Here is a 115,343-nt window from a genome sequence, read left to right as displayed (position 1 = left end):
AATGCACCGTCAGATACCTCGTGAGCCACTTCGCCCACGCACCTTCCCATTTGGGCAGGAGCGAGAACGCCCACTGTATAGGGCCGAAGATGGTGAGCATTCCCAAAAGAATTTGCTGACAATAGATGGTAGCCCACCAACCGATTCTGAATACTACAAGGGCTATCAGCATGATGATTTTGTCAATCCCCACGATTACCCCCGAAGTCAGCGAGGTGAACCACAGCTTCGCCGCATCCTTCTCCATGTTCGTTACCTCGTCCACACCTGTCTGTTCCATCGTTGCCTCGATAAGGTTTGGGTCCGACGTACCCGTATGGGCGACATCGGCCTGTGCCTGCAGGGCAGTGTACATCGTGTCGCGCACGTAAATCAACTCCTGCACTTCCTCGAACTTGTCCGAGATTTGCGAGGCTTCGGCCTCGTACAGGTCATGTGTGTACGAACCGACGCAGTTCGGGATATAGGAGAGGAAATCTAAAAAGCACCAGTTGCTCCCGCTGTTTGCCATGCCCGTGTCTGCCGGAGGATACCACCAGCAGAGGATAAGCGACACGGCCAGCGGTCTGAAGAGCTTCATCACGTCCAAAGGCTCGTGCTTGACCATCATTTTGTACGCCATGCCTGCCGCCATGATGATGGCGAATAGGGCGGCCAGTGCCATGCACATTTGAAGAATCCACCAGAAGGGACCTTGCGAGCCGGTAAAGGTCGCATCGGTCAGAAACTCGTTGGTCTGAAAAATCACGTCGTCGATTTCCTCTTCCAAGAGGTCGATACCGAAATCCGAAAGAATATTTCCGTCTGCCATACGTTGTGTGTTTTTAGTTCTTTCTGTTTACCGTCTCGTCTCCGTCTCCCGTATCAGTTTCGCCGCCCGATTGCGCCCCTCGCACGGCGGAACGCGATTCGTTCCACCGGCCCATCGCCTCGCGGACGATACCGCCCTTGTCCAGTCTCCGGTCGGCGGTTGCATTCAGCAGCCCGTTCGCAACCGTGGCGTTCTGTCTTCGGGCAAGGTAGCCGACCAGAATCTCGTTCTGCCGTACCACGTCCTCGTAGATTCGCAGGTACTCTTTCTTCCGTTGTGCGTTGGGCATGTAGGCGTCCTTCGTAGCGTCAATGGCGCACTGGTAGACGTGGTAGTATTCCGTCCACCGCTCCCTGTCGTCCGTTGTGCCCCCGGCAAGGGGGATGCGGTCGATGTTGCGCTGAAGCCGTTCCATTTGAGCGTTTATCTTATCGCCCTCGGCCAGCCACGCGAGGTCAATCTGCCGGTCGGCTACATTCAGTGCCTCGATTTCGGCCCGCTTGACCAGTGCCGAGTCGATGGCTTCCGCCTCGTCTGTCTGGTTGTACAGGTTCACACCCGCCAGCGTGCGGAACGACAGTTTGTTCTTGCTTGCCGCCGACTTCTTGTACTTGTTGTGCAGCAGCGTGTAATAAAGTTCGGGCGACAGAGCGCCCGTACCGGTTTCCATAACCGTAATCTGGTTCTGTTTCGGCGAGTCATGGTTGTAAGTAACCGACTGCGCCTTGACACCGCTCGTTGCAACTGCTGCAACCGCCATGAGTAAGAGAGTTCTGTTCATATTAATTTCCGGTTATTCATTATTTTACAGTTATTTATATCGTATAGTCATACTTTTTTTGAGCTTCCTTTACTGTCATAAATATTGGTATTCATTCCTGACTCGTTTCTCTCCTTGCGAGAAATATGTCTCGTCTTTTTCAATGCAAATACATTTTCTATTCGTATAGATACAGGCAATTGCGGTGCTCATGCTCCCCGAAGCAAAATCAAGGACAGTATCTCCTTCCTTTGTGTATGTTTTTATCAGATACTCCAATAATGCAATCGGCTTTTGGTTGACATGAATCGTTTTGCCTTCCGATTCCGCTGTTTTGAAGTATATCACACTTCGTGGATATCTTGTCCCTTTGTTTTCATGCCTGAATGTAGGATTGGGTACATTGTTTATCCCTGTCCAATTGCTTCCTCTCTTCGTGCGGTTCCCGTAAGGCTCGCCTTCCTCCATGATTGGATAATAAGGGGTTCTGCCTTTGCCAAAGACACTTATTAGCTCATGTGCTTTTAGAGGTTGTTTTTTAGCGAGAAGAAAATTGCTTGCTTTTGACTTTTCCCAAACCCAGTCATATTTAAATTCATCTAAATTGCCGCAGCGTAGAAAGCTGCTGAACGGTTCGCTGCCAAATAAGACCGTAGGTGCATTTTCTTTCCTGACTCTCCTGATCTCTTTCCACATTTCCGGGAATGGTATTATTTTATCCCACTGTGAAGCTGTAATTCCAAAAGGGGGATCGCATAAAACCAAATCAATGCTTGATTCCGGAAGAAAAGGCATCACTTCAAGACAATCGGCCTTATATAACGTAATGTCTTTTGCAAAAACAATCTTTTCCATTGCATCAATCTGAATGTCTTTTTATCCCTTGGTATAATCCCAATAGGCTTGTTTGTACTAAAAATTCTTTCTCTGTTTTTATTTCCCGATGTCGATGGCATGGAAGTCAAACTCTAACCTGTAGATAGTTTGCCTTCTTTCCCTTTTATCGTTCGTTAATAATCCAGCCGTCCCGCTTTGCGCCATCGTCCGAAAGCCCCGTCGATAATCTCCTTGACCTTGGGACGGTAAATCTTCGCTTTCCAGTAACCGATGCGCACCTGTATGTACCGCCACGTCTCGATATACGCCCGGTTCAGGTGCCGCTCGATGTCGTCCAGCGACGTGTTCACCGCTTCCAGCACCATCAGCAGGTCGGAGGTCGAACATTCTGCCGCCCCTGTGGCATACAGCACGAGGTCACTGACCGATTTGTAAAGCTGTTTCCCGTCATCGGCGATGTCCCGTATTGCCTTTTCGTTGATGGCCAGTATCACGGCATCGCCGGGGTCGATGCGCCCCCGTTTCACGATTCTATCGTTGAAGTCCTCCAGCAGTCTCTTGTAATCGCCGATACGGTCGCTGACCGCCGTATAGGTGCTTTTCACGTTCAGCACCGTCCGCAAGGACTGGTACATCACGTCGATGACGTCGAAGGCACGGGTGTAGCGGTCCAAGTCCACATTCAGTTCCTTGTACTCGCCGACCTCTTTGCGGCTGTACTCGTGCAGCAGCTTGTTGCTGTATTCCAGCGTACTGCGGGCCAGCAGCAGGCTGCGTTGCTTCTTGTGGTCGTTGATGTAGGCTTCTACCGACACGATGTCGAACGTCCATTGCGCCTTGGCAATGCCGGGCAGGAGAGCCAGCAGCACGACTGCCATCAGCAGGGCACGTTTCATGGCCGCACCTCCTTTCCGCTGCCTTTGCCGTTCCTGCCGTTTCCGCTCCGCAGGTTCCGCGCATTCTCCACCCAGCGTTCGTGGCATTCCTCCACGAGCGTCAGCCTGCGTCCCTCGTCCATATCCAATTCGGGCAGCACGTCCTTCAGCACGTCGATGATGCTCCGTTTGTAGTGCATCATCTTCTCCAGTGACACGAGGTCGGCATATATCATCGTAATCCGGGAATCCACTTCCCGTGCGATTTCGAGCCGGTCGCTTGACCACAGCAGATGGTACACCTCCCCGGTCGGAGTCTCTTCCAATGGTGGGGTACGGGCATATTCCGTCGTGATCTTGCACGAAGGATGCTCTCGTGCAATCTCCGCAATACGGTCGTTCACCAGTTTCGTTTTCTCCGCGTCCGACAGGTTAGGGTCGAGCGTCAGCACGTCGGCCACATACGTGTCGGTGTATTCCGTGGTCAGTTCCCAACTGATCTGCACGATGGCACGGTGTATCTTGATACCGAGGAAATATTTCGGTTTGCGGGCTATCGAGACCGTCGCCTTGAACGTGATGACCCCGTTGATGTTCGGCATGGTCGCCTTACGGACATAGGTGTAGCCGTTCCACGCCCCGCCGTCCTGCCACGACAGGCTGTAAGCCGTCTTGCAGTCCTGCATGATGGCCGGTATGCGGTAATAGTCGTCTGTTGCCACATCGTTATCGCCCGCCGCCTCGGTTTTCGCGTCGGTGTATTCCCGTTGTTTCTTCTGCCATTCGGACAGCTCGCTTTTCAGGCGGTCTATCTGTGTCTTGTTCGCGTTGTACTGCTGCCGGTACACCGCCGCATCTTCCACGCTTGCCTCGGCGATTTTTTTCAGCAGGTCGGCATTCTCGCTCTCCAACGCGTTGATTTGCGACTGGATGGCGGCTACCTGATTCTCTGCCTCCTGCAGCATGGCGTCCAGCTCGGACAAGTCCAGTTCGTTCTCCGTAACCGTGGTCTGCATGGCACACTCCTTTGAATGGGCGTTCAGGGATTTGCCGCACGTTCGGCACTTGTACTGCGTCGTGCCCTGACCGAGCGTAGCCCCGTCCGAACAGGTTACACTGATGGTCACGCTCTCGCAGCCTTGCAATTTCGCGGCGTCCGTCGCCTGATAATAGTTCCGCGCGTCAGAAGCTATATAATAGGTATAACCTTCCTCGTTGTCGTTGAACTCCGAGAGTCGGGCGTTAAGCCCGGCTTTGAACGTGTTCAGGTCCATCGAGTAGGAATCGAACACCTCTTCATAGACGACCTCTTCCCGGTTCCAGCTTTTCTTCACATGGATTTCGTAGGCGTATGCCTTCTTCGTCTGTTTGCCGCCCCGGCTGATGATATAGCCGTTCTGCCAGTAGTTGATACTATAGGTATAGCCGTCATTCTGGTTGTTGAGCTGCTGTACCCGGCTTCTCGACCAACCGGCGTACCGTTCCGAATTGGCGAGCGCCTGCTCCCGTTGCGAGGCATTGGGATAAAAGTCGGGATCGGTTGTCTCGAAACGCGTCCATTCGCCGCCGTTCAGTATGCTGTTATCGTCCGTCGGCGGGTAGTAGTCGCACAAGGCGATACTCCCTTGCTCACGCCGGGCGATATACCACCGTTGCGTGTAGTAGTTTCCCGCCGTCTCGTCCAGATAGTCCGTCATCCAGGAGGTAAGGTCGTAGTTGCTGAAATCGAACAGTCCCGCCACGTTGTCCTCACCGCCCACCATGTCAATCAGCAGGCCGCCGAGGTCATGCTCCGCCTGCTCGAAGAGCGCACCGTAATGGTCATACAGGTCGATGACCTTGCTGACCCTGCCGCCCATCAGCTCATGGAACGAACTGGTTTGCAACAGGGCGTCACCAATGTTCCCGATACCTGCCGAGGCGAGACCGACACCCATGTTGTAGAGGTTGTCGATGTCGTGTTGCAGGTTCTCCTTGGTGAAATTGCCCGGCACGCTGGCGATGTCGTCCAGCATGTGCTGCCAGTCGATGTCGCCTATCTCCGAGAGTTTCAACAGAGGGGCGATGTTCCGGTTGATTTCCAGAAACACGATGTCCGAAAAGCCCAACGTGCTGTTCGTCACTACACTCTCGAACTGCATACACAGGCTTTTCGTTTCGTCGCAGATTTTCATCAGGTAGCTGCCCCAGTAGATAGCCGTTTGCGGTGAGCGGAGCATCAGTTTCGCCACCACCCATATCTTGGGTATGATCTTCTCCGAGACCATGCGGTAAATGCGGCGGTAGTAGTAGTTCTCCGTACTGCTGTTCCAGATACCGAGGTCGGAAAAGGCTTTATGCTCCAAGAACTTGGAGGCAAAAATCCCCGCCGTGGCCACTTCCGCCGCATTGTAGTGCTTGAGTATGTCATCGACCTGCTCCCGGTAATAGCTTTCCGCCACGGCTTCCGTACCGAAAGCGGTAGCCATTGCCGCCACGGTACGCGCATCGTAGTTCACGCTGTAATACTGCGCGTGGATGTGCTGTACGACAACGAGCGACAGGAGCATAAGGATAAGTGACAGCCGTTTCATCATGGATTCCTCCCCGGTTAAAAACAGCCCCCGTCAACGGCGCGTCATGCCTCTTAGTGCACGTATCAGTTCGTCGGCCTCATATACGGCGGAATTTGCCACCAGACGGTGGTGTATGAATACCTCCTTGGCTATCTCGTACCTGCGTTGTTCCCACTTCGCCTCTTCTTCCTCGTCCTGCACGGAATTTCCGATACCGGCGTATTCGTCCAGTTCCTTACCGGGCATTCCCAACCGGAGATTGTACCTTTCCAGAACATCCTCTATTTCCTCGATGCTTTTTCTTCCCATGTCGCGTACCCTTACCAAGTCCTTTCCGGGCCATTGGCACAAATCCCGGATGGTTTTGATGTCGAACTCACGGAATATCCGTTGGATACGGGCTTCATATTTGCTCCCGAACTCAAGTGTCTTCACACTTTGGCTGATGTCTATCTTTTCCATTTTCTGTAATTGATGATTTGATTGTTATTGTTTTACATGAAGGTTCAATATCCGCCCGGCCTCGTTGACCTTTTGGGCGAACGGCAGGGATTTTCCGATACCGCTGGCGTTCCAATCCCGACAGTACGCCTCGATAGCTTCCTGATGGCTGCACCGCAATTCCCGCTTGTAGAGTTTCAGGGCTTCTTTCTCCGCCCGCTCGGTGGTGTAGGTCATGTAACACTCTCTTGGTTCTTCCACGCCGTACACGCCGCTGGTCGTCCCCCGGCGGATGAACACCTCTCGGAAGAAGCTGCGCCCTTCCTTGTTTTCCAGCCGGTTGATGGTGAATATCTTTTTGCAGTCCACGTCGGTAAGTCCGAGAATAGCCTTGATTTCATCGAACCGCTCGCGGAACTTGCTCTGGTCAAGCAGCATCACCACGTCGGAGTTGTTGATGATGGCTTCCTTGACGATAGGGCTGCCGATGATGTCCTGTATCTCCTGCGTCACCACGCCGACCGAGGCCCAGAACTTACGGGCCGTCTTGTACATAAACTTGATGTATTCGGCCATGAGCGGGCTGGCAATGGCCTTCCACGCTTCCTCTATGACCAGGACTTTGCGGTTCTTCTTGATACGCATCTTCTGTAAGAATACATCCATGATAATCAGTGTGACAAGAGGGAACAGGAGAGGATCATCCTTTATACTGTCAATTTCGAAGACGATGAACGTCTCATCGAACAATGAACTGTCCATGTTCTCGTTCAGCGTCTTTTCATGATTGCCGCCCCGATAGAAGTCCTTCATCATGTAACGGTACGTCGATATGTCGATGCCCGAAATATGGTTTTCGGCACAGATGTCGGGGATGCGCTGCACGGAAAATTCATAGAACGAGTTGAACGACAGCTCTTCCACTTTCAACTCCTTACGGCGGCGTTCCATCTCGTCGATCATGCGCTCGATACGCCCGGTCCGCTCTCCTTCGTCCTCGTCCTGCTTCTCGGCATGGTTACGGTCGTCGATGAGCAGCCCCTTACGCAAATCCTCCCGTTGCAGGGGTGTGAAGCCGTCGAACCCATTGAAATAAGTGTCGTAATACTCCGTGATGACCTGTTCTATCAGGCGGTCCTCTGTCTTTGTGACCGTACCCTGCGAGCCTTTCCAGATGAGCAGCACGAGGTTTTTCAGGAAGCCCGTCTTCTCCACATTCATTTCCGCCCGATTGATGCGGAATGGGTTCATCGTAATCGGTCTTTCCTCGGTATAGGAAATGTACTTGCCGCCGAGGTATTCGCAAAGTCCCTCGTAGCTGTTACCCGTATCGACCATCACCACGTCCGTTCCTTGCTCGTACAACTGGCGCACGACAGAGTTCATGTGGAAGCTCTTGCCGCTGCCCGAAGGACCGAGACAGAAAAAGTTCGAGTTGTCCGTCAGCTTGTTTTTCCCCTCCTTTCCCGTGATGTCGATAGCCACCGGCACGCCTTGGCGGTCTGTGTAGTAGATTTTCAGCGGTGTCTCCTCGCTGTGCTGTATGTGCTCCTTATACATCAGACACATCGCCGCGTCACCCAGCGTCAGGAAGCGGTCATAGTCCTCGTTCATGCCGTAACAGTTACCCGGAAACGAGTTCACGAACAGTTCCAGTTGGTTGTACGCCCTTTTGGAAATATGGATACCCATACGTCCGAAAGCATTCTCCAAGTGGTTCGTGCATTTTTGCAGGTCCGTATCGGCCGGTACGGCGACGATCAGGTTGAAATGGGTGTACACGAGCTGCTTGCTTTCCCGCGCGATGACCTCCTGCACCCGCTTGATGTCCTCCACGGCCATCTGGTTGCTCGGATTGGGAATACTGGCGTGCCGGTTCTTCTTTTTGTCCAGCAGGGCCAGTTCCCTTTTCTGGTTGGGCAGGAAGACAATCTGGTTATAGACGACCGTCTCCGCATTCGGAATGTTGTCGATGGCAGCCAGCAGGTCCACGGGCATATCCGTGTTATTGACCTCTATATTGGTGTAAGGCCGTATCAGTGAGGGCAGTGCGGCACAGTCCACATCGACAAGGCTATATACCTTGCAGCGTTTGTCGCCCATCGAGACCGTTTCGTCGTCCGCCTTGAAGTTGGTCATCGACACGATCCGCTCCTTGAAGTTCATGGCGAAATAGCGGTCCACGTATTCGCTCGCTTCGGCTTTGTTCAGGAACCTGGCCTGTACCCCGGCATCGTGCAGCTGGTCATGCACTTTGCGTATCTTGACCAGAAAGTCGCGCCACTTCTTGTTGTCGAACGAGAACAGGCGGCTCTTCTTCGCCTCCTGCGTGATGGTCAGGTAACACAAGCTGTCCGTATAGTTACGCCCCTTGAAGTAACGGAAGTAGGCCGATGAGAGGAACTCGTGTTTGTCCCCCGTCTCGTTCTCGAACTGTTTCCGGATGAAGATGTCCTGTTTGTGCAGGGCATATCCTTCGCCGAGCGTCTGCGCGAGGGCGGTGAAAAGGTGCGTGAACTCGTAGTAGCTGTCGATGTTCGCACAGTATTTCTGCACGGGATTCTCTATTTTCAGGATGGCTGAATATTCGCCCGTCTTGGTGTACAGCACGCCCACGCCGTTCGTATCTTCCACAGAAAAATAGATGTCCTGAAAGATACGCTTACGCTTGCCTCCGGTACCGAACGCATAGACCGACAGGGCCATGCCGGCACACAAGGCGATAAAAAGTAGAATGATGTACAAGGTCATTTCAAAATACAATAAAAAAGGCCGGTCCACCCGGATTTCAGGCGGCCGGCCCGCGTTCAACATTCAACAAGACCACACGTTGCCCGTGATGGTTTTTCTTTTCTTCTCACAGTTTCTTCGAGTGGGCGTAGATATACACTCCGCGACCGTCTTTCTTGGTATGCAGCCCTTTCCGCTGTTTGAGCATGATAAGCGCAATACCCGTCGAGACGACCGCAACCAGCACGACCAGTCCGGCCACGAAACCCACGAGGCAGTAGGCGATGATAAATCCGACGATGGCTCCGCCGGCAACGCCCGCCGCCCAGTAGATGTAGCGTCCCTGAATACCCATGAACTCCAAAGGCCGTTGCAGGCCCTTGAACAGCGGGTAGTCGGGATAGCGTTCGTCCTTGCCTTTCATCGTGCGGGAGGGTTATGCGCCGATACCGAAGAACATCGGAAGTGCTTGTGCGGCAGCGATTAAGAAAATACATGCGCCAACGATCATCATAATCTTTTTCTTCACGTCCTGTTCCTCGTTGTTCATGGCGATGTACACCGAGATAGCGCCTACGATAGCCACTACACCGGCAATGGCGTAACACAGTTTGACCATGACGGGGACGTACTTGGCGATTTCCTCCGTCACGGTCGCCAGTGCGGTCGTACCGGCGGAGTAATCGCCTGCGGAGTTTTGGGCCATGACGGCCGTCGTGCCACACAGCAACATCAGTGTGAGCATCTGTACCTTTTTAGCAGAAAACATTCTTTTCATTTGTCTTTTTGTTTTTTGAAACATGATTATTTATTTTAGGGTAAGTATTGCAGTTCTTTCGAATCGTTATGGCGGCACCTCATTCCTGCATCCCGTTTCTATATGCGATAGCCGAAAAAGGCAGGAAAGACAAGGAAGGCACCGATCAGGAACAGGCACGCGCCCACAAGCGTTACGACGGACTTGGTAATACCGTCCTCGCCCGTGTTCATCTTTACGTAAATCTGGAATCCGGACACAATCACACAAATCCCGGCGATGGCACAACAGAGAGCTTGGACGTAGAACATCATCGTTACCACGTAGTCGTGCATCGTCGCCAGCGCATCCGCCCCCCAACTGTAATTCACGCTGCCACTTTTCGCCAGAGCCGAACAGGGGATGATGGAACAAAGCGCACATAGTATCTTCTTCGTTTTCGACATCTTACAGCTTATCTTTGACCGGTCTCCATTTCAGGCTGGGACGGTTGTCCAAGCGTCCTTTGGAAATCATTGCCTTATACATCTCTTCGTCGGTAAAGCCGTCGGACAGGTAGGGTGCGACCTTTTCCATCTGTGCCTCTGCCTTGGCTTTCAGCCGTTCGAGCCGATCCTTGGCTGTTCCATCTTTTTTCCCGGTGTCGCCGTTTTGGGCGGCAGGCGAAGCGGCAGGTACAGTCTCCGTGCCGTATGTTTCATTTCCGATTTTGAACCCGGTCTCGTTCTCCGAAACCTCGACACTCTCTTCCGTGGAATCCATCGGACCGAGGTCGAAAACTTCCTCGTCAGTCTTCTCCGTTCCCTTCTTTCCATACAGGTCACGGATGATATTGACCGCGAAATAGACGATGTACAGCACCGTCAGTACAAGGGCGAATATAAAGTATGAACCCATCTGTTTTTAAGTATGAAATTAAACTTTAATTGAACTTTGAAAGTACGGTTGCAAAGAAAAATATTATATTTGATGTAACAAAAACTCTTTATATCAAACAGTATTTTATTACATAGAAATAAGTTTGAAACACTAAAATTGAACTTTAATTTCATACTTTGAGGTATCGAAGCAGAAAAATCGGGCATAAAAAAAGCCCTCCGGGAGGAGAGCTTTCAAGGGAAAGGGTAACGATGATGCCTTACCGTTTCTTTCCGCGTAGGTAATCGTTCAGGTCCTTGTATTCGCGATAACGGGGTGCTTCGTTGCGTACACGCCCGCCATACATGCCGGCGATGGTCTCTTCCGTTTTCTGCCCTGCGAGATCATTGTCGAGATAACAGTGGATTTCCTCGTACACCTGCAAGTGTTCCAATGCTTTTTTCAGGTTGTTCACCGAGTTCATCACGAGGTAATCACAAGGTGCGTCGATGCAGACCGTATCATCACCCGCCTGTTTCAGCGTCAGGTAAGAGAGAAAATCCATGAAGCCCTCGAACACGCAAACACGGTTCTGTGTTTCACCATGAGATTGCCTGATGACAGAGATGTCCTTACACCGGATACAGCCCTTATAATAAGGATTGCGCACCTCGTACCCGCCCGCCGCGTTGCCGAAGGCAAGAGCGAAGTAGCGCCGTTTACGTAATTCATAATGGACCTCCCGGCAGAACATGCGGCCGATGTCCCCGTCGATTCCACGGGAATGAAGGTACGAGAGTAGCGCATGGTGCTGCAACGGCACGACGAGCACGTCCTTCATGTCAGCTTCGACGGGACGGGGTGTTGTCCCCGGAATCCGCACTCTTTGTATCGGGGCAGCATTTTCATGTCTCCCGATACAGGCAAGCACTTCGCTCACGCTGTTCGTCCGGTACAGGTATTTGCCCAGTTCCACAAGGTCGCCGCCCGTCGCTGCGCCAAAGTCATACCATTCGTTGAGCCGGTCGTTGACCTTGAACGACGGAGTGCGTTCATCGCGCAGCGGTGACAGATACCAGTATTGTTTTGATATCACACTCTGGGGATGGTAGCCGAGACTGGCGAGATAGTCCACGATACGCAGTTGTTTTGCTTCCGCTATGGTCATGTCATTTTCTTTTCACTTGTTTTCAAAAAACAGTTTACTTTGGTTTTTCTCCTATATATACCCGGACCAAAGTAAACTAAATTATTTTTCACCTTCCGCTTCCTCGCATTCTTCGTCGAAAAGCAGGGCTTCGGTCGGGGTCACATCGTAATAAAAGAGCTTGTCCCGTTTGACGATCAGCTTCAGGTTTTCCGTCAGGTATTGCAGCAGTTTTATCATGACGCTGCGTCCCCGTTTGAACCCGATAGCCTCATAGGAAGCCATGAGGGCCTGCAGCACGTTCTCGAAACCTTTGATGGGCCTGTCCCCGAAAGCGGCGGAAAGTGCCTCCCGGTGCTGTTCGATGGACAAATCCATGAAGCTGCTCCGGGCTTTCGGTCTTACACTGCCGTCAAACGAATAGTTATCCACCATGACCGGCAACCCTTCGTCATCAACGGAAAAGGCGAACGGTTTGAACTCCTTCTCGCGGATATGCAGCGCATGAACTTCACTGATAACGGGATTCTCCGCACTTTTGGTGATGACCAGCACCGTTTCCGCCTTATTGCTCATTTCCGTACCGATATGCCCGCGCACATTGTTGTCGCCCTTGTTCAGGTGTAGCACACAATGGATGTGCAGGTCGTATTTCGACGACCACTCCATCATCTTGTTGATGACCTCCACCGATTCGCTGGTGCTGTTGATGTCGAGCATCAGGTCGCGGATGCCGTCTATGATGACCAGCCCATACCCCTTGTTCTGACGCAGGGCATAGTCGATAACCCCGATACGGACGGCAGGAGTGTATTCCCGCAGGCAAATGAAATCGAGATTCTCGTTGTCCGTCGTGGTGGGCAGCCCCGCCAGGCGGAGAATGCGTTCCAACACGTTGTGGCAATGGAAACGGCTCTGTTCAGTGTCCACGTACAGAATCCTGCGTTTGCCTTCGGGCAGGTGCGCCCGATAGTTCAAGACCTGCCGGCCCGCCAGCGACGCGGCGACGATGGCCGAGACGTTGAACGTCTTTTTCGCCTTCGCCTTACCCGTCGAAGCGCTGAAATTACCGAGCGTCGCTATGGTGGAGTTGTCAATCCATATAATCTGGGGCGGAGTCTCGTAGGTGTCCGTGGCCTTTATTTGCGATGCCGTGAGGATATCCGACAGGCGGTTCTCGTCCAGCTCCGCCCACGAGTTACGGTCAGTTCTTTTTTCGTTTTCCATAGCGCTTCTGGTTAAAGAACGGTTGGGTTGCGGACACTTCCGTCGCCATACGCATGGCATCGTCCACCGTAGGTTCGTAGTTTTGCAAGAGCCACGCGTCCAGCTCTTCCTTCGCAAAGTAGAGCATCTTGCCGCGAGGCTTGTAGTGCGGGATTTCCTTGTTCGATGTGAGTTTGTACAACATACTTTCGGACACGCCGATATACATGCACGCCTCTTGAAAAGTGAAGACCTTCTTGGTCGTGTAAATGGTATTTTCCAGCAAAGCCACACGCTCCAACAGACCTTCCACCGGTTCCAACTTCTTGAGAACCGCTTCTATGGCGGTCAGCCGTTCGCTCAACCGCTCCATGAATGTTGTTCTGTTTTGCATAAAATACATGTTAAAATTAGACAATGGAGAGTTACCTCCGTTATGCAGCGCGCTAACGGAGGTCAAAGTTATGTGATGTGAACCGGACAGCCGGAAATACCGGCGTGATACTATGCACGTATCACGGCAATTGTCACTGTTTTATCTTTCACATACTTGGCTTTTTGGCACTTCGTGTTATATTTTCAGTCGGCTGACGGCTTTTCGTATGCCGAGGTTTGCCGATGTAATGTTGTTCCTCGCCGCAGACAGGGCGGACGAGAGGCTTGAAGCGGTAACGTATCTTGTGCCGTCTTTGGACAACAGGAACCGCCCCTTGTCGAGAACCGACTGCCAGTGAGGCAGGATGAAGGTGTTTTCGAGCAACGCGTCGAACAGGACCGCCACATGGCGGATATTGTTCACACGTATGCAGAAGCCCTTCTTGCAGGCAAAAAGCGCTTCCATGTCCTCGATGCGGAGTGTGGAAACGCAAAACAGATGATAAGCGTTGGCGCAAGCCACAATACCTGTCATCTGTTCACGGGAAAAATTACAACCGAAGGAGAGAGGTGGATCGTTTCTGGAATCTTCTATACGTGAAGAGCCGAACCATACTCCGGCAATGTCGTACTTTCGTTTCAAGGCCATGCACTCCTCGAAAGAAAATGTTTCTGCGGTAAAGAGGCTTTTGACGAGACTTGTGCAATCGATCAACAGCCCTCTGATGATATGGATGTTCATTTCATGGCAATTCCTGCAAACCGCACTGTTGCAGTCGATGTACCGGTGACTGTTTATAAAGTCATCCACATAGCGGCCATACCGTTTGCCGCCTGCCATGACGTCTTGAAGATAAAGCTCCCTCGCTTCGGAGAGCAATTCGTAAAATTCTTCCGCTACATCCTGTTCCGTAGCGAAGTGGTGCAGATGTGGTCTCCCTTCAAAAAAAGAGAGGACCTGTTGTTTTGTCCTTTCATGTCGAATTGTTTTTATGGGTTTATACTTATTATAATAGTGGCATTACTTCGACTATTTGAAAAGTCGGAGAAAAGCCGGAAATATTTACCTGTAAATTGAATTTGACATGTATAACTACATCAGTCGAATAGCCCGTTGACCAAATTGACTGCTTCGTCTTTTTTCTGGTTGATGATTTTGGCGTACACCTGTGTCATTCTCACGGAGGTATGACCAAGCAGCTTCGATACGGTATAGAGATCCGCACCGAGCGTCAGCATCATGGTCGCGAATGTGTGCCGGGCCGTGTGAAAAGTAAAACGCTTGGTGATTCCGGCCGCTTCGGCCCACGGCTTGAGATACTGGTTGATGTTTGAAGGCAAGCTGAACACATGGTCATCCGCCGCCTTGTCCTCACGCTCCGGCATCCACTTCAACGCCTCGTTGGAGAGTGGCAGGTAAATCGGTTCTTTGGTCTTCTGCATAGCCACCGCCAGACGGTATTGGCCGTTATCGACAAAGACATTCTTCCATTTCAGGCCGACAATATCGCTGATACGCAGTCCGCAGAAGCAGGAAAACAGATAGGCGTTTTTAACCCTCCCATCCTGTACCGGAGTGGCAATCAACGCCCGTACCTCTTCGATGGTCATATAGGACCGCACGCTCTCCGGCATTTTGGGCTTCTCCGATTTTTCCATTTCATTAAACGGATTTCTCAACAACCGTTTAGCCCGGACGGCAGCGTTCAGGGCACCGTTGAATATCTGATAATAGGTATTGCGTGTAGATGCTGCTATCGGCTTTCCTTTAGGGCGGAAGGTCGTCAGCATGTAGTCGATATAGCCTTGGCAAAAAGCGAGGTCAACCCGATCCAACAAAAACCTTTCCCCTGCATATTCTTTCAGGATATGGGTAACGGCCTTGATTTGACCGATGCCTTTCTTGTCGCGTTTCTCTTGGTACTCCAAATAGGTTTGCATCCAGTCCAGCAGATAAACCTTATCTGTATGGTTCACGATACCGGCTTCGCCGCTGGTCAGTTCGATAATGCGTTTCGACTTGATGGCATTCGCAGCGGCCATTGTTATTTCATTCTGCCGACGGGTATTGTTGTCCGTTCCCGGGATAAGATACAGCTTCAGGTACTCATATGTCCGCTTGCCATTGCGGTATATATCCAGATACAGACTTTTGCTGCCATCGGACAAATCCTTCATCCGAAGACGGATGGGCTCTTTTACTTTTTTAGGCTTCTTTATTCGTGGCATAATCGTATTCTTTCATTCGTTCTTTTTCGTATGCAAATGTACGAATTAAAACCGAAATCAAGAAACAAACAAGGAACAAAAATGTACCCAAAAAGAACTAATTAACAGAAAATAGCGAAAACAACTGAAAGAAACGATTTCTTTATAAATGTCTGATATAAAGCCTATTTACTTGTACTTATTTGGATTTTATTTTCATCTTTAATATGTCTGTTTGTTTATTGGCAAAGAAACGAAGCTTCATCTTATTCAATTCTTCTATCCGTTCTTTTTCATCTTTTTCTTTAGCCAATGACAATGCCAAGAGCCGATGCCCAGTCCTTATTTTCCAGAAGACATAAATAATGATCGCCATGATTATCAAGTACACCAAAAATGCCCAAAACGTAGCGAACCATGGATGGTGTATCTTAATATCAAGAGCTATTTCTTTATATCCTTTTCCTAATATCTTACTTTTTGATTCACGTACTTTCAACACATAGTTTCCCGGAGCCAAATTAGTATAGCCAATTCGTAACTGATCTGTAGAAATCCACTCTTTATCAAAGCCTTCCAGTTTATACTGAAATCTGACATTTCTTTCATGTTCCACATAATTGGAACTAGAGAAATCAATCATAAGATTATTTTGATGATATGCCAGATCAAGGGAATTTGTAAAAGGTAATGCCTGTGACAGTACTCCCGATTTATCCCCAGGACGTACTATAGCATTATTAATATGAAGATTGGAAAAATAGAATTCTGTATGACTTTCACTTTCCAAATACAGATCTTTCTCTCTGAAAGAAATCATACCGTCTACTCCTCCAATATAAATCAAGTCATCGGAAGCTGTCCATACACCACAACCATCCGTCACGGCAGATATTCCTCCTTTAAGTCCTAATTCAATCGAGTATATGGAATTATTAAAAGGAGAATAAAGAGAAATACCTCTATCGCTAGTTATCAATATATTATTCTTGGGCGTTTCTACCATATTATAGCAAAAATCACTTATCAGATTATCTTGTTTCGCTGTATGATGTTTCCACTCCTTTGTTTCATAATTATAGGTAAAGATACCATTTCCTAAAGTCGAAACATAAACCATTCCGTCGGTCGCTTCCATAATTCTGGTTATCTTGGCTTTCCGTTCCGCAATCTTTTCTATATTAATTCGCTCTACCCGTGTCCATTCTCCAATCTTCATCCGATACAGATTATAATCGGCAGTCAACCAAATATATCCACGAGAATCTATTTCAAATGTCAGATAGAGTCTATTCTTATTGATCAGTTGAAATTCATTTGTTTCAGGATTTAACCTCCAAAAACCATTACGTGCAGATACATACAACCAATTGTCTTTAAACAAGACATGATATATTATTCTATTCGGTCCGTTTTTTGTCCGTTCATAATCTGTAAGATAGTTATAGAATTTTCTACTTTTCCGGTCATATCGGCTAACACCTCCCGTATAAGTACCAATATATATTTGGTCACGCTTATCATCATAAGTTATGCTCTTAGTATTATTGTGCAAAATGGAATTTATACCGGATGCCATATAATATGTAAAAGTACCGGTCTTTCTATCCAAACAGTTCACTCCTCCTCCATCCGTACATATCCAAAGATTACGATCCTTATCTTCAACCATTTGCCCGACAATCGGAAAGCTCAAACCATCTTTGTTCAATTTACTATATGGATAATAATGAAATATATCCTTCGACTTATTAAAATAATTGACACCTCCGTAATAAGTCCCTATCCAAATGGTACCCTGCCTATCTTTATAAAGAGAAAAAACAGATTGATGCTCCAAAGAACCCGGATAAGCACTTGGACGATAAACAGAATAAGTATCAGAATAGGGATTATAAACTTGTAGCCCCTCAAAAGTACCAAACCATATATTTTGCTGATCGTCTTCAATGAAATCGCGTATCTGTTCACTAACAACACGCGTAGGAGAATGCAACTCCTTCTTCAATATTCCATCTCTGCCGATTTTATATAACCCTTTCATACGGGAAGCTATCCATAATTCATTACGACTACTAACGAATAACTTAAATATTTCGACGTCGGGCAATACACACTTAACAGTATCGTCTTCCAGCGCATAAAGCCCTTTGGCAGTTCCAATCCAAAGTTTATCTGACATCTCTTCGATACACCAAATGTAGGAAGTATTTATTTCACGAAAGAAACATAAAGAATCAGTATCAGCATCATACTTGAATAGTGAATCACGGACAGCACACCATACTTTTCCTTTAATTACGGCTAAAGCACCAATATTGGAAGAACGTAACTCTCTAAGACTTTCTTTTCGAATATCATATTTAATCAATGTCCCATTATTGCGTATAAAGATATTCCCCTCATCATCACCTACAATCTGATTAATCTCTCCATTGATAAGTTTCTCTTTATGAAACTGCCCCTCTACAACATCATAAGATATATATTTGTAAATCTGCTTACCATCATATACATTGATACCCTCATTCGTCCCAAACCATATTCTCCCTAAAATATCCTGATAAATAGCTAATACAGAGGGATTGGAAAGTCCATCTTCCATTCCCAATTTCTTAAAATATTGTCCGTATACACAGACAGAAAACAATAACAAGATAGTTGAAAAAGAATATTTGATTCGCCTCATCAGTGATATACTAGATATTTACGAGACGAAGATATAAAAAATAAATTAATAGATTTTATTTTTACGCATCAATATAACGAAAATACATTTATTTTTGTTAGAAAAACAAAGTTCACCCTCTACTTTTGCAGTGTTTCGAGCAACAACGAGATATTCGCCATAAATAGTCTGACAGAGATAGCCAGCAATATAATACCGAAGAACTTGCGAATGATATAGATACCCCCTTTTCCCAAGAAGCGCTCCACACGTCCGGTCATGCTGACAACAAAATATACCCATATCATATTCAGAACCAATGCAATGATGATATTAACACTCGCATATTCAGCACGAAGCGATAACAAAGTGGTGAAAGCGCCGGCTCCAGCCAATAGCGGGAACACTAAAGGTACCAAGGTAGCTTCCTTAATGGGACCCTGGTTTTTAAAGATTTCAATATCAAGAATCATTTCCAACGACATCAAAAAGATAACAAACGCACCTGCCACCGCAAACGACTCTATATCCACATGAAATAATTTCAGCATCATATCGCCTGCATAAAAGAAACCTATCAGCAATGCAAACGAAATTAATGTTGCTTTGAGTGCATTTACATTTTTCCCCTTCTCCTTTAAATTGATTATAATAGGAATAGAACCAATGATATCTATCACAGCAAACAGCACGATAAATGCACTGGTCATCTGTTGCCAATTAAATGCTGAAAACATATTTCCCTCCTTTTTTTTGCAAAGATAATCTATTTTTATGCATTCTACAATATTTCTTAATAACGAATGAATAGCACTTTTAAGAAATAATAAAAAAAACAAAAAGAGAGACTAAGTGTTTACGGCAGAGCTTGATTATATCTACATTTGTCTCTAAACCAGAAGATGAAACGATATGGAAACAATGTTTGATACCTTACTCCAATTGCCGCTCTTCCAGGGACTAGCCCAGGAGGACTTTACGTGCATTTTGGGAAAGGTAAAATTACACTTCACAAAACATAAGGCGGGAGAAGTTCTTCAGAAAAAAGGAACTCCTTGTAACCAACTTATGTTTATACTGAAGGGAGAAGTAGTTTCTTCCACATCGTCGGATGATGATTCTTACAGCTTTACCGAGTATTTGTCAGCTCCTTATCTGATTGAACCACAATCTATGTTTGGCATGAATACTTGTTATGTATCCAACTATCGTGCACATACAGAAGTACATACTGTCAGCATCAACAAGGCGTTCGTGATGGAAGAATTATTCAGGTATGAAATATTTCGCCTGAACTATATGAATATTATCAGTAACCGTGCACAAACGTTATACAGCCGTTTGTGGAATAAACCGTCTAACAGTATAGAAGAACGTATAGCCTACTTCATCCTAAAACATACGGAACGACTCACCGGAGAAAAGATTCTGAAAATAAAAATGGAAGACTTTGCACAAATTCTCAACGAAACCCGCGCCAGCGTATCGAAGATTCTGAACAGCATGCAAGAAAACGGGCTGTTGGAATTGCACCGGGGAGAGATTGTAATACCGGAAGTGGAAAAACTATTATAACCGTTTTCATAAATTAGTAAAGCCCGAAGCAATGCTCCGGGCTTTATCATATTAATATATTATACCTGTCTTCTCACTCCCACTCAATCGTAGCATTAGGTTTCGGAGACATATCATAACAGACACGGTTAACATTCTTTACCTCCTTAAGGATACGATCAGTAATTTTCATTAGAATAGACCAGTCCACCGTTTCAATAGTAGCAGTCATGGCATCCACCGTATTGACAGCACGGATAATAACAGGCCAATCAAAAGAACGGGCGTTATCGCGTACACCTACCGACTTGAAATCGGGAACAACCGTAAAGTATTGCCATACTTTCTTATCCAAACCAGCTAAATGGAACTCCTCACGCAAAATAGCATCCGATTCACGAACGGCTTCCAAACGATCGCGCGTAATGGCTCCTAAACAACGGACACCCAAACCCGGTCCAGGAAATGGCTGGCGATAAACCATTTCATAAGGTAAACCAAGTTCGATACCACATGCACGCACTTCATCCTTGAACAATTGCCGAAGGGGTTCCACCAGTTTAAACTGCAAGTCTTCGGGCAGACCGCCTACATTATGATGTGATTTCACCATCTTGGCAGTTTTCGTGCCACTTTCTACAATATCAGGATAGATAGTACCTTGTCCCAAGAAATCGATACCATCGAGTTTACGGGCTTCCTCCTCAAATACACGGATAAACTCGCCGCCGATAATCTTGCGTTTCTGCTCAGGATCGGCAACACCGGCCAGCTTATTCAGGAAACGGTCTGTAGCATCCACATACACAAGGTTGGCATTCAGCTTGTTCTTGAATACTTCGATTACATCTTCCGACTCACCCTTGCGCATCAGCCCATGGTTTACATGCACACATACCAAGTTGGATCCAATGGCTTTCAGTAGCAGAGCGGCCACTACCGAACTGTCCACCCCCCCCGACAGGGCAAGCAACACTTTCTTGTCGCCCACCTGGCGGCGTATCAACTCAATCTGGTCATTGACGAAGTTCGTCATGTTCCAGTTGGTTTCAGCCTTGCAAGTATCGAACACAAAAGATTTTACGGCACCCTTTATAGCTTCCACATCATCCGTAAACCGGGGAAGCTTCACCTCGCACAGCGCCTTGTCATGTCCGGCAGCCATTACCGGAAATCCTGCCTCATAAATTTCGGGGAGCACGTCAATAGACACCCCGTCAATCACATTATTAGGACCACCGTTGATGATAATACCTTTCACATTGGGTAAAGCTTTCAACTCGGCCACCGTAATATCATGCGGATAAATTTCACTATATACCCCCAATGCACGAATAGCTCTGGCAAGCACTGTATTTTCATTGCTTCCCAAGTCTAAAATCACAATCATGTCCTGTTTCATTCTTATATATTTTTTAAAGTTAAGCAAGTGATAAAAAACAGTTTATATTATTCAACCCCGCATCACTCCCACTCTATTGTACTAGGCGGCTTCGATGAAATATCGTACGTGACACGATTTACACCTTTCACCTTATTTATAATATCATTGGATACCTTACCCAAAAACTCGTAGGGCAAGTGCGCCCAATCTGCCGTCATAGCATCAGTGGAGGTCACGGCACGCAAAGCTACAGCACGTTCGTAAGTACGTTCATCCCCCATCACACCCACACTCTGTACAGGTAACAGGATAACACCTGCTTGCCATACTTGGTGGTATAGTGTTGTCTCATTGCCATTGGTATCCTTCACCTTCCAGTTACGTAAACCCTGAATAAAAATATCGTCAGCGTCTTGCAAAGTACGCACTTTCTCCGGCGTAATTTCACCCAAGATACGAACAGCCAATCCTGGTCCAGGGAAAGGATGACGGGTTATCAAATGTTCCGGCATACCCAATTCACGTCCCACACGACGAACTTCATCTTTGAACAACCATTGCAATGGTTCGCACAGTTGCAAGTTCATTTCTTCCGGCAAGCCGCCCACGTTATGATGACTCTTGATGGTCTTACCAGTAATGTTCAGACTCTCAATACGGTCAGGATAAATGGTACCCTGCGCTAACCAACGGGCATCGGTTATCTTATGCGCTTCAGCATCGAATACTTCTATGAAATCACGACCTATGATTTTACGTTTCTGTTCAGGTTCCGCAATACCCTCCAAATCCTTGAAGAATTTTTCACTGGCATCCACTCCGATAACATTCAAACCCAAACATTCATAATCGTGCATCACATTTTTGAACTCATCCTTACGAAGCAAACCGTGATCAACAAAAATACATGTCAGTTGATTACCGATGGCACGATTTAGCAACACAGCAGCGACTGAAGAATCTACCCCTCCGCTAAGTCCAAGAATAACACGATCATTTCCTATTTGCGCTTTCAGCTCGGCCACCGTGGTATCTACAAACGATGCAGCACTCCAACTCTGGCTACAACCGCAAACCTCTACCACGAAATTACGCAACATTTGCGTACCGTCCTCACTGTGGAATACTTCCGGATGGAACTGTACGCCCCACATCTTTTCATCTTTCACCTGATAAGCAGCAATCGTCACTTTATCCGTAGAAGCAATAATTTTGAAGTTATCAGGCACAGCAGTAATCGTATCGCCATGACTCATCCATACTTGGGTATTTTCTTTCACACCTTTGAAAAGGATATTCTCACGGTCGAAAGAACTAAGATGCGCACGCCCGTATTCGCGGGTTCCGGCAGGTTCTACCCGTCCGCCGTTGCTATAAGAAATGAATTGCGCACCGTAGCAGATGCCCAATATGGGGTACCGTCCCCGGATCTCGTCCAAGTTCACCTTGAATGCACTCGCATCATATACGGAAAAGGGGCTACCCGACAGGATAACTCCTTTTACGCTCTCATCCCCATGCGGGAATTTATTGTAAGGCACAATTTCGCAATACACATTCAGCTCACGAACGCGGCGGCCGATGAGCTGTGTTGTCTGTGAGCCAAAATCAAGAATAATAATCTTCTCTTGCATATCAATCTGTTATGGATTTTATAAACGATTTGCAAAAGTAGAAAAAAGTAGGAAAATAACCGTGAAATATGCGATTTATTTCCCAAATTCCACCAAGTCCACGTCCTCGCCCAGCACACGGCGGTATCCGTCCGGTTGCCTGCTGCGTTCGGGGATGAACTGCACCCGCACCGCCTGCACCTGCTCCGCGCTCACCTCTTCGGGCGTATCCACTCCCTGTCCGGCACAACTCAGCTTGTAGAAGAACGACCCGAGGCCGTCCATGTGCACACTGCGCCCGCTCTCCATGTAGAACGCCATCACCTCGGGCAGCGAACGGATGACGGCATGCACATCAGCCGGAGTAACCGTACACCGGCAGCTGATGGCCTCAGCCAATTCCTGCGTATCCACAGGATGTTTTAACACACACGCACGGGGAAACCATTTGAATTTTCCGGCTATCTTGGCACGACTTTTCTTATAGAACATAATTTATTCGTTGGTTGAAGTTAATACAATATAAATGTCAGACAGACTGCCTTGTAGGGAAAGGGCACATTAAAAGCCTTCTAATGCCGCATTAAAAGCCTTTTAACATGGTATTAAAAGGCTTTTAATCACAATTCAGTCCTATACCCTGCGCCATCCGGTCCGCAACGGAGATTGTCCGGGTCCCTTATGGTTCCTATTTCATTAATGAACTGCCGGGCGCAGACCGGCGGGGACAGGGGCGCAAAGCCGCCATCACTTCCTGTCTTTCAGCAGGTCGCGGATTTCCGTCAGCAGCACTTCTTCCTTGGTAGGGGCAGGCGGTGCGGGGGGAGCGGCAGGCTCTTCCACTTTCTTCTTCTCGGCCAGCTTGGAGATTAACCGGATAAACAAAAAGATAGAAAAAGCGATGATCAAGAAGTCGAAGGTAGCCTGCAAGAAATTCCCGTAGTTCAGCGTCACCGCTGCGATATCTTTTCCATCCACCACTTCAGCGGGCTTCAACACCCACTTCAAGTCAGTAAAATTGACACCGCCCACCAGCAAACCGATTGGAGGCATAATGACATCCGCCACGATGGAGGAGACAATTTTTCCAAACGCACCACCGATAATCACACCGACAGCCATGTCTATCACATTGCCTTTCATGGCAAAAGCCTTAAAATCCTGTAAAAATGAACTTTTTCCCATCTTTTCAATTATTTAATTATGAATTTGAGTGCGAATATAAAAACATTTTCTTACTTTTGCACCGCATTTGGAAACAAATGCTTCTTGAAAAGAGAGATATTTTAAACAAATATTACAAAACCTTTAAAAGTTTAAACAAAAATGATTAAAGTAGGTATTAATGGATTCGGACGTATCGGACGTTTCGTATTCCGCGCTGCTCAGAAAAGAAACGATATTCAAATCGTTGGTATTAACGACCTTTGTCCGGTAGATTACTTGGCTTACATGTTGAAGTATGATACAATGCACGGTCAGTTTGACGGAACAATCGAAGCTGATGTTGAAAACAGCAAGTTGGTTGTAAACGGTAACGCTATCCGTATTACTGCAGAAAAAAATCCTGCTGACTTGAAGTGGAATGAAGTTGGTGCAGAATATGTAGTTGAATCTACAGGTTTGTTCCTGACTAAAGAAAAAGCTCAGGCTCACATCGAAGCCGGTGCTAAATACGTTGTAATGTCAGCTCCTTCTAAGGATGACACTCCGATGTTCGTTTGTGGTGTTAACGAGAAGACTTACGTTAAGGGTACTCAATTCGTATCTAACGCTTCTTGTACTACTAACTGCTTGGCTCCTATCGCTAAAGTATTGAACGACAAGTTCGGTATTACTGACGGTTTGATGACTACTGTTCACTCTACAACTGCTACTCAGAAAACAGTTGATGGTCCTTCTATGAAAGACTGGAGAGGTGGTCGTGCTGCTTCTGGCAACATTATCCCGTCTTCTACTGGTGCTGCTAAGGCTGTAGGTAAAGTTATCCCTTCATTGAACGGTAAATTGACCGGTATGTCTATGCGTGTTCCAACTTTGGACGTTTCAGTTGTTGACTTGACAGTTAACTTGGCTAAGCCTGCTACTTATGCAGAAATCTGTGCTGCCATGAAGGAAGCTTCTGAAGGTGAATTAAAGGGTATCTTAGGTTATACTGAAGATGCGGTTGTTTCTTCAGACTTCTTGGGTGACACTCGTACTTCTATCTTCGACGCTAAAGCTGGTATCGCTTTGACTGATACTTTCGTTAAGGTTGTATCTTGGTATGATAACGAAATCGGTTATTCTAACAAGGTTCTTGACTTGATTGCTCACATGGCATCAGTTAACTGCTAATATACAGTTAGAAAATAATAAAAAATAGGCGACTTCTATCGAAGTCGCCTATTTTTTTTGCACTTTTGCAATTAGAATACTTTTAAGTTAATAATATGAATAAGATACATACCTCAAATCCTTTCTTTGAAAAATATACAGCCCCACACGAAACTGTTCCTTTCGATCGAATTAAGACCGAACATTACGAGCCTGCCATCCGGGAAGGTATTCGTCTACAAAATGCCGAAATAAACGCCATCACTGGCAACCCTGACGCCCCGACTTTTGCCAATACCGTATTGGCATACGAAGAATCAGGAGAATTGCTCCAACACGTCAATACGGTTTTCGGTAACCTGCTCAGCGCCGAGACCAGTGATGAGCTGCAAGAACTTGCCAAAGAAATCATGCCGCTGATGAGCGAGCATGAAAACAACATCAGTTTAAACGAAAAATTATTTGAACGTATCAAGACTGTTTATGAGCAAAGAGATAAGGAAAAACTCGATCCGGAACAAGCCAAGTTACTGGAGGACACCTACAATGGTTTCGTCAGAAACGGTGCGAACTTACAGGGAGAAGCCAAAGAGAAGTATCGCGGGCTATGTAAGGAACTCAGCCTCCTGACCCTACAATTCAGCGAAAACAATCTGAAAGAGACGAACGATTATGAACTTGTCTTAACCGAACAATCCCAATTATCCGGTCTGCCTGAAAGCGCTATGGATGCCGCTGCCGAGACGGCACGGGAAAAGGGTATCGAAGGATGGGTGTTTACCTTGCAAGCCCCCAGCTACGGACCTTTCATGACATATGCCGACAACCGGAACTTGCGCCATGAGTTGTATATGGCTTACAATACGAAGTGTACGCATGACAATGCCTGCAATAATCTGGAAATCGTGAAGAAGATAGCCAATATACACCTGGAGATTGCGCAGTTACTGGGTTACGATAATTTTGCCGAATATAATCTGGTGGAACGTATGGCAAAAAACAGCGAGTCTGTTTACAAGCTGCTGAACCAATTGCTGGATGCATATACTCCGACTGCTCGGAAAGAATATGCCGAGGTACAGATATTGGCGCGCCAGGAACAAGGAGAAGATTTTATCCTGATGCCTTGGGACTGGGTATACTACTCCCATAAGTTGAAAGACCGAAAATTCAACATCAATGACGAAATGCTCCGCCCTTACTTTGAACTGAACCAAGTGAAGGAAGGCGTGTTTGGCTTGGCAACCAAACTGTATGGCATCACATTCAAAAAGAACCCGGATATTCCTGTCTACCACAAAGATGTAGATGCTTACGAGGTTTTCGACAAAGACGGGAAATATCTTGCCGTGCTCTATACGGATTTCCACCCCAGAGCCGGTAAACGGTCGGGCGCTTGGATGACAAGTTACAAAGGCCAATGGATAGAGGGAAAAACGGGAAAGAACAGCCGCCCCCACGTTTCCATCGTTATGAACTTCACCAAGCCGACACAAAGCAAACCGGCTTTGCTGACTTTTGGCGAGGTAGAGACTTTTCTTCACGAATTCGGGCACAGCTTGCACGAAATGTTTGCGGATACTACTTACCACAGTCTCAGCGGAACCAATGTATATTGGGATTTTGTTGAACTTCCTTCTCAACTTATGGAAAACTTTGCCATCGAGAAAGAATTCTTGCATACCTTTGCCCGCCACTATCTGACAGGAGAACTCATCCCAGACGAACTAGTACAACGCATTGTTGATTCTTCTAACTTCAATGTGGCATACGCCTGTCTACGACAAATCAGTTTCAGCCTTCTCGACATGGCATGGTATACTCGCAATACTCCATTCGAAGGAGACGTGAGAGCATACGAGAAGAAAGCATGGGATAAAGCGCAAATACTTCCCACAGTGGAAGAGACTTGTATGAGTACCCAATTCTCACATATATTTGCCGGAGGATATTCTGCCGGATATTATAGCTATAAATGGGCGGAAGTGTTGGATGCCGACGCTTTCTCGCTATTCAAGCAAAAAGGTATCTTCAATCAGGAAGTGGCCGAGTCTTTCCGTAAAAATATTCTTTCCAAGGGAGGTACAGAGCATCCGATGACGCTCTACAAACGCTTCCGCGGACAAGAGCCGACTATTGACGCATTATTAATCAGAAACGGAATAAAGAAATGAAAAAGATAATTCACATGAAATCCATCGGCTGTTGCCTGCTGATGCTTGCCGTACTCCTCACGTTCAGTGCCTGTAACGATGAAGACGACGTGGCTGAAATTTTCAATGGAAAAACTTGGAAACTAGCCCGGCTTACAACAGAAAATGGTAAAGAACAGTTCTACAACGGTTTGTGGAGCAGTGACAAAGAAAAAGAAAACAGCCTTGAAGCCCTCAAGCAACAAGGAAACTTCACTTTAAGTTTTGACATAGTCGAAGTGAATGGAGAAATTACCGGTACGGCAAAAGCGCATGGCATTAGGGCAAACATTGAAGACGCTTCCGTGAAAGTTGATGGGAAGACACGCTCACTGACTCTTAATGGAAAAGTAACCGGAGCTGAAACTGACAAACTTGCCAAAGCATTCATGGCAGGCTTGTTGAAGGTTTTTAAATATGAAGGCGATTCTAAATCATTAACCCTTTACTTTAAAGACGAGAATACAACCAAGGTCATGGGATTTACTGCTCAATAAACACAGAAACGATATAATAAAGACATGGACGACTCCACAAAAATCAAACAAGAAGCATTGGACAAGCGTTATGTACGCATGGCAAGTATCTGGGCAGAAAACTCATATTGTAAACGCCGCCAAGTAGGTGCATTAATTGTCAAAGATAAAATGATTATCTCCGACGGTTATAATGGTACTCCTTCGGGGTTTGAGAACGTATGTGAAGATGAAAACAATGTAACAAAGCCCTACGTGCTACATGCCGAAGCCAACGCCATCACCAAGATAGCCCGTTCTAATAACAGCAGTAACGGTGCTACCATGTACGTCACTGCTTCTCCCTGCATAGAATGCGCCAAACTTATCATCCAGGCAGGTATCAAGCGTGTAGTCTATTCAGAGAAATACCGTTTGGAAGACGGTATCGAACTGTTGAAGCGCGCAGGAATTGAGGTCGTGTTTGTTGCTGTTGATAATTAAGAGTTGATAATTGTAGGTTAATAATAACTTCAATCGAAACTACACATTAATAAATAATAAGAGATGTTTTGAGCGAAGCCAAATCGTAAATCGTTAAATCGTAAATAAATATCATGGGTACAAAAAACTCTTCCCGCTTTACCCCACTTATCATTGCAATCAGCGTAGTGGCGGGTATTCTTATCGGAACGTTTTATGCCAGACATTTTGCAGGAAACCGTTTGGGGATCATCAATGGTTCATCCAACAAGCTGAATGCCTTGCTACGTGTTGTTGATGACCAATATGTGGATAGTGTCAACATGACAGACTTGGTTGAAAAAGCCATGCCACAGATATTGGCAGAGCTTGACCCCCACTCCACTTATATTCCGGCACAGAAACTGGAAGAAGTGAACTCTGAACTAGAAGGTAGTTTTAGCGGTATCGGCATCCAGTTTACCATACAGGAGGACACCATACACGTAAACAGCGTAGTTCAGGGAGGTCCTTCCGAAAAAGTGGGACTGATGGCAGGTGACCGTATCGTGACGGTGAATGATAGCCTGTTCGCCGGTATAGGACTTACGAATGAAAAGGCCATGCGTAACCTGAAAGGTCCGAAAGGTTCACAAGTCAAACTGGGTGTGAAACGTGCCACCGAGAAAGAGTTACTGGACTTCACCATCACCCGTGGTGACATCCCACAGAACACGATTGATGCGGCTTATATGATTAACGATGATTTCGGCTATATACAGGTCAGTAAATTTGGCCGCACTTCTCACATCGAACTACTGAATGCGATTGCCCAATTGAGCCATCAAAAGTGTAAAGGACTTATCATCGACCTGCGTGGTAATACCGGTGGTTATATGGAAGCCGCTACCCGAATGGTAAATGAATTCCTGCCCGAAGGCAAACTGATAGTTTATACACACGGCCGTAAATATCCTCGCATGGAAGAATATGCCAACGGGACAGGCAGTTGCCAAAAAATGCCACTCGTGGTATTGGTGGATGAAGGCTCCGCTTCAGCCAGCGAAATCTTTGCCGGTGCCATTCAGGATAATGACCGTGGAACGATCGTAGGACGCCGTTCTTTCGGTAAGGGATTGGTTCAACAACCTATCGACTTCAGTGATGGTTCCGCCATCCGCCTGACCATCGCACGTTATTACACTCCGTCGGGACGATGTATACAACGTCCCTATGAAAGTGGTAAGGACAGTAAATATGAAATGGACTGGCTTACTCGCTATGAGCATGGTGAGTTCTTCTCCAAAGATAGTATCAAACTTGATGAGAACCTGCGTTATTCCACAGGTTTGGGACGCCCCGTTTATGGTGGAGGCGGTATTATGCCGGATATATTCGTTCCGCAAGATACTACCGGTATATCTTCCTATCTGATAGAAGTGAGCAACAAGGGATTGTTAATACAATTCAGCTTCCAATATACTGACCACAATCGTGCTAAACTGAGTGAATTTGATAATGAGCAGGATTTATTGAAATATCTACGTCATCAGGGTATCGTGGAACAGTTCATACGTTTTGCTGACTCCAAAGGCATCAAAAGGCGTAATCTGTTGATACATCGTTCTTATAAATTATTAGAAAGAAATCTTTATGGTAATATTATCTATAATATTTTAGGAAAAGAATCTTATATCCGATATGCCAATGAAAGTGACGCTACTGTGAAAAAAGCACTGGAGGTTCTTGAAAACAACGATGCTTTCCCAAAAGCACCGCAACAAACCAGTCAGGAAGAAGAGAAGAAAGATGATGGAAAGAAAAAAAGAACTGCGCAAGCGTATAGCTCTGTTGAGAACCCTTCACAACTCTACCGTTACGCTTCAGTTACAGTCTGCTAAGATACTTGCCGCCCTTGAAACACATCCGGCTTTCAGGACAGCACATACTGTGTTGCTTTACCACTCATTGAAAGATGAAGTGGATACGCATGAATTTATCCGGAAATGGAGCAGTAAAAAACAGATATTACTCCCGGTAGTAGTAGGCAATGAGCTGGAAGTACGTAAATATACGACTCCTGAAGAACTTGTTCAGGGTGCGTTTGGCATCAAGGAGCCCATGGGAGAATTATTTACCAACTATGCCTTGATTGACCTTATCGTAGTCCCCGGTGTGGCTTTTGACACTAAAGGTAACCGGTTGGGGCGTGGTAAAGGATATTATGATCGTTTGTTACCCCATATTCCTTCGGCTTACAAAGCCGGTATTTGTTTTCCATTTCAAATCGTAGAAGAAGTTCCTGCGGAATCGTTCGACATCCGTATGGATGAAATCATAACTTACAATGAAAACTAATTATCACACTCATACCACCCGCTGCATGCATGCCACAGGAAGTGACGAAGATTATGTCCGTAGCGCCATTAAAGGTGGCTTTCAGGTTCTCGGTTTTTCAGACCATACTCCGTGGAAATATCGTACTCACTATGTAGCTGATATGAGAATGCTCCCCGAAGAATTACCTGATTATGTGAACAGTATACAAGTACTTCGTGAGAAATACCACGAACAAATCGATATTAAGATAGGACTTGAATGTGAGTATTTCCCTGACTATATCCCCTGGTTGAAAGAACAAATCAAAAAATATCAACTGGATTATATTATTTTCGGTAATCATCATTATCACACAGACGAAAAATTCCCTTATTTTGGACATCATACCAACAACCGAGACATGCTCGACCTCTATGAAGAAAGTGCTATAGAAGGTATGGAAAGTGGTTTATATTGTTGTCTCGCCCATCCAGATCTGTTTATGCGTTCGTATCTCAGATTTGACCATCATTGTACATCCGTCAGCCGTCACATCTGCCGTGCCGCCGCACGTCTCAATATACCACTGGAATATAACATCGGATATGTCGCTTACAATGAAGCTCATGGAATAACTACTTATCCTTGTCCGGAATTTTGGCATATTGCCGCTAATGAAGGCTGTACTGCCATCATCGGAATGGATGCGCATTGTAATCTGGATTTGGAAATTCCTGTTTACTATGCCCGAGCCATAAAAGAACTAGAGACGTTAAAAATTAAGAGGACAGATAAGTTAATGATGAAAAAAAGATAAATGATAATTTACTAGCATAATATTGAAGTAACAATTCGTTCTACCTAAATATGATATTCGTAATTACCTGTGCCCCCACATGACGATTTAAATTATGTACCAACAGTTCTCTCCCCATCATCAATTCCTGACGTAGAGCAGCAGATGTCAGATGTACATAGAGTATCTGGTTCTTAATATAAAGTTCCCGAGTATAAGAAGCAATGGTGGGACCGAGTACTTCTCCCCACGAATTGATGAGCCGCCGTTCATTCAGAGGCGATTCCAGGCTTTCCTGACGAAGAAAAGTCCGTATCAATTTACCAATCTGTTCCGCATCATTCCGTTTCATTCTTCAACCTCCTCATTCTCGGCAATGATATCCATTTCCGACACAACACCTTGTTCTACGCGAAACATTTTATAATCACTACCCACTTTATGCAAAATACGATCCAAATGTTCTCGGTTTGTATCTGTTATAAAGATCTCACCAAAGTTATCACCAGCCACCAACTTGATAATTTGCTCCACTCGCGAAGCATCCAGTTTATCAAAAATATCATCGAGTAACAGTAATGGTATGGTAGTTCCTGTACGCTTCAGGAAATCAAACTGCGCCAACTTCAAGGCCACAAGATAAGTTTTATTCTGTCCTTGTGAACCTTCTCGCTTAATAGGAAAATCCCCAAGTAGCATATTCAGTTCGTCCTTGTGTACACCACGAAGCGAGTATCCCATTATCTGATCGCGTGTACGACTTTCCTTCAAAACCTCCAACAAGGAAACATTACGCGCATGAGAATCGTAGGTCAAATCAACTTTCTCTTTATCTTGAGATATAAAAGAATAAAAAGACTGGAAAATGGGAATAAACTCCCGTACAAACTGCTCACGTTTACGAAATACAATTTCTCCCGTCTGTGCCATCATTTCTTCCCACACCAGAAAAAGTTCTTCTTCTACCGGCGTTTCGCTCTTCAACAAAATATTTCGTTGCATCAAAGCTTTGTTATATCGTATCAATGCATCCAAATACTCTTTATCATACTGGGAAATCACTACATCCATAAACCGACGACGTTCATCACTTCCTCCAGCTATCAATACTGCATCAGCAGGTGACACCATCACCAAAGGTATAAAACCTATATGGTCAGACAAACGGGTATATTCTTTTTTATTCCGTTTGAACTGTTTCTTCTGCCGTCGTTTCATTCCACAATAAATTTCTTCAGGGGTACCATCAGCAGCTTCATAAAATCCCTGAATAACGAAAAAATCAGCTTCATGCCTAATGTTCTGCGAATCGACAGGATTACCTGCACTTTTACAGAAAGAAAGGAAGTAAACAGTATCCAACAGGTTCGTTTTCCCCATGCCGTTCTGTCCGAAAAAACAATTCAGCTTAGGAGAAAAAGAAAGCTCTACCTGTTCCAAATTCTTATAATTGAGTATGGATATACGTTTCAGTATCATATAGCAACGATATGTTAGCTTGCAAAAATAGGAAGAATTTCGGGGTTTTCGGATGTAAAATAAAAAAAGATGCCGCTAAATTTCTTTGATAGCCATAAAAAACTTACTTTTGCGAGTCGAATTAACTATATACGAATAATAACAAAAAGAATATATAAAAATGGCAGAACAGAACAAGAAGAACGACGCCTTAAACGTGGAAGACGCACTCACACAATCTGAGGCATTTCTCATTAAGAACAAAAAAACTATCATCGGTGTAATTTTAGCTATAATTATTATCATAGCCGGTATAGTAATGTACAAAAACCTTTATGCTGCACCTCGTGAAGAAAAAGCACAAGCTGCTTTGTTCCAGGGACAACAATATTTTGAAGCAGATGCATACGCAGAAGCTTTGAATGGTGATAGTATCGGTTATGTAGGTTTCCTCAAAATTGCAGATCAATACAGTGGTACGGATGCTGCTAATCTTGCAAAAGCATACGCAGGGATCTGTTACGCTCACCTCGGTAAATATGAAGAAGCTGTGAAAGCATTGGATAGTTTCAGTGGCGACGATCAGATGGTAGCTCCTGCCATGAAAGGTGCTATGGGTAACTGCTACGCTCAGTTAGGTCAGCTCGATAAAGCAGCTTCTATGTTGTTGAAAGCCGCTGATGAAGCAAATAATAATTCACTTAGTCCTATCTACTTGAAACAAGCCGGAGAAATCCTGGTAAAACAAGGTAAATATGATGATGCTATCAAAGCATATACTGCTATTAAGGATAAATACTTCCGTTCTTATCAGGCAATGGATATCGATAAGTACATCGAACAAGCCAAACTGTTGAAGAAGTAATTCAGATTTTAGTATACACACCATATTATAGACACAGATTACACGGATAAACACGGATATGTCTAAACCGTGAATTCCGTATAATTTGTGTCTTTTTTATTCCACATTCAATTTTTAATTCTTAATTTAGAATATCATGGCAACAGCTTACCATAACCTTTCGGATTATGATTTTAATTCCGTTCCTAATGCTGAAGATATGAAATTCGGCATCGTAGTTTCCGAATGGAACTACAATATAACCGGTGCTCTTTTGAAAGGCGCCGTTGATACATTAAAAAAACATGGAGCCAAAGACGAGAATATCCTAATAAAAACAGTCCCTGGAAGTTTCGAATTGACTTTTGGCGCCAATCAAATTATCGAATACAGCGAAGTAGATGCCGTTATTGCAATTGGTTGTGTAGTTCGTGGAGACACCCCACATTTTGACTATGTTTGCATGGGAGCAACCCAAGGAATTACCCAATTGAATGCAAGTGGCGATGTACCAGTAATTTACGGTTTAATTACTACCAACACAATGGAACAAGCCGAAGACCGTGCAGGTGGCAAACTTGGTAATAAAGGTGATGAATGTGCAATTACTGCAATAAAAATGATAGATTTTGCTTGGAGTTTACAAAAATAGTAGTATCTTTGCACCGCAATTGAGAAACAAACCTACTTAATAAAAGAATTGGGTTTAAATTCTTAAGAGCAAAAGGGCAAATACCAGAGTGGCCAAATGGGGCAGACTGTAAATCTGCTGGCTTACGCCTTCGGTGGTTCGAATCCATCTTTGCCCACAAAAAACTGCGGAAGTAGCTCAGTTGATAGAGCATTAGCCTTCCAAGCTGAGGGTCGCGGGTTTGAGCCCCGTCTTCCGCTCTTAAGAGAAATCCTGATATTACTATCAGGATTTCTTATTTTTGTTACGCTGTTACATCATTTTCCGGATCAACGTAAGAATCTGAGGGATTTCGTTTTTATGCATATAATTTAGCGAGTCTGTACAAGAAAAATGCTTTATCTCTTACTCCTCTGAACTGTGCTCTGAACGCTTTGATTTTAGCATTAAATGATTCTGCTGCTGCATTGGTAGCCCTTCTTTCAAAGAAGTTTATTATATTCAGATAGTGCGTTTGTATAGAGCGCGCTACCCTTCCAAAGGTGAGGAACCCCGATTTGTCTACTTCATCATACCACCTTGCAAGCCTTGTCAAAGCCATATCTTTAAACTTACACTGATGATAGATTGATCCTAACCGCATGGCCATATAATATCCTTTCTTTATATCGGGATATTCTTTAAATAGAATCTCGGCCCGTATCCTTTGAGACTGAGTCCATAGCGATTCTTTTTTGTAAAGCAGATAAATACTCCTTGCCGGTAACTGTTTTCTTGTATCTCCATTAGCGAAAACGGGCGCATGATACATCTTTCCGCAGGCCTTTGCGTAAGCTATCTGTATGGACTCTTCGTCCAAATCCTCCCAGCGAGCTTTCACACGTATCTCCTGAACCGCTTCATACACTAATTTCTGTGCATGGAACGATCCGTAACCCGTTTGGCAGCAGGGAAGCAAGTCCGAGCAATCTGTTCCATATTGGGAGGCATATCCAATGTTATCTCACGCACCTGGTAGCGGCGACGACGCGAAAGTTTAAGCAGGACAGAGTTAACCGTGCAAACATCCGTACCTTTAATGATACCAATAATACTGCCTTTACCACTGTGAACCTCTTTATTAATCAACACAGCATAGAATTCTCCACGGGATAGAGCCACTTTGTCAATGCAGACGTAGGCACCAAGGTTCTTCTCAAACAGGAGCCAGTTCTCTGCGTGAGAAAGCTGATCCCAGTGTAGGTAATCACTTAAATGGGCGGTATTGACGTTCAAATAAATCCCCATCAACGCCATATAAAGTACCCAATAGCTTGCAACTGATCGGATAATTATCAATATAGTTCTTTTAAAAAGGACGCAAAGTCTTGCGTCAGTCGAGTACCCTCAGCCACCATACGCCAGTTGCGGGAAATATACCATTGCTGCTCTTCAAAATCCAACGACGACGAAGGAGGTTCAAAAAGACTTTCTTGCCACGAAGAGGAAAGTCTTGAACAACAACAGGCTCATAAAACCCTTTACTTTCTGTTTCTTGAACAGCATACTTCTCGGGGATCTGATTCCTCTCCTCAAGATATATGAAAACTTCATTCACGCTTTCCTTCACATCAACAAGATCAAAGTAATCCAAAGTTCCTTCAGGAAGAAGAAGGTGATAACCATTTAACTCCATAAGCAATTAATTTGGAGACAAAGATTACAATTTATAAATTTACCCCTCAGGTTTATTCATTGATCCAATAAACAGGTTTCAATTCAGTTACGTTATTATGAAACCACTCATCCAACTTAGCCTCCACCCTATCTTTTATCTGAGGAGTAATATACTTTTTTACTTTCCTATAAGCATAGACAGCTGCAATCCCCTTACCCATCATAAAGATTTGCCCCAAGACATCATCTATACTGGTAGGAAATACTATAGCGATTAAGGCAAACATTATATTTGTCCGTTCACTTTTAGGAGTAGTTTCAGCAATCATCACATAATAGGTTATAAGCACAGGACGACCAACTACCTGACCCACATTTTTTATATATTCCTCTACTTTAATACGGATTTCATCCATTGAATAATTCAATTTCATTATTTTATTCAGTTTCATATTTCTATTTTTTATTTATTAGACGTAAGAAAAAATACTTTGGTTGCATAAGTAGTTATTTTTTTCAAAAGTAAGAAACAAAGAAAGTAACGCCTCGCAAAGAATACCTTGATAAAAAAAACCTTATCTTTGCAGCCGATTTTAAATGATTAATAACAAACTACAAATGAATGTAATAATCCCTTCTCGACAGAACACATTTCGTGAACTGAGAGATTATTTAATGATTGCCGTAGGCATGGTTATGTATGGTATCGGATGGACAGTATTCTTACTGCCTAATGACATTACTACAGGCGGTGTACCTGGTATTGCTTCCATTGTCTATTTCGCAACAGGACTACCTGTACAATACGTCTACTTCACCATCAACTTCTTGTTGTTACTACTTGCTATCCGAATTTTAGGGTGGAAATTCAGCATCAAGACAATCTTTGCCGTATTTACGCTGACGTTTTTTTTGTCACTCATCCAAAAACTGACCACAGGCGTACAATTATTACATGACCAACCTTTCATGGCTTGTGTCATCGGTGCATCTTTCTGTGGAAGTGGTATCGGAATCGCATTCTCCAACAACGGCAGTACTGGAGGAACGGATATTATTGCAGCAATCATCAATAAGTATCGCGACATTACACTGGGCAGAGTAATGTTAATCTGCGACCTGATAATTATCTCATCCAGTTACTTTGTGCTGAAGGATTGGGAAAAAGTAGTATATGGATACGTCACCCTGTATATCTGCAGCTTTGTGCTTGACCAAGTAGTGAACAGTGCCCGCCAATCGGTACAGTTTTTCATTATCAGTGATAAGTACGAAGAAATTGCCAAACACATTCAAGTATATCCTCATAGAGGCGCTACTGTAATCAACGCCTCCGGTTTTTATACGGGAAAAGAAATAAAAATGTTATTCATCCTCGCCAAGAAACGGGAATCCACTATCATTTTCCGATTGATAAAGGATATAGATCCCAATGCATTCGTATCACAGAGTGCAGTCATTGGAGTATATGGAGAAGGATTTGACAGAATTAAAGTAAAGTGATAGAGTGAAGGTTATGGGACTATAAATTTTCCCTCTTTCCAAACATAAATCACAGGACGGCGGAGAAATGGTTTTAGTTTTTCTGCCGCTGTTTTTTCTATATAATCAGGAGTTGTAAAGGTAAAAGTCAACGTAATATCTTTTGCAGAAAGATCAGCTTTCATCAACAACATATCTGCCTGACGCCGAGCATCCTGATAATCATAAAGATCTACCGTATCAGGGGCATCCATTATGAAGTCATCCATCACAGGAAGTATGGGCAGATAAGCTCCGGTAGGTAACTCTTTCCAATCAGTAGTATAGAAATGAACATCACTATCACAAGCTGGAGCACCAACTGTAGAAACAGTACATATAATCTTTGTACTATCATTCACAGCAAGTAATTTCATCTGCCAGGTACTCTGAGGGGTCATCTGCATATGGATATAATCGGGAGTCAATTCCGTCATCTCTGATTTGCCGCCAAAACGATTGGTTACTTCCGCTTTCATTTTACTCTCCAGAAAATCTATACAATCTGCACGATTGACGGATGTAAGCAGTGGACTCATAGAATCAGGCATATTGATAAAATAACTCTTCGCCTGTTGAGCCTGCAAAGAACATATCCATATAGTAGTTAAAAACAAAAAGATTATCGACTTTTTCATTATTTCATTCATTACATATTATCAACTACAAATTGAAATTTCACAACCAAGTACATAATTTCTCCAGAAAGCGCACATCTGTTTCGTTGAAGCTATTCAATTTCTCACTATCTACATCAAGAACACCCCATACCTCACCATCCGGACCAACAAGTGGAACTACAATTTCTGACCGGGACAGCGAGCTACATGCTATGTGTCCAGGAAACGCATCAACATCAGATACAACCAAAGTTTCAGCTTTCGCCCACGCCGTTCCACAAACTCCACGCCCTTTACGAATGCGCGTGCAGGCTATCGGTCCTTGAAAAGGACCAAGAACCAACTCTTCTCCCTTCACAAGATAAAACCCCACCCATAAAAAGCCGAAAGTCTCTTTCAGTGCAGCCGACACATTTGCCAAATTGGCTATTAAATCCTCTTCGCCAGTAAGCAAGCCATTTATTTGAGGAAGTAGAATAAGATATTTATCTTCTTTGGTGCCCTGACTGATGTAGAAATCCTCTGCCATAACAATATGAAATTTTATTTATTCCCCAAATATAGGAAGAACATTCCAATCAACACCAAAATGAGGTCGATGGCTTTACTTTTTAAATTCTTTTCACGGAAAAAAAGAGCACCAAAAAGGAAAGATACTACTACACTACCACGACGCACCATAGAAATAATAGAAATCATAGAATCTTGATAACTCAATGCATAGAAATACGCAAAGTCTGCCACACAAAGAAAAATAGATATACAAATGATAGTCCAGTCCCAACGGAATGACGTGCTCTCTTTCCGTTTGGGATACCATAACAGAAGAATGATGGGGCACATGATAAACACCTGATATACATTATACCAAGATTGTACCAACATCGGATTGAACTGTTTCATCAGATATTTATCATATAGTCCACTGACAGCTCCAGTTATTGCGGCAAGTACAATAAAAAAGATCCATTTGTTATGCTTGAAGTCAATGCCTTCTTTCTTCCCGGAACGACTCAGCATAAAAAAAGACAATACGGCAAGCATCACACCAATCCATTGATATAAATTCAATCTTTCACCGAAAACCAGCATCGCACCCACTAACACCATTACAGGACGTGTTGCATTTATCGGGCCGACAATAGTAAGTGGTAAATGTTTCATACCAAAATAGCCGAATATCCAAGAAGAAAGTACGATAAAAGATTTAATAACAATATATTTATGTACTTCCCATCCCACAACAGGAACATCAAACATCGTACCTCCTAAGACCGAAGGCATAAAAGCAGAAATCAATATGAACGGAAGAAATACCAAACTCGAAAATATTGTGTTCAGGAATAAAACGGGAAGCACAGCATTATCACGGAGCGACTGCTTCTTAAAGGCATCATAGAACCCCAGCAACGCCGCTGAGAGAAAAGCAAGTAATAACCACATTTGATTAATTAATAATTGATAGTTGATGATTGTCCATTATTCATTAAAAATATTTCTTCAGGATAGGTTACATCTACCAAAAACAACGCATTTCCGGGAACAGAAGTTCCGGCCCGGCAACGGTCTTTTTGTTCAATGATACGGCGAAAGTCCTCAACCGTGAGTTTACCACGACCTACTTCGAGCAGAGTACCTACGATAGCCCGCACCATATTACGCAAAAAACGGTCGGCGCGGATGGTAAATACCCAGGTGACTTCGTCAATCTGAGTCCAGGCGGCATGCATTATCTTGCAATTATTGGTTTTGACATCCGTATGCAGCTTGCTGAAACTGGTAAAGTCGGTGTAATCAAACAATGTCTGCGCTGCTTCATTCATACGTTCAAAGTCGGGAACTTGAAAAAGGCGGCAACGATATTGACGGTCAAAAGGTATCTTGGAAGTCGTAACGTAGTACTTATACATACGCGATGTAGCATCAAAACGAGCATGTGCTTCAGGTACTACCGGCCGCAAACGATAAACAGAAATATCAGGAGGCAGAAGACGATTCAGCTTATCGGCCATAAAAGTGGTATCCAAAGGTACTTCACTATCAAAATGAGCTATCATCAGAGAAGCATGTACACCGGCATCCGTACGTCCAGCCCCTACAACTTCTACTTCACGACGTAATAAGGTTGCAAGTGCTTTCAGCAAACATTCCTGTACACTCACCCCATTGGGTTGAATTTGCCAGCCATGATAGGCTGTACCGTCATAAGCCAAATAAATGAAATATCGTTGCACGTTCTCTTTCTGATTTCTTTTGAAGTATAAAAACGGTACAAAGATAGTGTAAACCAAAGGCAGAATAAAATAAGCTTGATGTTTTTTTATGCTAAGGTACAACCCATCTTACAAAAAGGTATGAAAAGCCACGCAAAAAGCAGTAATCTATTCTGATAGTTTCAAGGGTTTAGTTTATCTTTGCAAGAGATTTCACCACAAATTACACTAATCTACATAAATTAGAAATGAAGATACATTATAACCACCGCATTCTTTCCTTCATATTATTAGCCGGTATCGTATTCACTTCCACTCTTACCGGATGTAAAAAAAAAGATATGTCACTCAAATTGAACGAGCCACATAATATCCATGGAGTTATCAGTTATAGACGCTCTTTCGGAGATTTGAATGAAAAGCATCTGAATATAGCTAAAGTTGTCGGTATCCGTCCACTCGTCTCACGCGAAGAAGCAGAGAAAATGAAAGAAAAGCTAAAACATATCACGACAAATGAACTGTATGCAGTCGATTCATTGACCCACTCTATTCCCTTTCTTATTCCCGGAGCAGCATCTTTACTGGATACCATTGGAAGTAATTTTCTCGATTCATTAGTTGCCAAAGGTTTAAATCCGAACAAGGTCATCGTGACCTCTGTCCTTCGCACCCAAGATGACGTTAAGCGCCTACGTCGCCGTAATGGTAATGCATCAGCCAACTCTGCTCATTCCTATGGTACTACGTTTGATGTCAGTTGGAAACGTTTTCAAAAAATAGAAGATGAAGACGGTCGCCCATTACAAGATGTAAGTGCAGATACTCTAAAGCTTGTTTTATCTGAAGTTTTACGCGATCTGAAGAAAGCAGACAAATGCTACATCAAATATGAGCTGAAACAAGGATGCTTCCATATTACGACAAGAAAATAAAAAAGCTATAAAGTGACAAGGTGTAGGGGGACGTTACTCTTCCAACATCCTCCATGCCAACGGCAAACAACTAACGATATCTCCTGCCGTCATACTTATTGTTCCCTGCTTTTTACAGGCAATATCTCCTGCCAATCCATGCACGTATGTAGCCAACAAGGCGGCTATTTCGGTTTTATAGCCTTGTGCCAAAAGAGCCAATGTTACTCCGGTAAGTACATCACCACTACCTCCCGTTGCCATCCCCGGATTTCCTGTTGGATTGAAATAACATTTTCCTTCAGGGGTAATTACTGCAGAATAGGCACCTTTCAAGATAATATGTACTCCAGCTGTTTTTGCCAGTTCACGCGCTTTCATCAATCGCTCATAAGAATTTTGACATTTACCAACCAAACGCTCCAACTCTTTGGGATGTGGTGTCAGAATACTACCTTTAGGCAAACGTCCGATATAACTACGACGTTCTCCCAAAATATTTAAAGCATCAGCATCTACTACCATTGGGGTTTGACAAGAATCAATCTGTTCAAACAGAGCGGATTCGGTTTCAATAAATCTTCCCAAACCCGGACCGATACCTACTGCCTGATAATCATCCGTATCTGTGGGTAAAGTGAAACAAGTTTCACTGATATCTAGTTCTGTCATAGCCTCAGGCACAGAAGTCTGTACTATAAAATTATTGCAAAAAGGTACATGTACAGTCAACAAGCCTACTCCAGAGCGCAAACAGGCACGAGCAGCAAGTACCGAAGCTCCCGCCATACCCTGTGAACCTGCTATCAATAAAGCACGACCGAAGTTCCCTTTGTGCGCAAATTTATCACGAGGTTTCAATAGTTCTGACATATCTTCGTTTTCCAACAGATAGAAATCAGTCTCCGTATCTTTAATGCCCTCCTCACTCAGTCCGATATCCAATAATTCCCATTCACCGACATATGCTTCATTTTCAGCAAAAAGGAACGACAATTTCGGTAATTGCAAGCTCAAAGTCAAATCAGCACGAATAATATTAGCTTGTACATTATAAGTATTATCTTCTCCCATCAATCCAGACGGAATATCAATAGAAATCACTTTAGCAGACGAAGCATTAATATATTTTACCACAGCAGCAAAACCACCACTCAAAGCCTTATTCAACCCACTACCAAACAGACCATCAATCACAATATGCTCTTCAGTCAACATCGGAGGTACAAATTGAGAAGTCACTTCATGCAAATCTACTCCCGCAACATTCACTAATCGTTCCTTGTTTATTTCACAATCCGGTGATAAAGAGCCTTTAGTATTAAACAGGTAAACTTCTAGTTTATATCCTTTTTCAGCCAATAGACGAGACACTGCCAATGCATCTCCACCATTATTCCCCGGTCCGGCAAAAACCATAAAAGGAGTATCCGAATTCCAGCGTTCAGAAATACTCCTTACCAATGCCTGAGAAGCACGCTCCATCAGATCGATAGAAGCAATCGGTTCATTTTCTATAGTGTATGTATCCAGTCCTTTTATCCTGGTAGTAGGAAAAATCTTTTTCATTACAAGTCATTGAATTAAATCACGAACAAAGGTACAAAAAATCCAGGAAGAAAGATACAGGGCAAAAACAAGTAAATGATAATTTTAAAGTGATAGAGCAATAACATGACTATGCGACTATTTTTCTAACTATACAGATGTACTGTCAGAGCAGCGTCCCATCATCACCTTATCACTCTACCATTTTTAGTATTCTTATTTATTTAAATACTCACTCAGTCTATTGATATTTTTCTGTAAATCAATTTTATTGATGCGATCATAAGCAAACGGTTGCAGTAAGTTACGTATATTCCGACTATGTTTGTCCTCAGCTTTCAACAACTGTACTTTCTCAAACATCTGTATACCTTCAATCAACTTTTCAAAACGTACCGAAGAATTATTCTCCGGATATACGATGTAAGTATCACCTCCCGCCCAAGCAGTAAAACGGCTATCCTGAAAAGGCGATTTTACCCAACTATTGTATGCCCAACGCAAATATCCGTCTAAGTTCCGTTCTTCAGCAATCAAAGCAAAAGAAGTCGCTTCGACAGGTTGTGAGAAAGTAAAGGTATTAGGGAAAGGCTCCGTACAGCAAGTATAGAAAGTAGTTATTTTACCTTTAGCGCGACGGGCATCTATCGCACCTTCAGGATATTTATCGTTATATCCAATACAATAATCATAGATTTCATCATCCAACTCCTCATGATAAGTTCCTGCCAAGGAGATCTTGAAGTCCGGATCAGCTTTTCGTATCACACGTAAAGCAGCTTTCATACTTTCAGCTGGACGCTCATCCATCGCGATAACAGTATGGTCAAACCAACCTTTCGACTTCAAGTGCGCTGCAAATACACTTAATTTAGATACCCAATAATCATCAAAAGCAGAATCATTCACATTGAATTTACGGTCAACCATGGAGTTTGTACCCTGATCATAATACCGGAAAGTCAAATTCCAAGGAATGACAGAATAACAATAGATATAAGGACCGACCCCACAAGATGTCATAAATTCTATCCAACGATCGAACAAAGTAAAATCGTATATCCATGAACCATCTACCCGACGGATTTCAGTTATCATATTTTCAAAATAATCATAAGTTTGCCCATTCCAGGGTTTATGGGTCACAGAAACCGTAATGCCACGCTGTCCGGCCTTTGCCAAACGCTCCATCAACGGACGCATGTCATTAAATGTTCTTTACTCCATAAAGGGACTTCCGCCATACGTGCCACGGCAACGCTCACCTCGCCAACCGGTCAGCGTCAACCGTTTTACCAAGCCGGAAGTAGACGGACAGCCAAACTTATCTACTTGATTGTTCGTTGTAGTCCAAGTAGCATACAATTTCTGAGGAATTCTATTCCAAGCTACATCTTCAGAATGAGGGACAGACAATTCTTCTTGAGCATTTGCATTATCTAACCCGAAACCGAGCAGGAGAATAAGAATACAAAAAAATGAATAAAAAAATTTCTTCATAGTATATAATATAATGTATATAGTAGTTTTTATCAAGTTCAACGAATAAGATCCTTCAATTTTACAGTTTGGAAAGTCATTTGTGCCACACTACTCTCATATAAAATACCTACTGTTTCAGCATCAACCATCGTTAAGCAGGAATATCCCCAACTCTCATCTTCATCCAACATTATCTGATGTTCGGGCAACCACGTCACTCCATTATCCAGACTCGCCTTGATAGTAATATGGTGCCGTCCTTTGGTGGTATCCGGATTTGAGAAAAGCAAAATATCTCTCTTCAGGCAATTATCTTTTGCCTTCACGCTGATAAGGCTTGCCATACAAACCGGTTCACGCAATGCACTGCGTGAAGACGGGTGTTCAATCCAAGTTTCACCCAAATCTTTAGTGATACAAACAGCACGACTCCCCCCACGATTATCACGCATATTCAGCATCAGTATCCCCGGTTCTATTTCCACGACCTGAGCTTCGGTGGTATTGCTACGAGCAGGATTATGTATTTTCCAGTTCTTGCCACTGTCTTTGCTGTACATGACACCGGCATGCGGCATTCCAGCCGAATCTACAAACTGTATAGGAAACACCAAAGTACCATCTTGCATGGTAATTCCGCGACCGGGACCTTGGAAAAGAAGGCGCCAGGAAGGATGTTTCACCTGTTTGGTAATATTTATCGGGGCAGACCATGTTTTACCATCATCCGTACTCTTAGCCAATACCAGTTGCCCCGTATGCTCTTTATCCATACCTTCTACCGAATGGAAGAATGCACGTTGATTTCCCATTCCATGTGTCCATAAAGCGATAATCCAGATACTATTATCTTTATCATTTACCAATATTGCCGGATCTCCTACTCCATTTTGTGCACTCGGAAGCCCACCGTCTTCACCAAACGCCAAAGGAATTCTCATCTTTTCCCAGCTTTGTCCACCATCTATACTGCGGCTCAAGCCTATGTCAACATGTTCCTGCAAATCCACACTGTTATTATAACGGACATCGTACACTGACAGTAGCGTCCCTTTCTTCGTTGTTACTAACCCCGGAATACGATAGGCAGCAACTCCATCATCCCCTGCATGACGTACACCTGTACCCATACGATGCTCTATATCATCCGCAGAAACTACATTAATAGGGGCAGATACCCCATCCAAAGATACAGAAGTCAATTTCACCTTCAACTTATCCGTTAAAGGAGTAGTCGGCTTCATCTGCAAACTGATCCAGAAATAATTGATACCTGGATATAAGTTCTGTTTTCCTTCTAACACGACTTTCTGCTCCGGCTTTTTAACTTCCGACTTTAATATAGAATAAGAAGGTAGGGCAGCCATCGTCTTACCGGGTGTAAAATTAGTCATATAACCCATCGGCGCAAAACGATTTTTACTCATGATATTACGGCTCTCAGTACCTCCATAATACAACTTCACAGCTTGAATATCCACTAAGTTAGTCCCATCCTCAAAGTTCAGGACTATTTCATCCAACTGATGACTGTCACGGGCATCGAGCCGGAGATAATAGAGAACATTATCCTGACGCTCAATAAGGATAGGAATTTGTGTTTCACGAACATAAACCGTATCAGCAGCATAGACCGATAAAAAAACACTCCCGATAAAAGATAATAATAATAATAATCGCTTCATAGTTCTTATATATTAATGTGCGACGTAAAGATAGCAATTTTAGTAATACAAGACATAATAATCAATCTTTTTTTTATTATAAATCTCACATTTCGCTAATTATAGTTAACCTTTTGCTTTTAAAGCTATCATTATTTTTTCCATTATTTCAATCTATAAAAATATTAATATGTTAAATATTAGAGGCAAACAGAGTTTTTTTAGTCGAAAAATTGTACAACATCATAATTAATATTACTTTTACGGCGGTAAAACCTTAAAATTGTTTTAAAAATCAACGAGGATTAATTAATAAACATATTAAATAAATACATAATTATTAATAAATAGATTACATATATAATTCTTTAATTATTTAAAACAACATAATATCTTATCTTATTCTTAACTATTAAAATTTAACCTTTATGTTCAAACACCTTAGATCATTCAGCGTGGTGTTGTTCCTCGGTTTTTTATTAGGAGGATTTACACACGCAGTGGCCACTCCAAGTATGGATGGTGTACAAGCCTCTCAACAGAGTGGTATTTGTAAGGGTATCGTAAAAGATGCCACAGGCGAAACCGTAATCGGTGCATCTGTGGTAGTAAAAGGAACGACCAATGGTACTATTACCGGACTGGACGGTGACTTCTCAATTCCCGATGTTAAAAAGGGAGAAATTATTCAGGTTTCTTTCGTCGGTTACCAAACTATAGAAGTAAAATGGGACGGTCAACCTTTAAACATCCTTTTAAAAGAAGATTCCGAAATGCTGGAAGAAGTTGTAGTAGTAGGTTATGGAGTGAAACAAAAACGTTCTACAATGACCACTTCCATTTCCAAAGTAGACAATAAAGTATTGGAAAATGCAGCGGTAGCTAATGCGGCAACAGCATTGCAAGGTTCTGTCAGTGGTCTGCGCGTTACCAATACTTCCGGTTCACCAGGTAGTTCTCCTAGTATCGTACTCCGTGGTGGTGCCACCATCGAAGGTACACCGGGTTCTCCTCTGGTTGTTGTGGATGGAGTCATCCGCTCCTTAAACGATGTAAACGCATCCGATATCGAATCTATGCAAGTTCTGAAGGATGCAGCCTCAACAGCCATTTACGGTGCACGTGCAAACAATGGTGTTATCTTAATCACCACCAAGAAAGGTAAAGCCGGCCATACACAAGTTTCCTATAAATTTAAAGCCGGTATGAACTTCGCACGCTTCGGATACGAATATATGAATGCTGAAGAATATTTGACTTATGCCCGTATGGGAGCCAACTATTCAGGCCAATTGAGTAACACTCAACGTGGATATGGTCCGGAAAACGGAAACTTCAGCGTAAAGTGGCTGGAAGGCAATGAAGACCTTCTAAAACAAGGTTGGCAGCAGATGAAAGATCCTGTAAGTGGCAAAATGATAGCATTCAAGGACTATGGAACCCAGCTGAGAGATGCCGCTTACAAAAACCCATCATTTACCCAAGATCATTTCTTGAGTTTCAACGGTGGAAATGACAACGGTACTTTTTCCGCTTCTTTGGGATATTATTCTGAAGATGGTGTATTACGTGGAACCAAATATGAACGTTTCAGTGGTACATTAAACGGCAACTATAAGGTTCTGCCTATATTAAACATTAAAGGCGGCGTGAACTTCTCTACCGCAAAATCACCATTCATGTATTATGACGATGAATCGGATATGTTCGAACGTATGCAAAGTATCGAGCCTACCTGGAATCCGTTTAATGAAGACGGTACTCCGGCTTATGGTTACGGTAAACGTGACGGTAACCCACTCTACTGGTTAGACAGATTTATCAACAACAATAATACACGGCGTACTACACTGAACATCGGTGCAGATCTTGAAATCATAAAGAATAAATTATTCTTAAGAGAAAACAGCTCCGTATATTACAATGATTATACCAACGAAACGTTCAACAAGTCTTACCAAGATTTCTGGAACAATGACTCCAACGGAAAGACAAATAAAGAACGTTACGCTTCGACTAACTACGAACGTACTATCCAGCAGCAACATAGTGTCCAGTTAGAATATACCGACACTTACAAAGAAAAACATAACCTTTCCGTACTGGCTGGCGGCGAATATTTTCAATATGACTATTTACAAATGAAAGGTAGCGGAAAAGGTTCGGAATTCGATGACATCCCAACCCTGAACGTTACAAGTAAAGAAGGAAGAGACGCTTATTCAAATCGGACAGATTACCGTATCATGTCTTATTTCGGCCGTCTGACTTACGACTACGAACATCGCTATTTGTTTACCGCAGTAATGCGTTACGATGGTATTTCCAAACTTTCAGACAACCGTTGGGGTTTCTTCCCCGGTGTATCAGCCGGATGGAATATCCATGAAGAGGCTTTCTATAAAGACAGTAAACTGGCAGATATCGTTTCTACTATCAAACCTCGTGTTTCTTATGGTATCAACGGTAATGTCAACGGTATCGGTAACTACGATGTATACGGTGTCTATTCTTCTACCACTGCTTACAATGGCTCTGTAGGTATTCAAAATACAGGGGTCATCAACTCTAAGTTGAGATGGGAAAAGAGTAAATCTATCGAAGTCGGTTTGGATTTAGGATTTATGAACAACCGTTACAACTTGATTTTAGACTATTACAGCCGTACCACTTCCGACTTGCTGACAGACCTCGACTTACCGGGTTATACAGGTTTCGGTAGTTTCAAAACCAACTTAGGTTCACTGCGCAACACCGGTTTTGAAGTAGAAGCCAACGTAAACCTCATCCGTAATCCCAAAGGTTTCAACTGGGATTTATCTTTCAACACTTCATACGTCAAGAACAAGATCATAAAACTACCATACAACGGAACTGAAAACAACCGTCAGGGAGGTTCTCAGATTTACGATCCCGCCCAGGGAAAAATCGTATGGGTAGGAGGTTATCAGGAAGGGCAACCTTTGGGAGACATCTACGCTTACAAGCAAGTAAAAATCTTACGTGATGAAGAAGAAGTAAAACGCCTGGCTGGTGACTACATTGACGAAATAGCACACCTATACGGTCCAAACAAAGCCGCAGAATATGCCGGTAAGGGCAATTGGAAACCCATCATGCCGGGTGATGTACTGTGGGACGATAAAGACGGTAACAAAACCATCAATTCATTAGACCGTGAAAAAATTGGCAATGTATATCCCAAATGGACCGGTGGTTTCTCTACTACCCTCTCATACAAGAACGTATCCTTATACGCACGTTTTGACTACGCCGTCGGACATACCATTTTCAATGAAGTGGCAGCACGTTCTTTGGGACAAGCCGTAGGTTTCAAGAATATCATCAAAGAAGGTTTGAAGACCTGGACCCCGGAAAATCCTGACACCGATTTGCCAAGATGCGATTATGCAGATTATGCCGACTACTCACACCGCAACATCTACCGCAGTAACGGTGGTGGCAGCCACGCTCTCCAGAACAACAGTTCCCGTTTCTACGAAAAAGGAGACTATCTGGCATGCCGCGAATTGACATTAAGCTGGAAGTTACCACTTGAATGGATCTCCAAAGCACACATGACCAATGCTTCCGTATACGTAACAGGACAGAACTTGTTCTACATCACCGGTTATTCCGGCATATCTCCCGAAGCTCCCTTACGCTGGCTGGGTGTTGACGGTGGTCGTTATCCCACTCCAAGAACCCTCCTGTTAGGCTTGTCTGTATCGTTCTAATAGACTTAATTAAAAAGAAATTGATTATGAAAAATAAAATAAAATCACTTGTAATTGTAGCTTGTTCACTCTTTGCATTGACCAGCTGCCTTGACACAGAACCGGTGAGTAGCCTTACTGACCAGAACATGTGGAAAAATGAAGGGCACTACTCTGCCTTTGTACGTGGCGTACACTCTCAATTAAGAAAAGATTTGCCAAACTTATTCACTTTGGGTGAATTACGCTGCGGGCACTATTCAGACGAACAATCTTTCAGTATAGAAAGTGTAACTTCACTATATTGCCTGAATATGCTGGATGAAGACAATCCGGGATTAGAAAACTATGCCGGTTTGTACACCAATATCAACCAGATCAATTTATTCATCAGCAAGGCACTCGACACTGATATATTATCTGCTAAAGAGCGTTCTTATTATTTAGGTGAAATGTATGGCCTGCGTGCCTTCTATTATTTCCATCTGCTCCGTTCCTGGGGTAATGTAATCTGGAACGAAGATCCTAGTACTGGGTTTGAAATTGGCAATCTTGCGCGTCCTGTAAATTCTGCTTCAGAAGTAATGACCAATATCAAAAAAGACATCCAATCATCTATCGATAACTTTGGTAACGATTATAACTTCCGCGAAAAGAAGAGCTATTGGTCCAAGGCCGCCACTTTAATGCTGAAAGCAGAAGTCTTCTTATGGTCGAGCCGTCAGATGGAAGGTGGTCAGGCAGATGCCCAAGAAGCCTTGAAAGCGCTGAACGACATCAAGACCAACTTACCGGACTTAGGCCTGATAGAAGACGGATATGCCAATGTCTTCGACTATGACAACAAGGCTAATAAAGAAATGATCTTCGTGATCCACCATGGAGAAAACGAATATGAATTATTCAACAGCAAATGGCGTGACGGATTTATGCCTGCAAATGAAGTAATCAAAAATCAATATGATATGGAAACAGGTACCAATTTCGATGCTTCCATTATTAACTTTGGCGGTCGTATATTTTATCCGCTGAAACCGCAAGTTTATAATGATTTTGATGCAATGGACACCCGTCGCGATGTTACCGTCAAGGCAGTTTATTCAACCGAAACAGACCATGCCTATAAAGGCTGTTTCCCCTACAAATACCAAGGGTTAAATCCTAAAGGCACTACCACGCGTTACATGGGAGATGACTTCCCCATCTACCGTTATGCAGACCTGCTTCTGCTTACCGCAGAAGCCAAATCATTGACCAACGGTGACCCGACCAGTGAAATTAACGACATCCGGAAACGTGCATATGCAGATAATTATGATGAAGCCACTATCGGTTATCCTAACTATCCAGGTGACAATGATGGCATTGACGAAGTACTGTTGAGAGAGAGATACAAAGAATTTCTATTTGAAGGCAAACGCTGGTATGATTTACGTCGTTTCGGAAACGAATATGTATTTAAATATACTACCGCAGATCCTCAACATCCCAAACGCTTGTTGTGGCCGATAGACAAAATAACATTGACCAATAACTCCGCTCTACATCAGACAGACGGATACAAGACAGTCTACCAGTAAGGACTTTCATTGACAAGTTCCTCTCACAGCTGACAATCTCAAACGCTTTAGGTAAAGAAGACTTTATCTAAAGCGTTTTTCTTTTCAGACATAAGCACTACACTCCGTTTCGTTGTAAGGAACAGCAGTTTCCATTAGTGGAAACGAGCGTTCCCATTAAAGGGAACTGTCGTTTCTTTAGAGAGAAACCGTCGTTCCCATGAAGGGAAACTATAGTTCCCTATAAGCGGAAACGAACGTTTCTATAAAAGCTGAATCTGAGAGTTATTTACTTTCCAACCTCAATACACCTTTTCCAAGACCTTTACCGGTCGCTTCGAGCACAATTGTACCCGGTTTCTCGGTAGAAGCCACGATAGCAGTCATCATACCACTGAAAACTTTCATCTTCGGAGTCTGGAATGCTTCGAGCGAAGCAGGATTGCCATTGGCTCCGGCACGATAAGTTCCGGTACCTTTCACCTTAAAGCTGATTTCATTCTCTGCCAGCGGACAAAGGTTTCCATCTTTATCAACAACCTTAACCGTAACAAAAGACAAGTCTTTGCCGTCAGCTTTAATCTCACTGCGATCAGGAATTAACTCGATGTGATGCGGACGTCCGGCGGTATGTATCTCCTTTTCTGCGACAGCTTTACCGTTTTTATCGTATGCTACTACTTTCACCGTGCCCGGCTCATATTTCGTATCCATCCACATCAGGCGGTAACGTTGTTGACGCTTAAAGTGAGCCACAGAAGTGGAGTCGGCACTGTTATCGATCGTGACAGACAAGTCTTTGGTACGTTTGCCCTGGCTCTTACCGTTAATAAACAGTTCGGCAGACGGATAGTTGGTATATACAAAAACCGGAGTCACTTCACCTTCACGTCCCTCCCAGTTCCAATGCGGAAGAATGTGCAACGTCTCTTCGTTCTTATTCCAATGGCTGCGATAGAGGTAATAGCGGTCTTTTGGCAGCCCCGCAAGGTCAATGATACCGAATAGAGACGAATGGCTGGGCCAGTCGGTATAGTAAGGAGTAGGTTCTCCCAAATAATCAAAACCCGTCCACACAAACTCACCGATACAGTAAGGCAAATCCTCATGTTGGATAAAATCATCCTCCGGAAGATTGGACCAGCCGCAATGTTCCACATCATACGAAGAAGACTGGTGGTCGGGATACTTCTGCATGGAGCGTCGTTCTACCGGGAATTTATAAACTCCGCGAGAACTGACAGTAGAAGCCGTTTCACTGCCCAGAATAATCTGTTGGGGTAATTTTTTATAATTCTCCTGATATTTATGCGGACGGTAATTAAATCCCGCAACATCCATCACGGCAGCCATATTGTTGTTCACAACGGCATCAGGAGCATCCATACCCTGAGTAACCGGACGAGTGGGGTCTTCACGATGGCAAATGTCCTGTAAGAGGCGAGAGAGTTTCGGTCCACGATTACCATTCCATTGGTCGGGTACTTCATTACCGATGCACCACATCACGACACTCGGGTTGTTGCGATACTGATGGATCAAGTTCGTTAAATCCTTTTCTACCCATTCGTCAAAGAATTTATGATAACCATTTTGTACTTTTGCGGCTTTCCATTCATCAAAAGACTCCGCCATCACCATCATCCCCATCTCATCACAGGCACGGATCAGTTCGGGAGCAGGCATATTATGGGAAGTACGAATAGCGTTACATCCCATATCCTTCAAGATACGTATCTGACGGCGGATACCGGCTTCATTGGCTATTCCCCCCAAAGGACCGAGATCGTGATGATTGCATACCCCCTTAAAAACAGTCCGTTCTCCATTCAGATAGAAACCTTTATTGGGAATGATTTCAATGGAACGAATACCAAAAGGAGTGGTATATTCGTCTTTCAGTGTATTACCTTCATAGATTTTTGTCACAGCAGCATATAAAACCGGAGTGTCAGGTGACCAAAGCATCGGCATAGTCACCACAAAGTCTTGGCTAAAGGTATTCCCATCAAATTTTGTTCCTTGCATTTCATTGGTAGAGATCACTTTACCGTTACGATCCTTCAGTTCGGTAACAACGCGATAATCGGTAAACGACTTACCGGCAGGTACTGACAGATTAGTTTTGAGGTTAACCTTCGCATACTCCTTCCTCACAACAGGAGTGGTCAGTTGTGTACCCCACGTAGGGATATGGGCATCTTCATTGACTACGAGATGCACATTCCGGTAAAGTCCGGCACCGGGATACCAACGTGATGACTCGTTTTTGTTTTCCAGACGAACAGCCAGGGTATTTGTTTCACCTGCTTTCAGATAGGAAGTAGCATCCACATAGAAAGAATTATAGCCATACGGCCAAAATCCGGCTTCCCGACCATTGATGTAGACACGGGCATGACTCATGGCTCCATCAAAAACAAGAGTTGCCTCTTTACCGTGTGCAAAGGCAGGAGCGTCAAAGTTCAGACGATACCACCCTACCCCTACAAAAGGTAAGCCACCGGTACGTCCGGCATGTTCCATCGCTTCCTTTTGCCCATCCTGGCTGATAGCGACATTCTGTTTATCGTTGTTTATACTGAAAGGACCATAGATAGCCCAGTCGTGAGGTACAACGACCGATTGCCATTCAGCATCATTATAAACCTCCCGGCTGAATTCCGGGTTATCATCGCGAGTGAATTTCCAGCCTTTTTCAAAGGTTTGCTCTGTACGTACCTGCGCATTGGCTATGAATGACAAAGCCAAAAAGAAGGTTGTCAAAATCTTAATTCTTCTTCTCATGATATACTATCGGGTTAATATAAATTCAATATCTCCGGCATGTATCAATTCATCGTGCATAATACGAAAACCGGTATGCCGTTTACCATTCAGCTTCACCTCTTTTATATATCCGGCATCCGCAACCGGACGAACAGTGCGAATAACCAATTGTTTTTCTTTATAATAGCGAGGATCGAGTTGAATGGTTATTTTATCGAATGTCGGAACAGTAAGCGTATATTCGGGTATACCGGGACAATCGGGATAAAATCCCATCATACTGAAAATAGCCCAGGCAGACATCGTACCTGTGTCATCATTTCCCGGAATGCCATTCGGCCGAGAAGTAAAGTAGCGTGCCAATAAATCTTTTACCTGCTTCTGTGTACGCCATTCCTCCCCACGGAAATAGCTGAAAAGATACGGGTAAGCAATGTCCGGTTCATTCGCCGGATCATACAGTCCCTCATCAAAAATCTTCTGCAGCTTATTCACAAAGTTCTTTTTTCCTCCCATCAAGTGAGTAAGTCCGACAATATCATGAGGTACATAGAAAGTATAGTTCCAGGCATTACCTTCGTGGAAACCGGGACTCGGCGCAAAGTTAGCCCCTTCCATCGGATTAAAAGGAGAATAGAACGTACCATCGGGCAACAAAGGACGTAAGGTTCCGAATTCCTTACTATAATAATGGCGATATCCCAACGAACGATCATAGAAAAGGCGTGCATCCTCCTTTTTGCCCAAGGCCAAAGCTAAGCGGGATAACGCATAATCAGCAATATAATACTCCAACGCATGAGACACCGAGTTATCATATTGCTCACGCAAAGGAATATAACCCAATGAGAAATAATCGTCCGCATCGGGACGCATCAGGTTATCTTTTCCAGGAGTCGTAGCCGATTTATACATGGCTTCGTATGCCGTCTCCACATCAAAGTCACGCAATCCTTTCATCCATGTATCCACAATCACCGGGATAGAAGGGTCACCTTCCATCGTTAATGTCTCGCGTCCATAAAGTTCCCATTTAGGCAACCATCCATGTTCGTGGTACATATCAATCATAGTACGAACCATATCCAACTGACGATCGGGGAACACAAGCGTCATCAACTGATGTACATTGCGATAAGTATCCCAAAGAGAGAAAACCGTATAACGGTTTCCTTTGACTGTACGTATCTCGTTACTTTCCATTGCAGGATATTGTCCGTTGATGTCTTGCAGGATATTGGGATGAATCAGGAAATGATACATGGACGTATAGAACACACGACGTTGTTCTTCCGTTCCACCTTCTACAAGAATACGGTTCAAGTCCTTATTCCATGCTTGACGGGCGGCAATATGTATCTGTTCAAAGTTTCTTCCCTCCTGCTCTACTTCCAGATTTTGACGGGCATTGGCAATACTCACGAAAGATACCCCCATACTGACTTCTATCACTTCTCCTTCCGTGGTATCGAAAGTGAACCAAGTACCGATATCATCCCCACTCATTTCTTTGGTATATGAAGTATAAATCTTACGTTTACCAGAAGTAAAATCCCATTGTGCCTCAACTGTCATGGGACGCATTTGTTTCCAATAGCCACGTGTTTTCGGGGATTTGTCGATACGCATCACAAAATAGACGGGAAAAACCGCATTGGGATTATAACAGAAAGACCCCAACAACTTGCTGCCTTCTATCTCCCGATCGTTTACAAAACGAACCGTGGCACCCGTTTCGTTCGTTAATCCCTCGCCCAAGTTCAAGAGAATATTCCCTTGTCCGGCAGGAAAGATGAAACGCGCACGACCTGTGCGAGGGGTAGCCGTCACCTCCGTTTTAATGCCATACTTAGTGAGATAATTGGAATAATATCCCGGAGAAGCCTGCTCATCTTTATAACCGCTACCATATTGGAGATAATCAACATTCAAAGCACCGGCAGTGGGCATCAGTAATAAAGAACCTAATTCCGGACATCCCACACCACTCAGGTTGACATGGGAATATCCCGTAAAATATGTATTCTTATATTCGTAGGGAGTAGACCACCATCGGCTATCCTTATCAATATTCCCATCGACAGTTCCCATCACATTGAAAGGAACTACAGACATCATACCTTGCGGACAAACTGCTCCAGGATTTGTAGTCCCATAATTAGTAGTTCCCACAAAAGGGTTTACATAATCCACAGGCGATGTAGCAGAACCTTGAGCCCCGACGGAAACAACGGGGAATACAAGAAATACCCAATATAAAAATCGTTTTTTCATACTCATCTGCATAAATCCTCTTTCTTTTTATTTTATAATAATTTCATCTGTGAAAACCCAACCACCGAAGTTTTTATCAGCATGGGCCCGAAAACGTACGTATCGTGCACGGGCATCTCCTTTCCAGCCCAAATTCTTAAAGGTGAAAACTTCCGACTTCGAGCTTTCATGGACAAAATGCGTCAGTTCACTGAAGTTCATGCCATCGGAAGAAACGGAAATAATAATTTCGCCCGGTAAGAAGACTTCAGGTCCCACTACCTGAATAAAATCCGCACTGACGGAATGAATTTCCATTTCGGTTTCAAGGTCTATGGTTACATCCAGACGATCGCGCGAGATAAACCCCTGCCACGCTCCGTCAGAATATGTCCAACTTCCCCGTTTTCCATCAGTAAGGGTTTTGTCTCCCTGCGCAGAATAGGACTGGTTATAAGGGACATTGTATATCACGGGTTTACCTAAAGCCAAATGGTCGACCGGTTGTAAAGTCTCCGGACGATCACCGATTTCATCTTTCAAGGAGAACGTATGATATCCTTGTGATTGAAGCCAATCCACTTCTTTCAGAGCACGGCAGTGGAAATCGGTATACGATTTGTGGGCAGGATTGCTCCATCCTACTTCAGCCAAAGCTAGCATGCGCGGATAAATCATATACTCACAATGTTCATCGGTCTGAATGTATTCAGACCAAAGATTAGCCTGTACACCATAAATGAGTTCAGCTTCCTCGTCTGTCAAGGCTCCGGGCAACGGGTTATAGGAATAAATTTTCGACAGGGGCAGATATCCGCCAATAGCTTCGGGTTGCGAATAGGGAGCATCTTGATACTGATCGATATAACAATAAGCTCCAGGAGTCATAATGGCACGATGTCCGGCTTTTACGGCTTCAATACCACCTTCTTCTCCCCGCCATGACATCACGGTGGCATTAGGCGCCAAACCACCTTCCATGATTTCGTCCCATCCCAGCAGTTTACGACCATGTTTATTCAGGAACACTTCAATGCGGTGAATAAGATAACTTTGCAACTCATCCACATTTTTAAGTCCTTCGTCCTGCATGCGCTTACCGCACCTGGAACAAGTTTTCCAGGCAGCTTTGCCCGCTTCATCACCGCCTACATGAATATATTCCGAGGGGAAAAGTTCCATCACTTCGGTCAACACATCTTCAAGAAAGGAGAAAGTCTTCTCATTACCCACACAGAAGTCAGCACTTTTATAAGGCTCGCCCGAACAAGAGAGTTCAGGATATGCCGCAAGAACTTCTTCTGAATGTGCCGGCATTTCTATCTCCGGAATAACCGTGATGTGACGTTCGGCGGCATATTGTACTAATTCACGGATATCATCCTGAGTATAATATCCACCTTGGGCACGAGGGTCGGACTCTTCACAGTATTTGCGTCCATCCTTGGCAAGCCACCATTTTTTCCAATTAGCTTCCGGCCGCCAGGCGGCAAATCCGGTAAGACGCGGATATTTTTTGATCTCAATTCTCCATCCCGCAGCATCCGTCAAGTGCAAGTGCAGACGGTTCAGTTTGTAGCGCGCCAAGACATCTATCTGTTTCTTAACAAAATCTTTACTACGGAAATGGCGGGAAACATCGAGCATCAGTCCCCGGTAATCAAACTGCGGAGCATCTTCCACCTCGATAGAAGTCACTTTCCAGCTTGCATCACCGGCAGGTTCGGTCAATTGCAGCAATGTCTGTAATCCGTAGAATAATCCGGCATCACTAACAGAACGGATAAGAATCTGTTCAGGAGTGACTTGCAACGTATAACCTTCGGAAACAGGAATAACATTCCCAGTTTTTTGCAGGATTATCACATTCTTACGTGTAGTTTTCTTTCCTTTAAATTCTTTACAGAATGAAACAGGAAATGTAGACAGATAAGCAGCCAGTTTTTTTTTCTCCTCTCCTTTCAGATTTGTATATAATTGGGTTTCTTTAGAGATACAGAAAGTTCCGTTTCTCTGCTTCACTTTCAGCGGTACAGGAATGATGGATTGTGCCATTGCAATGCCGCCACCCAACCAGAGGACGGCAAGCAATAATACACAAATTACGTAGTTGATTTTCAGCATATATTTCTGTTAACTGTATTATTTCGTCCCCCAACGGGTCGGTTTATCAGTCATCATCAGTTCCAATGTTCCTCCTTCCATTAATTGATCATGGGTGAAGAACGGCCTATCCAATGGCTGTCCGTTCAACGTAGCAGATTCAATGTACTTATTTTCCAACGCATTATTCTTAGCAACGATACGGAACATCTTTCCAGCGGGTAGTTTGATTGTCACGGTATTAAACAACGGTCGTCCGATAGAGTATTCGATACGTCCGGGACAAGGCTGATAAAATCCCATAGAGTTCATAATATACCATGCCGACATCTGTCCGCAATCTTCGTTTCCCGAAAGCCCGTTCGGATCATTAAAATACTGAGTACGCAATACGCTATCCACCAATGCCTGAGCTTTCCAAGGCTGCTCCACATAATTATACAGATGGATAATATGATGGCTCGGTTCGTTTCCGTGCGCATATTGTCCGATAAGTCCCGATATGTCTGCTGACACCAAACTACCTTCCAAAGAAGAATCTGCCGTAAACAAAGAATCGAGTTTACTGATAAATCCTTCACGTCCTCCCATTAATTCAACCAATCCGTCTATATCATGGGGTACGAACCAAGTCCATTGCCAGGCAGTACCTTCACAATAGTCATCCTCACGGTGATTACTGGAACGGGGATTAAAAGGAGTACGCCATTGTCCCTCAGAATTTTTTCCACGCATAAAACGAACTGTAGGATCAAAATAATGTTTATATGCCTTAGCCAGTTTTTGATAACGATGTTGTGTAACCGTATCACCCAAAGAACCGGCAAGCAGACTGATACACCAGTCATCGTATGCATACTCCAGCGCTTTGGCCACCGATTCATGTTCTTTATCACAAGGAATATAGCCCAATGTATTTTTGTAATATTTGGATATTGGCATCAGAGCGTTCTTCTTCAAATAATTAGTAGTTGCAATCGGAGACAAGGTATCATACTCCGCACTACGAAGGCAAGCTTTAAGCGCCAGAACCGCATCAAAATCACGATTACCTTTCATATAGGCATCTACAATGACAGGGACAGCGTTATATCCGATCATTGTACCTGTATAGTTGCCCGCCAATTCCCACATCGGCAGTATACCTCCATCCTGATATTGTTGTAATAACGCATGGATGAAGCCTGTATTCAGTTCCGGGTCAATGATGGTCAGTAACGGATGCAAAGCACGGAATGTATCCCACAATGAAAAGATGGTGTACATCGGTTTACCTGTTTCAGCGGTATGGATTTCACGATCCAGCCCTCGATAACGTCCGTCAATGTCGGTAAAAAGATTAGGGGATATTCCGGTGTGGTACATAGCTGTATAAAATACGGTCTTCTGCTGCTCATCCGGCGTATCAATATCTATTTTGGAGAGATAGTTGTTCCATGCCTGCCGAGCATCGGCTTTTACTCTTTCAAAATCCCAACCGGGGATTTCAGTAAGGTTCTTTTGTGCTCCTTCCTTATCTACGGCAGAGAGGGCTATTTTTACCAATATCTGTTCATCCTTCGCCGTTGCAAAATGGAGTAATGCTTTCTTAATGGGTTGTATGTTCTTACCATCCAGTGACACTACAGAATCGGCCAATATCGTACAAGTAAAGGGTTTGGAAAATACGGCATAAAAATAGACATCATGCTTCCATGCCCATCCGTTAGTATTTTTATAACCGCAAAGAGTAGAATCATTCACGATTTCCAACTCCAATTTACGGTTCTTCTGTCCCTGTAAAGAATAGTCCAGATCGAGAATAAAACCAGACTCTGTACTTTCGGGGAACGTATAACGGTGAAAAGCCGTACGCTCGGTGGCAGTCAGTTCGGCCTTCACCTTATATGTATCGAGAAAAACAGAATAGTATCCTGGAGAAGCCGCTTCATTTTCATGCGAAAAACGAGAAGCGTATGCCAACGTCTGTGTATCCGGTGCCACATGTTCCGTCTTCTGTACTCCCACCGTAGGCATCAGCAGGATATCTCCATAATCTCCACATCCCGTACCACTGAGATGGGTATGAGAAAAACCATTAATAGTACTGTCAGCTGTATAGTAACCCGAACAGGCATCCCAACCATATATACGTGTATCAGGGCCGGGTTGTATCATCCCGTTAGGTACAATAGCTCCGGGAAATGTATGTCCATGCCCTCCCGTACCAATGAACGGATTGACGTATGCTGCATAATCTGTCTTTACGGTTGTTGTACCGCAACCTGCAAGGAGTATCAGCCAGACGGCTCCTTGCAGGTATTGAGCTTTCAATTTCATAAGTAGCACAATTTAATGAAGGACTAAGAATAAAGTTCCTTTAATCTATCGTAATTTCATCCACAAACAAGAAACCGGGAAGCCCCTTACCACCATGCCAATCGGGAATAGATTTCTCTGAAGGAGCTATCACCCTTACATAACGTGCTTTTACCGGATCGAAAGCCAGCTTATGTTCATACAAACCATTACGGTCGGTTTCTTTCATAGCGGGATAGTCTTCGGAAGCAACTTTCGTAAAATTCTCGCCATCTTCTGAAATTTCTATAGTTACACCACGAGCATCAAAAATCCAATCACCTTTTTCTACACAAGCAGTGAAAGCTACGGTTGATATTTCTGTCGGTTCCAACAGATCGATAGTTACATCCATATCATTACGATAAAAAGCAATCCAACGACCAGTTTTATAATTACCGTTTCCTTTCAAACCGTCAGTTAAAGTAGTGACCCCATTAAATTCGTATTGTTTGTTTACCGGCTGATTAGCTTTAGTTGGTTTCGAGGTAGATTTACTGAAAAGAACTTTCTCCGTCAGCATACGGCTATTACCTATAGGACGAATGGAAAGCGCATTGAGAGTACAACTTTCCTTGATTACAAGAATACTGTCGGCTACGGGTGAAGCGACTGTCGGCTCCGTACCATCCAATGTATAGTAGATAGGTGCACCATCAATAGTATTCATTACAACATCGACGGTACCGATAGCAGAATTAGCTATAAAATTAGCTTTCACATCAAATATATGGGTAGCATAATTATATCCTTCTGCATCATATAATTTTATCAACTGTGGCAGACGTGAAAGAAAGTTTTCATAATTCTTCTTATCAGGATTGGTCCATTGAATTTCAGCAAGTGCGGCCCAACGAGGTAATGCCATATATTGCAAATGAGAGAAGGTCGGTATATACTCTGACCAGTGATTAGCCTGTACGCCCACAATATATTTCTGTTCTTCAGGAGTCAAAGAAGCCGGCATAGGCTCATAACTATATACACGTTCGATAGGCAAATATCCACCAATACCCAAGGGTTCGTTCTCTACATCTTTTGTCTGATAATAGTCGAAATAGAGATAAGTATTCGGAGTCATGATAACATCATGTTTCTGTTTGGCAGCCTCAATACCCCCTCTTTCACCACGCCACGACATTACTGTGGCATTCGGAGCCAGTCCACCTTCCAAGATCTCATCCCAACCGATGATTTGACGACCATGCTCATTTAAAAATTTCTCTGCGTGATTGATAACATAACTTTGCAGATATTCTTCCTTACTATGCTTGGCATCACCTTTAATACCCAGTTCCTTGATACGGGCTTGACACTTAGGGCAAGCCGCCCACTTCGTTTTCGGACATTCATCGCCCCCTACATGAATATACTCGGATGGGAACAGTTCCATCACTTCCGTCAAAACATCGTCTATAAAAGCCAGTACACTATCGTTACCGGCACAAAGCACATTATCCGATACCCCCCACTGTGTCCAGACTTCATACGGACCACCTGTACAACCCAAGTGTGGATATGCCGCCAAAGCAGCCTGCATGTGCCCTGGTAGGTCGATTTCTGGAATGACAGTAATATATCTGTCAGCAGCGTATGCAACAACCTCTTTAATTTGTTCCTGTGTATAGAAGCCGCCGTACGGTTTACCGTCATATTCACCAGAGTTACGCCCGATAACCGTTTCCTTACGTTTAGAACCCACCTCGGTCAACAACGGATATTTCTTTATTTCCAAGCGCCATCCCTGATCTTCTGTCAGATGCCAATGCAAACGATTCATATTATGCAAGGTCATCATATCAATGTAACTTTTTGCTTCATCAACAGTAAAGAAATGACGTCCTACATCAAAATGTACGCCACGATAATCAAAACGAGGATAATCGTTGATTTCAACAGCAGCCAATACAGGGTTACTGTTCATCACTACCGGAATAGATTTACGCAAAGTCTGGATACCGTAGAACACCCCGGCTTCACTTGCCCCTGAAATAGTAACTCCATCCGATGTAACCTTCAGTTGATAAGCCTCAGGCTTTTCGGCAGACAATCCGAGTTGCAGAAGGATATTTCCTTTTCCTTTCGTACCAGCTACTATCTTGTATTCGGCACCGGTTGCTTTCTTCAAATATTCGGCAAGATACTGAGCATTACGTTGCATTTTCTCATTTCCCCCGGGGTAAACAATCTCTGTCCCATTATTTAAGACAAACTCATCCCCCGACTCTGCTGTGATCTCCTGTGGAAGAGGAATTACCTGGTAATTAGCAGTTGTTTTTTCATTCGAACAGGAAACTAATATTCCCGTCATTGCCAGTAACCCGGCCAACTTGAATAGTTTTCTCATGATAATCATAAATATTTAAAGGTGTTAGTAAGTTTCACGTATATGTTTTATTGTAATCTCCGGTTTGTCTCCTTTCCTAATTTCCGGTGAAGTAATCGTGATCTTCTTTGTTTCGCCCGGTAACAGATCAAAAAAGTTGTCACTGAACCGTGCCCCCTGAATGGGTATCTGTACAAATACATCTTTAGCCAATTGACGAGTGTTCAATGTCACCTCACAACGGCCATCCAATGATTTCACTGTATATTTCACTGTAGTTTCAGGCAATTTCAGATCCTTGGTATGTCCGAAAAAGTGTACTCTTCGAGCCATCTCATGTCCGGATTTATCTTTCAATGTCAATAATAAGAAAGACTCTTTACGCCGATCTTCATTCCCCCATGTTTCTATAGTCTTACCAAATACCTTTTTCGAAACATTAGCGGGAACATCTACTGTGATCTGTTGCTTGCCTAACTTCTGTCCACTGAAATCAACCAATTGCATCGTAAGTGTCAGATCTGAAAGTTTTTCCAGTTTATCGGAGATCAAATAGACATTCAAATCGCCCTTTTCATGTACCACATTGATAAGCAAAGGCTCAAACGCCCGCTTTGCCTGATAATGCAATGCCTTCCAGTTGCCATAATAATCGATACCCGACCAAGAAACGACCGGCCAACTATCATTAAGTTGCCAATAGAGTGTTCCCATACAATAAGGGCGATTGCGACGATGCGCTTCCAAGCAATAACGCATACCCTGCCCTTGCAAGACAAGTCCTACATATACAAAATCCTCAAACTTCTGCGGAACAATGAAGTCACGTTCCATATAAGTATGTATCAGACTGTTTCCGATACTACTCTTCTGATGCGCATTCATTACCTCAGACTCTATTTCATAATCTTTCGGATTGGCAAACGTCGCGATTGTCTTCATTTCAGGGAAAGACTGAAAACCAAATTCACTCATAAATCGTCCCAATTCCGTATCGGATGACTCAAATGGCTTTTTGCCATACCATATTCCCCAATTATGGCTGTCACCAATATTCCATGATTCAGGTCGTCCCCAATTAGAAAAATAAGGAGAGGTATGTATGTAGAAACGATCATTATCCAGTTCATTTACTTTAGCGGGCAGTAATTCTCTGAACAACTTATTATAATCGCGATAGAACTGTTCGTATGTTTCTTTGGTATAACGGGACTGCCATCCCCAAAACTTCAATCCCTCTAGAATTTCATTATTACCGCACCACATGGCAAGACAGGCATGATTACGTAAACGCTTGATGTTATAATCAGCCTCTTGCGATACACGTTTCAGAAAAGTAGGATCGGCCGGATAGGTCGTACAACCGAACATAAAATCCTGCCACACCAAAACTCCATTCTCATCGGCAAAGTCATAGAAGCGATCATCCTCATAAGCACCTCCTCCCCAGACACGAACTACATTCATGTTCGCTTCTGTGATATCACGAAATAAAGTTTGATATCGTTCTGTAGTCATCGCAGGCAGTAAGGCATCATTCGGGATATAATCAGCTCCTTTGGCAAACATAGGGATACCGTTCACTTCAAAATAATAAGATTCTCCATATTCATCCTTTTCATTCACTAGACGCACTGTACGTAAACCAATACGATGATGCTTCCCGGCGATCACCTTTCCATCACAAATCACTTGTGCAAAAAAGTCATACAATACAGGCTCTCCCCAGCCATTCGGCATCCAGCGTACGGGTTTCTCTACCGTTATCGGCAAATTTATACTGTTTTTTCCGGGAAGTAAAGTCACAGACCGTTTTACCGTAGTGTTTTCTCCTCCTTTTAAAGAATAAGAAACCGTAATTTCCGCTATTTCCTGTTTTCCGGATATATTAGTTAGCTCCAAGTTATTAGAAAGTTCCGCTTTTTCATCCGTCAATGAAAGTTGCTTGACGTGATAATCATCAATCGTAGCTATATCATAGAATTTCAAAGTAACCGGACGCCAAATACCACTGGTCACCATTCGTATTCCCCAGTCCCATCCGTAACTATAAGGAGCCTTACGGGTAAACACACTCAGATGCTTATCAAAATGATCATTATCCGCCGGATAATCAAAGCCGTTGGATTTCCATTGAGGAAGCGTTTGTTTGATGGGAGAATGAAAAAGAATGTGTAATCTGTTTTCTCCTTCTCGCAACACTTCCTTTACAGGAACAGAATATCCCACAAACATATTATCGGACTTCAGCAACAATGAACCATTCAGAAAAACGTCAGCATACGTATCCAGTCCTTCAAAAATGATTTGTGCCGCTCCCCGAGAGAGCTGTTCGGAAGTTACTTGAAAGGTAGTTTTATATTCCCAGTCTTCACTTTCTACCCATTGAATTTTCTTTTCATTAGTACCATAGAAAGGATTGGGTAATAATTTATGACGCAACAAATCCTGATGTACCGTACCCGGTACAATCGCCGAACGCCAATTATCTGTTCCAAATTGCGCAAATGTCCACCCTTTATTTAAAGATACTATTTCCGAATTATCCTTTACTTGTCCGTAAAGGAGAGTTGAACAAGAGATAAGTCCACATAGGATTTCTTTTTTCATAGTCTATATTTTAAAGGAACAGGGACAAATATAAGCTATTTTCATGAATTAAAGACAATACACCTTTACATTTTACAAAAATATCAATATATACCACAGGGAATTCGTTCTTTTTTTATAAAAAACATAATTCAGAAAGAATTAAGAAGAAGTAGAGTTCCTCTTTTCACCTATATTTTGAATGCTGAAAAGAAAAGCCCACATCATGGATACCATCTTTCGAGAACGATATATTAACTTTGACCTGAATTATATTTAGTTATTTAAAAAGCTATACAGATACATAGAACCTAAGAAAGTATTTATACATTCTTTGGTGGATGATTGGAAAAATAGTATTTTTGCGCCAACTTTCTAAAACATCCCGCCTATGGATACCATACAAATAAAAGATAAGCTATTTACAGTCTCTATCAAAGAGCAGCAAATACTAAAAGAAGTGACCCGTGTCGCAAACGAAATAAATCGCGATTTAGCTGGGAAAAATCCTTTGTTTCTCAGTGTTTTGAACGGTTCGTTTATGTTTACTGCCGATTTATTGAAGAGAATTAATATCCCTTGCGAAATTTCATTTGTTAAATTAGCATCTTACCAAGGAGTATCCTCTACAGGGGTAATAAAAGAAGTTATCGGAATAAATGAAGATCTTACCGATCGTACGGTAGTCATTGTAGAGGACATTGTAGACACAGGACTTACCATGCAGCGTTTACTGGAGACACTCGGTACCCGAAATCCCAAAGAAATCCATATTGCTTCATTATTGGTAAAACCGGAAAAGCTAAAAGTAGACTTAAACATTGAATACGTTGCTATGAATATACCTAATGACTTTATCGTAGGCTACGGATTGGATTATGATGGCTTTGGACGTAACTACCCAGACATTTACACTGTTATCGAAGAATAAGTATCAAACAATAAATCATTAAATAAGAACTAAACAAATGTTGAACATTGTAATTTTTGGTGCTCCCGGTTCAGGAAAGGGGACACAAAGTGAAAAGATTGTAGAGAAATACGGTATCAATCACATTTCTACGGGTGATGTACTCCGTGCAGAGATAAAGAATGGAACAGAACTCGGTAAAACAGCAAAAGGTTACATTGACCAAGGTCAATTGTTACCGGATGAATTGATAATCGATATTCTAGCAAGTACTCTGGATAGCTTCAAAGAGAGTAAAGGTGTTATCTTTGATGGTTTTCCCCGTACCATCGCCCAAGCTGAAGCATTAAAAAAAATGCTTGCTGAACGTAATCAGAATGTTAATATTATGCTTGACCTTGACGTACCTGAAGACGAATTGATGACTCGTCTCATCAAACGTGGAAAAGAATCAGGCCGCGCTGACGACAATGAAGAAACCATCAAGAAACGTCTTACTGTTTATCACTCACAAACTGCCCCTCTGATTGATTGGTACAAGAATGAAAAACTTTATGCTCACATCAACGGTTTGGGAAATTTAGAAACTATTACAGCAGAAATCTGCAAAGCTATCGACGCAGTAAAATAAAAAACTGATAGAAAAGTACCATAACTCAATTACCATTTTCTTTAGGCACGAATTACACGCTAAACCACAGATCAATTTATATTTTTCTACGATAGTTTGTATAATCCGTGCCTAAATAATTTTATACTAGCTTCATAATTTAAATAAATCCTGCATTTCAGGATATCGATCATCTGTATCTCCCATTTCATTACGTAACCTATGCAGGTCTTTTTTCATCTGTTTAATGATAGGAGCATATTGTGGATCATCATAAAGATTATGATTTTCGTGCGGATCCTTTTCTAAATCATAAAAATCCCATGCAGGAGTAAATTCAAATTTTTCCGTATCGGTCATATCAAGATTACGACCATAATATAAAATAAGCTTATATCGATCTGAGCGAACGGCCATGTGTGCCGGACGAACAGCATGGTTAGTCCAATAACGATAATAGATTTCCTCACGCCAATCTGCTGGAGTCTCTCCTTGCAAATTACGGACAAAACTACGTCCTTGTACCCCCTCCATCTTCACTCCGGCAAAGTCGGCTAAGGTAGGTGCAAAGTCAATATTCAACACCAAGTCTTTCAATCGTTTACCAGCAGGAACAACTTTAGGATAGCGAATAACGAAAGGCATCCGGGCAGTTTCCTCATAGAACATACGTTTATCAAAGAAACCATGTTCGCCTAGAAAATATCCTTGGTCGGAAACATAAATAACAATGGTATTTTCAGCAATACCCATATCGTCAAGTGTTTGTAGTAGTTTACCTATATTGTCATCAATAGTAGCCCCACAACGCATATAGTCACGAATAAACTTTTGATAAATAGCCTTTCGAGCAACAGTTCGCTGCATACCTTCGGTATTGAAAGGTAAACCCGGATAACGGCACCACCACTTATCAGGATCTTTTGAAGCCATTTTCCAACGGTAGCCCAACTCTTCCAGAGTCTGCCCTACAAAAGATCGACCATTAGTTTCCGGTCCCCAATCCAACAAGTTCTCCGGTTCAGGAAAGGTAACTCCGTCATATAAATGTTCCATACGTACTGGATAATCGTAAGGTTCATGAGTTGCTTTAAAATGGCAACACATCAAAAAAGGCTTTTCACTTTTCTGTTTTTTTATCCAACTAATTGCCTTCTCTGTTACCAAGTCTGTAGAGAAACCGATGAGCCGTTCACCAAAGTTTCTATTTCCCGGCCAAGGATCAGTACTTTCAATAAAAGTCGGATCACGATATTCTCCCTGATCATAAAAAATGGAATAGTAATCAAAGCCCTGTGGTTGTGACTTGATATGCCATTTTCCCACTAATCCAGTTGCGTAGCCATTGTCGCGAAGTACAGTTGCCAAGGTAGGAATAGAGGTATCCAATGAATCAGCAAGTGTATAAAGTCCATTACGATGACTGTACAACCCCGTCAGGATACTGGCACGACTAGGAGAGGAAATAGAATTGGTACAAAAACAATTATCCAATACCACACCTTCAGCTGCCAGCCTACGAATATTAGAGTTTTGCACATATTGAGAAAGTATTCCATCATAAATTCCCCATGCCTGGGAGGTATGATCATCACTTAAAATAAACAATATATTAGGATGTTGTTCTTCCTCTTTCTGTAATTCTGTGGCATTTATTTCCTGCAAATGAGCTACTACACCAACTGCTATCCATCCGGTCAAAAATGTTCTATTCATATATATATGATTATTCATTTCGCATCAAAGTTAGTGAATAATCGCAAAAGTTTTGAGCGTATCAGGCAAAATCACTAATTTTGCATTCATTATCCTAAATATTAGAAGAATATGGCAGAATCAAATTTTGTTGATTACGTAAAAATATATTGTCGCTCTGGTAAGGGCGGAAGAGGTTCCACACACTTGAGACGTGAAAAATATTGTCCCAACGGCGGACCCGACGGAGGTGACGGAGGACGAGGAGGTCATATTATACTTCGGGGAAATCGTAACTATTGGACTCTGTTACATTTACGCTATGATCGCCACATCATGGCAGGTCATGGCGAGTCCGGATCTAAAAATCGCAGTTTCGGAAAAGACGGTGAAGACAAAGTAATAGAAGTGCCCTGTGGCACAGTAGTCTACAATGCTGAAACCGGTGAATATATATGTGACGTCACAGAACATGGGCAAGAAATTATTTTGTTGAAAGGAGGACGTGGTGGATTAGGAAATTGGCATTTTAAGACCCCTACCCGTCAAGCCCCTCGTTTCGCACAGCCAGGTGAACCGATGCAAGAAATGACTATTATCATGGAGCTAAAGTTACTGGCAGATGTTGGTTTGGTAGGTTTTCCCAATGCAGGAAAATCAACATTACTTTCCGCTGTATCATCTGCAAAACCCAAGATAGCCAATTATCCTTTCACAACAATGGAACCTAGTCTGGGAATCGTATCCCATCGCGATCAACAGTCGTTTGTGATGGCAGACATCCCAGGTATTATAGAAGGAGCCAGCGAAGGTCGTGGATTGGGGTTACGTTTCCTACGTCATATCGAACGCAATTCCCTGTTATTATTTATGGTACCTGCCGACAGCGATGACATCCGCCGGGAATACGAGATTCTGTTAAACGAGCTAAAGAGTTTCAATCCCGAAATGCTTGACAAACAACGCGTACTTGCTATTACCAAATGCGATATGTTGGATCAGGAGCTGATAGATGAAATAGAGCCTACTCTGCCTGAAGGAGTTCCACACGTGTTTATCTCAGCCATTTCGGGTATGGGTATCACGATATTAAAAGATATTCTTTGGGAAGAGCTGAATAGTGAAAGCAATAAGATAGAAGGTAAAGTAGAAAGTATTGCTCATCGTGCCAAAGACATGAGACATCTTCAACAGGAACTTGCAGAGGAAGGAGAAGATGAGGATCTCAGTTATGAGAGTATTGATACGGATGAAGATATTGAAGATTTGAAAGACTTTGAATACGAAGAGGAGTGGGAGGAAAACGAAAAATGATTTCTCTCACAAAGGATAGAAAAATGTTGGGATATGAAATACTTACTCCATATTCCGGCATTTCTTGTTTTGTAACTACTCGTTGGGGTGGATGCAGTGAAGGAAATTATGCTACTTTTAACTGTACCCCCTATACAGGAGATGATACAGAATGCGTCAAACAAAATCAGGATATATTATGTTCCTCACTTCCCCAACGCCCTAAAGAATTGATTATCCCTTTTCAAACACACGGTGTACAGTCGCAAGTTATCGATAAGAAATTCCTACAAGCCAGTGAAAGGGAACGTCATATCCTACTGCAAGACATCGATGCACTGATCACTCGTGAACCGGGCTGTTGTATCTGTATTTCTACAGCAGACTGTATTCCTATATTACTCTATGATACAGAACATCAAGTAGTAGCCGCCGTACATGCCGGATGGAGAGGAACAGTAAATTATATTTTGGGGCATGTACTTGAAAAAATGCAAGTACTCTATAAAACAGATAGTAAAAAGATCATTGCCTGTATAGGTCCCGGCATTTCTCTACAAGCTTTTGAAGTGGGTTACGAGGTATACGAAACATTCCGTAAAAATGGTTTTTCCATGGAATATATTTCAGAATGGAGACCTGAAACACATAAATATCACATAGACTTATCGGCAGCCAATCGACTTCAGCTATTAGATTTCGGTGTGCCTTCCGTACAAATTGAAACGGCAGATATCTGTACTTATACAGAATACAAAGAGTTTTTCTCGGCACGAAGATTGGGTATACATTCCGGACGTATCTTGTCGGGTATCATGATAAAAGAATAAAAAGGGAAAAATTATGTATAATATTAAAATATCAGAAGAAATAAAGAAAATTTGTCCTGGTTTCAAAGGAGTAGCTGTCTATGCAGAAGTTATCAATACAACGTTCAGTAAAGGACTGTGGGAAGAAATTGATGAATTTACTCAAGAACTGACTTCTACCACTCAGACTGATGATATCAAACTACAGTATGCTATTGCTGCCACCCGTGAAGCCTATAAACTTTGCGGGAAAGACCCTAGCCGTTATCGTCCTTCTGCCGAGGCGTTACGCCGACGTCTGATGAAGGGAATTGCTCTTTATCAAATTGACACACTTGTAGATCTCATCAACCTTGTATCTCTACGTACCGGTTACTCTATCGGTGGATTTGATGCAGATAAAATACAAGGGAATGACCTCAAACTTGGTATAGGTCGTGCAGAAGAACCTTTCGAAGGTATCGGACGTGGAGTACTGAACATTGAGGGACTACCCGTTTACCGTGACAACGTCGGAGGTATCGGTACACCCACTAGTGACAACGAACGTACAAAAATGGGACTGGAAACACGACACATTCTTGCTATTGTAAACGGATACAGTGGAGAAAACGGATTGAAAGAAGCTGCTGAAATGATACAGGAGTTATTAAGAAAATATGCATCTTCAGATGGAGGTGTTATTCAGTACTTTGAATAACAGAAAAAATAACATGAGTAACAGCTTAAGTATCCAAACGTTTCATTACATTTGCAAAACGTTTCACCTAAAAAACGAATTGAACTTTAAAGCATATCAATGATAGAAAAACTGATTGTTCTTGAGGATATCGACCCGGTTATCTTTTATGGCGTAAACAACGCTAATATGCAATTGATTAAAGCCTTGTATCCCAAACTCCGCATTGTTGCCCGAGGTAACGTTATTAAAGTGTTGGGAGACGAAGAGGAAATGTGTGCATTCGAAGAGAATATCATTAAACTGGAAAAATATTGCGCCGAATATAATTCACTAAAAGAGGAAGTAATTATAGATATTATCAAAGGCAATGCACCGCAGGCTGAAAAATCCGGTAATGTTATAGTTTTCAGTGTAACCGGAAAACCTATTATCCCTCGTAGCGAAAACCAGTTGAAACTGGTAGAGGGATTTGCAAAGAACGATATGTTATTTGCCATTGGTCCCGCCGGATCAGGTAAAACTTATACCGCCATCGCACTTGCGGTCCGGGCACTGAAAAATAAAGAAATTAAGAAAATCATTCTTAGCCGCCCAGCAGTAGAAGCCGGAGAGAAACTCGGTTTCTTACCTGGTGATATGAAAGACAAGATAGATCCATACCTACAACCTCTCTATGATGCCTTGCAAGATATGATACCTGCAGCAAAACTGAAAGAATACATGGAACTGAACATTATCCAGATCGCACCTCTCGCTTTTATGCGTGGACGAACATTGAATGATGCCGTTGTTATTCTGGATGAAGCACAGAATACTACTACCCAACAAATCAAAATGTTCCTCACCCGTATGGGCATGAATACCAAAATGATTGTAACGGGAGATATGACGCAGATTGATTTACCACAATCGCAAACATCCGGATTAATACAAGCCTTAAAGATTTTAAAGGGAGTAAAAGGTATCAGTTTCATCGAGTTGAACAAAAAAGATATTGTAAGACATAAACTTGTTACTCAGATTGTAGAAGCTTACGAACGCTTTGATAAGGAAACGAAAGCCGAACGAGAAAAATAAAAACAGAAAATAAAAAATGAAACAAGAGTTCGGATGACCAATTATAGAATAAGATATTACATGAACTTTATAAAATAAGAAAAATGAAAGCATTAACTAAAACAGATTTCAATTTTCCGGGACAAAAAAGTGTATATCACGGAAAAGTACGTGATGTGTACAACATCAATGGTGAAAAGTTAGTTATGGTTGCCACTGACCGTATCTCTGCTTTTGACGTAGTCTTACCAAAAGGTATTCCTTTCAAAGGACAAATGCTGAACCAAATTGCAGCTAAGTTCCTGGATGCTACAACTGATATTTGTCCTAATTGGAAAATGGCTACTCCAGATCCAATGGTGACGGTAGGTGTGATGTGCGAAGGATTCCCTATAGAAATGATTGTACGCGGTTATCTTTGTGGTAGCGCATGGCGTGCCTACAAAAGCGGTGTTCGCGAAATCTGTGGTGTGAAATTGCCCGAAGGCATGAAAGAAAACCAAAAATTCCCCGAACCTATCATTACTCCAACTACTAAGGCAGAAATAGGTGAACATGATGCTGATATCTCCAAGGAAGATATTCTAGCTAAAGGATTAGCCACTCCTGAAGAATATGCCATCCTCGAAAAATATACAATGGCACTTTTCAACCGTGGTACTGAAATCGCAGCAGAACGTGGTTTGATATTGGTAGATACAAAGTATGAATTCGGTAAACACAATGGAAAAATTTATTTGATGGACGAAATTCACACTCCCGATTCCAGCCGTTACTTCTATTCGGAAGGATACGAAGAACGTTTTACTAAAGGTGAACCTCAGAAACAACTATCCAAAGAATTCGTACGTGAATGGTTAATGGACAATGGTTTCCAAGGGAAAGCAGGTCAACAAGTTCCTGAAATGACCGATGAAATCGTTACTTCTATCAGTGACCGTTACATCGAGTTATACGAACACATTACTGGTGAAAAGTTCGTAAAGGAAGACACTAACAATATTGCTGAAAGAATTGAGAAAAACGTAATGGGATACTTAAAATAGTAACATGAACTACCCGCAGGAACATATCAAGCCTTACGGTAAAGAAGGAAAGAAGAGTGAACAAGTCGAAGAAATGTTTGACAATATCGCTCCTGCTTATGATAAACTGAATCATACCTTATCTATGGGTATCGATCGTAGTTGGCGTAGAAAAGCGGTTAATGCACTCAGACCTTTTCATCCGCAACGTATCATGGACGTAGCTACCGGAACCGGAGATTTTGCCATTCTTGCCTGCTGTGAATTGCAGCCAACTACCTTGATCGGTACTGATATTTCCGAAGGTATGATGAATGTGGGTCGTGAAAAAGTAAAACAGGCGCACCTTTCGGACAAAATCTTTTTTGTCCGGGAGGATTGCACCTCTCTCTCATTTGCCGATGAAAGTTTCGATGCTGTAACCGTAGCGTTTGGTATCCGCAATTTTGATGGATTAGACAAAGGGCTCTCTGAAATATACCGTGTGTTAGTGCCTGGTGGTCATCTCGTCATTTTGGAACTTTCTACCCCAGACCGTTTTCCGATGAAGCAACTCTTCACCGTTTATTCCAAGGTCGTCATTCCGTTCCTCGGTAAATGTATTTCGAAAGATAACAGTGCCTATACTTACCTTCCAAAAAGCATTCGCGCATTTCCACAAGGAGAAGTTATGCAAAAAGTTATACATAGAGTAGGATTTGGTGAAGTGTATTTCAAACGGTTAACTTTCGGAATATGTACTTTATATATCGCAAAGAAATAGCTACTAATCCCCCTTTTAACACACATTGAATATGCAAAAATATGGTTTAATCGGTTACCCGTTGAAACATTCGTTTTCCATCGGATATTTCAATGAGAAATTTAAAGCAGAAAATATTGATGCTGAATATGTAAATTTCGAAATTCCCAGTATCAACGATTTTATGGAAGTAATAGAGGAAAATCCCAACCTCTGTGGACTCAACGTAACTATTCCTTATAAGGAACAAGTCATCCCTTTCCTTGATGAGTTAGACAAAGATACCGCTAAAATAGGTGCGGTCAATGTTATTAAGATTATTCGTCTCCCCAAAGGAAGAGTTAAACTCGTAGGATATAATTCGGATATTATCGGTTTCACTCAATCTATTGAACCTTTGTTGCAACCGTATCACAAAAAAGCATTAATACTCGGTACAGGTGGAGCATCGAAAGCTGTATATCGCGGTTTAACAAATCTTGGAATCGAGAGTACATTTGTTTCACGTACTAAGAAAGACGACAAGTTCCTAACTTATGAAGAATTAACTCCAGAGATCATAACAACACATACAGTTATAGTAAACTGTACTCCTGTTGGTATGTTCCCCAAAGTCGATTTTTGCCCTAATATCCCTTATGAGTCACTTACTTCCAACCATTTACTCTACGATTTGTTATATAATCCAAATGAAACACTTTTCATGAAGAAAGGTGCAGCACAAGGTGCCATCACTAAGAATGGACTCGAGATGCTGTTATTACAAGCCTTTGCTGCATGGAAGATTTGGAATAAATAACAATATCTTCTTATGGGAAAAAAAATTAAATACAGTCTTGTCGGACTATTGGTACTTATTATTATTGTAATTGTCGGTGGAAGTTTCTATATGCTCGGTTTCTCTTTGACCCCCGAACATAATAAAGGAAAAGATATTTCCGGTTCCTACAAATATATGCTTAGCGAGTACCCTCAAATCAAGCCGTGGTTAGACAGTTTACAGACAGTCGGTGCTTTGCGGGATACATTTATCATCAATCCTGAAGGTCGACAGTTACACGCTATTTTTGCCGCTGCGCCTAAACCTACCGACAAGACAGCTGTTATTGTGCATGGCTATACGGATGATGCCATCCGCATGTTGATGATAGGTTATCTTTATAACAAGAAACTAAAATACAACATATTACTCCCCGACCTGCAAGATCAGGGATTAAGTGAAGGTCCAGCAATTCAGATGGGATGGAAAGACCGACTAGACGTATTAAGCTGGATGAATATAGCCAATGATATCTTTAAAAAACGATATGAAGTAGAAATAGATAGTATACGTACTAACGTACCTCAAAGTACACAAATGGTGATACATGGAATTTCCATGGGAGCTGCAACTACTATGATGGTATCTGGTGAGTCTCAACGTGATTTCGTGAAATGTTTTATAGAAGACTGCGGTTACACCAGTGTATGGGATGAATTTGCCTATCAACTAAAAGATATGTTCGGATTACCGGCTTTCCCTCTGATGTATACTACTAGTTTGTTATGCGACGTCAAATATGGGTGGAATTTTCAGGAGGCATCCTCACTAGAACAAATAAAGAAATGTAAACTTCCCATGCTTTTTATTCATGGCGATGCAGATACGTATGTGCCTACTTGGATGGTTTATCCACTATATGAAATAAAATCAGAACCTAAAGAACTATGGATTGTTCCCGGTTCAACTCATGCTATGTCTTATAAAGACCATCCTCAGGAATACACCGAACGAGTGAAGAAATTCGTAGAAAAATACATCTATTGATGCGATTTTTTCTATCTTCGCCACGACAATTATTAACAATATGAAACGAATTACCTCCATAGTATTCTTTTTGTGTCTACTTATTTCTTTGCAGGCACAACATATCTATACTACTCGAAATATCCCTAAAGTACACCTTCAAGATAAAACACGTTATGTTTGTAATCCTGCCGGTATTCTCTCAACAACAGCATGTGATAGTATAGACCGTATGTTATACATATTGGAACAACAGACAGGAATTGAAACAGTAGTTGCTGTAGTTCCATCAATCGGTAATGAAGATTGTTTCGACTTTTCACACCGGTTGCTCAATGAATGGGGTGTTGGGAAAAAAGAAACGAACAATGGATTGGTCATTTTACTCGTAACTGATCAACGTTGTATCCAGTTTTATACCGGATATGGTTTGGAAGGTGATCTGCCCGATGCCATCTGCAAACGTATCCAAACACAATATATGATTCCTTATTTGAAAGATGGAAATTGGGATGCGGGTATGGTGATAGGTATACGTGCTGTTTGTGCCCGGTTAGAGGGAAGTATGGAAAACGATACAACCGGAGACGAGGAAAACAACTCAATAGTGTTAACCCTAATCTTAATAGGTATCATAATCATCTCCATAATAGCCGCTTTTTTTAAAGCACGTGCAATTAATAAATGTCCAAACTGTGGACAACATAAATTACAACGTAGTGGTAGTACCCTCATTTCACGTAACAACGGAGTGAAAACGGAAGACGTTATTTATACCTGTCGTAATTGCGGACACCAGATAGTGCGTCGCCAACAATCGTATGACGAAAATTATCGTGGCGGTGGTGGTGGAGGTCCCGTTATCTTCGGCGGAGGTTTCGGCGGTGGAGGCGGAGGTTTTAGTGGTGGTAGTTTCGGAGGAGGTATAGGTGGAGGTGGAGGCGCTGGTTCGCGCTTCTAAATTTCCATTTATTAAAGTAATAAAATTATATAATCACTTAACAAAAAAGAAAATGAAGAAATCAACCATTATCATCCTTGTAGTTATAGCCCTTCTCGCAATATGGGGTGTAAGTAGTTACAATAGTCTTGTCACTATGGACGAAAATGTCAGTGGACAATGGTCTAATGTTGAAACTCAATATCAACGCCGTGCCGACCTGATACCTAATCTCGTAAATACGGTCAAAGGATATGCCTCACATGAAAAAGAGACTCTTGAAGGCGTTGTGAAAGCACGTAGTAAAGCCACTCAAATCACGATTGATGCCGACAACTTGACTCCTGAAAAGTTAGCTGAATATCAAAAAGCCCAAGGTGTAGTAACTTCTGCTCTTGGAAAGTTGCTTGCCATCAGTGAGAATTATCCGGATTTGAAAGCTAATCAGAACTTTCTGGAATTACAAGCACAACTGGAAGGTACGGAAAACCGTATCAACGTAGCCCGCACCAACTTCAACAATGCAGCGAAGAACTTCAATACAGCCATCCGCCGTTTCCCAAAGAACATTCTTGCTGGTCTTTTCGGCTTTGAAAAGCGTGTTTACTTTGAAGCAGCCGAAGGTACCGATCAGGCTCCGCAAGTGCAGTTTTAACGTCTCAAATATTCCTTTTACAAGCGAGGTACAAAGACGAGAAACTTTGTGTCTCGCTTTGTGTTGTAGAAGATTAGATGTATCTTTGCACAATCAATTGATAATAAACATACATATCTCATGAGTAATCAACGATACATGATGCGGGGTGTCAGCGCATCAAAGGAAGATGTGCACAACGCCATCAAAAACATTGATAAAGGTATTTTTCCACAGGCTTTCTGTAAAATCATCCCTGATATTTTGGGGGGAGACCCTGAGTATTGTAATATTATGCACGCCGACGGAGCAGGTACAAAATCCAGTCTGGCATACATTTACTGGAAAGAGACAGGTGATATTTCAGTATGGAAAGGTATTGCTCAGGACGCACTAATTATGAATATAGATGACCTACTTTGCGTAGGTGCAGTGGATAATATCTTGGTTTCTTCTACTATAGGACGTAACAAACTACTTGTTCCCGGTGAAGTTATCTCTGCCATTATCAACGGCACGGACGAATTGCTTGCCGAACTCCGTGAAATGGGAGTAGGTGTTTATGCAACGGGGGGTGAAACAGCAGACGTAGGCGATTTGGTACGTACCATTATCGTAGACTCTACAGTAACTTGCCGCATGAGACGTTCTGACGTTATCAATAATGCAAATATCCGTCCGGGAGATACGATTGTAGGTCTGGCTTCATACGGACAGGCAACTTACGAGAAAGAATATAACGGTGGAATGGGTAGTAACGGCTTGACTAGTGCTCGTCACGATGTGTTTGCCAAATATCTAGCTGAAAAATATCCTGAAAGTTATGATAAAGCAGTACCCGATGAACTGATTTACAGCGGTAAATTGAATTTAACGGATAATGTAGAAGATAGTCCGTTAGACGCAGGTAAGCTAGTACTCTCCCCTACTCGTACATATGCACCGGTAGTAAAAAAATTACTTGATGCACTTCGTCCCGAAATTCATGGCATGGTACATTGCTCGGGTGGTGCGCAAACTAAAGTATTACACTTTATAGGTGATAATTGCCGTGTAGTGAAGGATAATCTTTTCCCTGTTCCACCTTTATTCAAGACCATCAAGGAGCAAAGTGATACGGATTGGAGTGAAATGTACAAGGTATTTAATATGGGACATCGTCTCGAAGTTTACCTCTCACCCGAACATGCGGAAGAAGTAATCGCTATCAGTAAGGACTTCAACATTGATGCTCAAATAGTGGGACACATTGAAGAAAGTAATAAAAAAGAATTGATTATAAAGAGTGAATTCGGAGAATTCAGATATTAAAAGTGCGATAAAGTGGCAGATAACAGTACCTTACTTGAAAAATTAGATGGACTTGTAGCTCGATTTGAAGAAGTATCGACCTTGATTACCGACCCGGCAGTGATTGCCGACCAAAAGCGCTATGTGAAACTTACTAAAGAATATAAGGAACTTGGCGACCTGATGAATGCTCGTAAGGAGTACATGCTAGTATTGGGCGGCATTGAGGAAGCCAAGGAAATCATCGTTAATGAAACAGACCCTGAAATGCGCGAAATGGCACGTGAAGAACTTGATACTTGCCAAGCACGCCAACCAGAACTGGAAGAACAGATAAAGCTACTACTTGTTCCTGCCGATCCGCAAGACAGCCGTAATGCAATTCTTGAAATTCGTGGAGGTACGGGGGGAGATGAAGCTGCCATATTTGCAGGTGACCTCTTCCGCATGTATACCAAATATTGTGAAACAAAAGGTTGGAAAATGGAAATTTCCAGTGCCAATGAAGGTGCAGCTGGCGGTTTCAAGGAAATAATCTGTTCAGTAACCGGTGATAACGTATATGGTACGTTGAAATATGAGTCAGGGGTACATCGTGTACAACGTGTACCTGCCACCGAAACTCAAGGACGTGTACATACCTCCGCCGCCTCTGTAGCTGTATTGCCCGAAGCAGAAGAATTTGATGTCATCATCAATGAAGGTGAAATCAAGTGGGACACCTTCCGAAGTGGTGGTGCCGGCGGTCAAAACGTAAATAAGGTAGAATCCGGTGTACGTTTGCGTTATAACTGGAAAAACCCCAATACTGGCGTTGTCGAGGAAATTCTCATCGAATGTACCGAAACGCGCGATCAGCCCAAAAACAAGGAGCGTGCGCTCTCCCGCCTACGTACGTTCATCTACGACAAGGAGCATCAGAAATACATCGACGACATCGCTTCCAAACGTAAGACGATGGTTTCTACTGGTGACCGTTCGGCAAAAATCCGTACCTATAATTATCCACAAGGCCGCATTACCGACCACCGTATCAATTATACGATCTATAACCTTGCAGCTTTTATGGATGGGGATATTCAAGATTGTATTGACCATTTAATAGTGGCGGAGAATGCGGAAAGATTAAAAGAGAGCGAATTATAAAACAAAGCCTTAAAATACTACATATGAAAGGGCACTTATTACAAAGAGTATTCCATACTTTAGCAGAAGCATTTCAAAATTGCATGAAACGCTTTCCGATAACTGTTTGCTTTGTGTTTGCGCTGTCTGCCTTTCTCATCTATCTGGTTGCTACCGATATGGATGGAGACAGAAAAAGGCTATTTATCTGGGGATATTACCTCTCTATCGGCACATTGCTTTCACTCACTCTGCATCTGTGGCATGAAGAGATGCAAGGTATAATCAAGAAAGTAACCATACAAATAGTAGCCAATACACTACTCATTGCCGATGCTCTGTTTCTTTACCATTATTCTTCTGAACAAACCTATGTAGAACTAGGTATAGCACACGTTGCCGCTATCCTCACGCTATGGTTTTCTATATTCTTTCTCTCTTTTTTTAAGGAGAAAAACGACATTCCAAGTTGGAACTTCGCCTTGAACACAATAACCTCATTCATCACAGCCAATATTGTAGGTTACATCATGAGCGGCGGAATAAGTCTGTTGGTACTCTCCCTCCATATGCTTTTTGATGTAGATGTAAGTGGGAAATGCTATGCTTATATCTTTATCATATGTAGTGTTCTGCTTCCTACATTACTTTTCCTCGGTATGTTGCCCCAAGGTGAAAGCAAACATAATCGGCAACCGCAATCGTTAGATTTTCTGAATGGCATTATACGTTTTTTGTTCCTGCCACTCATCGGAGGATATTTACTGGTTCTCTATATTTACACCGCACGTATCCTTTCCAATTGGGAGTTACCCATCGGCTGGGTATCATGGTTGGTAGTAACACTGATGGCAGGATGTATTGCCATCGAGTTCGGTTTATATCCTACCCGTATAGGAGATGCGAAACGGACTGACGAACACATTGCACGTTGGCTTCCAACACTTGTATTGCCACTGCTGATGTTGATGACGGTAGGGATCATACGCCGCTTCAATGATTATGGCATTACCATAAACCGTTTATATCTTATCACTCTCAATATCTGGTTCTACATTGTTTGTATCGGGCTTATCTTAACGAAAGCACGTCGCATCAACTGGATACCTATATCGTTTGCTATCCTCTTCCTGTTGACATCAGCATTTCCCATTAATTATGCAAGTATAACCAAGAATGCTATCCGTACTGAATTGGAAGAAAAGTTAAAACAGACTTGCAACGCACAACTTCCTCTTTCACGTGAAGACTACAATAACTGGCTGGCATCACTCTCCGAGAAAACTGCCATGGAAGTGAATGATAAGTTCCTATACATCGACGATTTGTTCGGACGAAAAACAATCGCTAATCTTGTGGAAAAAGATGTTTCATTCTATACCACCAAGTATCACTATGAAGGCGTAACCAATAAAGAAAATAATGCAGGTACCTATGTATCATACAACGGACAAGCACTTCCACTGACAAGTATTGAAATTCCCAATGGATATAATCGCTTTATAGCTATACCAAAAGATGTAAACAAGTCAGACAGGAATATCAAAATTCCACTTAAATATGTGAAAACAGGAGTATTACCTGTCTCTCTCGGTCTGCAAACAGGTAACGAGAATGATACGGTTTATATCGACCTCAAAACACTTAAAGAACTTGATGAATATAGATACGGTGAAATGCGACCAACCCAATTCAAATGTAATTCCAACAAAAAACTGTTTATACTCACCAGTTTCTCTATAGCATACGACGAACAGGAAGATAAAGATATCAGGTTGAGTATCAACGGCTACTTATTCAAGAAATAAACATAAAAAAATATCCGAGATGAATAAACAAGAACTTTTTGAAAATATCAAACGCAAAAGATCATTTCTTTGCGTAGGTTTGGATACAGACATCAAAAAAATCCCCGAACACTTATTGAAGGAAGAGGATCCCATCTTCGTTTTCAATAAGGCGATAATCGATGCAACCGCCGACCTCTGTATTGCCTACAAACCAAATCTCGCTTTCTATGAAAGCATGGGGGTAAAAGGTTGGATTGCTTTTGAAAAGACGGTAAATTACATCAAACAGAACTATCCCGATCAATTTATTATTGCCGATGCCAAGCGTGGGGATATAGGAAATACATCCGCTATGTATGCCCGTACATTTTTCGAAGAACTGGATATCGATTCAGTAACCGTAGCACCTTATATGGGCGAAGACAGTGTTACCCCATTCCTCACTTACGAAGGAAAGTGGGTCATTTTGCTTGCACTCACCAGTAATAAAGGTTCTCACGATTTCCAATTGACAGAAGATAAAACCGGCGAACGTCTTTTTGAAAAAGTTCTGCGCAAATCACAAGAATGGGCAAATGACGAACAAATGATGTATGTAGTAGGTGCTACACAAGGTCGTGCATTCGAAGATATCCGCAAGATTGCTCCCGAACACTTCCTGCTGGTTCCAGGTATCGGTGCACAAGGTGGTTCTTTGGAAGAAGTTTGCAAATATGGTATGAATAAAACCTGCGGACTGATTGTAAACTCTAGCCGTGGTATCATCTATGTGGATAAGACAGAGAACTTTGCCGCTGCCAGCCGCAAAGCCGCACAAGAAGTACAAGCACAAATGGAAAAGTTGCTAATCAACTGTTAACCAATAACAACGTGTTCGAAAGAAAAATCATAAATGACCCAGTTTTCGGGTTCATCAATATTCCAAAGGGGTTGTTGTATGATATCGTACGGCATCCCCTTCTACAACGTTTAAACCGTATCAAGCAGGTGGGTTTGTCATCTGTTGTATATCCGGGTGCGCAGCACACGCGGTTTCAACATTCTCTAGGAGCTTTCTATCTGATGAGTGAAGCTATTCAAAACCTTGCCAGTAAAGGAAACTTTATCTTCGACAGTGAAGCGGAAGCCGTCCAGGCAGCTATCCTGATGCATGATATTGGGCATGGTCCTTTCTCTCATGTATTGGAAGATACGATCGTCCGCGGTGTATCCCATGAAGATATTTCCCTAATGTTGATGGAACGGATCAACAAGGAAATGAACGGGCAACTAACTCTTGCCATCCAAATCTTCAAAGATGAATATCCCAAACGTTTCCTCCACCAATTGGTAAGCGGTCAGTTGGATATGGACCGGCTCGACTATCTGCGCCGTGACAGTTTCTACACTGGTGTCACAGAGGGTAATATTGGTTCGGCACGTATCATCAAGATGCTTGATGTAAAAGATGATCATCTTGTAGTGGAGTCTAAAGGTATCTATTCCATTGAGAATTTCCTCACAGCCCGCCGCCTGATGTACTGGCAAGTATATCTTCATAAGACTTCGGTAGCATACGAAAAAATGCTTATCAGTACCCTGTTACGCGCTAAGGAGCTGGCAAGTCAAGGTGTAGAACTGTTTGCACCTCCTGCCCTGAGATTTTTCCTTTACAACGATATCAACCGGAATACATTCTATAACACCCCCGATTGTTTGGAATATTTCATCCAACTGGACGATAACGATATCTGGACAGCATTGAAAGTATGGAGTTCACATACCGATAAAGTATTATCTACCCTAAGCTTAGGTATGATTAACCGTAATATCTTCAAAGTGGAAATTTCTGCTGAACCTATCAGCGAAGAACGGAAAAAAGAGCTGACTTTACAAATCAGTGAACAACTGAACATTCCTCTCTCCGAAGCGAGATATTTCATCTCTACCCCCAGCATCGAAAAGAATATGTATGACCCCGCAGATGACAGTATTGATATTCTCTATAATGATGGTTCCATCAAGAATATTGCAGAAGCATCGGATATGCTCAATATCTCTTTACTATCGAAAAAGGTAAAAAAGTACTACTTATGTTACCAACGTTTGCATAAGCAAGTATAAAATATTCATCGTAGGACAAGGAAATATAAAAAAAAAGTCCGTTATTTGTGTTTTGAAACCATCTAACAATAATAAGACATGGAGTTCTCTGCTAAACAAATTGCAACATTTATCCAAGGAGAAATCGTTGGGGATGAGAATGCAACCGTGCACACCTTCGCTAAGATCGAAGAAGGAATACCTGGAGCAATCTCTTTCCTCTCCAATCCCAAATATACCCCGTATATATACGAAACGCGGTCGAGTATCGTGTTAGTAAACAAGGATTTTGTTCCCGGACAAGAGGTGAAAGCAACTCTTATAAAGGTAGATAATGCCTATGAAAGCCTTGCCAAATTGCTCAATCTTTATGAACAAAGTAAACCCAAGCGTGTGGGTATCGATTCACGTGCTTTCGTTGCTGAAACAGCTAAGATAGGAAAGGATGTTTACATTGCTCCGTTTGCTTGTGTCGGCGAATATGCAGAAGTCGGAGATAATACGGTGATACATCCTCACGCCACTATTGGAAGTGGTGCCAAAGTAGGTAATGATTGCATTATTTATGCCAATGCTACCATCTATCACGACTGTCGTGTAGGTAATCGTTGTATTTTGCATGCCGGTTGCGTTATCGGAGCAGACGGTTTCGGTTTTGCTCCTACTCCCGAAGGTTATGAAAAAATCCCCCAAATCGGTATCACAATACTGGAAGATAATGTAGAAATCGGTGCGAATACTTGTGTAGATCGTGCCACAATGGGAGCAACCATTGTACATAGCGGTGTAAAACTTGACAATTTAGTACAAGTGGCTCATAATGACGAAATAGGTTCACACACTGTAATGGCAGCTCAAGTAGGTATTGCAGGTTCTACCAAAGTGGGAGAATGGTGTATGCTTGGTGGCCAAGTTGGCGTAGCAGGCCATATCCATATTGGAAATAAAGTGAACCTTGGTGCACAATCGGGTGTTCCCAGTAGTATCAAGGAAGGTAGTCAACTTATTGGCACACCACCTATGGAGATGAAACCTTACTTCAAGTCACAATCCGTATTCCGCAAGTTACCCGATATGTATTTTGAACTGAATGCACTCCGTAAAGAATTAAATGAATTGAAACAACAATTAAATAAGTAACCAATGTTGAAACAAAAGACTCTGAAAGATAGCTTTTCACTCAGTGGGAAAGGTCTTCATACGGGACTTGACCTGATCGTTACTTTTAATCCTGCTCCAGATAATCACGGATATAAAATTCAACGTATCGATGTGGAAGGACAACCGATCATCGATGCGGTAGCTGATAATGTGACAGAAACGACTCGTGGCACCGTACTCTCCAAAAACGGAGTAAAAGTAAGTACCATTGAGCACGGTATGGCAGCCCTTTATGCATTGGGTATAGATAACTGCCTAATCCAGGTAAACGGACCGGAATTCCCTATTTTAGATGGAAGTGCCCAATATTATGTCAGTGAAATAGAACGCGTAGGTACAGTAGAACAAAATGCCGTTAAAGATTTCTATATTATCAAATCCAAAATTGAATTCCGCGACGATGCAACCGGTTCTTCCATCATCGTATTACCGGACGAGAATTTTAGTTTGAATGTATTGGTATCGTATGATTCTACCATCATCCCCAACCAATTTGCCACTCTGGAAGATATGGCAAAATTCAAAGATGAAGTAGCGGCCAGCCGTACCTTTGTATTCGTACGCGAAATAGAACCGTTGTTGCAAGCCGGTCTCATCAAAGGGGGTGACTTAGATAATGCCATCGTAATCTACGAACGCGAAATGGAACAAGATGCATACGATAAACTTGCCGATGTTATGGGTGTTCCTCACATGAATGCCAAGCAGTTGGGCTACATCAACCATAAACCGTTAGTATGGCCTAATGAATGTGCACGTCACAAATTATTGGATGTCATCGGTGATTTGGCCCTGATAGGTAAACCCATCAAAGGACGTATAATTGCAACTCGTCCAGGACATACCATCAACAATAAGTTTGCCCGCCAGATGCGTAAGGAAATCCGTTTGCATGAAATACAGGCTCCTACTTATGACTGCAATCGTGAACCGGTTATGGATGTAAACCGTATTCGTGAATTGTTGCCTCACCGCTACCCATTCCAATTGGTAGATAAAGTGATTGAAATCGGCGCCAATTATATAGTAGGTATTAAAAATGTAACAGGAAACGAACCTTTCTTTCAGGGACATTTCCCGCAAGAACCGGTAATGCCGGGTGTATTGCAGGTAGAGGCCATGGCACAGACTGGTGGTTTGCTCGTGTTGAACTCTGTGGACGAACCAGAACGTTATTCTACCTATTTTATGAAGATTGACGGTGTAAAATTCCGTCAGAAAGTAGTACCGGGAGATACATTGATTTTCCGCGTTGAATTACTGGCTCCCATCCGTCGAGGTATTTCTACCATGAAAGGTTATGTATTTGTAGGCGAAAAAGTAGTTTGCGAAGCAGAATTTATGGCACAAATAGTAAAAAACAAGTAAATTAATTATGATAAGTCCCTTAGCGTATATTCATCCCGAAGCCCAAATCGGGGAAAACGTAGAGATTGCTCCTTTTGTTTTCATTGACAAGAATGTGGTAATCGGTGATAACAATAAGATCATGGCTAATGCCAACATTCTATACGGTACACGTATCGGTAATGGAAATACGATCTTCCCTGGAGCGGTGATAGGTGCCATTCCACAAGACCTGAAGTTCAGAGGAGAAGAAAGTACTGCTGAAATAGGTGACAACAACATTATCCGTGAGAATGTGACCATCAATCGGGGAACGGCTGCCAAAGGAAGAACGATTGTTGGCAACAATAACCTATTGATGGAAAGTGTTCACGTAGCGCATGATGCAATTATAGGTAACTATTGTATCATAGGTAATTCCACCAAAATGGCAGGTGAAATAGTTATAGACGACAATGCTATTATCAGTGCCAACGTATTGATGCACCAGTTTTGCCATGTGGCAGGATATGGTATGATACAAGGTGGCTGCCGTTTTAGCAAAGATATCCCTCCATACATCATAGCAGGACGGGAACCGATTTGTTATGCCGGTATCAACATTGTAGGATTACGTCGTCGTGGTTTCTCCAATGAGACTATCGAAAGCATCCATAATGCGTACCGTATTATCTATCAAAGCGGTCTGAACAATACAGATGCTCTGAAAAAGATTGAAGACGAAATGGAAATAACTCCCGAAATAAGTTATATTGTAGATTTCATACGCAAATCAACTCGTGGTATTATCCCCGCAGGAAAATAAAAAAAATTAATATTATGATATATAGATTTACAATCATCTCCGACGAAGTAGATGACTTCGTAAGAGAAATACAAATAGACCCGGAAGCTACATTCTACAATTTTCACGAAGCTATCCTAAAATCAGTGGGTTACACCAATGATCAGATGACGTCTTTCTTCATCTGCGATGATGACTGGGAAAAAGAGAAGGAAATCACCCTTGAAGAAATGGACGATAATCCTGAAATGGATAGTTGGGTAATGAAAGAAACCCCAATCAGCGAGCTGGTAGAAGATGAAAAGCAGAAGTTGCTTTATGTCTTCGATTATATGACAGAACGTTGTTTCTTTATCGAACTTTCCGAGATTATCACCGGTAAAGAAATGACCGGTGCCAAATGTACAAAGAAAGAAGGTGAAGCTCCTAAGCAAACGATTGACTTTGAAGAAATGACCGCTAACAACGGTTCACTTGATCTGGATGAGAATTTTTATGGCGATCAGGATTTCGACATGGAAGACTTCGATAAAGAAGGTTTCGGTGGTTTGGATGATGGTACCGGAGAGATTCCTTACGAAGAAGATAAATTCTAATTCTGTTGAAAGTTAAGAATTCCAATAAAAAAAATCGTTAAAGTTATAAATCTATATTTAGGCACGGATTACACGGATTTCACGGATATCAAAATAAAGCCGTGTGTATCCGTATAATCCGTGCCTAAATCATTTTTACGTATGAAAACGTTGATAGTACTTATCGGTCCTACCGGAGTAGGCAAAACAGAACTAAGCCTTCGATTGGCAGAACAATTCCATACCTGCATAGTCTCTGCCGATTCCAGACAACTCTATGCAGACTTGAAGATAGGTACAGCCGCTCCTACTCACGAACAGTTACAACGAGTGCAGCATTATTTCGTCGGCACCCTTAAGTTGACAGATTACTATAGTGCCGCCCAATATGAAGCTGAAGCACTACAACTCTTGGGAACTCTATTCACGGAACATGATACTGTATTACTGACAGGTGGTTCAATGATGTATGTAGATGCTATCTGTAAAGGTATTGACGACATACCGACCGTGGACACCGAGACTCGCCAACTGATGTTATACAAATATGAAACGGAAGGACTGGAAAGACTATGTTCCGAACTAAAGCTACTCGATCCTGAATATTATAAAATTGTAGATCTAAAGAATCCCAAACGTGTCGTTCATGCGTTGGAAATCTGTTATATGACGGGAAAAACTTATACCTCCTTTCGTACCCAACAAAAAAAAGAACGTTCTTTCCGTATCATCAAAATCGGACTTACACGCGACCGAGAAGAACTTTACCAGCGCATCAACCGTCGGGTAGAACAAATGATAACAGACGGTTTGGTAGAAGAAGCACGTCGCGTCTATCCATATCGAACACTAAATTCACTGAATACCGTAGGTTATAAGGAAATATTCAAGTACCTCGACGGTGAGTGGACATTGCCCTTTGCCATTGAAAAGATACAGCAGAACTCCCGTATCTATTCCCGCAAACAAATGACATGGTTTAAACGGGATCAAGACATTCATTGGTTTCATCCGGAACAAGAAACGGAGATACTGATGTACCTCCGTTCGCAGTTATAAGGACTACTGTAATAGATTTTCCTTTCTCAAACCTATCGTACTTTTGCACAAGACATCAAGGCAATGCTGTAATCGTTTCTTTCAGTCGGATATCCTGGCTGGAAGCACCAACCAGTATTTCAAAGTCACCCGGTTCTACCGTCCAGTTCATATTACGATCCAACAATTGTAAATCCTCAGGCTTCAAAGTAAACGTCACCTGTTTCGTTTCACCCGGTTGAAGGGATATACGCTCAAAGCCTCTTAACTCTGAGTCGTAAGCAATTACGCTACTTACCTTATCACGTATATACAACTGTACAATTTCATCACCTGCCCGTTTTCCGGTATTCGTTATATCCACCTTTACGGTATATTCTCCCTGTGTACGTTGTTGCAACGGAGAAACTTTCAGATTAGAATAAGCAAAAGAAGTATAACTCAAACCAAAACCGAATGGATAAAGCTCACCGATAACACGGGTCGAACCGGAGCCATTAGGTCCCGACTTGGGTTGTTTGCCATGTGAACCCGGTTTAAAGGGAAAATTCAGTTCAATCTGTCCCACGCTCTTCGGGAAAGTAACCGTCAGTTTGCCACCCGGATTATGTTCGCCAAACAATGTCTCAGCAATCACCGTTCCACCCTGACAACCAGGGAACCACGTCTCCAGGATTGCAGGAATATAAGCATCCGCCCAGTTAATGGTAAGCGGCTGTCCATTCACCAATACCAGAACTACCGGTTTTCCGGTAGCGTGCAAAGCCTCCAACAATTGTTGTTGACGTCCCGGCAAATCAAGTGAAGTACGAGAACGACTTTCACCCGTACGATATTCATCCTCACCAAGTACGGCAATAATCACATCACTCTCCTTCGCCTTTGCCACAGCTTCGGCAATTCCTTGTTTCTCCTGTTCGTTCATGGGAACAGGCAATATTTCCGTTGAGGGCCATCCGGCATCTACGATATCGCATCCTTTGACATAATTCACTTCAGCAGTACCTTTAAGATAATTACGTAAACCTGCCAGTACAGTCACAGTTTCCAACCTATTAGGGCCATAACGGCTGGTCATAAAGTTATCCTCATCCGCCAAAGGACCGGTTACCAACACTTTCTTTACCTGCTGTTTATCCAGCGGAAGAAAGTTATTTTCATTCTTCAAAAGAACCAAAGCCTGCTGTTGCATCTTCTTCACAAAATCCATATTCCGGTCTACACCTCCCACCTTGTCGGAAGCTTTTGTATCCACTACGTATGGATGGTCAAACAATCCCAAACGGAATTTTACACTCAGCACCTCTGCCACCCGCTTGTCAATGGTAGCCATCGAGATTTTCTTCTCCTCCAGAAGTCGGCGAACCGGCATAATAAAATCAGAAGGTTTGGTAAAATGCGTACGCACATTCAAACCAGCTTCCAATACTTGACGTACAGCCTCATCATATGTATCCGCCACATGATGTTTAGTCTTTACAAACTCTACAGCCTCACTGTCGCTAACCACATAACCATCAAAGCCATACTCCTCACGAAGCAATTCTGTCAGAAAATAATAACTGGCAGATACGGGTACACCATCCCAGTCATTATAACTACTCATCACTCCCATTGGATGCGCATTCTGAATAACTTTCTTGAAAGGATACAAAAATAACTGATGCAGTTCTCGTGGAGCCACATGAGGGTCAGTACGACAATTGCCATCGCGCCCTCCTTTAGGCACACTGTAAACAGCATAATGTTTTAAGGTAGAAGCCACGCCATGAGACTGGATACCATTTACCATTTGTGTTCCTAATGCAGCGATCAGATAAGGATCTTCTCCATAGCACTCCAAAGTACGTCCCCAACGCGGATCACGTACCACATCAAGAATAGGAGCATACACATTGGTATATCCCAATGCCTTAGCCTCTTCTCCGGCAATACTTCCCGCCTGATAAACAAGTTCCTTGTTCCAGGTACTTCCAATTGCGATAGGAGCCGGCAATGGAGTTGCCTTTGTATGGTTCAAGCCATGAATACCTTCGTTACTGAAATCCACAGGAATTCCCAAACGAGTTTCTTCCACGAACCAACGTTGCACAATATTAATGGCTTCGGCATGATTACTGAAAGGATACAGTAAATCGGGCACCCGTGAAGCCTTCTTACCTACCCCATTCAGCATTTCATCAATATTGGCTATACCATCTTTCCAAATCTCATTTTTCCAGTTGGCAGTCGGCAGAGAGTCTTTCAATACTCGCCCATAACCATAAAGAGTAGCCAACTGGCAAGTTTTCTCTTCCACCGTCATTTGCGAGAGCAAGTCGGCAACACGTTTCTCCACCGGTTGATTCGGGTCCTCATAGATATCCTTCACTCCATTTTTGTTGAAGTCTATCCACCCTTTTTGATACATTTTCTTGTTTTGCGCATGTAGATTTCCAGCCAATCCCAGGCAAAGGATGGAAACCCCAATCATAAATTTGTGTTTCATGTAGAAATAATTAATATGAATAAATTAAAGTTCAAATAGTTCCGCGTATTTCGTACTGATAAAATCATCCATTACATTATAGAACGACTGCATACTTTTTATATCAATACTTCCACTCTCACGCCATGTTTTCAACAAAGATTGAGTACGTTGAAAAACGTTTTCTTCTATAGGGGCAAGCAACTGCATATAACCGTTTTTCTCCGTATTATACAATTTCTCCCAATTCATATAACGGTTACTCCCCATACCTTGTCCATAAGAAAACACATCACCTGCCAATATTACCGACCAATTACCCAAAAGAGAAACTTTCTCAGTCTCATCGCGAACAAGCAGTTTCGGCAGATTCTTATCAGCTCCTTTCAACCATACAGGCATTGCCACCCCGGTAGGAGGATATCCCAATATTGTCCACATCGTAGTGAATTCAGGTTTTTCACCAGGCTTTACTCCTTGTACGACAACAGAACTTGCCGTACTGCCACGGGCAATGAAATCCTGGTCAACAAACCAGCCCGTCGTTTTGGGACGATTGAATTCCCCAGTTTTCAGGTCAATACCCAATAACGGATTGGCAAAAGAACGAGACAGCTCATTGAATATCCATTGCGGAGTGATCTGTCTGGTAGCCGAAGCCGGTAGTAACACCTTGTCTTCCTGCATAAAGCGTACATAGCCAGCTCCCTCATTCACTTTACCCGAAAAAGAAAAGTTTGTACGTGCAATGTAACCACAAGGAGCATCCTTCGGTTCATTGGCATCAAACATCACATATTTATAATAATCTACCTCGAACATTGCCGCACCACCTTCAGCATCAATCACGCCAAAGTTAGCTTCAATCATACTGGGTTTCGTAATAGTATCCAAAAAATGGCGGAAATCTTCCACAGTAGCACAAATCTCCAATGCACGGCGCATCACTCGTCCGTTCGCCTCTCCCCGTTCTTCACCGGGCTTTATGTCGACCAGATTATAAGACTGCGTATTCATTACAGAAAAACCTGCCGAGTTTGTACCGATCCATACATCTGTCGGGTCATCTTCCACACTATTGACTATGGCAATAAACGGATAACGCTCCCCTGAAAAATACTTCACACAATTTTGAAGAAAATCCGTATCCCGATTCTTCCACAAGAGAGGACGACCGTCAGGAGTTATCTTACCGGAAATCACAGCAGAAGTACAGGCCGATACAGGTTCAATCCAGCATGCAATCGTAATAGTCAACAACAAGATCTGTTTTATCATAATACAAAGATTGAGATGTTGACGCAAAAATAAGGTTTTCCAATAAGATGTCCCTAAAAAACAGAGTTTATTTGAAAAGAGGGAGATAAAATGAAAAAACAGACAATCACCGTCTGTATACTTTACCGGATATTTGATATCCTCTGGTATCCGTCAAATTGACAAACCAGATTTTAGCCCCATCCGGTACGGTTACTTCCCAATTTCTGCCATATAAATCACCGGAGACAGATCTCCAATGATATGTATCGGCAACTGCGCCTTCGCTTGTTGTATAATATAATGTAACTTTCTCTATAGATACAGGAGAACTCACCTGCCCTTTTACTACCCCATTTCCTATACTTTCTTTCCTGATACAGGGAAGAGCTCCCTCCTTACCCAAGTACTGGTTGACAAAGGCACTAATTTCTTCATTACTCCATCCATATTTATGGCTATGTCTCAACCCGCGTTTTATCAACAAACGAGATTTCTTTGCCAATGCGGCACTGCGGGTCATCGAAGATAAATAGAAATGTACATCATTAGTTCCGTTCAGAAATAAGATAGGCCGTTTCATCCGGGATAAATATACAGAAGGATCATATTGAGCCAGCCATGTGTCTCTATCCTTTTCCGCAAGCGCATCCAATTGTTGTTTCATACGCCCGCTTTCGCCCAAGAAACCACATCCATAAACAGGAACAGCTACTTTAAAACGAGCATCCAGCGAAGATACGATACAGGTCAATACTCCTCCCCAACTAATCCCCGTAATGGCAGTACGTTTTTTGTCCACCTCAGGGAAACTTAACAATAAAGTATGCGCTTTTATCACATCCCCCACCGCTTGATAAAGCCACTGCTCTTTCAATGGTAATGTAACATCGAAATAAGGAGTTTCTCCTCCTTTTTCCTCAAACCCTCCCGCAATATGCTTTTTGTCGGCACCATTGCCCCGCGTATCCAAAGCAAGAGCAGCATATCCACGTTTTGCCCACTGTACCACCCAGTCCCTGAAGGCCATACCTCCACCTCCATGTACCAGAATTATTCCGGGAAGTTTTTTATCTCCAGATATATTTCCATCCAACATACCCGGTGTTGCATAGTAAGCAAAAACCGATTTACGATGCCCTTTGTAAGATAAGGATTTAAAAATAATAGATTCAATAGAATCGCTTTTGACAACCTCATACTCAGGAGTCAGGAGAAAGTCTTCATCATCCCATAATGTGTTTTCAACATTGACCTGCCCAAAGCCGGACAATATTCCGGTCAAACTTAAAAAAAAACTTAAACCAACAATTTTAAAAATATAATGTGTTTTCATATCTAATATTACTTTGCTCCTTCTACAAAGGAAGACAAGAATTCGTAAAAGAGTTATTAATATATTCTCGATTTCTATTAGATATGTATCAAAAAAACATCCAAGCATACCTCAATATGAAGGGAGTTCCGGATATGACCATCCGAAACTCCCTTTATATTTTTAATACGAGTTATCGATCACTCGTTTTTCATCGTTATGGTTACTTTTGGAGCTGCTCCTACCTTCGTTGTTTGCATACCTACATAATAAGCACCCAGCACGTCATTCTTAGACGCCGACAGAACAAAATTACCATCAACATCCGTAACAGTTCCCCGGTTAGTACCTTCTATAAGGATGGAGGCTCCGATAATGGGTTCTCCCTTTGTATCTACAACTTTCCCTTCTACCTTGAATTCCCCTTTTACCAGAGTACCCTCAAAAGTTTTTGTTTTCTTAGTCACAATATAAATAGCACCCTTATTATCTCCATTTTTATTCACGCTGATACTTTCTATTTTATCGGCAGGCACCACACTGTTCAAATCTTTATTTTCCATATCAACTTTTGTGCCATTTACATAAACTTCCGTGTTTACCAAATCACCTCCGGAAGAATGTAGCACGATACCACGCAAACCGGAAATATTCTTTTTCGGAGTAACACCTGTACCTATCACTCTCACATCCTTATTGTCGTTTTTTTCTTTTTTAAGAGTAATCAATATAACGCCATCCTTACCTTTTTCGCCATATAATTCCAGAGCTTTTTTATCTTTCAATACGGTTATATGATCTATCTTATCAGGATCTAATGCACCTAAAATAGAAGAATCTATTTCCTTTCCGTTAACCACCAACAATGGTTTATCCAATGCCGTTATAGACGATATTGTTACTTTCACATCCTGTTTCTTTGCTTTTTGGGGGTTCAGAGTATCAGCCTGTTGTACCCTTACAACAGAAGTTACCTCCTTACTTTTCACAACTTTTGTTTCAGCAATTTCCGCTAAATCATTAACTTTGGCGGTTGAAACATCCTGTACACGAGAAAAGAGTGAATTTACTTGTTCTCTCTCGGGCACAACCGATGTCCTTGAGATCTCCTCTGCTTTTTCGGAGACTTCGGGACGTGCAAAAGCCGTTACGGCAACAGCTGCCAACGGAAGTACATAAAGGTACTTCAAACGTGCCCACGGACTTGACTTTTCTTTTAACATCATAGTGATACGTTTTTTAAGTTTACTGTGATTAAAGCTGTTGGCCATAGAGTAGAGCCTTGTGCCAACAGCTTTTTTTATTAATAATAATTGATATTGTTTCGCGTCTACACCCTCCTTGATTACCGTCTCGTCAGCTTCATATTCGTGAATGTTCTGCAACTCCTGCTTCAACAGCCAAGAAGCCGGATTGAACCATTGGAAGAAAATACAGACATCGGCCACCAGCAAATCCCATGAATGCCGGTGGTGGATATGTGCCAACTCGTGTATAAGTATTTCACGTCCATTCTCGTTTAAATCTTTCCGGGAAATGACGATATACTTCATCCAGCTGAACGGAGCGATATCCCGTCCATGGACAATCAAAATAACCTTATCTTTGGAATTTATATACTTACCGGCAACCTCTTTTTTACCCGATCTCAGCAACAGTAATAACCGACACAGCGAATATATATTGCGGAAAGCAAAGAAAAGGATACCCAGCAGATATAACGCCAGTGCCACCTGTACCCAGGTAATCTCTTGAACCGGTTCCGGTACAGTACCCATTTCCGCAGCATTTGCCAGCAACAGCCACTGTTCCAGCGTCATCATAGTATGATGTATTTCCGTCTGCCGCTCCACACTTATCTCCACCAAGGGTAGCACACAAGACAACAACAGAATACCCAGCAAAGCAAACCGGTTGAACCGATGAAACGTCTCACGGCTGAGCAACAGGCGGTAAAACAAATAGAACACCGCCAGGCAGACAGAAGATTTAAGTATATATACAAAGAGTGTACCCATGGTATTTACGATTGGAGGATTGGACAATTTACTATTTACGATTAAAATTACGCTGATTTACAGTCGAGCTTTTCTCAACCTCCTCTATCAACCGCTTCAAATCATCCAAAGAAATATCTTCTTCCTTAACCAATGAAGATACCGCACTCAGATAAGAGTCATTGAAATATTTACTGATAACATTCTTCAGTGTTCCCTTACGAAAGTCCTCCTCGCTTACAACCGCATAATACTGATATGTATTACCAAATGTATGATGACTCAGAAAACCTTTATCCTCCAATCCACGCACAATTGTAGAGAGCGTATTGAAATGCGGCTTCGGTTCCCCATAGAACACCAGCATCTCCTTTACAAACAACGGACCTTTTTCCCAGAAAAAGCCCATAATCTCTTCCTCTTTTGCAGTCAATCCTTTCATATTCTTCTTTTGTTTTCGCAAATAACTAAATAATTTAGTTCATAAACTAATTATCATAGTTAAATAGAACTAAAAGTTTTAGTTTAATCATCAATCAGTATTTTCCACAGTCCTATCATCAGCAAAATACCTACTTATTGCGATTGCGCTTTTCAAAGAAAAGCCGTTACTTTGCGCACGAATATAAAGAACCCAAATAATAACCGATAATGAATGAACAACATAAATACAGTGCCACAGACAAGATGAGCGACCTCATCTGCGACAACTATTCCTTGTTAATGGTGATGAGCCGTTTCGGTCTGTCATTGGGATTTGGGGATAAGAATGTAAAAGACGTCTGTGAAGCTCAACAGGTAGACTATCGTACCTTTCTCGCTGTGGCCAACTTCATCAGTGAAGAACAGTACACCTATAGTAGCGATGAAAATTCGTTCTCTATTCCTGCCCTCATGGACTACCTGAAGCGGGCACATACTTATTTTCTGGATTTCAATCTGCCCGCCATACGCCGCAAGCTTATTGAAGCCATCGACTGTTCGGGCAACAACAATGATGTGGCATTCCTTATCTTGAAATTCTTTGATGAATACGCCAAAGAAGTCCGCCGCCACATGGAATATGAAAACGAAGCGGTATTCACCTACGTGGAGCAACTGCTGGAAGGAAAACTTTCTGACGAATATGACATTGCAACCTTTGCCAGCAAGCACAATCAAATTGACACCAAGCTAAAAGAACTGAAAAATATCATCATCAAATATTATCCCGAAAAAGAAAACAACAACCTCCTTAATACCGTTTTATTCGACATCTTCAACTGTGAGCAAGACCTTGCTTCACACTGCCAGGTAGAAGATTATATGTTTGTTCCCGCTGTGGCGCAAATAGAAAGGAGACTGAAAAATGAACAATAATACTTCATTGAAAATAGTCGTTGCAGAAACTTCGGTTATTGTGCGAAGTGGCCTTACAGCAGTATTAAAACGCATCCCCAACCTGAATATACACCCCATTGAGGTTTCCTCACCCGAAACCTTGCAGAACTATATCCATCTGCATACTCCCGATATCGTTATTGTAAATCCTACTTTCGGAGGATGGTTTGACTTGCAGACCTTTAAAACGGAAAACGGAAAATCGGGCATCAAGTATATCGCCCTGGTTTGTTCTGTCATCGAAAACAATGCATTGAAAGAGTATGACGAAAGTATCGCTATCTGCGATGATATCGATATCATCACTTCTAAAATCAACCACTTGTTGCATACGGAAGAGGAGGAAGAAAAGGATAATGAACAAGAGACACTGAGCCAACGCGAAAAGGAAATCATTACTTGTGTTGTGAAAGGAATGACGAACAAAGCCATTGCAGACAAGCTGTTTCTTTCCATTCATACCGTCATCACCCACCGCCGTAATATCGCCCGTAAACTACAAATACACTCTCCGGCAGGACTTACCATTTACGCAATTGTAAACAAGCTGGTAGAACTTCAAGATATCAAGGATACCCTATAATTACTTCTTTTTCGTTTCCTTTATAGGAAATGCCCGTTTCCCTCCGAGGAAACCATCGTTTCCATGAAGAGAAACGGCAGTTCCCATTAAAGGAAACTGTAATTCCCATTAAGGGAAACGGGCGTTCCCTACAAGAGGAAACTCCAAACCTTTATTGTCCCAAAAGATATATAATAAATCCCCGCCTCACGATATCACATCGGAAAACGGGGATCCTTTTATCTTCATAAAAGTGGTTACGTAATTATGACTAACTAATTCATTCTTTAAATCTCTGATACCGCAAAGATACAGCATCGGCAGATATCCTGCAATCGCTCAAATTAGGTATAATACAGGGAGATAGTCATCACAAATAGGTATCCCTCTTTCACTGTATGGTCAAAACGGTGCATAATCCTTATTCCCGCAAGTCTTTACTCCCATACATTCCATCTCTATCAACCATCCCGGACGACAGACCGGTGCATGTACAAATATTTTCGGGGTATCCGGAAAACGTTTATCATACATTCCCTTTACCACTGTATAATCCGCTATATCGCGCAAGTAAACAATCATTTGTCCCACATCCTCGAATGTACATTCCGCTTCTTTTAACAACGCTTCCACATTTTCCCACATCCGTTCCGTCTGCTTGCGAATATCACCGGGATACATAACCTCACCCTTGTTATTGATACTTGCCGTACCGGAAATAAAGACATGGCGGCGGTCTCCGTAATCGACGTATGTGCCACGTTCAAAACTGACACCATATTCGTAGGTAGGGTTCAAGTGGGTAGGAGCATATAGATAGTGTATCTGTCCGGACTCCAAACCATCTACCGCATATGTGTCCATCTGTACCAGTACTTTAGGGTCGGCATGCCGCCCTCCGATACCAGTACTGGCTATATAGTGCGTATTTTCCGTCAGGTTCTGGGTAACAAAGACTTCATTGCGGGCTTTCACCACTCCGGCATAATTCACATCCACGTTTTGTACAAAAAACCAGGTACGGATACAGTTGTCGGCCAATTTACATCCCTGTTCCATCAATTGCATCACATAGTCGTTCAGCAACAAACGGGTCTGATATTCTGAATTGGCGGCACGGTTCAAGACACTGCCACTCCAAAAATGACGGTAAGCCCCATGCTTCACCTCAAACAAACCGTTGTGAAGAACCCGGGTCTGCACACCTGCCTGCAAGTAGACCCATAACGCAATCTTTGTTCCGTTCAGCGGTGGTTGCTCCACAATGGAAAGCGCACAGTCCGAACTTTCCGTAGTAAGTGCAAGCAACAGGTCTTCCTGATTGGCTGCATCACTCAGGAAATAACGCTTAAAGACGGCAACAGCTCCACACAATTCTTCCTGAAGTAAAGTGAAATAGGTATTGATAACCGCATTCAGTTGCTGTTCGTATGTGTCTTCGGGGCGAGTGGCGTGAATCATGATATGATACTCCGAAATACCGCCTTTAACTTTATATTCAGAGATTTCGATTAAAGTATTATCTATTTGTTTTTGTTGTTTCTTGTTACTCATTTCCATATCAAATTAGTCGTTATTTGGTAGCACCATTATCTATCCAGTCGTCAATCAAGGTCAACAAATTGGGATAAGGAGTAAGTATCGGGAAGTGGTCTATCCCCCATTGTGAACTGATATCCGTATTCAATATCTGATACAGGACGCTTTCTTCCGCATGGCCCGGAGTTACCCTGAGTTTACCGTCAACAATGACGGAAGGATGATTGACCAAGTCTTCATAACTCTTACCTTTCGTCAGATTAAGATTGGCACTCGGGCTACCGGCAGACGCCCCGTGGCAAGTAGCGCAATACGGAGTGAAGACACTGTTTTGTATCGCGCTGTACATACCGGCATCCACAGCACCCACATTCATGATAATCGTATCGGTAGTAGCCGGGGCTTCAATGGACGAGAAGGTAGCGATACGTTTCCTGAGTTTATTGATCGCACAGATCTCCAACGTCTTTACCTCATCACTAATACCGGACATGATTACCCTAACGGTTCCCCCGTCTACGGAAGGCGCAGGAATATTGGCGGAAGTAACCGCATACTCACTCGTCTCATTAAAACCTGCGATTACAATACTATATCCCTGAGCCCATTTATCAATGCCGGTGATATCAGCGGTCATCTTCACGACACGTCCTTCCTCCATTACAATAGTTTCTTCTTCATAAATCCGCCCTTCGTCACACGAGGAGCAAGCCATTACAAGAAGAACCATAAAGAAAAGAATATTCCTATTCATAATACCATCCTCTCCTTGATTTGTTTAGAATGTATACTGAAGTAAAACAGTAGCCGAATGGGTGGCTAAGCCCAAATTATCATTATCACGGTCGAGTTGGGTATCGTGTCCCCAACGGGCAACATACTGATACATTGCCTGTAACTTCAGGTTACATCCCTTGAAGAAATAATTCATGCCAACAGCCGGCATGTTCAAAAACCCATCATCATCCGTACCATTACGATTGAAGACATCATAGCGTGCAGCCAATTGCACACGGGGCGCCACGAAGTAACCACCCTGTACATACCCACCCAGATAATTATAATGTTCATTGATCTTTTGGCGTTTAGTAAAACCGACATTCATGTAGTATGCCTCGGCAGCCAAATAAAGCTTATTTTTCAACATAGCAAATTCCAGTCCTACACGCGTGTCGTTAGTACTCTCATTCTCACTTTCCACATTGATTGAACCGGACAATCCGAACAGTATCTTATCTTCATTCAGACGGTTCGGATTACCTTGTGTGGCGGGCATCACTCCTTTAGGCATATAAGTCAACCGTCCGGCATAAAGCAAAGAAGGAATATGCCAGTCGTCGCTGATTGTCTTTGAAGCAGTATTCACAGAAATACCAGTTCCGTTGAACAAGCCGATTTCATAACCCAACTTATCGCCAACCAACCCATGCAGTTCCACACCCAAATCAAAACCTGTACCGATATTCGGTGTCACGGCATTCAGTGAATAGGGCATAATGACGGAAGAAGTCAATGAGACAGGTAACTGAGGAAGTAAAGTTTCACCCAATGTAGTCAGGTAGGCATGCGAAAAAGGCGTTTTGAACTTACCTACCCGTAAGGCAATTTCTTTCTTGAACTGTATATCGAACCAAGCTTGTTGCAACAACGCTCCACCACTTGCAGCGGCATTGATTGACAGGTTAAAAGAAACTTTTCCAAAAGCCTTACCCGTAAAACCAAGTACAGCATAAGGAACCGAGAAACCGGAACTTGCGAAATTATCCTGATTATAAGCTTTGTCCAGACCTTCATCATCATACCAATTTAGATTGGCACTGGTCTGTACCAGTAAGTAAGGTTTAAACACAAAATCTCCTTTCTTGCTTGTAATGGTAAACCCTTCTCTTCCTGCCAGAGATACCACACCGTTTTCCGTATCTTCTTCGTGCTGTGCCATTGCTCCCAAAGGCATTACGGCAAGTACAACTAAAAATAATAATTTCTTCATAACTACTTATATATACTTTTTATTTCTTATTAACACTGTTGTCGGGTCAAAGTGATTTCAGGAATGCAACCAGTGCATCACGGTCTTCCTTACTCATATTCTTAAATAAATTTTTAGAAGCTTCTCCTTCTCCGCCATGCCACATAATGGCTTCCACATAATTGCGTGCACGTCCATCGTGCAGGAAGAATGTATGCCCATTCACTTTTTCCTGTAACCCGATTCCCCACAAGGGTGTTGTACGCCATTCATTTCCACGTGCCAAACCACTTACGTAATTATCATTCAATCCGACTCCCATGATTTCAGATCCCATGTCATGAAGCAAATAATCGGAATACGGATGAATAGTCTGGTTACCCAGCCACGGTAACTTTGTACCCATCAATAAAGTAGTTCCACGCGGTTTAGTGTGAAGGGTTGTCACATGGCAAAGATGACATTTGGCCTCATAGAATTTCTGTTCACCCTTAATGACCTGTGGATCATTGACATTACGGCGAGCCGGCACACCAAGGCTCTGCATATACAAATCTACATCTTCCATATCCTCGGTCGATACATCGAGCTGAGCGTAAGAGAGTCCCATCATACTGCCTTGATTAACCTGTACCTGCCCCTCACAGATTTCTTCCGGATAACGGCTGTTCGTCACACCCATATCGCTGGAGAAGCCCAGTTCCACCGTCAAATCGGCATGTTGGGCCTTATTGCCGGACAGTCCCAAGCTATACACTCCTTTTTCTGTTATATAATTGCAACGACCGCTAATACCATACTCGGGATAATTACTCTTAGCGGCAAGAGCTTCTATTTCTTTAGGATCAAGTGCCATCATCTGCCCCATACCGACATGACGCAATGGAATACGTACTGTACAGAAAAGATCTTCAGGGGCTATCTCATCGGCATACCAATCAGTAATGGTATAATTGGGTTTGCAAAGTTCATATTCTTCACCGTCGGGAAAATGAAAAGTCTCACGAGTATATTCTACTTTCAGTTTACCTTCGGGTTTCACCCCATAAATGGCCTGATCATGTAATACACGTCCATATTCCTGAAAGAAAGCCCCATTTTTACGGCTGATATAAACCAGCATCGAGGAAAATCCGGAACTGCCGGAACCACCTTCACTCCAGAGTGTAGGCTTGGTACGACCGGCATTGCGATGACAACTTCCACAAGAATAACCGGCATAAACCGGTCCTAAACCACCACCTATATCATTACCACTTGAACGGGCGTTGTCATAAAGCCTGTCGCCACGGGTAAAACGGGTAGAATATGTTCCACTCACCCAATTGGCTTCCGTATCGTATGCTACCGATGAGTTTAAAAAAAGAGTTGATGTACCGGCCGAAAGCGCATACCCGTCGGGTACGGTTACATCCGTTACATCAATTCCGTCCTCATCACACGCCGTAAATGCCAATATGCAAAAAGACAAGAATGAATATTTCAGTAAATGATTTACCATAATCTGCATTGTTTTCTAAAACAATATATTTCTACATGCCAAAGAAGCAAAGGGAGATTTTCCAATCTCACCCTTACTTCTCCTAATCTATTATCCAATTGAACAATCCTCATTTTGTAGGTACCGTACGGGCTTCTCCATCTTTAAAGAGTAGAAACTCCAAAGTATGGAAACCTCGTACATTCTGAGATGCTTCAATAGCTTCATCAGAGTCATCGTCTCCCCAAACCAAAGAACTCCAATCGGCAGACTTCATAATCTGTACAATGGCGTTCTGATCTAAAGGCCAGCTATCCATATTGGGATCAAGTCCTAACTCATCTACCGGACCAAACAAGAAAGCCTCACTCAATTCCCATGGTTCACGAGCATTCAACCAAGCCGTACAAGCAGCCTCAAAACGTGTATTGGTAGGATTTGCCACTAACGAATTCACTGCATCAAGAAGGAGTTTGTTTTTTTCTTTCAATTTTTCATAAGTCGGGACAACTACCACATCTACATAGTTCTTAACTATCGCATCAAGTCTTTCTGATGATATATTATTCACGACATAATCTTTCAGGTTAGTAGCTTCTGCTTCCACTGTTCCACCTCCTTCTTCTTCCACTTCACTTAATAGTCTCTGTAAAGAAGAACAAGCTTCCATTGCTGTCTGAGCCTGAGTACTGTTTATATGATTACGGAATGGCTGAGGAATAGCCTGAATAGCATCTGCAGCTGCTTTGATAGCGGCTCTCACCTTAATATCCATCGCTGTACCCTCAATTTCTTTTGCAAAAGAATTACCGGCAACAGTACCATCCAATGAACCATAATAAGCGTTTCTGACAGAATAAATATTATTAGTATAATCATCGCGTGAGTGCCAACTATACCAAGACTCCACAGCATATAGAGCTTCCTTTTCACGTCCGGAAATATATAGGTTATAAGGATCACCTATCTTAGCGCTACCCACTTCATTAGCTATCTCCGCACATTTCTCTACAATCTCCTGAGCACAACTTGCCGCATTTGTATATGTAAAATTGGCATCATGAGTCTTGAATAATTCAGCATAAGACTTTCCTGTTTCTTTCCAGGTTACCGCCCAAGCATTATACAGACTTTCAGCATCGTCATTCAAAAGCATCGCAACATTCTTCATATAGTTATGCCACGCATCTGCTGTGGATGAGTTGTAATCTATCTCATCAACATTCCACGGATCCGAGTCGTCATCACTACATGAGGAGGCAACGAGAGCCAGTACCAGAACCAGTACCGGTACAAAAAATAAATTCTTTTTCATCTTATAAAAATTAACAGTTAATAAAATCATTTTTTAATAAACCAACCAATATAAGCTATACCGATAGAGAACTCATTTTCACTATTATAAGGTCCGGTTCCAAATATCTTGCTTGTACCTATCTGCCTGGTTGAATAATCGGCTTTCACTACCAGATTGGGCAAAGCATACCAGTCCAGGCCGGCTGTCCACATGCTTACCTTATTACGCAATTCCATGACCTGCATTGTCTCCCCTTTTTCCTGAGGATTATAATATTCATAGCGTGCAAAAGGATAAATCACCGGGACTTTTTTATTACTTTTGAAAAAAGCACTTAAATTGACCCCAACCTCTCCGGCATAACTGACCGCCTTTTTGGCGACAGGAGTGACACGTGTATATGGAGACTTATTAGAGAGTTTGGTATTCACCGAACTGACTGCCAATGAATTTCCCAAGTTTCCCCAAACAAAATTGGCACGAGCCGTTACATACCTATTTTTATATTGGGCATCGGCTGTATAAATTCTTACGGGAACCTTAAAAGTAGAATAATCCTGAAGTTTGTCGGAGTTGGAACCGGCATCTGCACAATAATAGAAAGAACCTCCTACACGCAAGCCCGGCACACCCTTATAGTCCAAACGAAACGCATAACCTGGCGAAGTAAAATTATCTACTTCAAAAAGTCCTTGCTTACCACCAGCCACCCAAGTGTTACGATCAAAACCGTTAGCGTTCAATCCCGCAACAATCATCGCTTGATAATCGAAACCTGTATAGCCTTTTCCAAACGACCCAAAAATCTCGAGTCCATTTTCATGCCAGGTAGAAGGTAAAATAGTGCTTTCGCCTTCCGGACGATAAACGCCAAAGAAGTTGATAGGCTCGTGATGGGCATTAGTCAACCCAACCGGCACAATAATATGCCCCGCGCGCACATTGAAAGCTGGATGGATCAATCGAGTAATATGGAATTGTTCGAGAGCGACTTCTCCTCCTTTTTCCACTTCGGTTTCATACTCCCCATTTTCGGAGTTCTCAATTTCGTATGCCGTACCTACCCCACCGGCTTCAAACTCAATTTCTGCACCGAGCATCCATTTTGAGTTGAATTTATAATCAAATGCTAATACAAAACGAGGAATGGAAATGGTGTTCCGGTTATCTTTGGAGTTACCATTATTACCCCCGTAAAAACGATTGTTACCATAGTCCTTAAAACTTGCAGCCATCTCGCCATATCCACCGAAACGGAATTTCTTGTAGCCGTCACTTGTGGCTGCTGTCTCTTTCTTTGCCGTAATTTCAGTGTTCTCTTCTACCTTGATTACTTCATCCGATCCGTCAGCCAGTAAAGTATTAGTAGAAAGTAAAAAACACAAAACAAATAAACCCGTTAATTTTCTCATCTTTTATCTTAAATTTTGTTGGGACAAAGTTAGAGGGAAGAGAAAACACGGGAAATACCTAAAAATAATGAAAAAGAATAAAAATCAACAACAATTAGGTAGGGTAATGAATATATACATGTGTTTACCTAAAAACTCCATGTTCAAACAACATCGTGTTTGGGGAGGGAAGAAAGTAACAAACAGACAATAGATTAACAAACGCATTTCATGCGGTTTTGTTTGTACTTAAAAACAAGAATACAATAAACAATTAATATAAGGTCTATTCCTCTTGTTCCTTCTCTTCGGAGTCAGTAAAAGAAGTAGATTTAGTTTTCTTCAACCTCCCACTCTTCCGGAGAGCCTCAGCGATGATCCACTGGAGCTGTCCGTTAGTACTACGGAACTCATCGGCTGCCCATTTTTCAATAGCATCCATTGTTGCAGTATCTACACGTAGAACGAAGCTTTTAGTTGAAGTGTCTTTTTTAGCCACGATTTATTTCTAATTTTATGATTTACTAATTACAATTGAATTGCTTTATTTCTTTGATTACCCATTAAAAGATATACACTAAAACATATTCCGGATTCCGTGGGCAAATGCCGCTAAATCATTCAGCACATAAGCCGGAACAGATGAAGCCCGACTATATTCCATCGGAGTGGCTTTTCCAGTTCCTTCTTGCAAAAGATGGTTCAGCTTGGGATAAGACTTGAAAAAGGCATTCTTATTTCGCCATAGGCCAAAACGCCAGAATGCGAAATCTTCCATGGTCACCTGATAATCGCGTTCACCTTGAAGAACAAAGATAGGAAGCTTTAGTTTGGCAGCTACACTCACCGGTTTATAAGCATTGGCAAATTCCCAATAGGAACGAGGCAAATTCAAGGGCAGAGGTATCTGCTCATCAAAAGCATTGGTTCCCAATTTTCTTACATTATTCAATTGTTCTTTCAAGTCGGCGAACTGCATTTTGGCTTCAGCCGAAGCAGGCGCCAAAGACATGATATAAACAGTTTGCTCTTCAACGGCATCCTCAAACGGACGAGCCAATCCGGCAAGAACAATAATCCCAGCCAACTCCTTCGAACGTTCGGCTATGCGAGGAGCCAATGTCCCTCCTAAACTATGTCCTAATACATAGATACTATCCGATGCAATCTCCGGCAGAGTTTTTGCCAAAGCCACGGCGGAAAGGACATCATCTACTACCTCCGTATCATAATCGAGCACACGGCCGGCGGGAACACAATCAGCTCCATAAGTTTTTGTACGCTTGTCATAACGGATAACAGCAATACCCCGTTCCGCCAATCCCCAGGCAATATCGCGGAAAGGTTTATTAGGTCCTATGGTTTCATCACGATCGTGAGGACCGGAGCCATGTACCAGAATGATACACGGAACTTTACGTGCCTCGGCAACGGTAGCAAACTTCGGTACAGTCAGTGTACCCGGCAGTTGAAATCCTTCGGCACCTACGGTGATATCCCGTTCTGACATCTTCTTTTCATTATACGCTACAGAAGGGGTAACAGAAGTAGCCGGCACTGGAGACAGACGGATCGTATTCATCGCTCCATCCGCATCAAAAGCAAGTATAAAACGGAAATCGTACCGTTCAAATTTCAAATCGGAATAATAAAGGGTCCCCCCCTGGACGTTTTCCGTCTGCCACTCACTTTTTGATTGTAACTTGCCGAAAACTTTCTCCGTCTCTCGAAAGGTACCATTGAACATCACTGGAGATAATTTTCCTTGCAACTCTTTATTCAAAGCAATATAAATACTATCGCCCTGCCCTGCCGCAAACCATTCATAAATATGCTGCGCACGAACGCGATTGGCATCTTGCGCAAAGATACCATAAACATTACTCCATAAGAAACACAGCAGAAAAAAACACCGATACACTTTTTGAGTCTTTATCATTTTCTTAGTCTTTAATGGTTCAGTGTTCCGGCATTTACAACCGGCTGTGCAGCTTCATCCGCGCAAAGCACTACCAACAAATTGCTAACCATAGCAGCTTTCTTTTCTTCATCCAGTTCAACAATCTCCTCCTCAGAAAGTTTATGAAGTGCCATCTTTACCATAGAAACCGCTCCTTCCACAATTTTTTCACGCGCCGTAATAATGGCTGAAGCCTGCTGACGGCGGAGCATCACAGCTGCTATCTCAGGAGCATAAGCCAGATAATTGATACGGGCTTCTATCACCTCCATACCTGCCATAGCCAAACGCTCATTCAATTTTTGCTCTAACTGTTCATTGATTTCTTCTCCGCCAGAACGAAGCGTCAATTCCTCCGTATTAGCCTCGTTATCATCGTATGCATATTGTCCTGCCACTTGCCGTAAAGCAGCATCACTCTGTATCTTCACGAAATTTTCAAAAGCATTCATACGATTGGCAACCGCATTACCGATACTAATCTGATTGGCGTTACCTGTCGATGAAGCCGATGCCGCCATTGTTTGCGAATCAATCTCAAACATCGCTTTATAGGTATCTTTCAATTTCCAGACCAATACCAAACCAATCAATATAGGATTGCCTATTTTATCATTAACTTTAATAGGTTCTACATCCAGATTTCGCGCACGCAACGACAATTTTTTCTTATCAAGAAATGGATTAACCCAGAAAAAACCAGTTTCCTTAAACGTACCTTTATACTTTCCGAAAAACACCATAGTCCGAGCTTCATTCGGTTCCAACTGCATATAACCCGCAAAAAGAATAAACCATACAACAGTTAAGAACACAGAAAGTACAAGTGTAGGAATACTTGTGATAAAACCGAAAATTATCACAGCTGTAAGTACCACCAGATGGAGAAATAAAGCTAAAAAGCCATTTATCTTAAAACCTTTGAAATCCAATTCTTTTGCTTCCATATCACATAAATTTAATTGATATCATTTCAATATCACAAATATATTATTTTATTTAAGTCTGCCATCAAGGGGAGGTATATATTTAATTAATATTAAGAGTATGTTTTTTTGCATTTTTATCAACAAGCTAAAATAAATTTAGAGATATATACCTATATGAGGTATTTTATCACTGTTTGACAGCGATAGCCAACTGGTTCAATGCCTGCTGTAATACCGAACGCGGACAACCTACATTCAACCGCATAAAGCCTTTGCCGGGTTTACCGAACATGGTACCGTCGTTCAAAGCAAGATGGGCTTTTTCAGAAAAAAGCCTTGTCAGTTCGTCTTGTGACAAACCTAATGCACGGCAATCCAGAAAAATGAGATAAGATGCTTGCGGACGTATCATACTGATACCCGGAACATGTTCTTTTAAGTAATTCTCGGTAAAATTGATATTGTCTTTCAGATAATCAAGCAGCTGTGACAACCACTCTTCACCCTGCATATAAGCAGCGGCAGTTCCGATATATGCCAGCAAATGGCCTTCACAGAACTCTCCGGCTTCCATAAATTGCTGGAAACGATGCCGAATATCGGTATTGATGGTTATGGCATAGGAACTGCCCAGCCCCGGCATGTTAAAAGCCTTGCTAGGCGCCATGAAAGTTAAAGAGTTTTGTGCTGCATTCTCCGAAACTGTGGCAAAAGGATGATGTTTATAAGGTGGAAGAGTCAGATCGGCATGTATCTCATCCGAAATAACCAGCGTACCGCTCTCTTTACAGATATCGGCTATTCGTTGCAATTCTTCTACAGTCCACACACGGCCACCTGGATTATGGGGATTACAGAGAATAAGTACTTTACAACCTTGAATATCCCGACTGAAACGTTCGAAATCAATTTGATATTGACCGTCGCACAAGTCAAGCGGAGAATACACGACTTCACGCCCCAAGCGCTCGGTAACCAGAAAAAAAGGATGATATACCGGAGTCATAACCATGACTTTGTCTCCCGGATTGGTGAAACATTGCAGAGCAAAAGCTTGTCCACGAACTATACCGGGTACAAAAGTCAACATTTCATGGGTAATTTCCCATTGATGACGTTTGTACAGCCAGTTACAGATGGAGGTATACCACTCTTCGCAAGCGAAAGTATACCCCAACACTTCATGCTCGAGCCGCTTGCGCAAGGCATCCATTACGAAAGGAGGAGTACGAAAGTCCATATCAGCCACCCACATGGCAAGCAAATCATCACGTCCCCAAACATTTTTCGCTCCGTCCCACTTCACTGAGTCAGTGCCGCGACGTTCTATCAGTTCATCAAAATTATACTTCATAATCAGTTTATTTTTATCATCAGAGATTACAAGAGTCAACATAAATAAGATGAGAGAAAATATAAGTTAATCTACGTAATCTGTGGTTGAGTTAATTATATCGGGAAAAATATAAAGACCGCTACATCCCATAAAGAATGCGAAAGTATGATGGCAGCAAAGCGATTTGGGAAAAAGCGGTAAAGTGCTCCCCATACCACACCGGCCACCAATGCCGCCATAACCAGCATAAAGTTACAAGAACCGGCATGTACCAAAGCATACAAAGTGGTTGCCACCATGAAGCCCTTGTTAGGGTTCCAACGCTCGGAAAGAGTACGTTGTACATAGCCACGCCAGAATATTTCTTCGGCAGGTCCTATCAAAAACAACATCAATGCGGTCAGTAGCCAGGGAGACTCCCCTTCTTTCATCCCGTAAATCAGGTTTACCTGAGGACGTGCAAAATCGAATATCCAGGTAGAAACTTTATCTCCTATCCAGAACACGCACCACAAAGCAATGGCAACGCCAAAGCCCAACAGAATGTTCGACAGGCTCCACTTTACATCTCGCCACCAGCCACGAGAGAACAAAGTAGCGAATATAGACAAGGTGAGTGCCGAACCGGTCATCATCCACCAGAAATTGACAAATGGGGCAGTCCAGGGCGAGAACATAACCGTCCACAACACAGCTGCCAAAAAGATGGTAAAAACTAATTTATTCATGACAACAAAGCAGCTAAAACAAATGATAAAGCGAATATCAGACTGAACAACAATTGAAGTTTAGCCGTCATCTCATCCAAATTGGCAATGACAGAAAACCCTTTCTTGGAATACTGCGACATGACACGTACATTACCGATAGCGGGTATCAAAGCCAGTAAAACCAGAAGCGTCCACAAGGGGAAAGTCCCGGAAGCGACACAACCTGCCACCCATCCGAAGGGGAACAGGATTTCGGCACAATACAGGAACACGGATACTTTACCTCCCAATCGCATGGCTAAGGTACTGATATTTGCACGAGCATCGGTGTACATATCACGCGTATTGTTGGCATGAAGAATAGCTACCGTAATCAACCCCACGGGAATGGCTATCCAGAGTACATCCCAATTGATAGCCAGAGTGGCAACATATACCGTACCTAATGTAGGAAGCAAGGCATACGCCATAAAAATAACCACATCGCCCAGTGCATTATACTTCAAAGGAGGATAAAGAAGAGAACATGCCACTCCTCCAAGGCCTATCCACAACAAAGGAAGTCCAGTACGAAACATCAGCATGACACCAGCAACTACAGCAACCGCCAACAACCCCAATGCCAACCGGTAGATTTCTTTCGGGAGAAACATTTCAGCAGTGAGGGTTTTAGCACCGAATGTATCCCGGGCATCGACACCTCGCTTATGGTCGAAATAGTCACTCCATGTATTTCCTGCAGCATGAAAGATTATGATATTCAGCAAAGCCCAAATACCGTTTGTCCAATCGATGTTTTCTTTCATACAGAACAAATATGCCAAAGTCACTATTACCGGCATTGCCGATGCGGGAAACGACCATGGGCGGACGGCTATCAACCAATCTTTAAAAGAATGTTTCTTCATTATAATCCTAAAATTAATGTTTTTTCTAAAACCGAAATTATCATTTATTTGCTTGCAAAAGTACGAAATATCTTCGCTTTTTAAGTACTTTTGCACACAAGTAATTAAAGAGACACTTATGATAAAAGCCTTGTTTTTTGACATTGATGGCACTTTGGTAAGCTTCGAAACCCATAAAATACCGGTTTCTACGATTGAAGCTTTGACTGCCGCCAAAGCCAAAGGTATACAGATATTCATTTCGACCGGACGCCCCGGAACTATCATTAACAATCTCTCTGTACTGCAAGATCGCGGACTAATAGATGGTTACATCACAATGAACGGTGGTTATTGTTTCGTAGATAAAGAGGTGATTTACAAAAGTACGATTCCTACTGCGGATATAGAGGTATTAATGAATTATTGTACCTCCAAAAATATTCCCTGTATTGTGGTAGGTGAACACGATATATGTGTTTGTCACCCCAATGAATTGGTAAAAAAGATTTTTCACGACTTCCTGAAGGTGGACGTGATACCTGCACGAACTCCCGAAGAAGCGTTACAAATCGGAGAAATTTTCCAGATGACACCTTTTATAACAGAAGAGGAAGAAAGAGAAATACTTCCGTCCATCCCCAATTGTGAGATAGGACGATGGTTTCCGGCTTTTGTGGACATCACAGCCAAAGGAAACACCAAACAAAAAGGTATAGATGAGATTATCTGTCACTTCGGCATTCGTTTGGAAGAAACGATGGCTTTCGGAGATGGAGGTAATGACATCAGTATGCTACGCTATGCCGGTATCGGTATTGCAATGGGAAATGCCAAAGATGACGTGAAAGCGGCAGCCGATTATGTAACGACCGGAGTGGACGATAATGGCATAGCCAATGCAATGAGACACTTTAAGATAATTGACTAATAATAGATAATCGTCAATAACATCTTTCTTGTAATTTGTAACCAGTAATTAACAAATAACTTGAGTTTCGTTCCCGATACACAGAATAAAGAGTTTCAAGACGCCTTGAACCTTATTCAATATACCCGCCAGTCTGTTTTTCTGACGGGCAAAGCAGGTACGGGAAAATCGACCTTTCTTCGTTACATTTGCGAGCATACAAAAAAGAAGCATGTGGTACTGGCGCCCACGGGTATCGCGGCTATCAATGCCGGGGGCAGTACCATGCACAGTTTTTTTAAATTTCCTTTCTATCCCCTGTTACCCGATGATCCGAATTTCAGTTTGCAACGCGGACGTATCCATGAATTTTTTAAATATACCAAACCTCATCGTAAACTGCTTGAAGAACTCGAACTTATCATCATCGATGAGATATCCATGGTGCGGGCAGATATCATTGATGCAGTAGACCGGGTACTGCGTGTTTATTCCAGAAATCTACGCGAACCTTTCGGTGGAAAACAAATACTGCTGGTGGGTGATGTTTTCCAGTTGGAGCCTGTAGTGAAAGGAGATGAACGAGAGATACTGAACCGTTTCTATCCTACTCCTTATTTCTTCTCCGCACGGGTTTTCAATCAAATAGACCTTGTTTCCATCGAGTTACAGAAAGTGTACCGACAAACGGATAAAGTATTCGTCAGTGTTCTAGACCATATCCGTAACAATACGCTTGGTTCAGCAGACCTACAATTGCTCAATACCCGCTACGGCACGCAGATAGAGCAATCGGAAGCAGATATGTATATTACCCTTGCCACTCGCCGTGACAATGTGGACTTCATTAACGATAAAAAATTAACGGAATTACCCGGCGAACCGATAACTTTCTATGGTGAAATCCAGGGAGACTTCCCAGAGAGCAGCCTTCCCACTTCCAAAGAATTAGTCCTGAAACCGGGAGCACAAATTATCTTTATCAAAAATGACTTCGACCGGCGTTGGGTAAATGGTACAATCGGAATTATCAGTGGCTTCGACCCAATAGAAGAAACCCTTTATGTCATTACCGACGATGGTAAAGAGTGTGATGTGAAACGAGAATTGTGGCGGAATATCCGATATAAATACAACGAAGAAAAAAAACAAATCGAGGAAGAGGAACTCGGGACTTTTACTCAATATCCGGTCCGGCTGGCTTGGGCTATAACAGTACATAAAAGCCAGGGACTGACCTTCAGTCGAGTGGTTATCGACTTCACCGGAGGAGTATTTGCCGGAGGGCAGACGTATGTAGCATTGAGCCGGTGTACTTCTTTGGAAGGGATACAGCTTAAAAAGCCCATCAGCCGTGCGGATGTATTTGTACGCCCTGAGATTATCAGTTTTTCCGAACGCTTTAATAACCGCCAGGCTATTGAGCGTGCCTTGAAACAGGCTCAAGCGGATGTGCAGTATGTGGCTGCTTCCAAGGCGTTTGACAACGGTGACTTTGAAACCTTCCTGAACGAATTTTTCAAGGCTATCCACTCTCGTTATGACATAGAAAAGCCTGTAATACAACGGTTCATCCGTAAAAAACTAACCATCATTAACCGATTAAAAGAAGACAATGTACGTCTGAGGCAGGAGATGGAAGAACAGCGGCAACGCCTGCAAAATTATGCACACGAATATTATCAGATGGGAAACGAATGTATCACCCAGGCACATGATGTTCGTGCCGCACTTGCCAATTATAACAAAGCATTGGAACTTTATCCCGAATATACGGATGCATGGATACGAAAAGGGATTACTTTGTTCAACGAAAAGCATTATTTAGAGGCGGAAGAGTGCCTGAACCGTGCCGTACGGCTTCGTCCTGCAGAGTTTAAAGCCGTATACAATCGTGGAAAGTTACGTCTTAAACTTGAAGAAATAGAAGGCGCTATAGCCGATTTGGATAAAGCTACGACTTTAAAACCCGAACATGCCGGTGCTCATGAACTTTTCGGCGATGCTCTGATGCAGGCTGGAAAAGAAGCGGAAGCAGCGCTACAATGGAGAGTGGCAGAGGAACTTCGTAAAAAGCGTTCCGCTAAATAAGTTTGCATGCCCTCAATAAATTTCTTCCTTATACATTTGATTACAAGAAACTTATTATCTACTTTTGTATTTTACTTTTAAAATAAAATCCCATTCTGCCATGCTTCTAAGACTTTATGAAAAGAATAATAATCCAGTAGATTTACAGCAGGTAATAGATATTCTGAATGATGGAGGTATCATCATCTATCCCACTGACACTATGTATGCCATCGGTTGCCATGGATTGAAAGAGCGTGCCATCGAACGTATTTGTCAGCTTAAGGAAATAGATCCGAAGAAAAATAATCTTTCCATTATCTGTTACGATTTGAGCAGTATCAGCGAATATGCCAAAGTAAATAACAACACTTTCAAGTTAATGAAACGTAACCTGCCCGGAGCATTTACTTTTATCCTAAACGGAACCACCCGTTTACCTAAAATATTCCGTAATCGGAAAGAAGTAGGTATACGTATGCCGGACAATCCTATTATCCAGGAAATAGCCCGGTTACTCAATGCTCCTATCATGACCACTACCCTGCCCCATGAAGAAGATGAAGACATCGAATATATCACAGATCCCGAACTGATAGATGAGAAATTCGGTAATATTGCGGATTTGGTAATTGACGGAGGAATTGGTGGGACAGAAGGTTCTACCGTAGTGGATTGTACCAACGATGAAATCGAAATAGTACGTCAAGGGAAAGGCTGGCTCGACGAAGGATAAAATTTTAATCAACAACAAAACTTTTCCGGTTTCTGCAATGTTTCTTGTCAAAAGAAACAATGAACTCTATGAATACCAAAGAGAAATACTGGAAATATTCACTAATAACTATCATCTTAGGACTGGGCCTCATCCTCTTCCGGCAAATTACTCCCTTCCTTGGCGGTTTATTGGGAGCATTGACCATTTATATCCTTGTCAGAAAGCAGATGTTTTATCTTTCCGTGAAAAAAAAGATGAAACGCAGTTTGGCCG

General features: G+C 42.8%; 100 protein-coding genes, 2 tRNA genes and 2 pseudogenes (2 of these 104 only partly in view). 45 read left to right on the top strand and 59 right to left on the bottom strand.

What is annotated here, in order from left to right:
- The 15 genes from C1A09_RS12785 to C1A09_RS12715 all read right to left on the bottom strand — a co-directional run.
- Positions 1-811, bottom strand: partial view of a membrane protein gene (locus C1A09_RS12785; protein WP_008655099.1) — the 5' portion only. 323 nt of this gene lie to the left of the window's left edge; the window shows 811 of its 1,134 coding nt (coding positions 1-811); its start codon is at positions 809-811; the stop codon falls past the left edge of the window.
- Between the two features lie 13 nt (positions 812-824).
- Entirely contained in the window at positions 825-1,592 is a 768-nt protein-coding gene (locus tag C1A09_RS12780; protein ID WP_007569261.1) for a DUF5045 domain-containing protein, read from the bottom strand.
- A gap of 75 nt (positions 1,593-1,667) precedes the next feature.
- Complete coding sequence (locus tag C1A09_RS12775; protein WP_007569258.1) at positions 1,668-2,426, bottom strand: DNA-methyltransferase; 759 nt, start codon at positions 2,424-2,426, stop codon at positions 1,668-1,670.
- Positions 2,427-2,581: 155 nt separating this feature from the next.
- A complete protein-coding gene (locus C1A09_RS12770) occupies positions 2,582-3,304 on the bottom strand; it encodes a hypothetical protein (RefSeq protein WP_007569256.1) in 723 nt (240 codons plus the stop codon).
- Positions 3,301-5,856: a hypothetical protein gene (locus tag C1A09_RS12765; RefSeq protein WP_032587840.1), complete on the bottom strand. Its 2,556-nt coding sequence runs from the start codon at positions 5,854-5,856 to the stop codon at positions 3,301-3,303. The genes C1A09_RS12770 and C1A09_RS12765 overlap by 4 nt, the downstream gene beginning before the upstream one ends.
- Positions 5,857-5,889: 33 nt before the next feature.
- Entirely contained in the window at positions 5,890-6,300 is a 411-nt protein-coding gene (locus C1A09_RS12760) for a DNA-directed RNA polymerase subunit alpha C-terminal domain-containing protein (protein ID WP_007569251.1), read from the bottom strand.
- Positions 6,301-6,324: 24 nt separating this feature from the next.
- A complete protein-coding gene (locus C1A09_RS12755) occupies positions 6,325-9,030 on the bottom strand; it encodes a TraG/VirB4 family ATPase (RefSeq protein ID WP_101544838.1) in 2,706 nt (901 codons plus the stop codon).
- Between the two features lie 106 nt (positions 9,031-9,136).
- On the bottom strand, positions 9,137-9,433 hold the full coding sequence (locus C1A09_RS12750) for a DUF4133 domain-containing protein (RefSeq protein WP_007569249.1): 297 nt from the start codon (positions 9,431-9,433) through the stop codon (positions 9,137-9,139).
- Between the two features lie 12 nt (positions 9,434-9,445).
- Positions 9,446-9,811 (bottom strand): DUF4134 domain-containing protein, encoded by a 366-nt coding sequence (locus C1A09_RS12745; protein WP_007569248.1) that lies wholly within the window; start codon positions 9,809-9,811, stop codon positions 9,446-9,448.
- A gap of 74 nt (positions 9,812-9,885) precedes the next feature.
- The gene (locus tag C1A09_RS12740; protein ID WP_004289321.1) at positions 9,886-10,212 is read right to left on the bottom strand and encodes a DUF4134 domain-containing protein; all 327 of its coding nucleotides are present in this window, start codon (positions 10,210-10,212) and stop codon (positions 9,886-9,888) included.
- 1 nt (position 10,213) lies between these two features.
- Positions 10,214-10,663 carry a hypothetical protein gene (locus C1A09_RS12735; RefSeq protein ID WP_007569247.1) on the bottom strand — a complete coding sequence of 150 codons (450 nt, stop codon included), beginning with the start codon at positions 10,661-10,663 and terminating at the stop codon, positions 10,214-10,216.
- A 241-nt stretch (positions 10,664-10,904) separates the two neighbouring features.
- Positions 10,905-11,792: a DUF8464 domain-containing protein gene (locus tag C1A09_RS12730; protein ID WP_007569241.1), complete on the bottom strand. Its 888-nt coding sequence runs from the start codon at positions 11,790-11,792 to the stop codon at positions 10,905-10,907.
- Positions 11,793-11,873: 81 nt separating this feature from the next.
- Positions 11,874-12,998, bottom strand: coding sequence for an AAA family ATPase (locus tag C1A09_RS12725; RefSeq protein WP_007569240.1), 1,125 nt, complete (start codon positions 12,996-12,998; stop codon positions 11,874-11,876).
- Positions 12,976-13,350 carry a helix-turn-helix domain-containing protein gene (locus tag C1A09_RS12720; RefSeq protein WP_004294465.1) on the bottom strand — a complete coding sequence of 125 codons (375 nt, stop codon included), beginning with the start codon at positions 13,348-13,350 and terminating at the stop codon, positions 12,976-12,978. The genes C1A09_RS12725 and C1A09_RS12720 overlap by 23 nt, the downstream gene beginning before the upstream one ends.
- Positions 13,351-13,548: 198 nt before the next feature.
- Entirely contained in the window at positions 13,549-14,193 is a 645-nt protein-coding gene (locus C1A09_RS12715) for a hypothetical protein (protein ID WP_044301893.1), read from the bottom strand.
- On the opposite strand from C1A09_RS12715, the gene C1A09_RS12710 reads away from it, so the two are divergent.
- Complete coding sequence (locus C1A09_RS12710) at positions 14,083-14,430, top strand: hypothetical protein (RefSeq protein WP_008655141.1); 348 nt, start codon at positions 14,083-14,085, stop codon at positions 14,428-14,430. The genes C1A09_RS12715 and C1A09_RS12710 overlap by 111 nt on opposite strands.
- Positions 14,431-14,450: 20 nt before the next feature.
- Here C1A09_RS12710 and C1A09_RS12705 read toward each other — a convergent pair whose 3' ends face one another.
- The 3 genes from C1A09_RS12705 to C1A09_RS12695 form a co-directional block, all read right to left on the bottom strand.
- On the bottom strand, positions 14,451-15,581 hold the full coding sequence (locus tag C1A09_RS12705) for a site-specific integrase (RefSeq protein WP_007569236.1): 1,131 nt from the start codon (positions 15,579-15,581) through the stop codon (positions 14,451-14,453).
- Positions 15,582-15,759: 178 nt separating this feature from the next.
- The gene (locus C1A09_RS12700; protein WP_245875024.1) at positions 15,760-18,165 is read right to left on the bottom strand and encodes a ligand-binding sensor domain-containing protein; all 2,406 of its coding nucleotides are present in this window, start codon (positions 18,163-18,165) and stop codon (positions 15,760-15,762) included.
- A gap of 203 nt (positions 18,166-18,368) precedes the next feature.
- Positions 18,369-18,965, bottom strand: coding sequence for a MarC family protein (locus C1A09_RS12695; protein ID WP_101544776.1), 597 nt, complete (start codon positions 18,963-18,965; stop codon positions 18,369-18,371).
- A gap of 175 nt (positions 18,966-19,140) precedes the next feature.
- Between C1A09_RS12695 and C1A09_RS12690 the strand changes: the two genes are divergently transcribed.
- Positions 19,141-19,803 (top strand): Crp/Fnr family transcriptional regulator, encoded by a 663-nt coding sequence (locus tag C1A09_RS12690; RefSeq protein ID WP_101544773.1) that lies wholly within the window; start codon positions 19,141-19,143, stop codon positions 19,801-19,803.
- Between the two features lie 73 nt (positions 19,804-19,876).
- On the opposite strand, the gene guaA (C1A09_RS12685) is transcribed toward C1A09_RS12690, so the two are convergent.
- From guaA (C1A09_RS12685) to mscL, 4 genes are all read right to left on the bottom strand, one after another.
- The gene (guaA, locus tag C1A09_RS12685; RefSeq protein WP_101544770.1) at positions 19,877-21,184 is read right to left on the bottom strand and encodes a glutamine-hydrolyzing GMP synthase; all 1,308 of its coding nucleotides are present in this window, start codon (positions 21,182-21,184) and stop codon (positions 19,877-19,879) included.
- Positions 21,185-21,246: 62 nt separating this feature from the next.
- Positions 21,247-22,800: a glutamine-hydrolyzing GMP synthase gene (gene guaA / locus C1A09_RS12680; protein WP_101544768.1), complete on the bottom strand. Its 1,554-nt coding sequence runs from the start codon at positions 22,798-22,800 to the stop codon at positions 21,247-21,249.
- Positions 22,801-22,875: 75 nt separating this feature from the next.
- On the bottom strand, positions 22,876-23,271 hold the full coding sequence (locus tag C1A09_RS12675) for an HU family DNA-binding protein (RefSeq protein ID WP_101544766.1): 396 nt from the start codon (positions 23,269-23,271) through the stop codon (positions 22,876-22,878).
- Between the two features lie 255 nt (positions 23,272-23,526).
- Complete coding sequence (gene mscL, locus C1A09_RS12670; protein ID WP_101544764.1) at positions 23,527-23,964, bottom strand: large-conductance mechanosensitive channel protein MscL; 438 nt, start codon at positions 23,962-23,964, stop codon at positions 23,527-23,529.
- Between the two features lie 141 nt (positions 23,965-24,105).
- On the opposite strand from mscL, the gene gap reads away from it, so the two are divergent.
- The 7 genes from gap to C1A09_RS12635 all read left to right on the top strand — a co-directional run bounded on the left by gap (position 24,106) and on the right by C1A09_RS12635 (position 31,340).
- The gene (gene gap / locus C1A09_RS12665) at positions 24,106-25,116 is read left to right on the top strand and encodes a type I glyceraldehyde-3-phosphate dehydrogenase (RefSeq protein ID WP_101544762.1); all 1,011 of its coding nucleotides are present in this window, start codon (positions 24,106-24,108) and stop codon (positions 25,114-25,116) included.
- A 95-nt stretch (positions 25,117-25,211) separates the two neighbouring features.
- Positions 25,212-27,269 (top strand): M3 family metallopeptidase, encoded by a 2,058-nt coding sequence (locus tag C1A09_RS12660; RefSeq protein ID WP_101544759.1) that lies wholly within the window; start codon positions 25,212-25,214, stop codon positions 27,267-27,269.
- Positions 27,266-27,784 carry a DUF4847 family protein gene (locus C1A09_RS12655; RefSeq protein ID WP_101544757.1) on the top strand — a complete coding sequence of 173 codons (519 nt, stop codon included), beginning with the start codon at positions 27,266-27,268 and terminating at the stop codon, positions 27,782-27,784. The genes C1A09_RS12660 and C1A09_RS12655 overlap by 4 nt, the downstream gene beginning before the upstream one ends.
- Positions 27,785-27,808: 24 nt before the next feature.
- Positions 27,809-28,246, top strand: a complete 438-nt coding sequence (locus C1A09_RS12650; RefSeq protein WP_101544754.1) for a dCMP deaminase family protein — start codon at positions 27,809-27,811, stop codon at positions 28,244-28,246.
- Between the two features lie 113 nt (positions 28,247-28,359).
- A complete protein-coding gene (locus tag C1A09_RS12645; RefSeq protein WP_101544751.1) occupies positions 28,360-30,105 on the top strand; it encodes a S41 family peptidase in 1,746 nt (581 codons plus the stop codon).
- Positions 30,017-30,562 (top strand): 5-formyltetrahydrofolate cyclo-ligase, encoded by a 546-nt coding sequence (locus C1A09_RS12640; protein WP_101544749.1) that lies wholly within the window; start codon positions 30,017-30,019, stop codon positions 30,560-30,562. The genes C1A09_RS12645 and C1A09_RS12640 overlap by 89 nt, the downstream gene beginning before the upstream one ends.
- Positions 30,552-31,340: a histidinol-phosphatase gene (locus C1A09_RS12635; protein WP_101544747.1), complete on the top strand. Its 789-nt coding sequence runs from the start codon at positions 30,552-30,554 to the stop codon at positions 31,338-31,340. The genes C1A09_RS12640 and C1A09_RS12635 overlap by 11 nt, the downstream gene beginning before the upstream one ends.
- A 40-nt stretch (positions 31,341-31,380) precedes the next feature.
- On the opposite strand, the gene C1A09_RS12630 is transcribed toward C1A09_RS12635, so the two are convergent.
- Both C1A09_RS12630 and recF read right to left on the bottom strand, forming a co-directional pair.
- Positions 31,381-31,671 carry a DciA family protein gene (locus C1A09_RS12630; protein ID WP_101544745.1) on the bottom strand — a complete coding sequence of 97 codons (291 nt, stop codon included), beginning with the start codon at positions 31,669-31,671 and terminating at the stop codon, positions 31,381-31,383.
- Complete coding sequence (gene recF, locus C1A09_RS12625) at positions 31,668-32,798, bottom strand: DNA replication/repair protein RecF (protein WP_101544743.1); 1,131 nt, start codon at positions 32,796-32,798, stop codon at positions 31,668-31,670. Before recF ends, C1A09_RS12630 begins: the two co-directional genes overlap by 4 nt.
- Positions 32,799-32,958: 160 nt before the next feature.
- Between recF and C1A09_RS12620 the strand changes: the two genes are divergently transcribed.
- The 4 genes from C1A09_RS12620 (at position 32,959) to C1A09_RS12605 (ending at position 34,512) form a co-directional block, all read left to right on the top strand.
- Positions 32,959-33,642, top strand: a complete 684-nt coding sequence (locus C1A09_RS12620; protein WP_101544742.1) for a tetratricopeptide repeat protein — start codon at positions 32,959-32,961, stop codon at positions 33,640-33,642.
- Positions 33,643-33,778: 136 nt separating this feature from the next.
- A complete protein-coding gene (gene ribH / locus C1A09_RS12615) occupies positions 33,779-34,273 on the top strand; it encodes a 6,7-dimethyl-8-ribityllumazine synthase (protein WP_101544741.1) in 495 nt (164 codons plus the stop codon).
- Positions 34,274-34,347: 74 nt separating this feature from the next.
- Positions 34,348-34,430, top strand: a tRNA-Tyr gene (locus C1A09_RS12610).
- A 9-nt stretch (positions 34,431-34,439) separates the two neighbouring features.
- Positions 34,440-34,512 (top strand) — tRNA-Gly (locus C1A09_RS12605).
- Between the two features lie 98 nt (positions 34,513-34,610).
- Here C1A09_RS12605 and C1A09_RS12600 read toward each other — a convergent pair.
- The 3 genes and pseudogenes from C1A09_RS12600 to C1A09_RS12585 all read right to left on the bottom strand — a co-directional run bounded on the left by C1A09_RS12600 (position 34,611) and on the right by C1A09_RS12585 (position 36,360).
- Positions 34,611-35,539: pseudogene (locus tag C1A09_RS12600) on the bottom strand (ISAon1 family transposase).
- Between the two features lie 47 nt (positions 35,540-35,586).
- A pseudogene (locus C1A09_RS12590) lies at positions 35,587-35,927 on the bottom strand (ISAon1 family transposase N-terminal region protein).
- A 52-nt stretch (positions 35,928-35,979) separates the two neighbouring features.
- Positions 35,980-36,360 carry a hypothetical protein gene (locus C1A09_RS12585; RefSeq protein ID WP_245875022.1) on the bottom strand — a complete coding sequence of 127 codons (381 nt, stop codon included), beginning with the start codon at positions 36,358-36,360 and terminating at the stop codon, positions 35,980-35,982.
- Positions 36,361-36,526: 166 nt separating this feature from the next.
- On the opposite strand from C1A09_RS12585, the gene C1A09_RS12580 reads away from it, so the two are divergent.
- Positions 36,527-37,411 carry a YitT family protein gene (locus C1A09_RS12580; protein ID WP_101544740.1) on the top strand — a complete coding sequence of 295 codons (885 nt, stop codon included), beginning with the start codon at positions 36,527-36,529 and terminating at the stop codon, positions 37,409-37,411.
- Positions 37,412-37,422: 11 nt separating this feature from the next.
- Here C1A09_RS12580 and C1A09_RS12575 read toward each other — a convergent pair whose 3' ends face one another.
- The 4 genes from C1A09_RS12575 to truA are packed head-to-tail and all read right to left on the bottom strand — an operon-like array spanning position 37,423 to position 40,283.
- The gene (locus tag C1A09_RS12575) at positions 37,423-38,070 is read right to left on the bottom strand and encodes a DUF3256 family protein (RefSeq protein WP_180949225.1); all 648 of its coding nucleotides are present in this window, start codon (positions 38,068-38,070) and stop codon (positions 37,423-37,425) included.
- A 37-nt stretch (positions 38,071-38,107) separates the two neighbouring features.
- Positions 38,108-38,578, bottom strand: a complete 471-nt coding sequence (gene msrC / locus C1A09_RS12570; protein WP_101544738.1) for a free L-methionine (R)-S-oxide reductase MsrC — start codon at positions 38,576-38,578, stop codon at positions 38,108-38,110.
- 14 nt (positions 38,579-38,592) lie between these two features.
- On the bottom strand, positions 38,593-39,492 hold the full coding sequence (locus C1A09_RS12565; protein WP_101544737.1) for a DMT family transporter: 900 nt from the start codon (positions 39,490-39,492) through the stop codon (positions 38,593-38,595).
- An 8-nt stretch (positions 39,493-39,500) separates the two neighbouring features.
- Positions 39,501-40,283 (bottom strand): tRNA pseudouridine(38-40) synthase TruA, encoded by a 783-nt coding sequence (truA, locus tag C1A09_RS12560; RefSeq protein WP_101544834.1) that lies wholly within the window; start codon positions 40,281-40,283, stop codon positions 39,501-39,503.
- A 227-nt stretch (positions 40,284-40,510) separates the two neighbouring features.
- Between truA and C1A09_RS12555 the strand changes: the two genes are divergently transcribed.
- Positions 40,511-41,197, top strand: coding sequence for a DUF5715 family protein (locus C1A09_RS12555; RefSeq protein WP_101544735.1), 687 nt, complete (start codon positions 40,511-40,513; stop codon positions 41,195-41,197).
- Positions 41,198-41,230: 33 nt separating this feature from the next.
- On the opposite strand, the gene C1A09_RS12550 is transcribed toward C1A09_RS12555, so the two are convergent.
- The 4 genes from C1A09_RS12550 to C1A09_RS12535 form a co-directional block, all read right to left on the bottom strand.
- Entirely contained in the window at positions 41,231-42,745 is a 1,515-nt protein-coding gene (locus C1A09_RS12550) for an NAD(P)H-hydrate dehydratase (RefSeq protein WP_101544731.1), read from the bottom strand.
- Positions 42,746-42,940: 195 nt separating this feature from the next.
- On the bottom strand, positions 42,941-43,927 hold the full coding sequence (locus C1A09_RS12545; RefSeq protein ID WP_245875020.1) for a DUF4091 domain-containing protein: 987 nt from the start codon (positions 43,925-43,927) through the stop codon (positions 42,941-42,943).
- A gap of 15 nt (positions 43,928-43,942) precedes the next feature.
- A complete protein-coding gene (locus C1A09_RS12540; RefSeq protein ID WP_101544729.1) occupies positions 43,943-44,224 on the bottom strand; it encodes a hypothetical protein in 282 nt (93 codons plus the stop codon).
- A 38-nt stretch (positions 44,225-44,262) separates the two neighbouring features.
- Positions 44,263-45,891 (bottom strand): sialidase family protein, encoded by a 1,629-nt coding sequence (locus C1A09_RS12535; RefSeq protein ID WP_101544726.1) that lies wholly within the window; start codon positions 45,889-45,891, stop codon positions 44,263-44,265.
- A 494-nt stretch (positions 45,892-46,385) separates the two neighbouring features.
- On the opposite strand from C1A09_RS12535, the gene C1A09_RS12530 reads away from it, so the two are divergent.
- Both C1A09_RS12530 and nanU read left to right on the top strand, forming a co-directional pair.
- Positions 46,386-49,607, top strand: a complete 3,222-nt coding sequence (locus C1A09_RS12530; protein ID WP_370448205.1) for a SusC/RagA family TonB-linked outer membrane protein — start codon at positions 46,386-46,388, stop codon at positions 49,605-49,607.
- Between the two features lie 26 nt (positions 49,608-49,633).
- Entirely contained in the window at positions 49,634-51,166 is a 1,533-nt protein-coding gene (gene nanU / locus C1A09_RS12525) for a SusD family outer membrane lipoprotein NanU (protein ID WP_101544721.1), read from the top strand.
- A 264-nt stretch (positions 51,167-51,430) separates the two neighbouring features.
- Here the strand turns inward: nanU and galB are convergent, their stop codons facing one another.
- From galB to C1A09_RS12495, 6 genes are all read right to left on the bottom strand, one after another.
- A complete protein-coding gene (gene galB / locus C1A09_RS12520) occupies positions 51,431-53,932 on the bottom strand; it encodes a beta-galactosidase GalB (RefSeq protein WP_101544719.1) in 2,502 nt (833 codons plus the stop codon).
- Between the two features lie 6 nt (positions 53,933-53,938).
- Positions 53,939-56,188 (bottom strand): GH92 family glycosyl hydrolase, encoded by a 2,250-nt coding sequence (locus tag C1A09_RS12515; protein WP_101544832.1) that lies wholly within the window; start codon positions 56,186-56,188, stop codon positions 53,939-53,941.
- A gap of 27 nt (positions 56,189-56,215) precedes the next feature.
- Positions 56,216-58,222, bottom strand: a complete 2,007-nt coding sequence (locus C1A09_RS12510; protein ID WP_245875027.1) for a family 20 glycosylhydrolase — start codon at positions 58,220-58,222, stop codon at positions 56,216-56,218.
- A gap of 87 nt (positions 58,223-58,309) precedes the next feature.
- Positions 58,310-60,589 carry a GH92 family glycosyl hydrolase gene (locus C1A09_RS12505; protein ID WP_101544714.1) on the bottom strand — a complete coding sequence of 760 codons (2,280 nt, stop codon included), beginning with the start codon at positions 60,587-60,589 and terminating at the stop codon, positions 58,310-58,312.
- A 40-nt stretch (positions 60,590-60,629) separates the two neighbouring features.
- Positions 60,630-62,954 (bottom strand): family 20 glycosylhydrolase, encoded by a 2,325-nt coding sequence (locus C1A09_RS12500; RefSeq protein ID WP_101544712.1) that lies wholly within the window; start codon positions 62,952-62,954, stop codon positions 60,630-60,632.
- 24 nt (positions 62,955-62,978) lie between these two features.
- Positions 62,979-65,543 (bottom strand): beta-mannosidase, encoded by a 2,565-nt coding sequence (locus C1A09_RS12495; protein WP_101544709.1) that lies wholly within the window; start codon positions 65,541-65,543, stop codon positions 62,979-62,981.
- A 370-nt stretch (positions 65,544-65,913) separates the two neighbouring features.
- Between C1A09_RS12495 and hpt the strand changes: the two genes are divergently transcribed.
- Positions 65,914-66,453 carry a hypoxanthine phosphoribosyltransferase gene (gene hpt, locus C1A09_RS12490; protein WP_101544707.1) on the top strand — a complete coding sequence of 180 codons (540 nt, stop codon included), beginning with the start codon at positions 65,914-65,916 and terminating at the stop codon, positions 66,451-66,453.
- A gap of 37 nt (positions 66,454-66,490) precedes the next feature.
- Positions 66,491-67,063 carry an adenylate kinase gene (locus C1A09_RS12485; RefSeq protein WP_101544704.1) on the top strand — a complete coding sequence of 191 codons (573 nt, stop codon included), beginning with the start codon at positions 66,491-66,493 and terminating at the stop codon, positions 67,061-67,063.
- A gap of 132 nt (positions 67,064-67,195) precedes the next feature.
- On the opposite strand, the gene C1A09_RS12480 is transcribed toward C1A09_RS12485, so the two are convergent.
- Positions 67,196-68,758, bottom strand: coding sequence for a sulfatase family protein (locus C1A09_RS12480; protein ID WP_101544830.1), 1,563 nt, complete (start codon positions 68,756-68,758; stop codon positions 67,196-67,198).
- A 111-nt stretch (positions 68,759-68,869) separates the two neighbouring features.
- Here C1A09_RS12480 and obgE point away from each other — a divergent pair, with 111 nt between their 5' ends.
- The 20 genes from obgE (at position 68,870) to miaA (ending at position 88,917) form a co-directional block, all read left to right on the top strand.
- Positions 68,870-70,051, top strand: a complete 1,182-nt coding sequence (gene obgE, locus C1A09_RS12475; RefSeq protein ID WP_101544701.1) for a GTPase ObgE — start codon at positions 68,870-68,872, stop codon at positions 70,049-70,051.
- Positions 70,048-70,860, top strand: coding sequence for a peptidoglycan editing factor PgeF (gene pgeF, locus C1A09_RS12470; protein WP_101544699.1), 813 nt, complete (start codon positions 70,048-70,050; stop codon positions 70,858-70,860). The genes obgE and pgeF overlap by 4 nt, the downstream gene beginning before the upstream one ends.
- Positions 70,861-70,873: 13 nt before the next feature.
- Positions 70,874-71,539: a B3/B4 domain-containing protein gene (locus C1A09_RS12465; protein ID WP_101544696.1), complete on the top strand. Its 666-nt coding sequence runs from the start codon at positions 70,874-70,876 to the stop codon at positions 71,537-71,539.
- 99 nt (positions 71,540-71,638) lie between these two features.
- Complete coding sequence (locus tag C1A09_RS12460) at positions 71,639-72,598, top strand: PhoH family protein (protein WP_101544693.1); 960 nt, start codon at positions 71,639-71,641, stop codon at positions 72,596-72,598.
- A gap of 83 nt (positions 72,599-72,681) precedes the next feature.
- Positions 72,682-73,623: a phosphoribosylaminoimidazolesuccinocarboxamide synthase gene (locus tag C1A09_RS12455; protein ID WP_101544690.1), complete on the top strand. Its 942-nt coding sequence runs from the start codon at positions 72,682-72,684 to the stop codon at positions 73,621-73,623.
- A gap of 4 nt (positions 73,624-73,627) precedes the next feature.
- The gene (gene ubiE, locus C1A09_RS12450; RefSeq protein WP_101544687.1) at positions 73,628-74,365 is read left to right on the top strand and encodes a bifunctional demethylmenaquinone methyltransferase/2-methoxy-6-polyprenyl-1,4-benzoquinol methylase UbiE; all 738 of its coding nucleotides are present in this window, start codon (positions 73,628-73,630) and stop codon (positions 74,363-74,365) included.
- Positions 74,366-74,396: 31 nt separating this feature from the next.
- Positions 74,397-75,143, top strand: coding sequence for a shikimate dehydrogenase family protein (locus C1A09_RS12445; RefSeq protein ID WP_101544685.1), 747 nt, complete (start codon positions 74,397-74,399; stop codon positions 75,141-75,143).
- A gap of 12 nt (positions 75,144-75,155) precedes the next feature.
- A complete protein-coding gene (locus C1A09_RS12440) occupies positions 75,156-76,151 on the top strand; it encodes an alpha/beta hydrolase (RefSeq protein ID WP_101544683.1) in 996 nt (331 codons plus the stop codon).
- 40 nt (positions 76,152-76,191) lie between these two features.
- The gene (locus tag C1A09_RS12435) at positions 76,192-77,091 is read left to right on the top strand and encodes a TPM domain-containing protein (RefSeq protein ID WP_101544681.1); all 900 of its coding nucleotides are present in this window, start codon (positions 76,192-76,194) and stop codon (positions 77,089-77,091) included.
- 52 nt (positions 77,092-77,143) lie between these two features.
- Entirely contained in the window at positions 77,144-77,725 is a 582-nt protein-coding gene (locus tag C1A09_RS12430) for a LemA family protein (protein WP_101544679.1), read from the top strand.
- A 120-nt stretch (positions 77,726-77,845) separates the two neighbouring features.
- Positions 77,846-79,015 (top strand): AIR synthase-related protein, encoded by a 1,170-nt coding sequence (locus C1A09_RS12425; RefSeq protein ID WP_101544677.1) that lies wholly within the window; start codon positions 77,846-77,848, stop codon positions 79,013-79,015.
- A 12-nt stretch (positions 79,016-79,027) separates the two neighbouring features.
- Positions 79,028-80,140, top strand: a complete 1,113-nt coding sequence (gene prfA, locus C1A09_RS12420) for a peptide chain release factor 1 (protein ID WP_101544675.1) — start codon at positions 79,028-79,030, stop codon at positions 80,138-80,140.
- A 23-nt stretch (positions 80,141-80,163) separates the two neighbouring features.
- Positions 80,164-81,927: a DUF4153 domain-containing protein gene (locus tag C1A09_RS12415; RefSeq protein ID WP_101544673.1), complete on the top strand. Its 1,764-nt coding sequence runs from the start codon at positions 80,164-80,166 to the stop codon at positions 81,925-81,927.
- A 19-nt stretch (positions 81,928-81,946) separates the two neighbouring features.
- Positions 81,947-82,768, top strand: coding sequence for an orotidine-5'-phosphate decarboxylase (pyrF, locus tag C1A09_RS12410; protein WP_101544671.1), 822 nt, complete (start codon positions 81,947-81,949; stop codon positions 82,766-82,768).
- An 11-nt stretch (positions 82,769-82,779) separates the two neighbouring features.
- Positions 82,780-84,012 carry an HD domain-containing protein gene (locus C1A09_RS12405; protein ID WP_101544669.1) on the top strand — a complete coding sequence of 411 codons (1,233 nt, stop codon included), beginning with the start codon at positions 82,780-82,782 and terminating at the stop codon, positions 84,010-84,012.
- A gap of 78 nt (positions 84,013-84,090) precedes the next feature.
- A complete protein-coding gene (lpxD, locus tag C1A09_RS12400) occupies positions 84,091-85,131 on the top strand; it encodes a UDP-3-O-(3-hydroxymyristoyl)glucosamine N-acyltransferase (RefSeq protein ID WP_101544667.1) in 1,041 nt (346 codons plus the stop codon).
- Positions 85,132-85,134: 3 nt separating this feature from the next.
- Positions 85,135-86,520, top strand: coding sequence for a bifunctional UDP-3-O-[3-hydroxymyristoyl] N-acetylglucosamine deacetylase/3-hydroxyacyl-ACP dehydratase (locus C1A09_RS12395; RefSeq protein WP_101544665.1), 1,386 nt, complete (start codon positions 85,135-85,137; stop codon positions 86,518-86,520).
- Positions 86,521-86,527: 7 nt separating this feature from the next.
- A complete protein-coding gene (gene lpxA, locus C1A09_RS12390; protein ID WP_101544663.1) occupies positions 86,528-87,304 on the top strand; it encodes an acyl-ACP--UDP-N-acetylglucosamine O-acyltransferase in 777 nt (258 codons plus the stop codon).
- Between the two features lie 14 nt (positions 87,305-87,318).
- Entirely contained in the window at positions 87,319-87,879 is a 561-nt protein-coding gene (locus C1A09_RS12385; protein ID WP_101544661.1) for an IS1096 element passenger TnpR family protein, read from the top strand.
- Between the two features lie 141 nt (positions 87,880-88,020).
- Positions 88,021-88,917: a tRNA (adenosine(37)-N6)-dimethylallyltransferase MiaA gene (gene miaA, locus C1A09_RS12380; protein WP_101544660.1), complete on the top strand. Its 897-nt coding sequence runs from the start codon at positions 88,021-88,023 to the stop codon at positions 88,915-88,917.
- A gap of 55 nt (positions 88,918-88,972) precedes the next feature.
- On the opposite strand, the gene C1A09_RS12375 is transcribed toward miaA, so the two are convergent.
- The 5 genes from C1A09_RS12375 to C1A09_RS12355 form a co-directional block, all read right to left on the bottom strand.
- Complete coding sequence (locus C1A09_RS12375) at positions 88,973-91,384, bottom strand: glycoside hydrolase family 3 N-terminal domain-containing protein (protein WP_101544658.1); 2,412 nt, start codon at positions 91,382-91,384, stop codon at positions 88,973-88,975.
- Positions 91,385-91,408: 24 nt separating this feature from the next.
- A complete protein-coding gene (locus C1A09_RS12370; protein ID WP_101544656.1) occupies positions 91,409-92,641 on the bottom strand; it encodes a carcinine hydrolase/isopenicillin-N N-acyltransferase family protein in 1,233 nt (410 codons plus the stop codon).
- Between the two features lie 106 nt (positions 92,642-92,747).
- Positions 92,748-93,956 (bottom strand): alpha/beta hydrolase family protein, encoded by a 1,209-nt coding sequence (locus tag C1A09_RS12365; RefSeq protein ID WP_101544655.1) that lies wholly within the window; start codon positions 93,954-93,956, stop codon positions 92,748-92,750.
- Positions 93,957-94,135: 179 nt separating this feature from the next.
- Positions 94,136-95,953, bottom strand: a complete 1,818-nt coding sequence (locus C1A09_RS12360) for a M56 family metallopeptidase (protein WP_101544653.1) — start codon at positions 95,951-95,953, stop codon at positions 94,136-94,138.
- A 31-nt stretch (positions 95,954-95,984) separates the two neighbouring features.
- Positions 95,985-96,374, bottom strand: coding sequence for a BlaI/MecI/CopY family transcriptional regulator (locus C1A09_RS12355; protein ID WP_101544652.1), 390 nt, complete (start codon positions 96,372-96,374; stop codon positions 95,985-95,987).
- A 209-nt stretch (positions 96,375-96,583) separates the two neighbouring features.
- Here C1A09_RS12355 and C1A09_RS12350 point away from each other — a divergent pair, with 209 nt between their 5' ends.
- Together C1A09_RS12350 and C1A09_RS12345 are read left to right on the top strand one after the other, a co-directional pair.
- On the top strand, positions 96,584-97,291 hold the full coding sequence (locus C1A09_RS12350; protein ID WP_101544650.1) for a hemerythrin domain-containing protein: 708 nt from the start codon (positions 96,584-96,586) through the stop codon (positions 97,289-97,291).
- The gene (locus C1A09_RS12345; RefSeq protein ID WP_101544648.1) at positions 97,281-97,895 is read left to right on the top strand and encodes a response regulator transcription factor; all 615 of its coding nucleotides are present in this window, start codon (positions 97,281-97,283) and stop codon (positions 97,893-97,895) included. The genes C1A09_RS12350 and C1A09_RS12345 overlap by 11 nt, the downstream gene beginning before the upstream one ends.
- A gap of 381 nt (positions 97,896-98,276) precedes the next feature.
- Here the strand turns inward: C1A09_RS12345 and C1A09_RS12340 are convergent, their stop codons facing one another.
- From C1A09_RS12340 to C1A09_RS12285, 12 genes are all read right to left on the bottom strand, one after another.
- On the bottom strand, positions 98,277-99,428 hold the full coding sequence (locus tag C1A09_RS12340; protein WP_101544828.1) for a Rid family hydrolase: 1,152 nt from the start codon (positions 99,426-99,428) through the stop codon (positions 98,277-98,279).
- A 19-nt stretch (positions 99,429-99,447) separates the two neighbouring features.
- Positions 99,448-100,167, bottom strand: coding sequence for a hypothetical protein (locus C1A09_RS12335; RefSeq protein ID WP_101544647.1), 720 nt, complete (start codon positions 100,165-100,167; stop codon positions 99,448-99,450).
- Positions 100,168-100,191: 24 nt separating this feature from the next.
- Positions 100,192-101,403, bottom strand: a complete 1,212-nt coding sequence (locus C1A09_RS12330) for a porin (protein WP_101544645.1) — start codon at positions 101,401-101,403, stop codon at positions 100,192-100,194.
- Positions 101,404-101,449: 46 nt separating this feature from the next.
- Positions 101,450-102,883, bottom strand: coding sequence for a di-heme oxidoredictase family protein (locus C1A09_RS12325; protein WP_101544825.1), 1,434 nt, complete (start codon positions 102,881-102,883; stop codon positions 101,450-101,452).
- A 109-nt stretch (positions 102,884-102,992) separates the two neighbouring features.
- Entirely contained in the window at positions 102,993-104,177 is a 1,185-nt protein-coding gene (locus tag C1A09_RS12320) for an imelysin family protein (protein WP_101544641.1), read from the bottom strand.
- Positions 104,178-104,203: 26 nt separating this feature from the next.
- Positions 104,204-105,571 (bottom strand): putative porin, encoded by a 1,368-nt coding sequence (locus tag C1A09_RS12315; RefSeq protein ID WP_101544638.1) that lies wholly within the window; start codon positions 105,569-105,571, stop codon positions 104,204-104,206.
- 265 nt (positions 105,572-105,836) lie between these two features.
- Positions 105,837-106,049, bottom strand: coding sequence for a type II toxin-antitoxin system antitoxin (locus C1A09_RS12310; protein ID WP_101544636.1), 213 nt, complete (start codon positions 106,047-106,049; stop codon positions 105,837-105,839).
- A gap of 78 nt (positions 106,050-106,127) precedes the next feature.
- Positions 106,128-107,489, bottom strand: a complete 1,362-nt coding sequence (locus tag C1A09_RS12305; protein WP_101544633.1) for an alpha/beta hydrolase — start codon at positions 107,487-107,489, stop codon at positions 106,128-106,130.
- 11 nt (positions 107,490-107,500) lie between these two features.
- Complete coding sequence (locus C1A09_RS12300; protein WP_101544630.1) at positions 107,501-108,457, bottom strand: SPFH domain-containing protein; 957 nt, start codon at positions 108,455-108,457, stop codon at positions 107,501-107,503.
- A 169-nt stretch (positions 108,458-108,626) separates the two neighbouring features.
- Complete coding sequence (locus tag C1A09_RS12295) at positions 108,627-109,793, bottom strand: MalY/PatB family protein (protein ID WP_101544823.1); 1,167 nt, start codon at positions 109,791-109,793, stop codon at positions 108,627-108,629.
- A gap of 95 nt (positions 109,794-109,888) precedes the next feature.
- On the bottom strand, positions 109,889-110,503 hold the full coding sequence (locus C1A09_RS12290; protein ID WP_101544627.1) for a CPBP family intramembrane glutamic endopeptidase: 615 nt from the start codon (positions 110,501-110,503) through the stop codon (positions 109,889-109,891).
- Positions 110,500-111,393 (bottom strand): prenyltransferase, encoded by an 894-nt coding sequence (locus C1A09_RS12285; RefSeq protein WP_101544624.1) that lies wholly within the window; start codon positions 111,391-111,393, stop codon positions 110,500-110,502. Before C1A09_RS12285 ends, C1A09_RS12290 begins: the two co-directional genes overlap by 4 nt.
- A gap of 118 nt (positions 111,394-111,511) precedes the next feature.
- Here C1A09_RS12285 and C1A09_RS12280 point away from each other — a divergent pair, with 118 nt between their 5' ends.
- The 4 genes from C1A09_RS12280 to C1A09_RS12265 all read left to right on the top strand — a co-directional run.
- Positions 111,512-112,303 (top strand): Cof-type HAD-IIB family hydrolase, encoded by a 792-nt coding sequence (locus C1A09_RS12280; RefSeq protein WP_101544620.1) that lies wholly within the window; start codon positions 111,512-111,514, stop codon positions 112,301-112,303.
- A 60-nt stretch (positions 112,304-112,363) separates the two neighbouring features.
- Positions 112,364-114,373, top strand: coding sequence for an AAA family ATPase (locus C1A09_RS12275; protein WP_101544618.1), 2,010 nt, complete (start codon positions 112,364-112,366; stop codon positions 114,371-114,373).
- Positions 114,374-114,473: 100 nt separating this feature from the next.
- Entirely contained in the window at positions 114,474-115,088 is a 615-nt protein-coding gene (locus C1A09_RS12270; RefSeq protein ID WP_101544615.1) for an L-threonylcarbamoyladenylate synthase, read from the top strand.
- Between the two features lie 68 nt (positions 115,089-115,156).
- Positions 115,157-115,343 carry the beginning of an AI-2E family transporter gene (locus C1A09_RS12265; protein WP_101544820.1) on the top strand. 824 nt of this gene lie beyond the right edge of the window, so the window shows 187 of its 1,011 coding nt (coding positions 1-187); its start codon is at positions 115,157-115,159; its stop codon lies beyond the right edge, outside the window.

Source organism: Bacteroides cutis (genome assembly GCF_900241005.1).
Taxonomy (GTDB): Bacteria; Bacteroidota; Bacteroidia; order Bacteroidales; family Bacteroidaceae; genus Bacteroides; species Bacteroides cutis.
The sequence above is the reverse complement of the archived record's forward strand: the minus strand, read 5'-3'. Positions and strand labels throughout refer to the sequence as shown.

Coding starts and splice junctions, on each gene's coding strand:
- C1A09_RS12325 (WP_101544825.1), bottom strand. CDS start 102,883: ATGGTAAATCATTTACTGAAATATTCATTCTTGTCTTTTTGCATATTG.
- C1A09_RS12730 (WP_007569241.1), bottom strand. CDS start 11,792: ATGACCATAGCGGAAGCAAAACAACTGCGTATCGTGGACTATCTCGCC.
- C1A09_RS12445 (WP_101544685.1), top strand. CDS start 74,397: ATGCAAAAATATGGTTTAATCGGTTACCCGTTGAAACATTCGTTTTCC.
- hpt (WP_101544707.1), top strand. CDS start 65,914: ATGGATACCATACAAATAAAAGATAAGCTATTTACAGTCTCTATCAAA.
- lpxA (WP_101544663.1), top strand. CDS start 86,528: ATGATAAGTCCCTTAGCGTATATTCATCCCGAAGCCCAAATCGGGGAA.
- obgE (WP_101544701.1), top strand. CDS start 68,870: ATGGCAGAATCAAATTTTGTTGATTACGTAAAAATATATTGTCGCTCT.
- C1A09_RS12550 (WP_101544731.1), bottom strand. CDS start 42,745: ATGAAAAAGATTTTTCCTACTACCAGGATAAAAGGACTGGATACATAC.
- C1A09_RS12755 (WP_101544838.1), bottom strand. CDS start 9,030: ATGACCTTGTACATCATTCTACTTTTTATCGCCTTGTGTGCCGGCATG.
- C1A09_RS12705 (WP_007569236.1), bottom strand. CDS start 15,581: ATGCCACGAATAAAGAAGCCTAAAAAAGTAAAAGAGCCCATCCGTCTT.
- C1A09_RS12360 (WP_101544653.1), bottom strand. CDS start 95,953: ATGGGTACACTCTTTGTATATATACTTAAATCTTCTGTCTGCCTGGCG.
- C1A09_RS12540 (WP_101544729.1), bottom strand. CDS start 44,224: ATGAAGAAATTTTTTTATTCATTTTTTTGTATTCTTATTCTCCTGCTC.
- C1A09_RS12515 (WP_101544832.1), bottom strand. CDS start 56,188: ATGAAAAAACGATTTTTATATTGGGTATTTCTTGTATTCCCCGTTGTT.
- C1A09_RS12465 (WP_101544696.1), top strand. CDS start 70,874: ATGTATAATATTAAAATATCAGAAGAAATAAAGAAAATTTGTCCTGGT.
- nanU (WP_101544721.1), top strand. CDS start 49,634: ATGAAAAATAAAATAAAATCACTTGTAATTGTAGCTTGTTCACTCTTT.
- C1A09_RS12655 (WP_101544757.1), top strand. CDS start 27,266: ATGAAAAAGATAATTCACATGAAATCCATCGGCTGTTGCCTGCTGATG.
- C1A09_RS12645 (WP_101544751.1), top strand. CDS start 28,360: ATGGGTACAAAAAACTCTTCCCGCTTTACCCCACTTATCATTGCAATC.
- C1A09_RS12775 (WP_007569258.1), bottom strand. CDS start 2,426: ATGGAAAAGATTGTTTTTGCAAAAGACATTACGTTATATAAGGCCGAT.
- C1A09_RS12425 (WP_101544677.1), top strand. CDS start 77,846: ATGAGTAATCAACGATACATGATGCGGGGTGTCAGCGCATCAAAGGAA.
- C1A09_RS12370 (WP_101544656.1), bottom strand. CDS start 92,641: ATGATAAAACAGATCTTGTTGTTGACTATTACGATTGCATGCTGGATT.
- C1A09_RS12715 (WP_044301893.1), bottom strand. CDS start 14,193: ATGGCAGGCGGCAAACGGTATGGCCGCTATGTGGATGACTTTATAAAC.
- miaA (WP_101544660.1), top strand. CDS start 88,021: ATGAAAACGTTGATAGTACTTATCGGTCCTACCGGAGTAGGCAAAACA.
- C1A09_RS12635 (WP_101544747.1), top strand. CDS start 30,552: ATGAAAACTAATTATCACACTCATACCACCCGCTGCATGCATGCCACA.
- C1A09_RS12435 (WP_101544681.1), top strand. CDS start 76,192: ATGAAACGAATTACCTCCATAGTATTCTTTTTGTGTCTACTTATTTCT.
- C1A09_RS12545 (WP_245875020.1), bottom strand. CDS start 43,927: ATGCGTCCGTTGATGGAGCGTTTGGCAAAGGCCGGACAGCGTGGCATT.
- C1A09_RS12455 (WP_101544690.1), top strand. CDS start 72,682: ATGAAAGCATTAACTAAAACAGATTTCAATTTTCCGGGACAAAAAAGT.
- C1A09_RS12675 (WP_101544766.1), bottom strand. CDS start 23,271: ATGTTCTATAAGAAAAGTCGTGCCAAGATAGCCGGAAAATTCAAATGG.
- C1A09_RS12630 (WP_101544745.1), bottom strand. CDS start 31,671: ATGAAACGGAATGATGCGGAACAGATTGGTAAATTGATACGGACTTTT.
- C1A09_RS12555 (WP_101544735.1), top strand. CDS start 40,511: ATGAAGATACATTATAACCACCGCATTCTTTCCTTCATATTATTAGCC.
- C1A09_RS12725 (WP_007569240.1), bottom strand. CDS start 12,998: ATGGAAAACGAAAAAAGAACTGACCGTAACTCGTGGGCGGAGCTGGAC.
- C1A09_RS12660 (WP_101544759.1), top strand. CDS start 25,212: ATGAATAAGATACATACCTCAAATCCTTTCTTTGAAAAATATACAGCC.
- pgeF (WP_101544699.1), top strand. CDS start 70,048: ATGATTTCTCTCACAAAGGATAGAAAAATGTTGGGATATGAAATACTT.
- C1A09_RS12700 (WP_245875024.1), bottom strand. CDS start 18,165: ATGGAAGATGGACTTTCCAATCCCTCTGTATTAGCTATTTATCAGGAT.
- gap (WP_101544762.1), top strand. CDS start 24,106: ATGATTAAAGTAGGTATTAATGGATTCGGACGTATCGGACGTTTCGTA.
- C1A09_RS12565 (WP_101544737.1), bottom strand. CDS start 39,492: ATGTGGTTATTACTTGCTTTTCTCTCAGCGGCGTTGCTGGGGTTCTAT.
- C1A09_RS12305 (WP_101544633.1), bottom strand. CDS start 107,489: ATGATAAAGACTCAAAAAGTGTATCGGTGTTTTTTTCTGCTGTGTTTC.
- C1A09_RS12760 (WP_007569251.1), bottom strand. CDS start 6,300: ATGGAAAAGATAGACATCAGCCAAAGTGTGAAGACACTTGAGTTCGGG.
- C1A09_RS12500 (WP_101544712.1), bottom strand. CDS start 62,954: ATGAGAAAACTATTCAAGTTGGCCGGGTTACTGGCAATGACGGGAATA.
- C1A09_RS12320 (WP_101544641.1), bottom strand. CDS start 104,177: ATGAAAAAGAATTTATTTTTTGTACCGGTACTGGTTCTGGTACTGGCT.
- C1A09_RS12335 (WP_101544647.1), bottom strand. CDS start 100,167: ATGAATAGGAATATTCTTTTCTTTATGGTTCTTCTTGTAATGGCTTGC.
- C1A09_RS12720 (WP_004294465.1), bottom strand. CDS start 13,350: ATGGAGCGGTTGAGCGAACGGCTGACCGCCATAGAAGCGGTTCTCAAG.
- C1A09_RS12365 (WP_101544655.1), bottom strand. CDS start 93,956: ATGAAAACACATTATATTTTTAAAATTGTTGGTTTAAGTTTTTTTTTA.
- C1A09_RS12415 (WP_101544673.1), top strand. CDS start 80,164: ATGAAAGGGCACTTATTACAAAGAGTATTCCATACTTTAGCAGAAGCA.
- C1A09_RS12505 (WP_101544714.1), bottom strand. CDS start 60,589: ATGAAATTGAAAGCTCAATACCTGCAAGGAGCCGTCTGGCTGATACTC.
- C1A09_RS12345 (WP_101544648.1), top strand. CDS start 97,281: ATGAACAATAATACTTCATTGAAAATAGTCGTTGCAGAAACTTCGGTT.
- C1A09_RS12480 (WP_101544830.1), bottom strand. CDS start 68,758: ATGAATAGAACATTTTTGACCGGATGGATAGCAGTTGGTGTAGTAGCT.
- C1A09_RS12395 (WP_101544665.1), top strand. CDS start 85,135: ATGTTGAAACAAAAGACTCTGAAAGATAGCTTTTCACTCAGTGGGAAA.
- C1A09_RS12620 (WP_101544742.1), top strand. CDS start 32,959: ATGGCAGAACAGAACAAGAAGAACGACGCCTTAAACGTGGAAGACGCA.
- guaA (WP_101544768.1), bottom strand. CDS start 22,800: ATGCAAGAGAAGATTATTATTCTTGATTTTGGCTCACAGACAACACAG.
- galB (WP_101544719.1), bottom strand. CDS start 53,932: ATGAGAAGAAGAATTAAGATTTTGACAACCTTCTTTTTGGCTTTGTCA.
- guaA (WP_101544770.1), bottom strand. CDS start 21,184: ATGAAACAGGACATGATTGTGATTTTAGACTTGGGAAGCAATGAAAAT.
- C1A09_RS12650 (WP_101544754.1), top strand. CDS start 27,809: ATGGACGACTCCACAAAAATCAAACAAGAAGCATTGGACAAGCGTTAT.
- C1A09_RS12460 (WP_101544693.1), top strand. CDS start 71,639: ATGATAGAAAAACTGATTGTTCTTGAGGATATCGACCCGGTTATCTTT.
- C1A09_RS12640 (WP_101544749.1), top strand. CDS start 30,017: ATGGAAAGAAAAAAAGAACTGCGCAAGCGTATAGCTCTGTTGAGAACC.
- C1A09_RS12485 (WP_101544704.1), top strand. CDS start 66,491: ATGTTGAACATTGTAATTTTTGGTGCTCCCGGTTCAGGAAAGGGGACA.
- C1A09_RS12740 (WP_004289321.1), bottom strand. CDS start 10,212: ATGTCGAAAACGAAGAAGATACTATGTGCGCTTTGTTCCATCATCCCC.
- C1A09_RS12285 (WP_101544624.1), bottom strand. CDS start 111,393: ATGAAGAAACATTCTTTTAAAGATTGGTTGATAGCCGTCCGCCCATGG.
- C1A09_RS12745 (WP_007569248.1), bottom strand. CDS start 9,811: ATGTTTCAAAAAACAAAAAGACAAATGAAAAGAATGTTTTCTGCTAAA.
- C1A09_RS12295 (WP_101544823.1), bottom strand. CDS start 109,793: ATGAAGTATAATTTTGATGAACTGATAGAACGTCGCGGCACTGACTCA.
- C1A09_RS12375 (WP_101544658.1), bottom strand. CDS start 91,384: ATGAAACACAAATTTATGATTGGGGTTTCCATCCTTTGCCTGGGATTG.
- C1A09_RS12300 (WP_101544630.1), bottom strand. CDS start 108,457: ATGGAAGCAAAAGAATTGGATTTCAAAGGTTTTAAGATAAATGGCTTT.
- C1A09_RS12440 (WP_101544683.1), top strand. CDS start 75,156: ATGGGAAAAAAAATTAAATACAGTCTTGTCGGACTATTGGTACTTATT.
- C1A09_RS12735 (WP_007569247.1), bottom strand. CDS start 10,663: ATGGGTTCATACTTTATATTCGCCCTTGTACTGACGGTGCTGTACATC.
- C1A09_RS12535 (WP_101544726.1), bottom strand. CDS start 45,891: ATGAAGCGATTATTATTATTATTATCTTTTATCGGGAGTGTTTTTTTA.
- C1A09_RS12330 (WP_101544645.1), bottom strand. CDS start 101,403: ATGAAGAAATTATTATTTTTAGTTGTACTTGCCGTAATGCCTTTGGGA.
- pyrF (WP_101544671.1), top strand. CDS start 81,947: ATGAATAAACAAGAACTTTTTGAAAATATCAAACGCAAAAGATCATTT.
- C1A09_RS12355 (WP_101544652.1), bottom strand. CDS start 96,374: ATGAAAGGATTGACTGCAAAAGAGGAAGAGATTATGGGCTTTTTCTGG.
- lpxD (WP_101544667.1), top strand. CDS start 84,091: ATGGAGTTCTCTGCTAAACAAATTGCAACATTTATCCAAGGAGAAATC.
- C1A09_RS12340 (WP_101544828.1), bottom strand. CDS start 99,428: ATGAGTAACAAGAAACAACAAAAACAAATAGATAATACTTTAATCGAA.
- C1A09_RS12495 (WP_101544709.1), bottom strand. CDS start 65,543: ATGAAAAAAGAAATCCTATGTGGACTTATCTCTTGTTCAACTCTCCTT.
- C1A09_RS12280 (WP_101544620.1), top strand. CDS start 111,512: ATGATAAAAGCCTTGTTTTTTGACATTGATGGCACTTTGGTAAGCTTC.
- C1A09_RS12585 (WP_245875022.1), bottom strand. CDS start 36,360: ATGAAACTGAATAAAATAATGAAATTGAATTATTCAATGGATGAAATC.
- C1A09_RS12315 (WP_101544638.1), bottom strand. CDS start 105,571: ATGAGAAAATTAACGGGTTTATTTGTTTTGTGTTTTTTACTTTCTACT.
- msrC (WP_101544738.1), bottom strand. CDS start 38,578: ATGGCAGAGGATTTCTACATCAGTCAGGGCACCAAAGAAGATAAATAT.
- C1A09_RS12290 (WP_101544627.1), bottom strand. CDS start 110,503: ATGAATAAATTAGTTTTTACCATCTTTTTGGCAGCTGTGTTGTGGACG.
- C1A09_RS12530 (WP_370448205.1), top strand. CDS start 46,386: ATGGATGGTGTACAAGCCTCTCAACAGAGTGGTATTTGTAAGGGTATC.
- C1A09_RS12750 (WP_007569249.1), bottom strand. CDS start 9,433: ATGAAAGGCAAGGACGAACGCTATCCCGACTACCCGCTGTTCAAGGGC.
- C1A09_RS12510 (WP_245875027.1), bottom strand. CDS start 58,222: ATGGCACAATCCATCATTCCTGTACCGCTGAAAGTGAAGCAGAGAAAC.
- C1A09_RS12690 (WP_101544773.1), top strand. CDS start 19,141: ATGGAAACAATGTTTGATACCTTACTCCAATTGCCGCTCTTCCAGGGA.
- C1A09_RS12770 (WP_007569256.1), bottom strand. CDS start 3,304: ATGAAACGTGCCCTGCTGATGGCAGTCGTGCTGCTGGCTCTCCTGCCC.
- ribH (WP_101544741.1), top strand. CDS start 33,779: ATGGCAACAGCTTACCATAACCTTTCGGATTATGATTTTAATTCCGTT.
- C1A09_RS12270 (WP_101544615.1), top strand. CDS start 114,474: ATGCTTCTAAGACTTTATGAAAAGAATAATAATCCAGTAGATTTACAG.
- ubiE (WP_101544687.1), top strand. CDS start 73,628: ATGAACTACCCGCAGGAACATATCAAGCCTTACGGTAAAGAAGGAAAG.
- C1A09_RS12430 (WP_101544679.1), top strand. CDS start 77,144: ATGAAGAAATCAACCATTATCATCCTTGTAGTTATAGCCCTTCTCGCA.
- C1A09_RS12780 (WP_007569261.1), bottom strand. CDS start 1,592: ATGAACAGAACTCTCTTACTCATGGCGGTTGCAGCAGTTGCAACGAGC.
- C1A09_RS12710 (WP_008655141.1), top strand. CDS start 14,083: ATGGATGTTCATTTCATGGCAATTCCTGCAAACCGCACTGTTGCAGTC.
- mscL (WP_101544764.1), bottom strand. CDS start 23,964: ATGGGAAAAAGTTCATTTTTACAGGATTTTAAGGCTTTTGCCATGAAA.
- C1A09_RS12765 (WP_032587840.1), bottom strand. CDS start 5,856: ATGAAACGGCTGTCACTTATCCTTATGCTCCTGTCGCTCGTTGTCGTA.
- C1A09_RS12350 (WP_101544650.1), top strand. CDS start 96,584: ATGAATGAACAACATAAATACAGTGCCACAGACAAGATGAGCGACCTC.
- C1A09_RS12695 (WP_101544776.1), bottom strand. CDS start 18,965: ATGTTTTCAGCATTTAATTGGCAACAGATGACCAGTGCATTTATCGTG.
- C1A09_RS12385 (WP_101544661.1), top strand. CDS start 87,319: ATGATATATAGATTTACAATCATCTCCGACGAAGTAGATGACTTCGTA.
- C1A09_RS12580 (WP_101544740.1), top strand. CDS start 36,527: ATGAATGTAATAATCCCTTCTCGACAGAACACATTTCGTGAACTGAGA.
- recF (WP_101544743.1), bottom strand. CDS start 32,798: ATGATACTGAAACGTATATCCATACTCAATTATAAGAATTTGGAACAG.